Raw genomic sequence first — 115,343 nt, forward strand, 5'->3', positions numbered from 1 at the left:
GCTCCATTGGAATGCGGGAGCGGAATTCTTCCTTCTCTGGCAAGCTGTCGATGAAGCCGGGAAGTACGTTGTTCATGCGGATGTTTTCTGCTGCATACTTATCCGCGAATAGCTTTGTGAAAGCTGCAAGGCCGGCTCGGAACACTCCAGATGTTGGGAACACGGGATCGGGCTCGAATGCGGCGAATGTTGAAATGTTGATGATCGAGCCAGATTTTTGTTTTTGCATGATTGGTGTTACCGCCCGCGTCGGACGCACCACGTTCAGGAAGTAAACATCCATACCGGTGTGCCAATCTTCGTCGGTGAGTTCCAGAACAGGTGCACGTGGACCATGCCCGGCACTGTTGACTAGTACATCAATGCGACCCCATTTTTCCATGGTCATGTCAACGAGACGCTGAATGTCTTCGTTTGATTGGTTTGAACCGGTTAGGCCAATGCCGCCGAGATCGTTTGCGAGGGCTTCTCCTTTGCCAGAGGAGGAGAGAATGGCGACTTTATAGCCATCCTCCGCCAGTCTACGAGCTGCGCCTGCGCCCATTCCGCTGCCGCCTGCCATAATCACAGCTGTTTTAATCGTGGTCATTGGATATCTCCTTATAACAATCGTTGTCCGGAGCTTATGATTGGTAGAAGTGCTTGACTAATCATGATCTCTGCGTGGAGACTGTAGAAAATCTACAGGGTAGTCGGGTGCTATAATGAAAGCTTCCAATCTTAACAGTCTGCGTATGTTTGAAGCGGCTGCACGACATGAGAACTTCCGTCTTGCCGCGGAGGAGCTGCATCTGACGCAGGGGGCTGTGGCGCAGCGGATTCGGCAGTTGGAGGAGGAGCTTGGGCGAAAGCTTTTTCTACGCAGACCCAGAGGATTGGAGCTGACGGTTGTTGGGCAGGCGTATTATGGGTCTATCGCACAGGCACTTGGTCTTATTGATGCGGCAACGCAAAAGCTGCGACCGGAGAAGGCCCGGATCAGCTTGAGTGTCACGCCGTCTTTCGCTTCCAAGTGGTTGGTTCCCAGGTTGAGTTTGTTTTCGCAAATCCACCCCCAGATTGATGTGCAGATTGTCGCCAGTGAGCATTTGTCAGACTTTGAGAGCGATGGAGTTGATGTTGCGATCCGGCAGGGGAGGCCTCCCTTTCAATCGGGTGTGGAGGCTGTGTTGTTAGCGCCGCTGGGTTTATGTGCCGTCTCTAGTCCCTTAATTGCGAGTGAGTTCCCTGTATTTCATGATGAAGCGGAGTTCCTGAACCATCCTCTTATTGAGGACAGTCATGCGCATTGGCGTTCTCTTTTGGGCGCGCGTATGGGAGACGAATGCCGGGTGATGCGCTTTAATCAGACAGCGCTGGCAATGGACGCTGCTGCAAACGGACAGGGGATCGCCTTGGCACCCCGGATCTTGATTGAAAATGATGTAGAGGCAAAGCGGCTGGAGGTGTTGTGGCGGGATGAGCGGATAAGCGCCTACGGCTTTTATGTAGTCTACCCAAAGGGGCAACGTGAGAATACAGCTCGTACGGCGATGGTGAACTGGATCCTTTCACAAAGTCAGAGCAGCATTCAGTAGGCAAAGCCCTTTTGGAGAGCTTTGCCGTGTTGCTTACCAGAGATCTGCGCCGAGCAGTTTTTTGCCAAGGTCTGTCAGTTCAGCGGTTTTTGCATTTTTCTTTTCCCAATCACGCGGGTCGCCGGGGAAGGATGCCCGCTGTGGTGGCTCCATTGTCTTCCATTGATGAATGCGCTCTTTCCGAAGTTGCTCATTTTCCTGTTCTGCCGGGAACATGGAGACGTATTGCGCGATCCGCACTTTATCCTTGGAGTTGTTAGGGCGGATGCCGTGGGCCAGCAGGGCGTTGAAGATCATGAGATCACCCGGTTCCATCTCAGTATTTTCGATCTCAAAACCAGTGTAATCGGGGTGTTTCGGATCTCTGTCTTCTGGTTGGGTTTTGACCCACTCTTCGAAACCCTCAAATAGTTTTGGAATGCATTGAAACCCACCGGTCTCACTGTCCTGCTTTACCAGAGAGAGCACGCCTTGCACGCTGATGGGCTGAGGGCGGATGGATGTGTCAACATCCCAATGAATGAAGCCGGGCTTTCCGTCTCTGTTCTTCTTAGGTGGGTTGAGGTTGGCTCTATCAATGCTGACCCAGAGGTCTTCTCTGTCCCAGATGTCCACGAAGGCATCATAAAGGCGTTGCTGTATTCTATTATCCCAGAGGTACTGGTGATTATAGATTTCCAGCATGCCGGCGTTGTTCAGCTCCAGCATTTTATGAGCACGGCGTTGTGGTGCGTACCATGTGGAGGGGTCCTTAGGATCCTTCTCATCAAACTCCCACAGCAGGTCTACCAGCCGTTTGACGTTTTCTTGTGGGACGGCTTGCCTCACAATAACGTAGCCACGCGTAATCCAGTGCTGCCAGTCCTCCTGGGAAAGCACACGCAGTGGCAAGGTCTTTTTGATATCCTTTAGCTGAGTGTCTGTTGCGGTTGACCCCCAGTGATTGTCAGCAAGAACATCCGCGTCCATTTTTATTCTCCCAGTCCGTCCGTTGAAGCTAGTAGTTTAGCTAGTCCTGCAAATGACAGTTGTTCGCATTTAGCAAATACTGATAGTATTCTGGCGTTGTGAATGCTCTGAGGGCGAAATGAGATCATATCTAGAGAAGGTCCCTGACACGGAAGAAGGCTCCTTCAAGGTGATGAACAGGCGCCTTGAAGAGGGGATCCCTTTCTCATGGCACCATCATCCAGAATATGAGCTGACGTTGACCCTTAATTCTGAAGGACAACGCTATATCGGTGATCATGTGGGAGAATATGGTGACAGCGATCTTGTGTTGATCGGCCCTAACTTGCCGCATACGTGGGCGTCCAGTGATCGGCCTGATGATACTGAGCCTCATGTGGCATTGGTGATCTGGTTTGAGCCTGAATGGATTGAGCGGATCACAAAAGAGATGTCCGAGCTTCGGCAGGTTAAACGTCTGTTTCAACGTGCGTTGGCAGGCCTGAGCTTTTCAGATGCTGCGCGGCACCGTGTTATTCCGCTGATCAAATCGTTCTTTAAGGAAAGTCCACTGGAGCGACTGTTGCTCATTCTGCGACTCTTGGCGGAACTGTCCGAGGATGAATGCGCGGTGCAACTGGCGCATGATCCGGTGATTTTGTCGGGAGCAGAAGGCGGCAATGAGCGGATTGATAGGGTGCTGACGCAAATCCACTCGGATTATACGCGCTCACTCAGCCTTGAAGAGATTGCTGAAACTGCGGCGCTGAGTGTTTCTGGCGTGCATCGACTTTTTTTGCGGCATACCGGACAGAGTATTTCTGAATATCTTAAGCGGATACGGATTGGGGATGCGTGTTCCCAGCTGGCAAGCAGTGATGCACCGATCTCGATGATTGCTCAGGATGTGGGATATTCGGCGCTGGCCAACTTCAACCGCCAGTTCCGCGCGGTGAAAGGAATGACACCGCGCGAATACAGAGCTCGTTTTCGTGGCTGACGATTACATCACAGCGCCGATTTGCCAAGGGATGAACTCGTAGTCGCCCAGTCCTTGCGCTTCGGATTTGCTGTGTTCTCCAGATGCGACCTTGATCATAAATTCGAAGATCTCTTCGCCTACGGCCTCAACCGACTTGCCCTCTGAGATAATGGAGCCTGCGTTGAGGTCCATGTCTTCTGGCATATGCTCGAACAGAGGCGTGTTGCTGGCAACTTTGATGGTTGGAGATGGTTTGCTGCCAAACGCAGAGCCGCGACCTGTGGTGAAAATGATCAGATTACAGCCGCTGGCGATTTGGCCAGTAACAGAGGCTGGGTCATAACCGGGGCTGTCCATGAAGACGAAACCAGTGGTGTCGATTGGCTCGCCGTATTTATAGACGCCTTCCAGCGCTGTTGTGCCGCCTTTGGCGACTGCACCGAGGGACTTCTCCAGAATAGTTGTCAAGCCACCGCGCTTGTTGCCGGGAGATGGGTTGTTGTCCATGTTGCCGTTGTTGCGGGCGGTGTAATCCTCCCACCAACGGACACGTTCAACCAGCTTCTCAGCGATTTTCTGGTTTGCTGCCCGGCTTGTGAGTAGGTGCTCTGCGCCGTAGATCTCGGAGGTTTCGGAAAGCACGGAGGTGCCGCCGTATTGGACCAGTAAATCTGTCGCATAGCCGAGCGCCGGGTTGGCGGTGACGCCGGACCAGCCGTCTGATCCGCCGCATTGTAGGCCAACCATCAGCTTGGAGATTGGAGCAGGTGCGCGGGAGGTTTTGTTGACCTCTGGCAGCATGGCTTTGATCTTTTCTTTGCCCGCCTCGATGGTTTTGCGCAGGCCGCCCATGCCTTGAATGTTCATGACCTGGAAGGTTGGGGACTGCTTGAGGCCGTAAGCTTCCAGCAGGAAGTCGATTTGGTTGACCTCACAGCCAAGGCCGACAAGCAGGACGCCGCCAACATTCGGATTTTTAGCATAGCCCCACAATACACGTTGCAGATTGGCAAAGCCTTCGTTGTCTCCAGCCATGCCGCAGCCGGTGCCGTGTGCGAAGGAGGCAACGCCGTCGATGTTCTCAAACTCTGCGAGATCTTCGTCGCCAAATGCATCCGCAATGCGGTGGGCGGCGGTGGCAGAGCAGTTTACGCTGGTGAGAATGGCGATGTAGTTGCGCGTGCCAACGGTGCCATCTTCGCGGAGGTAGCCATTGAAGGTCCGTTCTTCAGGATGTGCCACGAATTGGGTCGGCTTGTATTCCTTGCAAAAGCTGTGGTGTACGCCGGGGTCCGAGAACTCCATGTTGTGGGAGTGCACATGGGAGCCCGCAGGAATATCCATTGAGGCGAAGCCGATCGTCTGGCCAAACTTGATGAGCGCTTCGCCTTTGGCGACGGGGACTTCCGCAATTTTGTGGCCGGCTGAAATGCTATCGAGAACGCTCAAAGACCCTGCTTTGTCTCCTACCTGGAGCGCACGGGTGGCGATGATGACATTGTCAGCTTTTTGGAGTTTGACGCTGGATTGAATAGATGCCGACATGTCAGAGAGTTTCCATTGTTTTGGTGAGATAGAAGTTTGCAGCAGTGCCGCCAAAAATAGCTTCCCAATCTGCTTGGGGCAGATCAGCTGTCAATTGCTCCACCATGTCTAGCCAGTTTTGGTAGGTGTTGGCGAGCAGGAGAACAGGCCAGTCGCTGCCAAACATAACGCGTTCAGCTCCAAAACATTTAAGAATGTGAAATGCATAGGGAGCGATGTCCTCGATAGAGGCTTGATCGTTTGCTTCTGTCAGCAATCCGGAAAGCTTGCAGCGTACGGTGGTGGTCCGTGCGATATCGGCGACATGCTGCGACCAGGTTTCAATAGCTTCGTTGCGAATGTCTGGCTTTGCGCCGTGGTCAATCACACAGGAAAGATCCGGGTAGCGCTTCAGGAAGGTTTTCAGATGCAGCAGGTGCCTTGGCAGAACCAGAAGGTCGAGTGTGAGGTTCTCGTCGATCAAAGTTTGAATGGCGGGACGTAAGGTGTCCTTGAGCATCCACTCATCATCAGGGATATCCTGAATCATAGGGCGGATACCGACGAATTTAGGATTTTCTGCAAGCTCGCGGATGATTTTGGGAGCGTCCTCTGCTTCCATATCCACCCAGCCGACAACGCCCAGAATCCAGTCATGTTCTGCTGCCAGCCCAAGCATAAAGCGGGTTTCATCAACTGTGTCTGCAGCCTGTACAAGGATGGTTCCATCCATCTTTGCTTCAGTCAGAAGTGGTTTGATGTCACTGGCTAGAAAATCCCGGTAAAGGACGTCCAGTTCTGGCGAGAGCCAGCTGTAATCGCCTCGGGAGAGTTTCCAGAAATGCTGGTGCGCGTCGATCCTAGGCATCGTCCATTTCCTGCTCATAATAGGGATTGCCAAGTGGTGTTGGTGCGTCTGGATGGAGAAGTTCTTTGTCTTTAAGAGCTTGCCAGAATTCCTGCGGAATAGAAGCAGATATCCATCTGATGATGCCTTCCAACTCAACCGGATTACGCATGCCCGGTATCACACTGGTGACGGCAGGGTGCGCAAGCGGAAATTGGAGCGCGGCAGCCGGAAGCTCAACACCAAACTCTGTGCACGTGGCTTTAAGTGCTGTCACTCGGGTGAGGATGTCCTGCGGTGCTGTTTGGTAGTTCCAGGTTTCACCACCGACGAGGATGCCGGAATTGAAGGGCCCCCCAAGAACGATAGAGGTTTTTCTGGCGAGACATGCGGGGAGTAGGTCGCCCAATGACTCTTGTTCCAGCAGGGTGTAACGCCCTGCGAGCAAAAACACGTCCCAATCTGCCTGTTGCATCAACTCCATGCAGATTGCAGTCTCATTCACACCAAGGCCCATGGCCGAAATGGCACCAGTGGCTTTGAGTTCCTGAAGGGCTTTTATGCCGCCTTTGAGGTCCTGCATGTGTTTGGCATTTGCTTCCGGTCCATGTGTGACCTCGCCAATGTCATGCACCAGCAGGATTTCCAGCTTGTCCAATCCGGTGCGGTGCATGCTGGCTTCGTAAGAGCGCATGATACCGTCATAGGAATAATCGAAGAATGGATGGAACGGTAGCGGATCTGGCCAGCCCATTGTGGCCGCATTTTCTGCCATGCCGGGCACGAGTACCCGACCCACTTTTGTCGATAAAATATGGGGGTGTCTGCGAATCCCATCGCCGATCACCCGTTCTGACCGGCCAAGCCCGTAATACGGAGCCGTGTCAAAATACGTCACGCCTGCTGCAATTGCGCGATCTATGGTGCTCATGGACACTCTACGAGGTGCGGTTGCAAATAAACCGCCAAACATTGCACCACCAATTCCCAGTGTTGGCAGGTGCAGGTCTGTCTCTCCCAGTTGTCGATGAGCCAGCTTCCCTCCAAAGCTCATAGCTTATCCTTCTATGTCGGCGTAGAGCCGTAAATACTCGTTATATCTTGCGCCACTTGGGCGAAGGTCTGCTGAACCTCTTCAATTCCCGGTGCTTTGAAATCATCGATGCGTTCCATGAATGGGCAGCTTAAGGCTGCAACCGCGTCGCCATTTGGTCCCAGAATAGGGAAGGCTAGATTGGTTACGCCGACGGTGCTGGCAGATGGCATGCGTACATGGCCTTGCGCCCGCACTTCACCGAGAATGTCGCGGAACTGGGCGAGGCTCATTTCTGGTTCTCCCAATGCGCGTTCGTGCTGGTTGAACATGAGTTGCTGCATTTCGGAATTTTGGAATGCAGCGATGGCCCGTCCGGTCCCTGTATTCCATAACCCGATGACTGAACCGGTCTTTAAGACGAAGCTCCAATTGCTGGGCGCTTCGACGCTTGCCACAATTACAATCTCACCCTGATGCTCCATGCCGATGTGGCTGGACTGGTGCATGTCTTTTGATGTTTTGCGCAGCATTGGCAAAGCTGCTTCCAAAAGACGGTTTACAGGTGGATGTTGGTTGGACAGAGAAAACATCTTGAGGCTAAGCTGGAAACGGTCGCCTTCCAACGAGCGAGAAACATACTGCCGACGCACAAGCGTTGTCAGCATGCGGTAGATCTCGTTGGGAGACCGGTCCAAAGCTTTCGCGATTTCTGCCTGAGATAAGCCGGATGCGTATTGAGCCAGAAGCTCAATAATATCGAGGCCTTTTTCCAGCGCAGGAGCGCGATATTTGTCCGCTGTATCTTTTGATGTCTTTGTATCAACCATAGTCAACTCTGCTTATTATGCTGCTAGTTTTTGATGCAAAAACTTCCTTTGTCAAATTCTAATTTACATTTGAAGAAAGTTTTTATATTTAAGTAATGACCGTTGAGCAATTTGCATGCTCGTCGGGTATCTGCGGTTTTCTGGGAGGATTGCCGCACTTGCTGTCCCGCTTATTCTACTGGTGGCAGTTTTGAATTCTCCTTTTAAGGCATGGTCTGGCGCTTTTGTCAGGCTGTAAACAACATATTTGAGCATATCAGTCTGGTGGAGGACGCATGGGACGATTAACAGGCAAAACGGCGCTGATTACAGCTGCCGGGCAGGGCATTGGCCGTGCAACCGTTGAGGCATACGTGGCTGAAGGAGCTAAGGTTTTTGCAGCGGATATCAATGAGGCAGCCCTTGAGTCGCTTGGTGCGCTTGAAGGTGTCACCGCTTTAAAATTAGACGTGACGGATGGTGTTGCGGTCAAAGAAATGATCAGTTCAGTTGGGACATTGGATATTCTGTTCAACTGTGCTGGCTTCGTTCATAGCGGAACGATTCTTGAGTGTGATGAAGACGCTTGGGACTTTTCCTTTAACCTGAACGCCAAAGCTATGTACCGCCTGTGCCGTGAAGTGATTCCGGCTATGTTGGAAAATGGTGGTGGGTCCATCATCAATATGTCCTCTGTCGCGTCATCGCTCAAAGGTGTTCCAAACCGGTTTGCCTACTGTTCTTCCAAGGCGGCAGTGATTGGTTTGACCAAAGCGATTGCTGCGGATTTTGTGACCAAAGGTCTGCGCTGCAATGCGATTTGTCCGGGCACTGTTGATAGCCCATCTTTGCATGATCGCTTGAAAGCGACCGGCAATTATGAGCAGGCGCTGAAAGACTTTATTGCGCGCCAGCCTATGGGCCGCATCGGTAAACCAGAAGAAATTGCTGCTCTTGCTGTCTACTTAGGTAGTGATGAAAGCACATTTACAACCGGACAAACGCACGCCATTGATGGTGGCTGGGCTGTTTAACAAAGAGGGTACCCTATGAAACTCCTGAGATATGGCGATCTAAACGCGGAAAAGCCGGGTATTTTGGACGCTGATGGCAATATCCGTGATCTTTCCGGTGTTGTTGGTGACATCGCACATGACACTCTTGGTGATGAAGCGCTTGCAAAGATCGCTGCTCTGGACCTTTCCAGCCTGCCGTTGGTTGAAGGCAACCCGCGCATCGGTGCATGTGTTGGCAATGTTGGCAAGTTCATCTGTATTGGCCTGAACTATTCAGACCACGCGGCTGAGGCTGGCATGCAAGTGCCGGAAGAGCCTGTCACCTTCTTCAAGGCGACCTCTGCGATTTGTGGTCCTAATGATAACATCGAGATTCCACGCACCTCTGTGAAAACGGATTGGGAAGTGGAACTTGGCGTTGTGATCGGCAAGCACACGAAATATGTGAGCGAAGAAGACGCGCTGGATCATGTTGCTGGTTATTGCGTCGTCAACGATCTGTCCGAGCGCGATTTCCAGATCCACCGCAGTGGTCAGTGGGTGAAGGGCAAATCAGCGGATACGTTTGGTCCAATCGGTCCATGGCTTGTGACCCGTGATGAGGTTGCTGACCCGCAAGACCTGAATATGTACCTTGAAGTGAACGGCCATCGCTACCAGAACGGTTCCACCAAAACCATGGTGTTTGGTGTTGCTAAGGTGATCTCGCATCTGTCTCAGTTTATGAGCTTGCAGCCGGGTGATGTTATCTCCACCGGCACACCTCCAGGTGTTGGCATGGGCCAGAAGCCTGAGACTTACTTGAAAGCTGGCGATAAGATGGAACTGGGCATTGAAGGGCTCGGCGTTCAAAATCAGGTTACTTACAACGCAGAATAAATGCGCTGAGCTTGCGAAGCACTGATATTCTAAGTAGGTTTATGGGAACTCTCCGCTGCTGGTTTTCAGCGGGGAGTTTTTTCATGCGTACCTTCAAGCTGTTTGCGTAAACTGCTTGAGGGGTTTTGTTCGCACGTATTCTAATCCGAAAACCGGTTCCACTTTTCGGGAATACGTTTAAAGGAAAAGACGACCATGACCAACTCTACTCCAATCACCTATTGCACCTATGAGAGCCCGGTTGGGTCTTTGTTGATTGGTGGAGAAGGCGGGGCGCTGGAGTTTTTGCATTTTCCTGAGAGCAGCCGGCGGCGTGAGATTGCTGAAGGTTGGGTGGAAGATGCGTCGCCCTATGGTGATTTGATTGCGCAACTTGCCGCCTATTTTGCAGGTGAGCTGAAAGTGTTCTCCCTCACCTGGCGGCTGATTGGGACTGATTTCCAGAAGAGTGTTTGGGAGCAGCTAGCGGCAATTCCCTTTGGTGAAATACGGTCTTATGGTGATGTCGCTAAGGCGCTGAACAATCCGGGTGCTAGCCGAGCTGTTGGCCTTGCAAACAACGCGAATCCACTGCCTATTGTCATTCCGTGCCACCGCGTGATCGGAGCCAACGGAGCTTTGGTTGGTTTTGGTGGTGGATTGGACACAAAGGTCTGGCTGCTGGATCATGAGGGCATTCCGCATGGTACAAAATCCAACAAGGACCAGATGACCTTTATTTTTTAGGTTTTGTGCATGCAAGAGGCGCTCCCGTGAGAGCGCCTAGCCGAACCTGTTTATGCTGTTGGTTTTGCAAACTGAACGCGGACCAACCTGTTGGTGCCTGACTCTCCGCCCCATGCTTCCCCCAGACGTCCTGCCATCTGGCGTACATCCGCATCTGATTTCGTGCTTGGGAAGCTGGTGAATTTTTCGGTATCCGGATCAAAAAACACAATCGCATCAGCCCCGAAATCTGTGAGCCAGACCTTATCGTTCTCATCGACATAAACGGAGTAGGGGAGCGGGTCTTTGCCGGGCAGTCGCCACGAGCGCCAACTGTCGGATTGTGGGTCGTACTCGCTGACTTGACCGCTGAGCCATTCGCTGACCCAGAGCTTTCCGGTTGAATTGGACCAGATGCGGCGTGCGCCTTGCTCTTCTGTTGGTGGGGTAACGATGCGGGCTCTGCCGTTGGACTTGTCGATATTGGCAATGTGACTGCCTGCGAGGGAGGCGTACCAAACCTCTCCCTGCGGAGTGACCGTTATGCCATAGGGGCCGGGGCCTTGCGGACTTGGCCAGACGTTGATTTCCTGGGTTGCTGGGTCAACACGCCCGTAGACGCCGTTTTGTCCCGTAAACCAGTAAATGCCATCCTGATCGAACACGCCGGTGTTGAGGTTTGCATCAGCAAATTCAGCGGGCAGCGGGATGAGTGAGACTGCATCTGTTTTGGGATCAAGCCGAGCAATTGCGTTCTGCCCCCCCTCTGTAATCCACATTGCGTTATCCGGTCCAAGCACAACACCATGCGGGGCTGCCTTTTTCCCCAGAGATACGGGATGGAGGTCGCCATTCTCAGGATTGAGGCGTGTGAGCGTGCCGTCTTTCTGTCCGCAATACCAAACCATGCCATCCGCATCGAAGCCGATATCTCTGGAGCCCGCCCCAGGACGGGCCTCGAAGTAGGTGACCTTGGCATTTTCTATGTTGTTGCCTATTGCCGTTTCCGCAAAGGCCGGCCGGCTGTTCAGTCCAACATAAGCGCCAGATAAAGTCAGGGCAGATGCACCGAGAAACTCTCGTCTATTCATCCTAGCTCTCCCGTTTGCAAATCTCACCGTAAAGACATTGCGTTTGCCTTATTCCAAAGGGGAGGCAGAGCTGTGGCAATTGTGTCAAACGCCCTCAAGTATTTTCAACGAGGTTAAAGATCGGTCAGCAAAGCGGAGAAAGTTTTTAGGATCATCATGTTCGATGAAGGAGAGCCAAGCTCTGCTCTTCTCCTGCAAGTGTGCAAGAACATGCCCCCATGGAACCGTATCAAAATCTACATCTGCCCAGCTATCTTCATCTAATCTTTCGCCCTCCGGTCTAACCGGAGGGCGGCCACGCTCTAGGACTAGTTGTCACCCTGCTGTTCCAGCCACGTTGAAATCGCTTGGTTTGTTTCCGCTGGCATTTCTTGCTGGATCCAATGACCGCAATCCAGATTGACCACTTCCACATTAGGCACGAAATCTGCTAGATTTTTAGACTTCGCGACCAGATCCCGTTCGCCATAGATCATGAGTGTCGGCTGTTGGATGATTGGGTCCACGTCTGCCAATAAGTGCCAGTTTCGATCAAGGTTTCTGTACCAGTTTACACTGCCCGTGAACCCTGATGTTTCGAAGGCGGAGACGAAAACGGCCAGTTCGCCATCGCTCATGATTGGCTCGCCGAGTGGTGTTTCCGCTTTGGCGAGATTAATCATCATCATACCCGGCTCAGGCTCTACAGGAGGCTGGTTCTTGCGGTACATGTTGCGAAGGAACTGGAATGTATTCTCATCGAATACAGCATCTGCGACGCCTGGCTGACGATTGAAGTGAACAAAATAAAAGTCGCCGCCAAATAGGGCTTCCATCATCTCGATCCAGGGCTTTTCCCAGCGCTCTTGGTAAGGCAGGCTCAGGTTTATCACTTTATTTACGCGGTTTGGATGCAATAAGGTCAGCCCCCAAACGACCATTGCACCCCAATCGTGGCCGACAAAGGTGGCATCTTCGTATCCGTAGTGATCGAGAAGCCCGATGAGATCACCCGACAAGTGTTCAATGTCATAGTCTGCGACTTCGCTCGGGCGCGATGAGTTGCCATACCCCCGCTGGTTTGGAACGATGACATGGTAGCCCGCGTCAACAAGAGCGGGCACCTGATGACGCCAAGAAAAGGCGTGCTCTGGCCAGCCATGACACAGTACAATAGGGTTTTCTGCATTTTGACGGCCTGCTTCAAAGACTTCGAGTTCCACACCGTTGACTGAAATAAGAGTGGGCTTGGGGAAATTGGTTGGATTAAACATTGAATTTCTACTTTATCTTTTCGGGGTGATCAGGCGACGCCTTTTGTTTTTGGATCGCGCTCTTTCCAGTCCCAGAGGGTTACGGATGTGCGTTGCAATTCCAAAATCTCCTTGCTGACGCGACAGCCATTGCCTAAAACTTAACGGTGACAAATACTGGCACTATTAAATGGCAATCTTACGAAATGAATATTCGCCTCCGACATGACGCCATCGTGCGCTGCCTTCGTCGCAACGGTACTTCGACAGTCGGTGACTTAGCGGAGGAGGTTGGCGCATCCAGACGCACGGTGTTACGTGACATTAGCGCGTTGCGTGATGAGGGCTTTGTCATTCATTCTGAACCTGGCCGCGGGGGCGGCTTGCACCTTGATCCGCAATCTGTTCAGACCACAGCGCGGCTCTCGGTCGCCGAGGTCTTTGCGCTCCTCATCAGCGTTGCATCGATGCGGGCCGCCGGAGGTTTGCCCTTTTCAGATCTCGCAGATGCTGGGCTTGCCAAAATCGAGAAAGCCTTGCCGTCGGATAAGGTACGTGACTTGCGGCGGTTTCTGGCTTGTTTGTACGTTGGGCGACTTTCACCGTTGGTAGACATATCAGATATGGAAGCGATGGAGCCCGCGCTGCTGCCTGCATTCGAGACAGCTTTTCTCCAGCGGTTCCACCTGCGTTTCCAGTACCGTGACGCAAAAGGGGTCGTAACCAACCGAATTGTTGAGCCGCAAGCTATGCTGATCTTACCACCACTATGGTATTTGGTGGCTTGGGATCCTGCTCGTAAAGACTTCCGGCATTTTCGAATGGACCGGATCAGCAGACCGGAATGCGTCCTAGACACAACATTTCGGCGACGACATGTGCCATTCGAGGACAACGTCTCTCCCATTCGCGATCTACCTCGTTGACCTTCGCTAAATTGCAGAAAAACCGAATATTGAGCTCTAGCCTGTCCTTCGCTACGCCGAGTATCTAATTCTGCATGTTGGAATTGTATTTTACAACTGGAAATCTGCTGGTGCCCTGCTAGACTACGGGAAATTGCGTGATAGAGAGCCGTGTGGGAATTGAGCGCGGCGATAGGGAGTTTTGTGTGTCTTCTTCATTTCAGTCATCTGGACAGGTTTCTTACGAGCTAAACGGCGATGTTGCGGTGATGACCGTAAGCAATGCCCCGGTTAACGCGCTGTCTCATGCGGTTCGCGTGGACTTGCTTGCCAATATTGAAAAGTTTGAGGAAGATGCCACTGCCAAAGCTGCCATTATTGTTGGCGCTGGTAAAGTTTTCATCGCTGGTGCTGATATTCGCGAGTTTAAGCGTCCTGCAACGCAGCCACATCTTCCTGACTTGATTGACCGTATTGAAGCGTGCAGTAAGCCGGTGATTGCAGCGATTCACGGTGTTGCTTTGGGCGGAGGTCTCGAAGCTGCGCTGGGCTGTCATTTCCGCGTTGGGGTGAAGGGTGCAAAGGTTGGTTTGCCGGAAGTGCATCTCGGCATTATTCCCGGTGCTGGTGGAACGCAGCGCCTCCCGCGTTTGGTGGGCTATGAAAAAGCGCTGGAGATGATCCCGAGTGGCGCGCAGATTGGTGCAGTTGATGCGAAAGCCGCAGGCATTCTGGATGATGTCAGTGATGAAAATGATGTGCTCGCGGCTGGTTTGACTTTTGCCCGCTCCGTGATCGACAACAGTATGCCGTTGCGCCGGTGTTCTGAGCTGGTGGCTCCCGCTGTTGATGCCAGTGTGTTTGTGGCTGCCAAAGCAGCTGTCACCAAGCGCGCTCGGGGGCAGATGTCTCCCGTGGTGTGTGTTGAAGCCATTGAGATTGCGAGCAAGACCAGCTTTGCAGATGGTATGGCCAAAGAGCGTGAGATGTTTATGGAGTTGAAGAGCTCCGACCAGCACAGAGCGTTGTCACATGCGTTTTTTGCAGATCGTGCTTTGGGCAAGCTGCCGGAGATTGATGGCATTGCTCCGCGTAAGCTGGACGCGATTGGGGTTATTGGCGGCGGTACCATGGGCGCGGGCATCGCGACCGGTGCGTTGATGAATGGCCTTGCTGTTACGTTGATTGAGCGGGATGAGGATGCTCTTGCCCGCGCGAAAGCGACCATCGCGAAGAACATTGGTGGTGCGGTTAAAAAGGGCAAGCTTTCAGCTGAGAAAGAGCAGCACATTCTGGAGGAAGCGCTTTCTCTGAGTACGGATTACGCTTCTCTTGGTGAGGCTGATCTGGTTGTTGAAGCGGTGTTTGAAGACATTGACGTGAAGAAGCAGGTGTTCCAGCAACTGGACAAGGTTTGTAAAGCTGGTGCGGTTCTGGCGACCAACACGTCTTATCTGGATGTGAATGCGATTGCGGCTGTGACCAACCGACCTGAAGATGTGATTGGTCTGCATTTCTTCTCTCCAGCGCACATCATGAGGCTGCTGGAAGTTGTCGTGGCTGATAAGACTGCGCCGGATGTTATCGCAACCGGTTTCCAGCTTGGCAAGATCATGCGCAAGGTTGCTGTTCGTGCTGGTGTGTGTGATGGCTTTATCGGAAACCGCATTCTGGCGACCTATCGCGCGGCTGCGGATGCGGTTGTGGTTGATGCGTCCTCTCCGTTTGAAGTGGACGATGTGATGTTGGAATTTGGCTTCCCGATGGGGCCGTATGCTGTGGCTGATTTGGCCGGTCTTGATATCGGCTGGGCAACCCGCAAACGGAAAGCGCCGAGCCGTGATCCACGTGAGCGCTATTTCACCTTTGCAGACCGCATGTGTGAGCAAGGCTGGTTTGGACAGAAAACCAGCAAGGGCTATTACGTTTATGAGGATGGCGCACGCAAAGGCACGCCGAACCCTGAAGTTCTCACTATCCTTGCAAAAGAACGCATGGAAAATGACATAGCAACGCAAAACCTTTCAAAGGAGCAAATCCTTGATAGATACATGGCTGCGATGGTGAATGAGGCGGCTAAAGTGGTTGAAGAAGGCATTGCGCTTCGTCCGCTGGACGTGGATATGACGCTGATTTATGGTTACGGTTTCCCGCGCTGGCGTGGCGGACCTATGCAGTATGCCGATCAGGTGGGTCTTGATAAAATTCTGAACAATATCAAAGAGTACGCTAGGGATGATGCCTACTTCTGGCAGCCAGCTAAGCTGTTGGAAGAGCTGGTTTCCACTGGCAAAACCTTTGGTGATCTCAATGCTGAGGGCGGGAATAACAGTGTGAAGAAAGTCAGCGAGAAAGCTTGATTTTCTTCAGTTGCGTTGCCATCTCTCCTTGGTGTAGCTTTTTGCTAACCTGAGGAGAGACGACGATGAGATACTTGGAGTACATAACTGGAAGAGTTATTGCGCTGTTGTTTGCAGTAGCCCTTTTGGCATTTATCCTCCTCGTCATCGGATTCGCTTCTGGCCTGATGTTAGCCATCATGGCCATTACTATCCCCCTTGTTCTTCTCAAATTCCTGTTTGGGAAAAACAAGCCTAAGGTCACTTACCACTACGAGCGTAAGGACCGGTAGAGCTGCTTGGCTTTTTAAGTGTCTGCATTTCTACTGCATCACATAGCGTTTATACAAAAAATACGCAGATCTCTCCGTTTGCGCTCGCCGCATTGATACCGGCCGCAAGCATGGCAACAGAAATGCCGCCCATGAGTGACGCGCGAAGTGCGTGCATTGAAAATCCCCTGTCAGATTAGTGCCCGTGATTAGATTGCCTGTTTGGTAGGGGGGACGCGTTGCAGTTGGATGAACGATTTTTGAAGCTTTCATGACGGGGTGAAAAACGTCAATTCTTTCAGTGCTCAGGGTGTTGATGGCTCGATTCCGTCAATGGCATCTATGAAGGGTTGTTTTGGTTTTAAGGCAAAACCTGTCTCTGTGAGGTTTGATGATTTGATACGATCACAGCGGAACGTGCGGACTGCATCGCGGAGATGATCCCATGCCATGACGTACCAGACTGGATAGCTGAGGAAGAGGTAGTGGGGCTCAATGGTGCGCTTTGAAGTGTTGCCGTTCTGATCACTGTAGGAAATTTCCACGCACTTGCTCATGAGGAAAGCCTCGTTGATGGGGCTCATGGCTTCGTTGTCTATGTCCTCAAACGAGCCGTAGACAGTGATGGAGGCTGTTTCTCCGATCCATAGGCGGGATTTGAGCGTATCAACGCGGGAACGAAGTTCAGGGGAGAGTGACGCGATGAGCTTGCGGCGAATGGGTTTGAGGTTTGCCAGCAGGAGCGGGGAGTGCATGTTTTCTGCAATCGCGAGGCTGATGAGGAGGTCGATGGCCTCTTTATACTCTAACTTGAGACGGCCTATCCCCCATCTGGATTGAAGACGAATTCCGCCGCCACGACCTTTATCCGCCTCAATGGGCAGGCCACGTTCTCGCAGTAGCTCAAGGTCCCGGAACAGAGTTCTCTGTGAAACTCTGAGTTCTTTCGCCAATTCCTGAGTTGTCAGGCATTCACCAGATTTCAGGAGAGCTTCAATTTGTTCTAGCCTTGCAAGGCGTTCCCAAGCTGTCGCTCTGGTTGTCCCACTGTGTTTTCCTGCCATCAAACAAATATGACGTTAAATGACATATATGTCCATAAACAGAGTGCATAGACATTTTGAAGGAAAGAATAATGACTGACCAAGTGATTGAATTCGCACCGTTTCATCTCTCACCGGATTATAGTGAGAGCGACCTTCTTGCCGCTTCCAATCGGTTTCAGGAGGAGTTTCTGAATGGGTTTGAAGGGTTTGTGCGTCGTACCTTGGTAAAGCATGCAGATGGGGCTTATGCGGATATTGTGACATGGGCAAATGACGCGGCGAGCAAAGAAGCAGTTGCTTCTGCCGGCAATCATGAAGCAGGGCAGGCATACTTCTCTCTTCTCGATGTATCCAAGGAGCATGCTCCGCGCAAAGCAGGTACTATGGAGTTTTTCAGCGTGGTAGGCACTTATGGATGAGCCGTTCAAAGAGGTCTTTAATAGACCTGCGCTTGAGCGGATGGCGGTTGCATTAGCAACCGCTTATCCCCGTTTTGAGGCAGTAAGATTTTTGGATCTTGCCAGTGCGGGGCTTTCTGATCTTGAGCTGAAAGAGCGCTCGCTTCACATCAGTAAAGCGCTCAAGGAAACGCTGCCCTCTGCCTTTCCTGAAGTGGTTGAGATTATGCTCTCTTCGTTGGGCGGTGCCTATCCAGTTGATGGTGAGATAGATGAGCGGAATGAAGTTGGTCTTAGCGGCTTTATAGTTATGCCCTTCACTGATTATGTGATGTTGCATGGGCTGGAGCATTTCGATCTCTCATTAGCTGCCCTTAAAAACATGACCAGTCGCTTCTCTGGTGAGTTTGCGATTCGTGCCTTTCTTGAGGGGAATCGAGACCGAACGCTGGAGTTGCTTTCTGAGTGGTGCGACCATGAGGATAAGCATGTCCGCCGGTTGGTATCAGAAGGGAGCCGTCCACGATTGCCATGGGCGCCGCAGTTGAAGCAGTTTATGGCTGATCCTTCGTATACTCTGCCGTTTCTTGAGCGTTTGAAGGATGACCCTTCCGAGTATGTCCGGCGGTCTGTTGCAAACCATCTGAACGATATTTCCAAGGATCACCCGGATGTTGTGGCAGATGTCTGCGCAAAATGGCTGGAGGGTGCATCTAAGGAACGGGTGAAGCTGGTTCGTCATGCTCTGCGCAGCAACATCAAGGCGGCACATCAACCTACGCTGAAGGCGCTTGGTTATGACTGTGAGGGGATAAGTGTTGCACGCCCATGGGTACAAAGTGAGCCTTTGATTTATGGCGGGGCTCTCAGGTTCGGGATTGAGTTGGTCAATGACACTGCTGCGTCTCGTGACTACATGCTCGACTTCATTATCTACCATCAGAAGGCGAACGGGAAATTGGCACCTAAGGTATTCAAATGGCGGAAGGGAAAGCTTGAAGCGGGGCAGATGCTACGAGTTGATGGGAAACACAGCATTCGGCCAATAACCACACGCAAGTATTACGCTGGTGAACACAAAGTCTGCGCGCTTCTCAATGGTGTTGAACATCCGATGGGAGACTTTGAACTTGTGATGGAGACTGAAGAGCTGGCCTTGTGACCAGCTCGTAACCCTTTGAGAAATATGTCTTAGCGGTGATTGGAAAGTCGTGGACGTGCGCCGTTTGCGATCTTTCGCAGTCCCTTGAAATCCAGGATTCCGATTTTGTGTTTGCCGATGAGCTTAATGGCTTTCTCTTTTTCCAGCGCCTTCAAGACACGACTAACGGTTTCGGCACGGAGACCGAGATAGTCGGCGATTGACTGTCTGGAGATTGGAAGCGCGAACTCTTCAACAAATGTCGGAATACTCATGCGATTGCGCAGCTCGAAAATGAATGAGGCCATCCGCTCTGTTGGTGTTTTCTTACCAAGGTCTGAGGAATGGTCAAATTGCTGGTGCATGATATCGGTAGACCGACGCCAATAGATGCGGCGCAGGTTGGAATCCAACATGAGCAACTCTTCAAAAACGTTGCGTGGAACGAGTTTGACAGAAGCGGGCGCCAAAGCAACGACTTCACCAGATGCGTGGCGGTCTGCTCTGTTCATGTCCAGATACTCACCCGGAAAGCGCAATGTCAGCAAAGACCGGCGTCCGTCGCTCAAATGGCTCTCTACAGCGATCACACCAGTGAGAACAGCAAACACGATAGGCTCTGAAAAATCCTCAGGTGCGAACTGATCGCCTTCGTCTAAATCAATGATGCGGGCTGCGCGTAATTCTGCCTTGTCAAAATGCAATTGCATAGGGCGGCAGATACACTCTTCGCCCCGAAAGCCGCAGGTTTTCTGAACACATTCAAAAGAGATATTGTCGAGAGTTGACTCAATCTTTGGAGGGGTCGTCCCCGTCATGCGTTAAGCTCCCCGCTTAATTACGTGAATTGGCGTAAGGTCCCGCCCGGTAATAGACATTGATTTAAATCAATATTCCAAAGATTAGTTTTATTCAACATTTTGTTACTGGATGACTTGTGAAAAATATCATTCCTTAGAACCCTTATACCCAAACCGTGATTGCAATCAATGAATGCCTCCCAAGGGCTATGCATTAGTGCTCATTATTCGGGGTTAGGTCTCGCTTGATAATGAGTCAGGTTTGAACCAACCTAGCAAACTGGGGGTAATAATGCGCCTTCTCGTCGGTATGTCGATTGCTTTAATGACGAGCACTACGGCATTCGCAACAGAATTAGGGCCTGTTGCAAAAATTGAGCAGAATTCTGCTCTCGTTGAACTGGGAAAACGTCTATTTTATGATAGCCGTTTGTCTGGTGATACAAACCTTAGCTGTTCCACTTGTCACGACCCAGCGATGGGTTTCACTGATGGTGAAAAGCTTTCAACTGCATATTCTGGTTCAGAGGGTTTCCGCAATACGCCAACACTGGCGAACGTCGGACACCGGGCAGCCTGGATGCATGATGGTCGTTTGGGTACAAACCTGAATGATGTGTCTCGTGGTATGATCACTGAGACTTACATCATGAACATGGATATGCGTGTAATGCAGGAACGCCTGAAACAGGATCCTGTTTACGTTGAAATGTTTGAAGTAGCGGGTAAGGGCGTACCATCAAATGGTGGTGCGCGCGGTGCTTTGGAAGCGTTCTTGAAGTCTATTACTTCAACCGGGTCTGCTTTCGATAAGGGTGAATTGAGCGTCTCTGAAAAACGAGGGTACGAGCTCTTCACCGGTAAAGCCGGGTGTTCTTCCTGTCACTCTGGTAATCGCTTCACAGATGATCAGCCATATAATATCGGTGTTCCAAATAACCCTGATATCTGGTCTGATCCGATGCGCCATCAGACTTATATAACCTACGCGAAATTCATGGGTGTAAACAACTACATGAACTTGCGTGAAGATCAGGGTGCGTTCATCCGGGATCATAAAGAAGAGAACAAGCGTTCCTTCATGACCCCTACTCTTCGTGAGCTGATCTACACCGCGCCTTACATGCACAATGGCATGCTGGCCACCCTTGAAGATGTCGTTGACTTCTACAATCGGGGCGGTGGTGAAGACGCCAACAAAGATGCACGCATTAAGCCTCTCGCTCTTAAAAATGACGAGAAAGCTGATCTGGTTGCATTCTTAAAGTCACTGTCAGGCGACAGCTTTGATACTCCTGAATATGTTTGGACAGCCGACGATTACTCTTATGAGTTGATCGAAGACTGGAAAAACAAGAAGAATTAGGGGGCTGCTATGATTAATTCTATTGTTAAGACAGTTCGCACAGTCACCCTTGCAGGCGTTTCGATTGCCGTGATGACTGCAGCAGCAACTGCTACTGAACGTCCTACGGATCTGGCACCATTAGGTGATCCTCCGATCCCTGCAGATAACCCAATGTCCGCTGAAAAGACGGAACTTGGCAAACTGTTGTTCTTTGATCCACGTCTGTCCGGTAACGGCGCAATGCCATGCTCTGCATGTCACCTGCCTGAAACTGGTTGGGATTTCCCAGACAAGATCTCTCTGGGCTACCCGGGCACAACACACTGGCGTAACTCACCAACCATCATGAACACTGCTTACTACGGTAACTTGTTCTGGACTGGTGTTTCCAAGTCTTTGGAAGCTGAAGCCCGCACCGCTGCTCGTGGTGGTGTTGCTGGTAATGGTGAAGACGATATGATGGAAACGCGTCTTGCGTTTGTTCCTGAATACCGTGAACGCTTTAAAGATGTGTTTGGCACCGAGTATCCACGTATTCGTGATGCCTACATGGCGATTGCTGCGTTTGAGCGTACGATCATTCAGAAAGACACTCCGTTCGACAACTACATGCGCGGCGATGATGATGCACTGAGTGCAGAGCAGAAGCGCGGTATGGAGCTGTTCACCGGTAAGGCTGAATGTTCTACCTGTCACAGTGGTGCGCTTGTTTCTAATCAGAAGTACTACAATCTGGGCGTTCCGGCGTACGATGGTTGGGAAACTGACGAAATTGCACAAATCTCATTCCGCTTTGAGCTGTACGCAAAAGGCTCGACGGAAGAGAATTATCGCAAGTGGAAGGATGATCCGGGCCTTTACTTCGTAACGAAGGAAAAAGCTGACCTCGGTAAGTTCCGTGTGCCATCTCTGCGCTACACCAAGTACACCGCTCCTTACATGCACAACGGCATGCTGGAAACTCTGGAAGATGTAGTTGAATTCTACAATCAGGGTGGTGGCACTAACGAGTTCTCTAAAAACAAATCCAAACTGCTTAAGCCTCTCAACCTGAATGAGAAGGAAAAGGCTGATCTGGTCGCGTTTGTTGAGAGCTTCTCTGGTGAGCGATTTGTAATGGAAGTGCCTGATATTCCTGAATATGAGCCGCTTCCGGTTGAAACGAATTAAGAGGAGATGGAGATGACACATCAACCGAAGTCCGTCTCTCCTGAGATGATTGAGGTCGTTAACGGCCCTGAGGAAATTGCTAAGACTGGCAAGCGTTGTGTAATGACACGCCGTCAGTTCCTGCTGACCTCCGGTATCTCAACCTTTACGGTTATGGTGGCTCTTAAGTCTGGTCCTTCGTCTGCGAAGGTGCCAGCAATGGTCTCCACCTATGAGCGTAAGTTCATTTGTAAGCTTTCAGAATTGAAAGTCGATGAGCCGCTCGACTTCACCTATCCGGATGAAGGCGCTTACGCCGAATCTATGATTGTGAAGCTGGGTAAAGAAGCTGGTGGTGGCATTGGTGCAGACAAGGACATTGTAGCGTTTAACTACACTTGTACGCACCAGGGCGGCCCGCTTCAGGGTACATATCAAAAAAGCGATAAAGCGCTGGGCCCTTGCCCCTTGCATTTGACCACTTTTGATCTGACCCGTCACGGCATCTTCATTTCTGGTCAAGCTTACCAGAGTCTGCCACAGGTCCTGCTCGAAGTTGACGGTGACGATGTTTACGCCGTTGGCATGTTTGGTCTGATTTATGGCCGCTACGACAATCTCAAGGGCTGAGGAGGGGAAATACCATGTCAACTCCCTACTATATTCCCGATACAAACATCCCTCTGCCACCGGTAGATGCTGATGTTTTGACTACGGCTTGCGATTATTGCATCGTGGCTTGTGGTTACAAGATCTACCGCTGGCCTGTTAAGGCTGGTAAAGTTGGTGGCCCTAAAGCTGAAGAAAATGCTTTCGGTGCTGACTTCCCGGTTGATCCGTTGGGTGCGTGGGTTGCTCCTAACCAGTACAATATTGTGCTGCACAAGGGCGAACCACACCACGTCATTATCATTCCTGATAAGGACACCAAACACGTCAACGTCAATGGTAACTCCTCCATTCGTGGTGGTGCACTGGCGAAGAAGGTTTACAACCCTCAGACACCTACTCGGGACCGTCTGAAGTCGCCAATGATCCGTATGTTCGGCACTTTGATGCCTGTCACATGGGATCTTGCACTGGAAGTTGCTGCTGAAGTTGGTAAGTACACCATCAAAAAGCATGGCGAGAATGCCTTCTGTGTGAAGACTTTCTCCTACGGCTACATGGAGAACACCTACGCGATCTCCAAGTACGCGCTGCGTTCTGTTAACACCGCAAACTTCACGTTCCACGACACGCCGTCTGATGTAACATCTACACCGGGCTTCCGTGATGCAGGTTTCGATAACTTCGGTCCATCCTATCAGGATTGGAAAGATGCCGAGACACTGCTGATTTGTGGTACTGATCCATACGAGTCCAAAACCATTCTGTTTACTGACTGGATCATGCCAGCCATTCAGAACGGTCAGAAGGCTATCTTCATGATCCCGCGCCGGACTGCTGGTGTGGCTTATGCAGAGAAGAATGGTGGTTTGTGGCTCGACATCCAGCCTGGTACTGACCTTCTCGTTGTGAATGCGATTGCTCGTGTGATCGTTGAAAACGGTTGGCAGGATGCTGAATGGATTCGTGACTGGGTCAACAACAAGTGGGAAAGCTCCTCAGGCTTCGGTCAGGGTACGCGTAACACTCCTTGGCAGTGGCGTACGACTTGGGGCAAATTCCAGACCAATGGCTTTGATGACTTCGTCAAATGGCTGATGGCTCAGGATGAGTTTGAACCAACTGCTGCCGCTGAAACTGCACAGATCGATGTAGAGAAGATCTACAAGGCTGCTGAGTGGATGGCTAAACCTCGTGAAGATGGGTCTCGTCCTAAGACATCCATCATGATCGAGAAAGGCTTCTACTGGTCCAACAACACGGGTAACACCAATGCGATTTCTTCGCTTGGTATTATCAGTGGCTGTGGCGGTCGCCCAGGTCAGGTTATTGGCCGTGCAGGTGGTCACCAACGTGGTGGCTTGAAGGGTGGTTCATACCCACGCAACAAGTCTCCTGAGAAGCTTCCAGGTCGTCGTCGTCGCGCTATGGATACCGACCGGTATCTGATGAGTGGTCACACCCGCTTTGCGCACGTGATTGGGACTACATGGATTCAAGCCATGTGTGGTTCCCAGTCTCTGGCTGCTAAATTCGAAGAACTGACTGTGCAAAATCCGCATCAGATCCGTTCTTACGACAAGCAGACTATCATCGACACACTGAAAGCTCGCGTTGACAGTGGTGGTATGGTTGTCGTGAACCAGGATATCTACCTTGTAGATCCGATTGGTGCACGCTACGCAGACATCGTCTTCCCAGCTTCTGGTTGGGGTGAAGAGGACTTCACCCGTGCAAACGGTGAGCGCCGCCTGCGCCTGTATCCAAAATTCTACGATGCTCCGGGTGAGGCTAAGCCTGACTGGTGGATCGTTGCAAATCTTGCGAAGAAAATGGGCTTCAAAGGGTACGATTGGAAAAATTCCAATGAAGTACTCGAAGAAGCTGCTCGCTTCTCTCGTGGTAGCCGTAAAGACTTCTTCATGGTCAAGGTTGCTGCGCAGAAAGAGGGCAAAACTCTTCACCAGAAGTTTGCTGAATTTGGAACCGACGGTATTCAGGGCCCGGTTGTTATGTTGGAAGATGGAACCCTTGAGGGAACCAAGCGCCTGCACGACACCACTCGTGAACTGCCTGAAACAGGTCCAGACGGATACAACCGCTTTAACAAAAAGCTCACTCACTTTAATTCCCAAACGGGTAAGTGTAACATCCAGAAAAGCCCTTGGAGCTTGTTCTCCGATTACTGGGCATGGATGAAGCCGAAAGAGGACGAGCTTTGGGTTACTGCCGGTCGTATTAACGAACGTTGGCAGTCTGGTTATGATGACCGTCGTCGTCCATACATCGTACAGCGCTGGCCTGAAAACTGGGTAGAAATCCACCCGGAAGATGCAGCTGAGCGCGGTATTGAAAGCGGTGACTACGTGATGCTCTACTCTGACCGTATTCCGGTTCAGACAGACACCACTGTTGGCGTGGAAGGTGATGACTTTACCTTTACCAAGCTGATGGAAGCTGGCCATATTGACATGACTGAAGCAGCAGTTACGGCGGTAGCAATTGTTACCCCTGCGCTGAAGAAGGGCATGCTCTACATGGACTTCTTGCATACTGCTCAGCCAGCGAACGCGCTTTCTGGACGTGTGGTTGATTGGATCAGCGGAAACTATAACTACAAGATGGGCGTTGGCCGGGTCAAAAAGATCGGGACATCCCCATACAAGAATAGCTTCCGCTCTATGTCTTTCGCACGACGCGATATTGCATAGGAAATCTGGAACTGGCGGGATATTTCCGCCAGTTCTTCTTCCGTTTGTGCAAAGGGGCTTGCCAAGCAGGCCCTTTTGCAGAAGTGGACTTGAGGAGAAAAGCCAATCATGACGGTTTCCACCATCCGTTTGGGTCAGGGTTTTGCTGTTGAGCAAACTGAAGCTACTGAAAAACTTGTCAAAATTCTGTGTGAGTTACTTGCTAATGGCGAAGAGCGTGAAAAGTGCCTATCCGCTCAAGCTCTTGGAAAATTTGGCAGTTCTGCTGCGCGGACAGCGCTAGCAGATGCGTTGCGTGATGACGATGAAGATGTTCGTGGTGATGCGATTGAAGCAATCGTCAATGCACGCGCTGGTCTTGATGCGCAGGTTCTGTTGTGGAGCCTGCAGAACGATCCGGTTCTTGAGGTGAAGCTATCAGCAATTGAAGGACTGGCGATTGCTGGTGGTTCGTTGGCTGAAGAATGGCTAACCAAGCTTGCCAAAGATCGCTGTGAAGATGATGTCGCGTGGGATGGGAACGGAGCAGAATGGGATGATTGGCTGGATGTCCAGCGTAAGTCCATGCTCGCTCTTGGAACATTGAAGTGCGAAGCTGCATCTGCGGTTCTGTTGGAAACTGCACGCGATCCGTTTGGTCAGGAAGTTTGGCCTGAAGTGACCATGGCGCTTTCTGAGATGGGTGTTACAGGTCTGTTAGAGCTGGCGACACTTGCAACAGATGCTTCTGCACGTGTGCGGGAACATACAGCGCGTGCTCTGGTTTTGGCTAGGGATGAGCGGGCAGGGGACATCCTGCGGGTTCTGTTTGCGGATGCAGATCCTGATGTGCGGGTTGTTGCTGCAGAAGTGCTTATTGAACGTGGTGGGGAAGCTGATCTGGCGGTTCTGCTTGCTGACAGTGAACCACAGATGCGCCGACTTGCGTTGAAAAACCCAGAAAACATTTCCTATTCCAAGCTGGAAGCTGTGGCGTTTGAGGACGAAGAAGAAACTCTTCGTGTTATGGCGCTGGGCCGACTGGCAGAGATCGAGATATCTAATCCAGAAGAGCTGATTGAGCGCGTTGAGCGTTCTGTGCGCGGCGCAAGTGATATGTTTATCGCTGCTCTGGTTCCTGTGCTTGGCAAGTTGGAAGATGAAGCAGCTGCGGAGCTCTTGAAGGAGATCTCGACACAGCGCAAAGATCCAATCGTAGCGAAGGCCTTCATCGTGTTGCATGGCATCAAGCCAAGTGTTGAAGGGCTGGAGCTGCTGCTAGATCATGTCACAAGTTCAGAGCAGGAGATCCGTCTTGCCGCCCTGAATTCATTGGCAAAACTGGCAGAAGGTGAAGGTGATATTGCCGATAATGCAGCTGTCCAACTGGTTTGGGCTGTTTCTGGTAAGTTGATGCCTGAAGCGCATGAGCAGGACATCCTTGATAGTGCCAAGGAAAAAGATGCCTCTGCCCTTGGTAACAACGGTAAAGGCAACGATAAACCTCCACGTGTCCAACTCGACCGTGAAGGTAATATTGTTGAGCCAAGCGTTGCAGAAGAGGTTGTTGACGCACCTGAGATTGAAGCCGAAGTTCCCGCAGACACCGATAATTTGTCGACAGAGACTTTGCTCGTAGATGCAATTGAAAGTGCTGAGGATCTCCCGGAAAGCGTCGCGGCTTTCCCAGGATCTACACTTGGTGCGATCTTGAACACCGAGGAAGAAATTGCAAAGCTTGCGGAAGAGCCTGTTGAACTCGGCAAGAAGGATATGCATTTCCTAGAACTTGCCAATGAGACCATTGAGAAAAAGCGCGTTATTCCAGGTCGCCCTGATGATCCAGCTTTGGATATTCGCTTACTTGCGTTGCGTATCTGTGGTGGTGCAAAACGTCCTGAGCTGATCGACGGGATGGTGACAGCTCTTTCTGACCGTGAGATGCAGGTTCGGTTTGCTGCCAGTCAGAGTCTCGTACACTTGACCAAGAACGGCCTGACGCTCTCTGAAGATGCTGTAAAGCATATTCTGGAACTGCCTCCGGAAAATGACAATTCCGTGCGTGCTATGCGAGTTGAGTTGCTTGGTCGCTCCGAGAATGCTGATGCGGAAAAGTTTGTTCAAGCAGCGCTGAAGGACAAGAGTGATGGAGTTGCAGCATCTGCGCTGAGTGCTCTCGCTGGCAAGCAAGGCGGCGTAGTTGATATTCGCGGTTACCTCAAAAACCCGCGCCGTCGCTTGCGTGTAACAGCATTGGATTTGATGGGAAAAAGCCCTGACTTTGATGCTTTGAATGATATCTTTGATGCTGCTCAGATGGAGGGCGGTGTGCTCATTCCAAGTGCAGCGGCTTGCCTGCGTTGTCATTCTCCAGAGAAAGTTCTTGGCGCTTTTGAGCAATGGCTGGGTGGTGACATCTCACGGAAATTGGCAGCTTTGGAAGTTCTAAATAAATATGTCGTTTAAGAGTGTTTTGCTCGATCACGATAAATCCATGAGTTGAACTGGTAATTGGTATTTATCTGGTTCGGTTTTAGTTATATGAAAACCTGCTGGCGTTTGCTGGCAGGTTTTTTCTTTTGTTGAGGGGCATCATGCGTTCAAAAACACTTTCCTCTGGTTATCCGATGCCGATGCTCGGCCTTGGCACCGTTAAGTTTGGAGAAGGTAAAACCTATCCAGCGATCCGTGCTGCCCTAAAAGCCGGATACCGCCACATTGACTGTGCGATGCTTTATGGAAATGAAGCGGAAATAGGGGCTGCACTTGCTGATGCTATGAAAGAAGATGGCATTAAGCGCGGTGACTTGTTTGTAACGTCAAAACTTTGGAACAGCTTCCACAAACCTGAGGATGTTCGCGGTGCATTGGAACATGCGCTGAACGATCTGCAGCTTGATTACCTCGACCTTTACCTGATGCATTGGCCTGTTGCGCTGAAGGCGGGGATTCATAAACCTCAAAAAGCAGAGGATTATTACTCGTTGGATGAGGTTCCTCTCAAAGACACGTGGCATGCGCTTGAAGAATGTTTTGACGAGGGATTAGCGCGCTCTATCGGTGTTTCCAACTTTAGTCCGAAAAAACTGGAAGAACTGATTTTGGATGCGCGGGTTACTCCTGCAGTCAATCAGGTTGAACTTCATCCGTTCCTTCAGCAAAATGATCTGCGCTCGTATTGCTTGCAGCACAACATTGCTGTGACAGCCTACGCGCCGTTGGGACGCGGTATTCCTGCAGATCTGACAGAAGACCAGAAGAAGGACGTACTGCTGGTTCATCCAATGATTGAGGAGATCGCGCAGAAGCACGGGGCGACGACAGCACAAGTCCTGCTGAAGTGGGCTATTCAGAACAACGTTATTGTGGTTCCGAAGTCAGGCAGTGAAAAGCGCTTGGCCCAGAACCTGGCGACGATGGATTATCTGCTGGATGAACATGACATGTCGCAGATCGAACAACTCGATCGCAATCATCGGTTCGTGCCAGGTGAGGAGTGCTTCTTGCCGGGAAGCCCATACACCTGGGAAAACCTATGGGATGAGCCTCGTCCGACTTGAATGCGGGTTAAAGCTTAAATGTTGAGGAGTCGCGAACTAACAAATGCGGCTCCAATCTCTGTGTTTTTGGTGCAGATGCATCGCCTTCCAGTCTCTTGATCAAGAGATTGGCAACGTCCTTACCGATTTTTCTTGGGTACATCTCCACTGATGAAAGTGGAGGTGTCCAAGCCTCGCCTTCGGGCAGATTGTCAAAGCCGACAAGCGCAAGATCTTCTCCGATCACCCTGCCTGCTTTTTTCAGTTCTGCTGCCGCGCCGACAGAAACGTGATCGTTGTGGCATAGCAGTGCGGTAAACTCGATTTGATTTTCAATCAGTTCGAGCGCTGACTGACGTCCACATTCCCGACTGACCCCATTGAGTAATATTGTGATGTCGTCCTCTGGAATTGCTGCAGCTTGGAGCGTTTCCCAAAAGCCGCGCTTTCGCTCGCGTCCCGGCATCGTATCTTGCAAGCTGGCGATCATTGCGAATTTCCGGTGCCCCTGTTCCAGTAAATGCCTGGTTGCCATTTGAGCACCGAGGTAGTTGTTGGAGCCGATGTAATCCAACGTCAGGCCTTCAATTTCCCGGCTAAACGTGATCACTGGGATTTCTCTTGTGCAGGCAACATCAAAATCAGAGCGGCTGGAACCGGCGCTCGGGCTGATGGCGATACCGGCAACTCCATGGCCGATAACTTCTTCCATGAGGGTTTGTTGGCGGGTTCTGTCTTCTCCAATATTAGCGATGATGGACAGATAGCCATGACTGGAGAGTTCAGCTTCGAATGTTGTCGAGAATTCAGCATAAAATGGCACGGAAATATCGGGCAGAAGAACGCCGATCAAACGAGAGCGCCCTGATCTGAGTTTTGCAGCGTTGTAATCTCGAACAAACCCGAGGTCACGCATCGCTTTTTTGACGCGCGCCTTCGTTTCCTCGGTCATTCGGCCAGTGTCATTTATGGTATTTGAAACTGTTGCAACAGAAACACCTGCTGCTTTTGCAATATCTGAAGCTGTGACTTTAGATTTCTTTAAAGACATGAATTTACTTTATGTATCAAATGCATTTTTTCCAAATAAGTTTGACATTAGAATTTGGAATTTTGCGCAATAATTCTATTTTATTTAGGTAAATTTGAATGAAGTAGAAGTTTTTAAAAAATTTAACTGGCTAAATACTTCTCGTTTTTGATGCCAAGATGAAATGTTTTCAATTACTTGTCTGCCCATCTCAAGTCTGGTTTCTATAGTGGCACTTGCGAGATGCGGCGTGAGAGTTGTGTAGGGCGATGAAATCAGTTCATTGGGCACATTGGGCTCATCCGGGAATACATCCAATGCTGCCGCGCCCAATTTTCTTGCTTCAAGTGCAGAAATTAGATGTTGAGTATTTATGAGCGAACCGCGAGCAATATTAATGAGTAAGCCGGTACGGCCAAGTGCTTCTAAGACATTAATATCTATAATATTTTTCGTTGTTGGATTGCCAGAGGCGGCCAAGACCAAAACATCTGACTCCGCTGCAAGTTCCAAAGGAGTGGATCGGTAACCTCCATCACGCTTATCGTTTTGGCTGCGGTCACAATACAGAACCCTCATATCGAAAGCATCACGCATGATTTTGGCCACTCTTTGGCCTACGCGTCCGTACCCCAAAATACCCAAGGTTTTTCCACGCAGACTTTGGCCGATACCCAACTTGCCCTCAAGCCATTTGCCTTGGCGGATAAAGCTATCACCTTCCGCAACTCTGCGCGTAGAGGCCAGTGCCAAGGCTACTGCATGGTCTGCAACTGCGTCTGTCAACGCATCAGGAGTAGTTGTCACTTTAATACCCCGACTCTTGGCTTGATCGAGATCGATTTTATCGAACCCCACTCCATACACCGTGATGAGTTCGAGGTTAGGAAGGGCGGCCATTAAATCGCCGTCCAAACCTATGTCACCTTTGGTTGCCACCACGCGGATCCGAGGTAAAATTTGTGAGAGTAGATCTTCATCTTCACGGATCTGCCAGTACTTGAAGAGAGCAAAGCGGTCCTGCAATTCCACATTGATCTCGTCAGGCGCGTAAGGACTAAGTTGAAGAACGTCTATCATGAAGGACTCGTCAGCAGGTTACAGGACTATCTGCGTTGAAGATGCTGCATATTGCAGGAAACAACCAGCGCAGAGTTCTATGCCTGACCGATATATGCGGACAACCCCCTGCTTTTCGACACGTAAGATTGCGGCTACCGGCCGAGTGGTTTGGTGGGAACTAGATAAGTGTGAAGATCAGATAGAATGCACCGGCTAGAATGCTGGTGACGATCAATGTGCCCCCAATGTCAGCCGCACCGCTCTGGATTGCCTTGTAAGGAAGTTGGCGCATGATAACTCCTTCCTGGTGTTTATGGACTCACCCCGAAACCATAGAGATATATTAGGCGTGATCTTTATAAATAAGCAGACTACATAATGTCGCAGTTTGATTAGAAGACACGGTTGTTCGCTTATAGTTCGATGCCTCCATGTCTTTCAACATACTGTTATTATTGGTATTAATTCAAGTTTCTGTCCCAAAATCCCGGAAAAACCCTTGTTAGGGTGGCAAGCTTGTTAGCTATCAGTTGCTGTTGTAAAATAACTCCGGAAAATAGCCTGCAAAGAGCTTAAGAATAACAAAAAAATTGGAGTGCGAGCGGTGGCCCGTCCAGCAAATCTCTCAAACGCCGTCTATGGCAAGATGAAGGGAGCGGTTGACTCTGGGGAATTTCCTGAAGGGTTGAAGCTGCCTACAGAAAATGCGTTATGCGAGCGGTATAGTGTGTCCAGACCTGTTGTGCGTGGTGCGATGGAACGCATGCGTAAAGAGGGGTACATTAAGACCATTCGCGGGTCCGGCAGTTTTGTAATTAAAGAACATGTTACACCAGCATCTTCAGTGCCGACCCTTGGTGAGTTTGCAATTTCGGGCATAGGGGATGTCATCCAATGCCAGGAAACGCGGATGGCTTTTGAGGGAGAGATGGCTGCACTTGCTGCGGAACGTTGGACTGCATCGGAAATGGATGAGCTTGACGCTGCTCTTGAGCAAATTCATAGTGGCGGACTAGATTCCGTAGGTACGATTGATGGCGACATGCGCTTTCATACGGCTGTCGTGAATGCAGCCAAGAATGATTATGCAGCAGCTGTTTATGGGCTGATGAAGCCGCAAATTTTGGTTGGGATGAATATGAGTAAGGGTCTCTACCCTCTACTTCCCGAGTTTGCGCGCCGTCATGGAATTGAAGAGCACAGAGCTATTCTTGATGCGATCAGAGCACGTGATGTGGAAGGCGCGCGCCGTGAAATGCGGAACCACATCGGTTTCTTTGGTGATCAGTTTAAATAGGAAAAGAGCTCGACGGTTATCCTACGAGCTCTTTTGATTTACTGCTTAAGAAACGCCTCGTTCTTTCATGAAGGTTTCAACCTGATTTCTGCGAGGGAGCGGGGCTATTGCGCCATATCCTAGTGTTGTCAGCGCTGCTGCGGCGTTCGCGTATTTCAGGCTGTCCTCAAGAGATTTGCCTTGAATGATGCTGCTGAAGAATGCACCTGAGAAGCAATCACCTGCGCCGGTTGCATCCAGAGCTTCGACTGGATTTCCTGCAACACGTTTGCGGTCAGTTGCGGTGGCATACATGGCACCGTCCTTGCCGAGCTTCAGGATGACAGTTTTGGAGCCCAGTTTGAGGTAAAAGTCACAAATTTCATCTGGGTCAGACAGGCCTGTGAGAACCTCTGCTTCATCCACACTTGGCATGATGAAATCAACCAGGCGAGCGGTTTCATGAATGACACCGCGGGCGCGGTTGAGATCCCAAAGCTTGAGACGCAAGTTAGTGTCAAAAGAACTCAGGGTTCCAGCTTCTGTCGCAATCTCTATGCTCTTGAATACGCTATCACATGAACTTGTTGAAATTGCCTGTGTAATTGCGGTGGTGTGGAGTAGTTTTGCATTCTGGATTGCCTCAACAGGTAGCTGATCTGGTGTGATAACTGAAGCTGCTGAGCCTTTTCTCGCGAAGCTGAAATGATGACCACGTTCATCGTGAGAAATAAAGTAGATCCCGGTAGGTGCGTTGGAGTTTCGTTCCACCAGATGGGTTTTGACGCCTTCGTTCTTCCAAAGATCAATGAACTTATCGCCGAATACGTCATCTCCCAGATGGGTGAGAATGGCTACATTTGCACCCTGACGGGCTGCGCAACAGGCAAAGTTAGAGCCATCTCCGCCAAAGCCGGATAAATAATTGGGGCCTGCTCCAGAGTATTCCTTTACCTGATTGAATTCGAACAGTGGTTCCCCAAAGCTGATGATTTCTGCGGTCATATTTGTCCTCAATGTTCAAGGCGGCTTGCGGCGGTAATCGTCGCCGGGAACAAACTTGCTCAACAAAATGCAGAGGCATATTCCGTTGTGCAGTCCGCCTTTATGGTCAGCATTCAATGCTCACAACCTGTTGGCTGAAAACCTAGTGGTTGAAGCAGGGTACGGGCAGTAGGGTTGTGCGTACTCTTTGTGTGGGAATACGGGAACAGATAATTGGTGAACCACTTTCTTGATACTCTCTGAGTATTGCCATGAGTTGGTTCCTCAGAGTTTCATTAATCCGGCTTCTGTGATTCATGTTACCGATTGGAATGTTTGCCAGTTTTACTAGTTTATATTTTTGAAGATGTAATTGGTCAACCAATATTGTGTGATCTGCCGGTCGCTCTGAGAATTAATGGTGCAAGGTGGTGTCGTTTGGTTGTTTGCCTTTATGGGGTGATTTAGGAGTACCGGGTAAAGAATTACTGGGAGGCGAGCGTGCTAGAGAGTGAACTGTTTCAGACTAAGAATATTGGCAGTATGCCGAAGGGCATTCGAAATACGATTTGTGACGTTCCGGGTGTTAAAGTTGGTCATGTAACGCTTACCGATGGTGATTGTCAGACCGGTGTAACAGCGATCACAGCTCATGATCAAAACCCGTATCATCTCCGTATCCGAGCGGCCTCTCATGTATTGAACGGTTATGGCAAGAGCACTGGCCTTGTGCAGCTTGAAGAGCTTGGTGAGCTGGAAACACCCATCGTGCTGACGAATACCCTGAGTGTGGGGGCCGTGAGTGAGGGCCTCGTTCGATACACAGTGGAGAAAACACCGGAAATAAAATCGAACTTAGCGACGATTAATCCGGTTGTCTTTGAATGCAATGATGCCTTCTTAAATGACATCACGGCTCTTTCTGTTCGCCCAAAACATGTTTCTCAAGCCCTCTCTTTGGCATCTGAAGAGTTTGAACAAGGTGCTGTTGGGGCTGGACGTGGGATGTCCTGCTTTGGGCTTAAGGGAGGAATAGGTAGCTCTTCCCGGCAAGTGAAGCTTGGCAAGTCTGTTTATCATCTTGGTGTTTTGGTTCTTTCCAACATGGGGCGCTTACCCGATTTTATCTGTGCTGGGCAGCACGTTGGGCCTGCGATTGAAGATGCTATCAAAGCTGACGTAGCCGGACCTGAAAAAGGGTCGATCATCATGATTGTTGGGACAGATCTTCCCTTGAGTGAACGGCAATTGACCAGAGTCGCGCGACGAACTTCTGTTGGACTTACGCGGACTGGCTCATTCCTTGGTCATGGGAGTGGGGATATAGCTTTGGCGTTTACAACAGCTGATCCTGTGGACATGAAAAGCCGGAAACGCACGCATTCAGTGGAACAACTGGATGAGCGTCGAATTGACAGGGTGTTTCGAGCCGTTTGTGAAGCTACAGAAGAGGCTATCGTGAATTCAATGTTGAATGCTGAGCGCGTGACCGGACGAGACGGAAATACGCGATTTGCACTGAGAGACATTGTTGCGACAATGGGGGCAAGTTAATGGGGGATGCAGATGAATAAACAAGAAATCAAACTGCTAGACGAAGCTTTTGGTCTGCCGGAAACCACCAAATGGGTATCTTTCGGCGAGGGGCACACCAACGAAACTTGGTTTGGAGAGCTTGAAGGAGAAGAACCAGTTGTTCTTCGTCGCTTTAATCCGAACCGTACTGAAGATCAGATTCTTTCTGAAATAAAGTGTTTAGACCTTTTACAAAACATGGTCGATTGCACGGTACCAAAGGCTCTTTATGGGGTCAATCAGCAACGTGTGACTGAGGTGGAAGGTGCACACTACAGCTTGTTCGAGTATATTGAAGGTGTAACGCCTGCTCTAGACGAGGCTGAAACTTGCACCTTAAGTGGACTAGCCCTTGCTAACCTTCACATCAAGCTTTGGGAGAGGCGTGATGAGTTTCGGTTTGCAGAGGAGGCCCGTCCCTGCGTTGACAAAAGCTCTCTGAAATCTGGGATGGTTCTTTCGTCTTCACTTGGGAAGATGGATGCTGCCAGCAGCCTCGATAGCAAATTTCTGTCGGTTCAATATTGGGCAGATATAGAGGCGGCCTTAAGCGCTGCTCTGACATCTCTGAGCGTTTTGGATGACACGAAGCATCTGGTACACGGAGATTTTGGCCCACCAAATGTTCTGGTGAATGAAAGTACTCGCGAGCTGGCAGGTATTCTGGATTGGGATGAATGCCGCTGGGATTTGCCTATCTACGATGTCGCGAGTGTTTACCCATTCCTTTGTGAAATTGATGATGCTCTTGGTGATGCGTTTGTAGATGCTTACTTCAAAGGCTTGCAGGGATCTTCCCATCCGCTTGCAGCCCGCAGTGATGAAGCACGCGCGCTTATGGGCGCGGTTCATTATGTGGCAACTTACAAAGAACTGGAGCTCATGGTGGACAACCACCTTGATGAGCCGGAGTACTTGGCGGAGCTGCTACAGCAGCTCGCCTAAGTTTTAGTAATGTAGTCTCTCACGGGTTCTATCCGTGAGAGAAACTTGGACCTGCATCAGACCATTTGATGTTGTTTTTATCCAAATAATTCAGCGCCTTGCGGATGTCTAAAAAGAGCTGATCTACTGCGTCGTGGGAAACTCCGTGGCGAACCATGATCCGTTGCACAACGGTTTCTTCCATATCTGCGGGGAGGGGGTAGGATGCGATTTGCCATCCACTCATGCGGACTCTCTCTGATAGATCGTAGAGCGTGTAATGGGCCTTATTTGGATTCTTGAGACGATAGCACACGCAAGGTAGAGCCCCTTTCCCATCGTACAGAACTTCCAGTTCAGGCAAGTCCTCCAGTTTTCCAGCGAGGTATTGAGCGTTCTCCGCACAGGCTAATTGGATCCCTCTGTAGCCAGCCCATCCCAAGCGCATGAAATTGTAGTACTGAATTACAATCTGACCACCCGGGCGAGAAAAGTTGAGGGCGAACGTTGGCATGTTGCCGCCTAGATAATCGACATTAAACACGAGATCCTTCGGAAGTTCGGCGTTATCGCGCCAAATCACCCAACCAACACCCAGTGGAGCCAGTCCGAATTTGTGACCAGAGGCGTTGATGGATTTAACGCGATCTAACCTAAAATCCCAAAGAAGCTCTGGGTGAAGGAAGGGCGCGACAAAGCCCCCTGATGCTGCATCTACGTGGACAGGGATATTCACGCCGGTTTCATTTTGCAGCTTGTCCAGTTCAGTGCAGATCTCTTTGACAGGCTCATAAACACCGGTAAACGTGACGCCCAACGTTGGCACAACACCGATAGTGTTTTCATCGACGTAATCTTTGAGCTGATCTGGCTGCATATGGAGTGAGCCCTCGCTAAGAGGTATCTGGCGAAGCTCAACATCGAAATACTTGGCAAACTTGTGCCAGCAAACCTGAACAGGACCACAGACGATATTAGGTTTATCGAAGGGCTTGCCCTCTTTCTTTCTGCGATCGCGCCAAGCCCACTTCAGCGCAAGCCCGCCCAGCATAGCTGCCTCAGAAGATCCAGTTGTTGAACAACCGATGGTTTCTTCTGCTTCTGGTGAATTCCAAAGGTTTGCTATTATATGAACGCAACGGGCTTCAATATCAGCAGTTTGCGGATATTCATCCTTATCGATCATGTTTTTGTCGATGCAATCTGCCATGAGTTTGTGAACTTCATCTTCCACCCAAGTGGTGCAAAACGTTGCGAGATTTTGTCTGGCATTGCCATCCAGATAAAGCTCATCCCTAACCAGATTATAGGCCTCTTCTGGAGCCATGCCAGTTTCTGGTATCTTGAATTTTGCCAAGCCTTCCACGGCGCGGGCAGTCGCGTAAATATCAGGGTTTGCGCAATTATTTGCTTTCCACAAAGGCATAGGCAGTGCTCCAAAATTGATTGCTCACAGCAGGTCTACCGCTTGCAGTTGAATTCCACGTAAGTTTTGCTCGTTCAATTTGGAGTGTCCTGTTGACCTTTTTAAGAAAACGGGGGCGTTTCCGGTCAGCTTCGTTTATTAGTCAGTTTTGTTGAATTAGTAATTATAGGTGGTCGGGAATGGATTGGTCTCCGCAGCAGGATGAGGCGCTTTCAGAAACAGCCCGTTGGCTTCGCTCTACTGGCGGATCACAAGTGTTTCGTTTATTCGGCTATGCAGGAACTGGCAAAACCACTCTTGCTCGCCATTTAGCTGAAGGCATTGACGGTGATGTCGCTTTTGGAGCGTTTACGGGTAAAGCTGCTCATGTGTTACGCCAAAAAGGGTGTGCAGACGCATCAACCATTCACTCGTTGATCTATCGACCTCGTGGCACGAAGAAAGACGAGGAAGACGATGATGATGGCCCACAGTTTGCAATTAATCGCGACAGCCCTGCTGCAAAAGTAGATCTGATCATCATTGATGAATGTTCTATGGTGGATGAAGAGCTGGGTCGCGATCTGCTTTCATTTGGCAAGAAGGTTCTGGTTCTGGGTGATCCGGCGCAGTTGCCGCCCGTTCGTGGTGGTGGTTATTTCACTGAGGTTGAGCCTGATATTATGCTCACCGAGGTGCATCGTCAGGCGAAAGACAACCCAATCGTGCGTATGTCTATGGATATTCGCGAGGGTGCGGAGTTGGATTTTGGTCAATATGGCGAGAGTTCTGTTATCTCCCGACGAGATATTGATAAGGAAATGATCCTCTCTGCCGATCAGGTGCTTGTTGGGACCAACAAAACACGCCGCTTGTACAACAATCGCATCCGTGAGCTGAAAGGCTTTACAACGCAAATGCCCGCTGTTGGCGATAAGTTGGTTTGCTTGCGGAACGACAAGACCAAAGGCCTGTTAAATGGCGGGTTGTGGAATGTGAAACGACTTCGCCCACCACGCGGTAACACTCTTCGGTTTGATGTGGAATCTGATGATGATTTTGCAAAGGCCGCCATTAAGGTAAAAGTGCTGCCTGCCATGTTTGAGGAGGGTGGAGATCAGCTGTCATATGCCATTCGCCGCCGGGCTGATGAATTCGACTACGGCTATGCGTTGACAGTCCACAAATCGCAGGGTTCTCAGTGGGATAATCTGGTTTTGTTTGACGAGAGCTGGGCGTTCCGCGAGCATAAGACACGCTGGCTTTACACTGCCGTCACCCGAGCAGCGAAGACAATTACCGTGGTGCGGTAGTTAACCCTCGAATTCTTAAATGCCGCTTTCTGTGAATGCGGTATTTTCTTTGTGCGTATTTTGGTATTTGTCCTAGTTTCGCCAGTTTGCGAGACCTAGTGTGGTCTCTTAGTTTTAACAGCATCACGAGTACTGAATGTCTGATCTGACCTCTGTTACCGTTTCATCTCCTGCCAAGAAGGCTGGTAAGATTCCTGCCGATGTGGCTCTTCGTATTTCCCAGAGAATTGCTGTAGAAATTGGATGCCAGCCGGGGCAGGTGAATGCGACGGTGCAGTTGCTGGATGAGGGGTCTACGGTTCCGTTTATTGCTCGCTATCGTAAAGAGGTGACGGGTGGTCTGGATGACACTCAGTTGCGTACTCTTGATGAGCGTCTTATCTACATGCGTGAGATGGAAGATCGCCGCAAAGCGATTGTTAAATCCATTGATGAGCAGGGCAAGTTAACGGATGAGCTTGCGAAACAGATTGCAGGTGCTGATAGCAAATCTACGCTCGAAGACCTTTATCTGCCATTCCGCAAGAAGCGTCGCACTAAGGCACAGATTGCACGTGAGGCCGGGCTTGAGCCGCTCTCTGATCTGCTGCTTGGTGATCCTAACAAAACACCGGAAAGTGAAGCTGCCAGCTTTGTAGATGCAGAGAAGGGCTTTGCAGATACCAAGGCCGTGCTTGATGGCGCACGTCAGATCCTAATGGAACGGTTCTCTGAGAATGCTCAGCTCGTCGGCAGGCTACGTGGTTACGTGGCTCGGCAAGGTGTTGTTGGCGCTTCCGTTGTTGCAGGTAAAGAGCAGGACGGCGCCAAGTTTTCTGATTACTTCACATACTCGGAAAACTGGAAGAACATTCCAAGCCACCGCGCGTTAGCCCTGCTACGTGGACGGAATGAAGGTATTCTGGCGCTGGACTTGAAGGTTGATGAAGACGATGTGTCAGCAGTTAAACCTGTTGAGCGGATGATTGCCGACGCTGCTGGTATTCAGAACAATGGTCGTTCCGCTGATAAATGGTTGTCTGATGTTGTTCGCTGGACATGGAAGGTCAAGATTGGGCTTCATGTTGAGCTGGATCTGATGGGTGAGTTGCGTGATCGTGCCGAAGAAGAATCCATCAAGGTTTTTGCTCGTAACCTGAAAGACTTGCTTCTTGCTGCGCCCGCTGGGCAACATGCTACGCTGGGCCTTGATCCCGGTATTCGGACTGGTGTTAAAGTTGCAGTAGTTGATGCCACGGGCAAACTGATTGATACCGCGACGATCTATCCGTTCCAGCCACGTAATGACATTCAGGGTTCTTTGGTGACACTGAAAGCGCTGGTTGCCAAACATCAGGTGAGCTTGATTGCTATTGGTAACGGGACTGCTAGTCGTGAAACGGATCGTCTGGCTGCCGATCTTTTGAAGGACATCCCGACAGAGTTCCGCCCAACTAAGGTGATGGTGAATGAGGCAGGTGCATCGGTTTATTCCGCTTCTGCCCTTGCCGCGAAAGAGATGCCGGATGTGGACGTGTCGCTTCGCGGTGCGGCTTCTATTGGCCGACGCTTGCAAGACCCACTGGCGGAACTGGTGAAGATCGAACCTAAATCCATCGGGGTTGGACAGTATCAGCATGATGTGAACCAGACTAAACTGGCGCGGTCACTGGACGGTGTTGTTGAAGACGCTGTGAACGCTGTTGGAGTTGATCTCAATACGGCATCTGCGCCGTTGCTCGCACACATCTCCGGCTTGTCCGACAGCCTTGCAAAAGCTGTTGTTGACTACCGGGATACGGTTGGAGCTTTCAAAAATCGCAGGGAATTGCTGAAAGTCGCACGGCTTGGTCCGAAAGCTTATGAACAGTGTGCTGGCTTCCTGCGTATCTCTGGCGGAACCAACCCGCTTGACGCATCGTCTGTTCACCCCGAAGCGTATCCTTTGGCGCAGAAGATCGTCAAAGCTTGCGGTCGCGATATACGCGAGATCATGGGTTCCACTGTTTTGGGTAATCTGGATCCGAAAGAGTTCACGGACGAGAAGTTTGGGTTGCCAACAGTGAAGGATATCTTTGCTGAATTGGAAAAGCCGGGTCGTGATCCTCGTCCTGAGTTTAAGACTGCCTCCTTCCAAGATGGTGTTGAGACTATTAAGGATCTTAAATCAGGCATGATGCTTGAAGGGACAGTTACGAATGTGACTAACTTCGGAGCCTTCGTTGATATCGGCGTGCATCAGGATGGTTTGGTTCATGTGTCGCAAATAGCTGATCGTTTTGTTGATGACCCGCATACGGTGGTTAAAGCAGGCGATATCGTCAATGTGCGTGTTGTTGAGGTTGATGTGGCGCGCAAGCGTATTGGCCTGACCATGCGCAAAGATAGCGCTGACGCGCGTGAAAATGCACGTGAGCGTCAAGCTGATCGCGGTGGTAACCAGCAGCAACAACGTGGGCAAGGTGGTCGCCCTAGCGGTGGTCCTAATGGCGGAAACCGTGGCGGCGGCGGTCCTCGCGGAGGAAGCGGTAGCAGTGGTGCCTCCCAACCTGCAAAGAGCGGCGATAACAATGCAATGGCAGCAGCTTTAGCCGCTGCGTTTAACAAGCCAAAACGCTAATCTAAACGACCATTATCTGATGCGGGCTCGCCGGGTTTCACCGGTGGGCCCTTTTTGTTTTCAGGGCTGAATTAAGAGACTGGTAGGTCTTCCTGATACATCTGATTGTTTTTTGCTGCAAAAATGGCGAGAACCGTTCTGTATCGGTATCTTTTTGTAGGAAGCAACTGATGAGTAACAGTTACAGATCAACTCCAGACAACCGCATTTTCTTTCAGGCGGAAGACAAGGCTCGGCGATGTATTGATCTTGTGATGGATCTTCCTGATGGGCTTCCCGAACGGGTATTTATCGAGTTCGATGCAGCCCGCATTGCGCGACAAGCTCGGCAGGCGGATGAAAACGTAAAGGCGTTTCACAGGGATTTGCCGCTTCATGGCGTAACGGTTTCCATCAAAGATGTGATTGATGAACAAGGCGTGGTCACAAGCGCGGGGTCTGCGTTTTTGCGGAACCGTTCTCCTGCTTGTGAAGATGCAAAGATTGTCTCTCAATTGCGTGCAGCTGGAGCCGTTCCGTTTGGCCGGACTAATATGAGTGAGATGGCCTATTCGGGTCTCGGATTGAATCCTCACTATGGAAACCCGCCCAATACCAGTGATCCATTGCGTATTCCCGGGGGATCATCATCAGGTGCGGCTGCGAGTGTGGGATTGGGTGTGTGTCGTGCAGCGATTGGGACAGATACCGGAGGCTCCGTCCGTATCCCAGCAGCATTGAATGGCCTTTATGCATTTAAGCCGACGCGTGCAACCACTGCAACCAAAGGCCTTTTGTCCATCTGCCCTTCTTTCGATAGCGTTGGCCCGATTGCGCGTTCAATCGATATGTGCGCCCGGCTTCATGCGGTTCTCTCGGGGCAGTGTCCAGCACCTAAGAATGTGAAAAGCCTTGATGGATTACACGTTGGGCTCGTGGTTTCGCCTATGGCTGATGGGTTGGATGTACAAGTGAGTTCAGATTTTGACCGAGCCATGCAGGCTATACGGGATGCTGGAGCGGTGATTGCCTCAGTCTCGGAACCGATGCTTTTGCATTGCTCTACATCTCTCGACTTTATCTGTAGTTATGAGACGACTGCATTGGTTGGAGGATACCTTGAGGGCTTGAAAGAGCAGGGAGATCCATATGTTGTTGCGAAAATTTTGCGAGCTGCTGATGTGACCAGTAAAGAAGCTGAGGAGGCTCGGTCAAAGCGGGCAGATGCAATTCGTGCTTTTAAGGAAATGTCTAGGAAGTTTGATGTTCTTATTGCGCCAACAGTTCCGATCATTGCGCCATTGTTGGAAGATGTGGAAACCGGCCTCGAGAAATTTGGTGCCCCGCTCTCTCAAAATACGCGGGCAGTGAATTGGGTTGACGGCTGTGCGGCGACAATTCCCATGCATTCACCAGGGAAGCCGGGAACAGGACTTATGATATTTGGCAAGGCTGGAACCGATTGGCATGTGCTTGAGATGGCAGAGCTGATTGACAAAGTGATCATTCCTGCGCGACTAAGGGGCTAACAAACGCAGGAGATAAGCCGCTGTGACCAGTGCGAAGAAGATACTAATATACATTGATGCAGACGCCTGTCCTGTCAAAGACGAAATCTACAAGGTTGCCGATCGTTATCGGCTGAAAGTTTTTGTTGTTGCAAACAGCTTCATCAACACGCCAAGAGATATGGATATTGAGCGTGTCATTGTGCCGGAAGGTCCGGATATAGCGGATGACTGGATTGCAGACCGTGCTGTACCGGGTGATCTTGTGGTGACGCAGGATATACCGCTTGCGGATCGTATTGTGAAATCGGGGGCTATTGCGCTCTCTCCAAAGGGGAGGGTGTTTGATGAAGCCTCTATTGGGATGGCGCTGGCGACGCGAAACCTGATGGAGGACTTGCGCAGCTCCGGGCAGCAAACATCTGGGCCTAGCCCATTTTCACCCCGAGACCGCTCACAATTTCTGCAAAAGCTGGACCAGCTCATTCAGCAGCTGAAGCGAGATGGGTTTGCGGTTTAAGTAAGGTGCAGATAGCCAATAAAAAAGCGGGCCAGATGGCCCGCTTTTTTTGTATCTAACAGTGCTCGGTGAGCCTATTCGCCGCCCGGTTTACCACGGAAGCTTTTGCCGCCGCCTGGTTTACCTTCGCTACGTCCACGACCTTCACCGCCACGGTAACCGCCGCCATCACGGTTTCCACGGTTTGGTGCGCGACCTTCGCCGCCTGGTTTGCCTTCACCAGCTGGTTTGCCTTCGCCGCGGTATCCGCCGCCGCCGCCGCCGCCACCACCGCGGAAGTTGCGCTTGTTACCGCCGCCGGCTGGACGACCGCCGCCACCACCGCTACCGCTGCGTTCTGGGTTGCCGTCGATGCGAGTGATGGTGATTGATTTTTCACCAGTCCCGTTTTCTTTGACAACTTCCATGAACTTATCAGCGAGTTTTGGATCAAGTTCGAAGCGGCTATCAGCATCAAAGATACGGATAGAGCCGATGTCTTTTTTCGCGATATGACCTGCACGGCAGATCATTGGCAGAAGCCAGCGAGGTTCTGCATTGTGTTTGCGGCCAACGTTCAGACGGAACCAAATGCCTTCACCAAATTCTTTGCGTGGCTTCACATCGCGTTCTGGATCGAACTTGGAGCTTGCAAGCAATTCTTCTGGTGCAGGCAGACCTTTGTGGATCTGACGCATGTAAGCTGCTGCGATCTGTTCTGCTGAGAATTTTTCCAGCAGATCCTTGATCATCGGCAAATCTTCTTCAGCCGGAAGCTCCTGAAGATCTGTTGAAGCAAGGATACGATCCCGATCACGGTCACGAATTTCTTGAGCAGTAGGAGCTGAGTCCCATTCTGCTTTTACCTTAGCAAAGCTAAGCAGGCGTGTTGCTGAACGACGACGTGTGTGCGGCACAATCAGAGTACAAACACCCTTACGACCTGCGCGGCCAGTACGGCCTGAGCGGTGCAGAAGTGTATCTGAGTTGTTTGGCAGATCAGCGTGGATCACAAGATCAAGGTTCGGCAAATCAATGCCGCGGGCTGCAACATCGGTTGCCACACAAACGCGAGCACGGCCATTACGCATAGCGCCAAGGGCGTGGTTACGTTCTGTCTGGCTCAACTCACCAGATAGGGCAACTACAGCAAAACCACGGTTTCCGAGACGCGCAGAAAGGTGTTTCACCATTTCGCGAGTGCCACAGAAAATGAGAGTGTTTTGGGATTCGTAGAAGCGAAGGACGTTGATGATCGCGTTTTCGCGGTCATTTGGTGCAACTTGCATTGCACGGTATTCGATGTCTGCGTGCTGTTCGCGATTAGTCACAGTAGAGATACGTTTTGCATCGCGTTGGAAACGCTTTGCTAGTGTCTCGATCGGTGCTGGAACAGTTGCAGAAAAGAGCATTGTACGGCGTTCTTCCGGGGCTGCGCCCAGGATAAACTCCAGATCTTCACGGAAGCCCAAATCCAGCATTTCGTCAGCTTCGTCGAGGACGACTGTGCGAAGTGAGGATGTATCAAAAGAGCCACGCTCAATGTGGTCACGTAGACGGCCAGGTGTGCCGACTACGATATGTGCGCCACCGGAGAGCTCACGGCGTTCGCGGCGCATATCCATACCACCAACACATGTGGTGATACGTGCGCCAGCTTCGCCATAAAGCCATTCCAATTCGCGGCTCACCTGTAGGGCAAGTTCGCGGGTTGGAGCGACACATAGTGCGAGAGGTTTTTTGGCCCGCTCCATCCGCTCTTCAGTTCCAAGGAGTTCCGGAGCCATGGCTATGCCAAATGCTACGGTTTTACCGGAACCGGTCTGCGCGGATACCAAAAGGTCTTTGCCTTTAAGTTCCGGATCGAGAACAGCTGCTTGAACTGGTGTAAGAGACGTGTATTCGCGCTTTTCCAAAGCTTTGGACAGCGCTGGGGCAACCCCTTCAGGTATCGTCATTTAGTGTTCTTTCGAGGAGGGTCATTATTAATAAAGCAAGAGCTTTGTTGCCCTACCCATCGCTTCCGCTCACTCATGGGAATATGAGGCGGCAAATGGCAAGCGAGCTCTTTTCTTCGAGGGCCTTTTAGTCCGACTTGCTCAAAAGGTCAATGTAATAAGATAAATAGATATGAAAGACGCATGTTATTTGACGATGATGACCGCTATTTGATCAATGGTTTGGAATATATTTCACAGGGATTGAGCGGGGTATAAAAATTGATGAATTATATCTTCCAGAATTAGGCACAGCCGTATTGCGATAATTGCGTTGTACTGCCAGTGGGATAGAAAATTGCCTTTGTCTGCTGTGTTCTGCTTTACTTGCACGTCGTGTGTTTGCGTTTTGATTACAACAGAACTAAAGGGAACGTAATGTTCGCTTGGAGCTGTCATGGATCAGGTTTTGAATTTCTTTTCTGCTATGCCTTCGTGGTTCGGCGTTGTGCTGCTTGTGTTATTTGCAGTAGGCGGTCGGCTCTTTAAGGACAATTGGAAAACACAGGGCGCAGGCTGGAAACTTCGTTGCTGGATGTATGGCCTGATTTCGGTTCTCAGTTTTTCCCTTATGGTTTTTGGTGTTTTTGATTTCAGCTGGGCCTCCGCATAACACCCCGATTGCGGAAAACTAGTTTTAAGACCCTTGGTATATGTTTGCTCCCAAAAGGTGGTCGGCCCACCGGAAAATGCCAATGGGAGCTTGTATTATGTTTTCTAAACCGTCTTTGCTCAGAAGAGGAATAACGGCCAAACTATTTGGTTTAGCGTTTGGGCTGCTCTGCCTCTCCCTCATCAGTTGGCTCAATTTGAACGTGTCTTTTGTGGTTCAGTTTGGTCTGATTCTATGGTGCATTACCCTTGGCGGATTAGTGGCCCTGATTGGTGTTCTAAATTACCATCCCCTTCTCAAGTCAAGTATGCCGAGCTGGTTCTCAGGCGGGTTCATATGTGGTTGGATGAACTTGCTGTTGTGGCTGATAGGTGGGGATAGTCTGACGTCTATTGGTCAAGGCCTATTTCCGACGCTTGGAAGCTTGTTCCTTGGTGTTGGCTTTGTTGCAATCGGCGTTGCTTTTGGTTTGGTCTCCGGTTTCTTTGCGACTCTGATTGGTGGTGAGGGTCCGGATGCTGCCCGTGATTACCGGGTAGATAAATAAACGGCGGATACAAAAAAAGGGGCCGTGCGGCCCCTTGTGCAATCTGTATTGTTACAGCGCGGCTTATACTGCGCTTTGCTCTTCCATGGCCCGCTTCCGCTTACATGGCTGAAGCTTTTCACGGAGTGGGCTGTTTGGATCGATTTCGCGTTTGCAAACCACACAATGGTCAGCGCCTTCAATTGCATTTAGGCCGCCACAACTGCCTGTGATTGGCTTGTTTCTGAAGACAGCACCTATTGCCATTCCAGCGACAATGAGGATCAACACGATAAATGCGATGATGAAAGTTGCCATTGTGTTATTCCGTTAGTTTTTTGCAGACTGCTCAAATTTCCGAAACGCGCTGGATGAGCGTGTGATGAAGCGGTTATTCTCTCGTACGATGAAGAAGACCGCCATGCCTTCTCGTTCAGCTAATGCCATGCCGCGTTCGTCTCCCATGGCAAACAGTGCCGTCGCAAGTCCGTCAGCACGCATGGCACTGTCGGCAATTACGGTCACTGATGCAAGCTTATGGTCGATTGGACGGCCTGTTACCGCATCAAGAATGTGTGAGAGACGTTTGCCCTCCACCTCCTTGTAGTTGCGGTAGTCGCCAGAGGTTGCAAGGCCTTTGTCGCTTACTCTGACGATTTGTTGAACTGTTCTCGTCGTGGAATCCGGTTTTTCAATTCCTACGGCCCACGGCTCATTTTTCGAGTTATTGCCTTTTGTGACAAGATCTCCGCCGATTTCGACCAGATACTCGTTGATGCCGTTTTGTTCTAGAACAAGGGCAACTTTGTCAACGCCGAAGCCTTTGGCAATGGCGGACAGGTTGACAGCGGTGTCTGGATTGACTTTGCGTAGGGCAGGGGGATCTGTCTCAAATTCGAGCATGGTGCTCATGCCGACAGAAGCGAGGGCTTCCCTGACTTCAATTGGATCCGGCTCTGGAGGCGTATCCTGTTTCGGTCCAAAGCCCCAAAGCTCAATGAGCGGTGCTAAAGTTACATCGAAACGACCACCAGTTTGATTATGAATACGCAATGCTTCCCGCATGACAATGCTGAAGTCACGCGAAATTGGTGTCCATTCTGTGCTGGTGGACTTGTTGAAACGGCTGACTTCCGAGGCTTTATCCCAGTTGGACATTGCCTTGTTGACTGCTAGGAGTGCTTCGTCCACCTGCTCTTGCAGGTCTTTTTGTGTGGCTTTGGAAGATCCCTTGATGGCTTTGACATTGTATGTCGTGCCCATCGTCTTACCAGCGAGAACGATCTCATCTCTGCTGTTTTCGTTAGGAACACAAGCCGTAACGAAAAGAAGTACAAGAGCTGTAACGAGGAAGCGCATTCTGGCCTCAGAGGTTGTTCATTTCCCCGCGTAATCGGCCTTATCTGTGTTTCTGTCAAGTCAAATAGGGTTTGATACTTGATTGGCGAAGAACAGGGATAGTTGATCACTACAAGGTATTAAGTGAAACTACGTCACTGTGAACAGTTAGGGGAAAACTATTTTGGCGGGAAAAAATCGCTAAACCACATTGTTAACGCAACGTCAATATTGCTAATAACTATTGAAGTTTGAGGTATATCAGGGTATTCGCCCGGATAAATCCGTAGGAATAGCTGACCGCACCGCACTTTGATGCTATGCGGGCGGCTACTCCAACTCGGAGCCGTGGATGAGTAGTGTTCAGCAATGCTCGGGCTTTGTTGCTGAAAATACAATCTATGGTGGGATTTATCTCGGTTCGGCTTGCCAAGTCAATGTTCCGCATGCGCGGCATTTTGTACGTTCGTAGTACGACTTAACGCTAATACCAGCAGATATCCCGCGGACATCTAGTGGTTTGTCCTATAAAAAGCCTGGCAGGGTAAGGGATGAAGATTACAAAAGGATTGGATCTGCCAATTACAGGCGCTCCGAACCAAGAGATCCACAAGGGTCAGATGGTTCGTCGTGTTGCTGTGAATGGTGGGGATTACAATGGTTTGAAGCCTCGGATGCTGGTCGCTGAAGGCGATCGCGTCGTAAAAGGTCAACCGCTTTTCGTCGATAAACGCTCTCCTGAAATCAACTATGTTGCTCCAGGTGCTGGTGTTATCGAGGCAGTCAATCGTGGTGCGCGTCGCGTACTGGAAACCATCACCATCAAACTTGACGAGGGTGACGAACAGCAAGTTTCCTTCTCGAAGTTTGAAAATAGTGCTTTGGCAACTCTTGATGCTTCCGTCATTCGTGAGCAACTTGCCAAATCTGGGCTTTGGACGAGCTTCCGCACTCGCCCATACTCAAAAGTTCCGGTTTTTGAAACGCAGCCGCGTTCGATCTTCGTAACTGCGATGGACACCAACCCGCTCGCTGCGGATGCTGGTGTGATCATCAATGCGAATGCAGGCGCTTTCGAAGCTGGTTTGCATGTTGTTTCCAAGTTGACCGATGGCCGGACATTCGTTTGTCACAGCCCTAAAGATCAGCTTCCGGGCGCAGCACTTGCTGGCGTTCAGATGGAAAGTTTTGAAGGTAAGCATCCAGCAGGCAATGCGGGTACTCACGTTCACTTCCTCGATCCGGTGAATGAAAACAAGACAGTCTGGACCATCGGATATCAGGACGTGATTGCCATCGGTAATCTGTTCCTGACGGGTGAGCTGGATGTTTCCCGTTGCGTTTCGATTGCAGGGCCAATGGCGACTAAACCACGCCTTGTAACCACGCGCATTGGTGCAGACCTTGGTGACCTACTTGCTGGTGAGATGGACAAAAACACTCCAGTTCGTGTTGTTTCCGGCTCAGTATTGTCTGGCACCATTGCTGTTGATCAGTTTGCCTTCCTTGGGCGTTACCACACACAGGTAACTCTGATGGAAGAGGACCATAAGCAAGATGTCGTTGGTTGGGTTCGCCCATTCATGACGAAGTGGTCCAATCTCAATGTGCATCCTTCCGGTTTCTTCCGCGACAAGCTGAAGTTTCCGTTTGGTACCAACAAGAACGGTTCCATCCGCGCAATCGTTCCGCTTGGCACCTATGAAAAGGTTATGCCGCTCGACATTCTTCCAACTCAGTTGCTCCGATCCCTGATGGTTCTGGATACAGACACCGCGCAAAAGCTTGGCGCTCTTGAGCTGGACGAAGAAGATTTGGCGCTGTGCACGTTCATCTGCCATTCCAAGAATGAATACGGAGCTGCGTTGCGTGCAAATCTTGAAAAAATCGAGAAAGAGGGCTAACCCGTGAGCTTGCGCGATAAGATTGATAGCATTGCGCCGCTCTTTGAAAAGGGCGGCAAATACGAGAAGTTCTACGCCATCTATGAGATGGTGGACACTTTCATCTACACACCAAAAACAGTGACCAGCGTTGCCCCACATGCTCGTGACCATGCTGACCTGAAGCGTGTCATGACCTATGTGGTGCTGGCAACGATCCCTGCGATTCTGTTTGGTATGTACAACACTGGCCTGCAGACAAATGCAGCGCTCGCTTCCATGGGCATTACTGAGCCTGCTGGTTGGCGTGCGTTTATTCTATCCCTGCTAGGCATTGGCTTTAACCCTGACAACTACTTCGCAAACGTTGCTCACGGGGCCTTGTACTTCCTGCCGATTTATATCGTAACGCTTGGCGTTGGCGGTATGTTTGAGGTGATCTTTGCCACGGTACGCGGGCATGAAGTCAACGAAGGGTTCTTCGTTTCTTCCATGCTCTACACGCTGATCCTGCCAGCTTCCACGCCGTTGTGGCAGGTTGGTCTCGGTATCGCGTTTGGTGTGGTCATTGGTAAAGAAGTCTTTGGTGGTACTGGCAAGAACTTCCTCAACCCGGCTCTTGTTGGTCGTGCGTTCCTGTACTTCGCTTATCCGGCAGCAATGTCCGGTGACTCGGTCTGGACGCCGGTAGATGGGTTCTCCGGTGCGACTGCGCTGGGTGTTGCCGCTGCTGACGGTATGCAGGCGTTGGCAAACAACGGCATTACATGGATGAGTTCTTTCGTAGGAACCATTCAAGGGTCCTTTGGCGAGACATCGACCATCTCGATTACGCTCGGTGGCATCTTCCTTGTTGTGACCGGTATTGCCAACTATCGCCTGATTGTTGGCTGTCTGGCTGGCATGATCGGCTTTACGTTGTTGCTGAATGCCGTTGGCTCTTCAACCAATCCAATGTTTGCAATGCCTTGGTACTGGCATCTGGTCACTGGTGGCTTCATGTTTGGCCTCGTGTTCATGGTAACTGAGCCAGTAACCGCTGCGATGACCAATCCGGGCCGTTACATCTACGGTGTTTTGATTGGTGTGATGTGCATTCTCATTCGTGTCATCAACCCAGCCTTCCCAGAAGGCATGATGCTGGCAATTCTGTTTGGCAACATCTTCGCGCCGCTCATCGACTACTTCGTTGTGAAGGCGAACATCACACGGAGGATGAAGCGCCATGCCTAATGCACAGTCTAACAGCGCAGCACCAACAGGGCTTTGGGCACGCTTTAATGCGATGCCTCTGGACTCTGCGCCGCGTACAATCACAGTTGCAGTTGTTCTTTGTCTTTTCTGTTCGATGATTGTTTCTGGCGCTGCGGTGATGTTGAAGCCTCAGCAGGAAATCAACAAGACGCTGGATAAAAAGACCAACATCTTAAAAGTTGCGGGCCTTTACCAGGAGGGCGTTGACGTAGAAAAGGCGTTTGCAACATTTGAGCCGCGTCTCGTCGATATGGAAACCGGCAAATTCTCGACAGCTGCTGATGTTGCAACATACGATCAGCGCAGAGCCGCCAAGGATCCTGCACAGAGCCTTGTTCTGGAAAACGATCCGGCAAGCGTTAAGCGTAAAGCAAAACTGGCTTCCGTTTACCTGACCCGTGATGCGTCTGGCGGTATTGAGCGTATCATCCTGCCTGTTCATGGTTACGGTCTTTGGTCTACGCTTTACGGTTTCATCGCACTGAACGCTGATGGCAACGAAGTGTACGGCCTGCGCTTTTATGAGCATGCCGAGACTCCGGGCCTGGGCGCTGAGGTGGATAATCCAAAATGGATGGCACAGTGGCCGGGTAAGCTGGTTTACGGCGAAGACGGTAATGTTTTGATTGGTGTTGGCAAATCTGCACCTGCGGGCGTTGATGCAAGCAAATACCACATTGATGCGATTGCCGGTGCGACGCTTACATCTCGCGGTGTCGATAACCTCGTCAAATTCTGGATGGGCGAGCAGGGCTTCAAGACCTTCCTCGACAATCTGAAAAAAGGAGAGGCGTAATGGCTGGTTCCGATAAGTCCATGCTTCTCGATCCTTTGATCGATAACAACCCGATCACGCTTCAGGTTCTTGGTATATGTTCCGCTCTTGCGGTAACGTCTTCTTTGAAAGTAGCCATGGTGATGGCGATTGCGGTGACGCTGGTAACGGCGTTCTCCAACTTCTTTATCTCCCTGCTGCGTAATCAGATCCCGTCTTCCATCCGCATTATCGTGCAGATGGTGATCATCGCGTCCCTCGTGATTGTGGTGGACCAGATCCTCAAGGCGTATCTCTATGAGATCTCCAAGACACTTTCCGTGTTTGTGGGCCTGATCATCACCAACTGTATCGTGATGGGCCGTGCAGAAGCCTACGCCATGAAAAACCCACCAATCCCGTCCTTCCTGGATGGTATCGGCAATGGTCTGGGGTACTCCCTGATCCTGCTGCTGGTTGGTGTTATTCGTGAGCTGTTTGGTGTTGGTTCTCTGTTTGGAGTGCAGATTCTGGAGACCGTAAATAACGGTGGCTGGTATGTACCAAACGGATTGCTGCTTCTGCCGCCTTCTGCGTTCTTTGTGATCGGCTTGCTGATCTGGGGTTTCCGTACATGGAAGCCTGCTCAGGTTGAAAAAGTCGAATACGAGATCATGGCTGAAGAGGGAGCGCACTAATCATGGAAGGTTTGGTCTCTCTCTTTGTCAAGGCGATCTTTATTGAGAACCTTGCACTCTCCTTCTTCCTTGGAATGTGTACATTCCTTGCGGTTTCCAAGAAGGTCGAAACGGCTCTTGGTCTTGGCATTTCCGTTGTTGCGGTTCAGGCGATTACTGTTCCAATCAACAACCTGCTGTACTCCACTTTGCTGAACGATGGCGCGTTGGCGTGGGCTGGTTTGGGAGGCGTGGATCTGCGCTTTCTCGGCTTGATCTCCTACATCGGTGTAATCGCGGCTGTGGTGCAGATTTTGGAAATGTTCCTCGATCGCTACGTCCCTGCGCTTTACAATGCTCTGGGTATCTTTTTGCCGCTGATCACCGTGAACTGCGCCATCATGGGTGGTTCATTGTTCATGGTGGAACGTGACTACAACTTTGCTGAGGCCTCCGTTTACGGTGTGTCCTCCGGTATTGGTTGGGCGTTGGCGATTACTGCAATGGCTGGTGTGCGCGAGAAGCTGAAATACTCTGATGTTCCTGAGGGGCTTCGAGGTCTTGGCATTACCTTTATTACTGCTGGTTTGATGGCTATGGGTTTCATGGCTTTCTCCGGCGTGAAACTGTAAGGGGCGGCTGGAAATGGAAGAATTTGCAGCGGGTATTTCCCTCTTTACTGTGATTGTTTTTGCCCTCGTGATCATCATTCTTGCTGCACGTAAGAAGCTGGTCGCTGCGGGTAATGTGAACATCATCATCAACGGTGAGAAGACTATTTCCGTTCCTGCGGGCGGTAAGCTTCTCAACGTATTATCTGATCAGAAGATCTTTGTGCCCTCTGCCTGTGGTGGTGGTGGGACCTGTGCTCAGTGCCGTGTGAAAATTCACGATGGTGGCGGGTCCATTCTGGCAACTGAAGAAGGCCACATCACGAAGCGCGAAGCGCGCGATGGTGATCGTCTTTCTTGTCAGGTTGCTGTGAAACAGGACATGAAGATTGAAGTTCCTGAAGAAGTGTTTGGCGTTAAAAAGTGGGAGTGTACAGTTCGCTCCAACAATAACGTTGCGACCTTCATTAAGGAGCTGGTTCTTGAGCTGCCAACTGGCGAGAATGTTGATTTCCGCGCGGGTGGTTACATTCAGATTGAATGTCCACCTTACGCGATCGACTTCAAGGACTTCCACATTGATGAAGAATACCGTGGCGATTGGGATCACTTCAAGTTCTGGGATCTGAAGACCAAGAACGACGAGCAGGTTACCCGTGCGTACTCCATGGCGAACTACCCTGAAGAGCAGGGTATCATCATGCTGAACGTGCGTATCGCGACACCTCCGCCACGGACTGAAGGGCTTAATCCGGGCATCATGTCCTCCTACATCTTTAACCTGAAGCCGGGTGATAAGGTGACGATCTCCGGTCCGTTTGGTGAGTTCTTTGCTCGCGATACGGATAAGGAAATGGTGTTTGTAGGTGGTGGTGCTGGTATGGCACCGATGCGCTCGCACATCTTTGACCAGCTTCGCCGCTTGTCTACAGATCGTAAAGTTACCTTCTGGTACGGCGCGCGTTCAGTCCGCGAAATGTTCTACGTTGAAGATTTCGAAATGCTGGCTCGCGAAAACCCGAACTTCACATGGCATGTGGCTCTTTCTGATCCGCAAGATGGTGATGACTGGGATGGTTACACCGGGTTCATTCACAACGTGCTCTTCAATGAGTACCTGAAGGACCATGTAGCTCCAGAAGATTGCGAGTACTACATGTGTGGCCCTCCAATAATGAACCAATCCGTGATCAACATGCTAGTTGATCTCGGCGTGGAACGTGAAGACATCATGCTGGATGATTTCGGCGGTTAAGCGTTGAGATCAAAGTGAGAATTGAGAAGCCGGTTCCTGTGATGGGGATCGGCTTTTTTGTATATTAAATATGCAATTCACAGTTGTGTATCATTACTCATTTGACATATACGTGCATTCTGCAAATAAAATTATTCAAGTTCTTTTTGGTGTTGATGTGATCAAGAAAATTATCGCTATAATAGGTCTGATATTTCTCTTTACGGTATTACATATGGTGTTTTCAGCACTTGCAGTAGGTGCAATAGTTTACGCTTATTTCAAGCAGATTGAGTTGCATCTGGATGAGACATATTATTTGGTTGGAGTACTTATTCTTGTCTTTCGCATGGCATTACCCGGCTTTGTAATTGGGCTTCTGGTTTCTGGCCGTAACATTCGAGAGCTGAGTTGGAAGTATGTTATGGTGGTGTCAGTTTGCTGTAGCTTGTCACTTCTTTTATTGGACATCGGTCTTTTATGGGGACAGCTTGGATTGCTGGGAGAAATATTAGGTCAGGATGTCTCGAAGTTTATGCGTCTTGATTTTGTACGACTTATGTTGCTCGGCGTAATCTACTGGGTTGTGATTGGTTTTGGGGTTGGACTTGCTGTTCATTTTCGTAAAATTCTTTTTAAGAAACGAGTAAAGCAAATTGCTTGTTTAACTCTTTGATTGTTGGACTAATGATTTTGTCTCGAAGTTTGATGTCCCTTTATTTAAACAGAATACGCGGTTAGCCCGCAAAATTTTGTCTCTCAAAAATATTTATTTGACCTTATTGTTAGGTCAACGATCCGGGCGCATGATGGAGAGTGTTGACGTCGGTTTTTCATCACAAGACACCCAGCACAGCCTAGAGTTTTCTAAAATCCAACTGTTTGAATGCGGTTGAAATAAATATTTTTGGTTCACACTTGCAAGCTGGTAATTTTGTCATGTGAGGTTTGGTATGACGCATAACACTGCTCTGCTTATCATTGCTTGCCAGAATGACCATTTTCCGGGTGGGAAATTTGAGCTGCCCAAGCAGATGGAAGCAGCCGGAAATATTGTCCAGTTGCTTAAAGATGCAAGGCAACACCACGAGTTCGTCATTCACATCAAGCACGTCTATAAAGACCCAAATTCTCCCTATATGGCGGAGGGGTCCTTCGGTGCGGAGATCAACAAAATGGTCACGCCCAAAGCTGAAGAAGCTATTGTCACTAAATACAATTTCAATAGCTTTGAAGGGACGAACCTAAAGTTTCTTCTGGACGATCATAAAATTGATGATCTGGTGATCTGCGGGTCGATGACCCAGTACTGCATTGTCGAGACAGCACGAACCACCTTGGAACTAGGGTATCCAGTGACGGTCGTCTATGATGCTTGTGCTGCGAGTTGCATGGAGTTCCGCGGGAGAGAAGTCTCGGTTGATGATGTTCAGGCCTCCATTATGGCATCCCTGATTTTTGCCAATGCCAGCGTGCTTTCTACCGATGAGTTTTTGATCCTTCCGCATTAAGAGGTTTTGTTGAGCTGGCCGAACCGCCGGCGATAGTCTCCAGGGCTGAGTCCCATTGTTTTTTGAAAGACCTTTCTAAATGCGGTTGGGTCTTCGTACCCGACATCCCATGCGATCTCATTAAATGAACGTTTTGTTTGTTCCAACTGCTGGCGTGCACTCGTCACTCTCAAAAGCTGAAGATACGTGTTGGGGGTATGGCCAGTCGCTGCCTCAAAGCGACGTAGAAATGTTCTGCCGGTGAGACCGGATTTCTCTACCATGTCAGGAACTGCGAGCTTGTATTTGAATTCGGACTGGAGCCAATGCTGTGTTTTTAAGACGGCCTCATCGCCATGGGTCAGTTTGGGATAAAAGGTGCGATAGTGCTTCTGTTCGCGGCCTGAAGGGTCAATCAAAAAACGACGTGACACTTCCAGCATTGTTGCATGGCCAGCAAATCGATCTATCAGCCGAAGACCAAGGTCTGTCCAAGCCATTACGCCGCCTGCTGTGATCACATCGCCTTCATCTACAATCAGCTTGTCCGTATTCAGCAGCACTTGCGGGTAGCGCTTTGCAAATTCCTCGGTAATCGCCCAATGCGTTGTTGCTGGTCGATTGTTCAAAATCCCAGTTTCCGCAAGCACAACTGCACCAACACAGATGGAGCACAATATAGCGCCGGATGCGTGTTGTGCTTTTAGCCATTCGAGTAACTGAGGAGAGGCGTCTGGGTGATCACTGTCCAGACTGGGTGGCAATATGATTGCTGCAAAATTGGCTTGCTCGTCAGTGCTCAACTGCTCTTTGTTTAAAATGATTGCATTGATCTTCCTCGCGCTGCTTTGGTTTGCGGCATTGAACATATCCATTAAGCCATAGACAGCTGAGAGCTGTGCGCCTGGATAGGAGAGGATGCAGAGAGAGCTGAGTTCGGTAGAATTCGTCATCTGGCAATTATAGCATGTTTTATGTCGTATATGCCAATCGTGGGAGTGTCTGTTGTTCACTATCTTCATGGCAACACCAACAAGGAATTGAAGGAAAAACCATGTCTAAGACAGCTCTCGTTATTGTTGACGTTCAGAATGACTACTTCCCGGGTGGAAAATGGGAACTTTCAGGTCAGGTCGAAGCTGCGCAAAAAGTTCAGCGTCTGCTTGCGGACGCGCGGGCTAAGGGTTTGCCGATTGTGCACATTCAGCATGTCGTTGACAGTGAGAGTGCACCTTTCTTTCAAGCAGGCTCAGATGGTGTGAAGATCCATGAGAGTGTATTGCCGCAGAATAGTGAGCCAGTGATCACGAAGCATTTTGCCAATAGCTTCCTTGAAACCAACCTGAAGGACGTACTGGACAAGCAAGGGATTAAACATCTCCTTGTTTGTGGTTCTATGACCCACAACTGTATTGATGCAACGGTTCGTGCGGCTGTTGATCAAGGATACACGGCTACCATTATCAATGATGCCTGCGCAACTCTTGATATGCAACATGAAGGTGAAACCATTCCGGCAAAGTATGTTCATGGTGCATTTATGGCGTCGTTTGCATTTGCTTATGGAAAAGTAGTCAACACCGAAGAGCACTTAGCAGCTTAAATTCGTTATATTTTATCGTTTTATGAAAGCCGGTTCTAACGAACTGGCTTTTGTCGTTTTGTTAGGTCGGGATTTTATAAAATCCATAGTGTTATATCCGGTATGCTTAAAGGTGTTGGGACTATTGTTGATTTGAATAGAACCAACAGTTCGAGGTGTGCCGATGTCCAAAAAGGCCCTGATTGTTATCGATTGCCAGAATGACTATTTTCCAGGTGGTGCGTGTCCCCTTGAGGGACAGGTTGATGCAGGGAAAAACATTGCTCGTCTATTGGAAGGAATTCGTTCCAATGAAGAAAATGTGATTCACTTGCAGCACATGTATAAAGATAAGACAGAGCCTTATCTTATTGAGGGAACACCTGGGACTGAAATTAACGAATGCGCCAAACCAGTTAATGGGGAAGCCGTTGTCGTTAAGAACTATATGAATGGTTATAAGGACACCAACCTGGAGCAAATTCTGGTTGATGCTGGCGTTGAAGAGATCGTCATGTGTGGTTCGATGAGCCAGAATTGCGTAAATGCTACTGCCCGCCAAACATTGGATCTTGGGTATCCGTTGACAATTATATATGACGCTTGCGCGACCGAAGATCTTGAGTTTAACGGCACAATCGTTCCTTCAGACCATGTTCATACAGCCATGATGGCCTCGTTGAGGTTCGCGCATAGTCATGTGATTTCGACAGATGAATTTCTTGAGACAATAAAGAACTAGCAAACCAGGTACCGAATAAACTGTGCCGCAGGATGGATATGTCCAAAACTGCCCTGATTATCATTGATTGCCAGAACGACTTCTTCCCGGGAGGAAAGTACGAGTTGGAAGGTCAAATGGAGTCCGCTGCCAATATCAGGCGGTTGCTGAAGGATGCTCGTGACAAAGACGAAAGCATTATTCACGTTCAGCATATCTTTAAAGACAAAAATGCTCCCTTTCTGGTTGAGGGAACAATTGGCGCAGAACTGCATGAGATAGCGAAACCACTCCAAAATGAGCCTGTGGTGGTGAAATACTTTGCCAACAGCTACCTCAACACCAATCTGCAGCAGATCCTCAAAGATGCGAGAGTCGAAGAACTGGTGATTTGCGGTGGCATGTCTCACATGTGCATTGATGCAGCAGCCAGAGCCACGGTTGATTTAGGATATCCCATCACGGTTATCTATGATGCGTGCTCTACATGTGATCTTGAATTTGAAGGTGAAATTGTTCCCGCTAAATACGTGCAGGGTGCGATTATGGCCTCCCTTTCCTTTGCTTATGGGAAAGTGGTCTCGACAGAGGAATACCTAACTGTTTGATCCAAAACAGAGGTGTGGAAGTGAAGCCTCCTGTTATTTGTAGGTTTTTTAAAAATACTCCTTTTCTCGCTCAGTTCCGTCAATGGATATCGATTAGACTGTTGAGCGTTGGCGTGTGACGGGAAGGTATTGAGCCAAATATGACAAATAAAGCGCTGCTCATTATTGATTGCCAGAATGATTTCTTTCCCGGCGGAAAATGCGAGTTGGAAGGACAGCTGGAGGCTGCTGAAAACATTCAGATGTTGCTGGCCAATGCACGCACCCAAAACCAGACTATTGTTCATATTCAACATCGGTTTAAAGAGAAAGATGCGCCTTTTACGGTTGAGGGAACCATAGGTGCAGAGATTCACGATTTGGCGCGACCTCTTCCAACCGAGCCAGTGGTTACGAAATACACTTCCAACATTTTTCTCAATAACAACCTCAAGCAGATACTGGATGATGAGAATATCGGGGAGCTCATTATTGGCGGGTCGATGAGTAAAGATTGCATTGCTGCGGCAGCTCATGCGACGACAGAATTGGGGTATCCGATTACGATTGTCTATGATGCTTGCGCGACACGTGAGCCGGGTTCATGTGATCAATCATCCCAACAGGAATTTGTTCAGGCTGCTATTATGGCATCGCTGTCTTTCATCTGCAGCAATATCGTCTCAACCAATGAATACCTACAGAAAGTGGATTGAATTTGAGGGTGTGATGAAGTCTGTTTTTTATCTTAAATGTAAATAGCAAATTCTTCTGTCCGTTAAGGAGGGCTTGGTAGAACTATCCGATAACTCCATAAGGCTGAGAGACCGAGAGATGACCAAGAAAAAAGCTTTGCTTGTTGTGTATTGTCGAAACGACTACGTCCCCAACGCAAAGCGTGAATATGATAAACTCATCGCATCAGCGACCAATGCGTGTCGTCTTATGGAAGATGCTAGGGCCCGTCATGATACCATTGTTCACATCGAACATGTGTTTAAAAAAGAGGGGCAGCCGTTTTGCATTGAAGGAACAATTGGCACCGAAATTAATGAGATTGCTTGTCCACAAAAGGGGGAGCCGATTGTCATAAGGTACGACTCCAACATCTTTCTAAATAACAACCTCAAGGAAATCCTTGATGAGAATGGCGTGAAGGAAATTGTTATTTGTGGCTCCATGACCAAGAGTTGTGTTATGGCTGCAGCGCACGCGACTGTCGAGCTCGGATATCCGATCACCGTTATTTATGATGCCTGTTGTGCGGTTGAGTATTCAGCCCATGACAGCGAGTGTAAGGTTGATGTGGTAGAGAGAGCTGTGTTCGCGTCTCTGACTTTTGTGCATGGGTACGTCGAGTCGACAGATGAATATCTGGCTACTAACGTTTGATCTTCAGTTTTTTCAGCCCAAGCCAGAATGGTCCCACCGCTAGAAGCATAAGAGTTGCTGCCAGCAGGAAGGGTGCGCCGGGGTAGTAGATCTCAGCGCCATCGGCGGTGAAGTTGGTAAACAATTGCGTCATCACCAAAGTAGATAGAACAAGCGTCAAGCCTATCACGCTTGTCAGAGCGCCTTGTAGTCGGCCTTGTTTATCCTGTGCGACGTGATTGCTCATAAGGGCGATCATAGCGGGTGGGATCATTGCACCAAGGGCAGCCAATGGAAGCAGCAAGATAACTGTGAGGGTGTTGGGTGCGAATGCAAAACCCAAGAGGGCTATTACGGCAAAAAAGAAGCCATAGAGCACGGTTTGGGCTTCGCCTTTGCGGGGAATGATCCAACGGATCAGGCCGCCTTTTACACTTGAAAAGCCGATGCCAACGACAGCGAGAGACAGGCCAACTTGTGCCGTTGTCCAGTTGAATGCCTCAATGGTGTAGTAGGGCCAGATGGCTGGATAGACGAAATTTGCCAGCTCAAACAAAAACAGGGCAACGAAGAACCACAACAACACAGGAGTTTGGGCAATGTCCAGAGCAGCGCCTACTGGGTTTGCTCTGCGCCAGCGGATGGGTTTTCGCGCGTGTTTTGGCAGTGTTTCCGGCATGTAAAACAAGCCGTAGGCAAAGGTGACTGCGATGAGTACCGCTGCGATGTAGAAAGGCACACGAACGCCGAAGATTGCGAGTGTTCCGCCAAGCACAGGGCCAATGACAAATCCAAAGCCAATAGCTGCGCCAACCATGCCGAAGCGTGTGGCGCGTTTTCCGTTGGTAGAAATGTCTGATATTGCAGCGTAGGCGGTTGCATAGGTTGCGCTGGCTATGCCCGCGAGCAAACGTCCGACAAATAGAATCCAGAGCTCTCCCGCAAAGGTCATCAACAGGTAGTCCAGTGTGAGGACTGCAAGTGAGATCAGTAGGATAGGGCGTCTCCCGAAACGGTCCGAGATTGCGCCTACCGCTGGGCCGAACAGAAATTGCATTGCTGCATAGCTGGCTGCAATGTATCCGCCCCAAAGAGCTGCATTGGAAATGGTTGTTTGGCTGAGTTGTGCGACGAGATCAGGCGTTACCGGAATAATCAGACCTGCGCCAATTGCATTCAGCAAAACAGTCCCTGCTATGAAGACAAGGGTATGTATATCCTGTTTTGACCTGAGGTGCTGCAGTGCAGACGGCATTCTTTTCTCGTTTTTTCGTTAAATGCTATGTAACAAAGCAATCCAGCAAGTAAAGAAAAAACTCCGCATTTGTGCATATGCCGCAGGCCAAAAAGACAGGGTGACGTTTTATTTACGCCATGGCGGTGTTTCTTTTGCAAAGAATGCAGCAATACCTGCCTGAGCCTCAGTGGTTTCCCAGCGATCCGCAAGGGCGTTTGCAGTGTGGTCAATCTGATCTTCTACAGGCATACGTGCCAGAGTTTGGCAAAGAGCTTTCGCATCTGCCACAGCGCCCGGAGCGCAGTTGAGATAAGCTTCTGCTTCCTCTTGAGTAACTGCGATCAGGTCTTCCGGCGTTGTCACGATGGAGACGAGGCCAAGATGCAGCGCGCGCTCAGCACCAAACGCTCTCGCGTTCATAAACACCTGTCGGGCATGACCTTCACCAAGGCGACGGACAACATAGGGGCCAATGGTAGCTGGGATGAGGCCGAGGCGCGTTTCAGTCAGGGCGAACTTGGTGCCTTCAGCGGCAACAACCAGATCACATACGCTGAGCATTCCAATGCCGCCGCCGTAAGCAGGGCCGTGAACACGAGCAATGAGTGGCTTCTTCAAGCTGTCGAGACGCTTCAGCATACCTGCGAGGCGATTGGCCTCCTGCATTTTGCCGATGCGGTCTTTTTCCGCCTGTGCTTGCATCCACTTCAGATCACCGCCAGCGCAGAAAGTTGCCCCATCTGCTGCCAGAATGATGGCGCGGGTTTGCTCGCAATCGTCCAACTGATCCGCCGCCTGTGCGAGTTCGTCCATCATCGGGGCATTCATGGCGTTGTGCTTTTCAGCGCGGGCCAGCCAGAGCGTGGTGATGCCGTTCTCGGCTTTCTCAATGCGGATATTTTCAAATGTCATGCGGCTGCTTCCTTGATGGAGAGAATGAAATCCTGCACTTTTTCCAGCTTCTCGATATCAAGGCCGGTGTCGTAATCCAGCATCCTTGCCATTTTTGCGACAGCCAAAGTGCTCACATTGCCCTTTGCTCCGGGTGCGTAGGGACACCCGCCCAAGCCGCCAATAGCTGCATCGAAGGTGCGAAGGCCCATTTTGATGCTGGACATGATGTTAGCCAGTGCGAAGTCTTTGGTGTCATGGAAGTGGCCAGCGAGCTTTTCTGCTGGCACAACTTTCAAAACAGCATTGAGCATTTCCTCAGTGGTTTCAGGAATTGCAGTGCCGATGGTGTCGCCGAGCGAGACCTGATAGCAACCCATTTGTAATAGACGTTGGGAGACCCTTGCTGTGTTCTGAGCCGGGGTTGGGCCATCATAAGGGCACTCAACCACGCAAGAGACATAGCCGCGAACCGGAATGCCGTCTGCTTTGGCGGCCTCAATGATAGGGGCGAAGCGTTCAAAGCTCTCTTCAATGGAACAGTTGATGTTCTTTTGAGAAAATCCCTCTGAGGCTGATGCAAAGATTGCAACTTCATCGGCTCCGGCCAGCTTTGCTCGCTCATAGCCCTTCAGGTTTGGCGTGAGCGCTGTGTAGCGGATGCCGGGGTTGCGGGTGATGCCTGCAAACACCTCTGCCGCGTCTGCCATTTGTGGAACCCATTTGGGGGAGACGAAGCTGGATGTTTCGATCTTCTCAAATCCGCAGTCAGACAGCTGGTTGATCAGCGAGATTTTGTCCGCAGTTGGAATAGGTGCTTTTTCGTTTTGCAGGCCGTCGCGTGGGCCCATTTCAAATAGGGTGAGTTTTTTGTTCATGACCAATCAAATCTCCTCGTCGACGGCGCGGGCACGAAGTTCTCTGCGGATCACCTTTCCGGTTGTTGTCATTGGCAGGGCTTCGACAAATTCAACTTCTCGCGGATATTCATGTGCTGCAAGGCGCTGCTTTACAAACTGGGCCAGCTCTTTGGCGAGCTGGTCTGTTGGCTCTATTCCGTCCCGCAGAACCACATAGGCCTTTACAATTTCAGTGCGCAGTTGGTCTGGTTTGCCGATCACGCCTGCCATGCCGACAGCTTGGTGTTTCAGCAGGCAGTCCTCAATCTCTCCCGGGCCGATGCGGTACCCAGATGAGGTGATGACATCATCATCACGCCCCACAAACTGGATCCAGCCATCTTTGTCCTTCACGCCTTTGTCACCCGTTAGTAGGAAACCGCCAGCAAACTTGTTTTTGGTGGCCTCCGGGTTCTTCCAGTATTCAAGGAACATCACCGGTGCTGGTGCACGAATGCCGATATTGCCCAACATGCCAGTTTCCTGTGGGATGCCATCGTTATTCACGATCTGCACGTCAAAGCCTGGAGTCGCTTTACCAGTAACACCGGGGCGGATTTCCATAATCTCAGCACAGGTGCAGACAACAAGGTTGCACTCCGTCTGGCCATAGAACTCGCTGATGTTAAGATCAAACGTGTCGTGACCCCACTGGATCAGTTCCGCGCCAAGAGCCTCACCGCCGCTTCCCAAGGATCGTAGTTTATAATCCCAGCGGTCTTGTGGGTTCTCGACCTGCCGCATCATTTTCAGGGCGGTTGGCGGAATGAACGCGTTGCGGATCTTTTGGTCCTGAAGCAGTTGGAACGCTGCTTCACCGGTGAATTTTTTGAAGCGGCAGGCAACAACGGGAACGCCGTGGTGGAGCGATGGCAGGAGCACATCAATCAAACCGCCAATCCACGCCCAGTCTGCAGGCGTCCAGAAGCGGTCGCCTTCTTGTGGGAAGAAGTTATGCGGCAGCTCTACACCGGGCAGGTGACCAAGCAAGGTGCGGTGTGCGTGCAGTGCGCCCTTTGGTTGGCCGGTGGTGCCGGAGGTGTAGATGATGATTGCCGGGTCTTCTGCCTTGGTCTTCAGTGGCGTGAACTCGGTGCTTTGTTTTGCTAGCTCCGCGTGGAAATCAATTGTGCCGTGCTCGGGGCCGTCGATGTTGAGGATCAGTTCCAACTCTGGCAAAGCGGATCTAATCTGAGCGAGTTTTGCGGCGCCCACATTGTTGGTTATGAGTGCTTTGGCACCTGAGTTCTCTAACCGGTATTCGAGAGCCTCTTCACCAAACAACGTGAAGAGCGGAATGGAGATGCCGCCCAGTTTGTGAATGGCAATGTGGGAGTAGGCGGTCTCCGGTGCTTGTGGCAGCAGGATACCAACGCGGTCGCCTTTCTCAACTCCATGGGAACTGAGGAGGTTTGCCAGTTTGTTGGAGAGGTCTTTCAAGTTCTGAAAGGAATAGGAGGTGGTTTTGCCACCTTCCTCAGCAAAGATCAGCGCTTCGCGGGCTGGGTCAACATCCGCCCACTTATCGCAAATATCCACGCCAATATTGTAGTATTCCGGCACATCCCATTCAAACTTCTCGCAGAGTTCTTCATAGGTGCTTGCTGATGGCAACATGGCTATGCCTCCTCTTCTTCCAGAGTTAGCAGAATAGCACCTTCTTGCACCTGATCACCGGCTTGTGCCATCACTTCTGCTACGATGCCGTCTCGCGGTGCTGTGAGGGAATGCTCCATCTTCATTGCTTCTGTTACGATGAGGGTTTGGCCTTCTTTCACGCTATCACCGGCTGCGCAGTTCACGGCGCGAACCTGCCCCGGCATTGGGGAGGTGATAACATTGCCGCTTGCGCCTTCCTGTTCTTCATCCGCCAAATGGTCTGGCAGATCAAAGTGCCACGTGTTCTCGCCCATAAACAGGGTGAGGGATGTGGCGGTTTGGAAGAAGTCCGCTGCGATGACGGTTCCATCAATATCAATGCGCAGATGCTGACCTTTGTTGGTCAGTATGCGCAGGTCGTAGGAGGTGTCCTCAATGGAGACTGTCAGGCTACCATCGTGATGACGGCCAGCAGATACTTCTGTCTGCTCACCGCGCCAGTTGAGATGCGCAAATTGTTTTGCTGCACTCCATTGGCGCCAACCAACCAACGTATCCCATGGGTCGACGCTTTCGGCAGGGGCATTTGCAAAGCCAAGCTCAATCAGGGCCGCCATGGCAAGGGCTTGCTGAGTTGGGGCAGGAGCTGCGGTTAGCTCTTCTAAGTCCCGTTCAATCAGGCCTGTATCCATCTCGCCTTTCATGAAGCCGGCATGTGTTGCCAGTCTGTGCAGGAAGGTGATGTTGGTGGTACAGCCGACCGCCTGAGATTTTTCCAAGGCCAGTGCAAGCTTTGCAAGCGCGGCTTCGCGGGTGTCTCCATGAGTGATGATTTTTGCGATCATCGGGTCATAGAACGGCGTGATGGTATCACCTTGACGAATGCCGCTATCAATACGGGCAAAGCGGGAGGGGAGTTTGAGCTGTTGCAACGTGCCTGTTGCTGGTAGGAACCCAGCTTCGGCATCCTCTGCGTAGACGCGGGCTTCAAACGAATGGCCGTTGATGGAAAGCTCATCCTGCATCTTTGGCAGAGTACCACCAGCCGCAACCGTGAACTGCCAGTTGACCAGATCCTGCCCGGTGATTGCCTCTGTGACCGGGTGCTCCACCTGAAGGCGGGTGTTCATTTCCATGAACCAGAACCGGTCAGACCGAAGGCCATCAGAGCCATCCACGATGAACTCAACAGTGCCAGCGCCTTCATAGCCAACGGCTTGTGCAGCTTTGACAGCTGCATCGCCCATAGCTGCGCGCATTTCCTCAGTCATGCCGGGAGCTGGAGCTTCCTCGATGACTTTCTGGTGGCGACGTTGAAGGGAACAATCGCGCTCAAACAGGTGCACGGCGTTACCATGACCATCGCAGAAGACCTGCACTTCGATGTGGCGCGGAGAGAGAATGTATTTCTCGATGAGAACGCGCGGGTCACCAAAGCTGGATTGGCCCTCGCGCTGGGCACCTTCTAAAGCTTCCACAAAATCGGCAGGGTCATCAACACGGCGCATGCCTTTGCCGCCGCCGCCTGCGCGGGCTTTGATGAGAACCGGATAGCCAATCTTATCGGATTCCGCTTTCAGGAAGTCGGCATCCTGATTGCTGCCGTGATAACCGGGAACAATTGGGACGCCTGATTTTTCCATCAAGGCTTTTGCTGCATCCTTGAGGCCCATGGCGCGGATTGCGTCTGCTGGTGGGCCGATGAAAACGAGACCTGCTGCCTCAACCGATTCCACGAACTCAGGATTTTCTGAGAGGAAACCGTAACCCGGATGGATTGCATCTGCACCGCTCAGCTTTGCTGCATTCAGCAAGGCTTTCACGTTGAGGTAGCTTTCGGCCACGGGTGGTGGGCCGAGGCGATAGGCTTCATCTGCCATTTGCACGTGGCGGGCATCGCGGTCTGCGTCTGAATAGACAGCAACAACCTTCATGCCCAGAGCTTTGGCGGACTTGGCAATGCGACAAGCGATTTCGCCACGGTTTGCTATGAGTATCTTTTTAAACATGTCCAGGCCCCTTACATGCGGAAGACGCCGAACGGCGTATCTTCGATTGGCGCGTTGAGGGTTGCTGCGAGGGAGAGGGCCAACACGTCGCGGGTTTTGCGCGGGTCAACAATTCCATCATCCCAGAGGCGAGCGGAGGCGTAGAGCGGATGGCCTTGCTCTTCAAACTGATCAATGATCGGCTGTTTGAAGTTTGCTTCATCCCCTGCGGACCATTCACCACCTTTGCGCTCGATACCATCACGGCGGACGGTTGCCAGAACGCCAGCAGCCTGAGGGCCACCCATCACGGAGATGCGGGAGTTTGGCCATGTCCAGAGCATACGCGGAGAGTAGGCGCGGCCACACATGCCGTAGTTGCCAGCGCCGAAGCTACCACCAATGAGCATGGTGATTTTGGGAACCTTGGCACAGGCCACGGCTGTTACCAGCTTAGCGCCGTCTTTTGCGATGCCGCCAGCCTCATACTTCTGCCCGACCATGAAGCCGGTGATGTTTTGCAGGAAGACCAGCGGAATTTTGCGTTGGCAGCACAGCTCAACAAAGTGCGCGCCTTTGAGCGCGGCTTCTGAGAACAGGATGCCGTTGTTGCCGATGATGCCGACTGGCATGCCGTGGATGTGAGCAAAGCCGGTCACAAGCGTGGTGCCGTAGCGGGCTTTGAATTCATCAAAACGGGAGCCATCTACCACACGGGCGATGACTTCGCGCACGTCATATGGTGTTTTCAGATCTGCTGGAACAACGCCGAGGATTTCCTCAGGATCGTAAAGCGGGTCTTCCGACGTTTGCAGCTTGAGCTGATCGGGTTTGCGGCGGTTGAGGTTGGACACAGCTTGACGTGCCAAAGCCAAAGCGTGGGCGTCATCTCGGGCCAGGTGGTCTGCCACGCCGGACAGGCGAGTATGAACATCCCCCCCGCCCAGATCTTCAGCAGATACGATTTCGCCCGTGGCGGCTTTCACCAGCGGAGGACCGGCGAGGAAAATTGTGCCTTGCTCTTTCACTATGATAGCTTCGTCGCACATGGCAGGGACGTAGGCGCCACCTGCCGTGCAAGACCCCATAACAACCGCGATCTGCGGAATGCCCATGGCAGACATGTTGGCTTGGTTGAAGAAAATGCGGCCAAAATGGTCCCTATCCGGGAACACTTCATCCTGCTGAGGCAGGTTTGCGCCGCCGGAATCCACCAAGTAGATACAAGGGAGGTTGTTCTCCATCGCGATCTCTTGGGCACGCAGGTGCTTCTTCACTGTTAGCGGATAGTACGTGCCGCCCTTAACAGTCGCATCGTTGGCAACGATCATGCATTCAATGCCGTTGACGCGCCCAACACCGGTGATAATACCGGCAGAGGGCGAGGCCCCATCATACATTGAATGGGCTGCGAACTGGCCGACTTCCAAGAATGGTGAGCCGGGATCAATCAAACGGGCAACACGTTCACGCGGCAGGATTTTGCCGCGTGAGATATGGCGTTCGCGTGGGCCTTCGCCGCCGCCCATCAGGGCAACTTCGCTGGCGTCTCGTACCACTCCCATCGCTTGCAGGTGTTGCTCGCGATTGTGTTTGAAGCTTTCCGATCCGGTTGGGATCTGTGACTTTATGATAGCCATTATGCAGTTTCCACGAAGAGTTCACGACCAATCAGCATGCGGCGGATTTCTGAGGTGCCGGCACCGATTTCATATAGTTTTGCATCACGCAGCAAACGGCCCGTTGGGTATTCGTTGATGTAGCCGTTGCCACCCAGAGACTGGATTGCTTCCAGCGCCAGTTTGGTCGCATTTTCAGCGGTGTAGAGGATGCAGCCAGCAGAATCCTTGCGGCTGGTTTCGCCACGATCACACGCAGCAGCCACAGCATAAACATAGGCACGGGAGGCGTTCATGAGCGTGTACATATCCGCCAGTTTGCCTTGCATCAGCTGGAACTCGCCGATGGCTTGGCCAAACTGTTTGCGCTCGTGGATGTAAGGCACAACAACGTCCATGGCTGCTGCCATGATGCCCAAAGGACCGCCGGAGAGCACGACACGCTCGTAATCCAGACCGGACATCAGTACGTTTACACCGCGGCCTTCTTCGCCGAGAATGTTTTCAGAAGGGACTTCGCAATCCACAAACACCAGCTCACAGGTGTTGGAGCCGCGCATGCCGAGCTTGTCCAGCTTTTGAGCTGTTGAGAAGCCCTTCATGCCTTTTTCGATGATGAAGGCTGTCATGCCTTTTGCGCCAGCATCAGGATCTGTTTTTGCGTAGACCACCAGTGTGTTGGCATCTGGACCGTTTGTGATCCACATTTTGTTGCCGTTAAGCACGTAGTGGTCATTGCGCTTTTCGGCACGTAGCTTCATGGAGACAACATCAGACCCAGCACCCGGCTCGGACATGGCCAGAGAGCCAATGTGCTCGCCAGAACAGAGCTTGGGTAGGTACTTGGATTTTTGCTCTGGCGTGCCGTGACGGTTGATCTGGTTCACACACAGGTTGGAGTGTGCGCCGTAGGATAGGCCAACGGATGCGGAGGCGCGGGAGATTTCCTCAACCGCAATAACGTGGGCGAGGTAACCCATGCCAGTTCCACCGTATTCTGGGTCTGCTGTCATGCCAAGCAAGCCGAGATCGCCCATCTCTTTCCAGAGTTCATTGGGGAACTCGTTCTCCTTGTCAATTTCAGCGGCGCGCGGTGCTAACTTTCCCCGAGCCCAACGACTGATCGTTTCACGAAGGGCGTCAATATCTTCACCCAGACCAAAATTCATCACGGCATTAAACACGGCGCTTCCTCCTGCTACCGAACCTCATCAACCCACGCCTTTAACGGCTTCCCAGTGGATCTTTAGGTAATTAAACGAACGTTCGTTTGATTAATAACAGGCGTCCCGTTAGTATGCAATAACCCTTAGGACCTAGCTGGTTCTACAAAGTGATGAAGGTTAAGAAAAAGTGGCACGAACCAAAGGATCGGTGGGCGCCGATACGCAAAAAGCAATCTTTGAAGCTGCTAGAGGCCTTATTGAAACTAAAGGCTTTGGCGCGATGACCTTGCGCCAGCTGGCCGCAGAGGTTGGATTGCAACCGGGGTCAATCTATCGTTATTTTGCGAGCAAGGATGCCTTGCTTCAAGCGTTGATGAACCAGCATATGACCAGCCTGATTAAGGATTGGGAGCTGCTGGAAGGCAAGGGCGATGATCCGGTCTCCCGTTTGCGTGCCTTTGTGGGGTTCCACATTCGCTATCATATTGAGCGCCGAGCAGACGTTATTATCGCCAACCTTGAGCTTCGGGCTTTGGGGGATGAGTACCGCGCGGATGTGGTTGAAAAGCGTAGTCACTATGAAGCCAACCTGCGATCTATTCTAGCCGAAGGTGTTGAGACAGGCGTATTCCCGGATGTGGATTTAGAAGTCGCCGCCTATGCCATCATAGCAATGCTGACCGGCGTCTGCTTTTGGTACCGCCCTGATGGCCGCCTGAACATCGACGAGATCATCTCCATTCACCAGAAGCTAGTTGTGAGCGGTGTTGTTGGTGGATCCTAGCTTTTAAGCGCCCTATTGCTCAGCTCTTTTTGCTTCTATGCAATGCTGGTAACTTGGCGACTGCATAATCTTCTCCGTGAAAAATATCGGGATATCATGTTTGATAAAGCAGTTGACTTGAGTCCACTTTTCTAAAGGCATGTCATGCGCATAAATCGCAGTGAAACTATCTAGAAGCCCCTGTGTCATTTTTTCTGCATTTTCTGAATTATAGAATATCTCCTTCAGTAGGTAAGTTTTGTAGGTATTTTTCCTTTGTTCAGATATCAAGGCTGCCTTGTCAGATAATGTAGCTAGTGTCAGACCCTTCATGATTGCGTTATTTGCTGCATGTTCGGACCCTTGTTGATTATTTAGGTATGACCTAATGAAGTAGTAGAATTGGTAGTTTTCTCCTACATCCAGCTCAAGCCATTTCAGCGGTGATAGACTAATTTTTAATCCATAAACATACATCGTACCTATTGCATCGCAGATGTAGCCATTGAGAAAAGTATTCTCAGGACTTTCTACATATTCCTCCATATTTTTCTGAAGTAATGTCTCGTTGCTGACGCAATTTTTGTTACTCTGAGATTCTGATGCAAGTGAACCGGCTGACTGAGCAAACGTGGTGATTACGCAAACTAAAAACAATCGAAGAAATTTGCTCGTTTGATCGAGTGATTTTTTGGGGAGGTTTGCTGTTCTGAGATTCTGCATCAATGTGTTTCCTCTCGGAAATCGATTTTCACCTCAACGGTACTATACGTCCTTTGAGTGAGGAAGCCTTGAAAATGGATGGTTTGGTTGCCTCTATCTAGCAACAAGAATGCCAAGGGCGAAGGGGCTCGCCTTCAACATCGCATTACAATTAAACGTCTTTTACCGGAGCTTTGTAGTTCAGTCCCTTGGCGATTTTCATCGCTTCCAATCCATCCTCAAAGCTCATTAGTGGTGTAATGTTGTAAAAGCGCAGGCCTTTTCCGGCCATGCATGCCATCTCAAAAGCTTTGATGGAGATGTTGTCTGGCATCTCAATGATTGCAGTGGAATCGTATTGCCCAAATGACAACCATGACCCGATAAAGCGTCCGCCTAATTGCTCCAGAATTGGCACCATTGAATCTCGACGGTTTTCAGGATTTGCAACTAAGTTTGCAATGGAGTCAGCAGTGACCGCGATTTGAATAAGGTAAGTTGCCATGGGGATCTCGTCTAAATGAAGCAAACTATGGGTGGACGTGAGGTCCTTTTTTACCTGCATCAACAGTATGGTTACAAGAGGCTATTCAACTGCGCGATTTATTGCAGCGAAGACTCTCTACGAGAGTGTTCTATCAATCTGTTAGCCTAGGTTTGAACCGAATTTTGAGAAACAATAAGAATGTACCCCTGACAAGCAAAATGAAAATTAGTTGAGAAATGAGACTGCTTGGAGCTTCTTCTTCTGGCGTAAGTAGTGATATTTTTCGAAATGACTCCCCGAGTTTGGTTGATATATATAAAATTTACTATCTAATTTACGTAGAGATATAAATGTCAATACTTGATTCGAAAGAGCTAAATGCAGAAGGTTCAGGATGAAGTGGTGAGGCGGCTTTATTCCAATATCGCGCTTGGTGAGGACATTGGGGCTGCATTAGAGCCGATTGCGTCGTCGTTTCATGAAGCCATGTTTTGCTATAAATCCCTTTCTATCAACACGCTAGACTATCATCATCTCAGATTTTTAAATGTGGGGGAAGAGATTGGAAAGGATATGATTGCTGCTGGTTGTTGCAACCCTTTTCCAGAGCTAGCAAGAATTGCTCCGATGAATGAGTTGATCCATTCCGAGGATTTTATTCGGCCGGAAGAAGTTCGCGCCTCTGAATTCTATGAACTCGTTTTTAAAAAGCATAACACCTTTGATCGGACGCGTGGATTTATGATCCATAGACAGGGCGTAGATGTTGCGATGGCATCTGTTGCCATAGCCTCTGATTTTGGTGGATCAGATAGCGAGAGCCTCAATAATGCGCTTGAGTTTGTTAGGCCCCATTTTCAAAATGCGTTTTCTATTGCTATGCATTTAGAGCAAAGGCGGAGTGATTTTGTTTCTTATTCGTTTTGGCTTGAGCAAATCCCAACTGCGGCCTTTATTCTGGACCAAGGCATGCATGTTGCTTTTGCCAATAAACAGGCCGAAACCCTCTTTACATCCAGTGCAAGCCTCAATGTTGATTGTCGCAATGAGATCACCTCACGTCATAATGGGCACCGCAAACTGCTGGAGGATGCGGTGATACAGTGCAGGCTGAATAACAAATCGCTTGGGCCAGTTGTGCTGGAGATGGAAGCAGCACCCAACCCGTTTTTCGTTGTGATGCCAGTTGATGTGTTTGCCGAGACGCCAGTCCATTTGGCTCAATTCGTACGTGGCCCGCAACCTCTGTTATGTATGGTGCTTGACCCTGGTGATTTGCCTGTGGCGGAGCTGGACAATTTGCAGCAGTATTTTGGCATCTCGAGCCGTGAGGCGGAGCTCGTCCAATATCTGGTGCGTGGCGCTTCTGTTGGTGAAACCTCGGATGCGATGGAAATCAGTTACAATACGGCGCGTAATCATATGGCGCGTATTGCGAACAAAGTGTCGGCTGGTTCGCAAAGTGAGTTGGTTCGGCTGGCGAGTGATCTGGCTGCAAGAGTACCGCGATAGGGGCAAAATGTCTGTTCAGGAAGACCTAGTAGAGAGGATGTACTCCAGCGTAATTTTGGGGGAGGATCTTGGTCAGGTATTCGAACCGTTAGCAGCTTCCTATCAAGATGTTTTGTTTGGTGTTCAGGTGCAGTGTTACACCAACAATGATTATTACTATTTGTCTTTCCTAAACACTGAGGACAGTTTTGCGGAGGATATGGAGGTTGGTGGTGCAAGTAATCCTTTTCCTGCCATAGCAGAGCGGGTTCCATTTCAGTCCGTTATATACAGCGAACGCTATATACCACCTGCGGAAATTATGCGTTCTGAGTTCTACGAGCAGGTTCTTTCAAAGCATAATACATTCGATCGTTCTCGCGGCTTCTTGCTGCATCGGCAGGGTGGGGATGCTGCTATCGTTGCTTGGACTATGCCTGATGACTTTGTTGGTAAAGAAGATCAGTTCCTATGCGATACGCTGGAGCAAATTCGCCCTCATTTCCAAAATGCGTTTTCATTGGCTCTGCAGTTGAAACAGAGGGAGAATGCCAAGACCTCTGATGCATATTGGCTTGAGCGTATTCCAAGTGCGGCACTGGTGCTTGATCATGGGCTTCATGTTTCAGCGGCGAATGCTGAAGCTGAGAATCTTTTTAAATCCAGACGCAGTATCCTTGTCGATTGCCGTGGTGAGCTTTCTACCCGGCACTATAATCAACGTAAACTGCTGGAAGATGCGGCGACCAGAGTTCGGCTTGGCCAAAAAACAATTGGGCCGCTCGCGTTGAAAGGCGATCTTGTTCCGAGCACTTTTGTTGTAATGACGCCCATTCAATCACTGGAGCGTACACCAGCCTATTTGAACTGCTTTAGCCCAACGGATGATGCGATATTGGTGATCGTTATTGATCCATACAGTTTGCCTGCTGCCTCTCATGAAGTTTTGCAGGGATGCATGGGGGTTTCAAAACGAGAAGCTGAGTTGGTCCAAAACCTTGTCGTTGGACTGTCTGTCAGAGAGACCGCCGAAAAAATGCAGATCAGCTACAACACTGCGCGCAACCATTTGGCACGGGTTACTGAAAAAGTGTCTCTTGGTTCGCAAAGCGAGCTGATACGCTTTGCAAGTGATCTTGCAGCCAGAATGCCGCGTTCCTTCTAATTGCAACTCGGTGGTTGTGCGTAGGCGTAATCTGAGAAATTCAAATAGATTTCATGTTCCGGAATTCAAGTGTAGTCGGCGTTTCGAACTAGAATATAACGTAAGTGTAGCTCTACAAAATTTGTATCTGATCTATTTGTGTACTTAATATGAATATTACATATGTTTGGTTGAGTGTTGTCGGTTCTACAGCTTATATGAAGTCGTCATATATAATGGGTGGAATTGCGATGAAGTGTATTTTGATTGTAATGTTTGCACTGCTCTCATCCAATGCGTGTGCAGATACTTTAGAAAAGCACGTTGCCGCCAACCGCACTGCAAAGCTTGATGTTTATGGATATTATATTCATGAAAGCTGCACATCATCGATCCCGCGCAAAGTGTCTTTTGTTAAAAAGCCTGAGCATGGCATTATACGCTTTGTGCAATCTCGCTCTGCCATAGCTCGTAATGCTGGAAAATGTGCTGGCAAGGTCACTAATGAGCTGATCATGTATTATTCGCCAGACAAGGACTATCGCGGAACGGACAAGGTTGTGACTAAGTTTCGTATGCTCTCAGCAGGGCAGACGATTTATGGCGGTCATACCTACGAGATTGATGTTCAATAAGCGTGTCTTTCTTGAGTGACGCCTAGTTTGTTAGGTAAGCGCATTTGTTTTGATAGGCTGACTCTTTCTTTCACTTCCATGCTTATCAGCTCTTTGTGGGCTGGGTGTTTGTAGTATGGGTGCGCGTTGTCCGTACTTCGTTTACAGCGTTTTATCAATTGTTGTGTTGAGCCGCTTACGATCGCGCCGCAATTACACAATGCGAAATTGGTGAGTTTTGCACCATCGTTCAATTCCCACGATATCACTGATGCAATATAAGGCTCTGTGTCCTATGCAGATTGAGGTTGTTGCTTACGCATTGGTCAATTCTTGGCAGTAACCGCCTTCAAGTGTGGGTCTTGAAGTGGAAAATCTCAATTGTGGTCATTAATCCTGCAATTATATTGTGTTTTTGCCGTTGGGTTTCTCTCAAAACAAAGGGAGGAAACGGCTTATTGTTGACATGAGTGCAGCAAAGCCTAAGAATTTCGGCAATGATTTTTGAGTAACGCGGTCGGGGGGATCGTCGTTGCTACTAAACAATTGAATAAATGCCGGACAAGGACAAAATCGCCAATGTTCACCGGCTCGGGGGAATGTCATGCGTCTGTTTTCTTATAAGAACAGGAAGGTTCATCTTGGACCATATCCATCAGAGCGGTTGAAGCGGACGCAGGATGCTATCGATTTGAGTAAAGTTCCGAGTGTGGAGCCAACTGTTTATTTCGATCGTGAAAACCCCGAAATCCTAAGCAATTCCATGGCGTCGTTCAGCGCAATCATGGATGCTATTCGCGATGGTGCACACAATGCCAAGCTCTCTGAAATTCCAGATGATCCGCAGGAACGTTCCAACCACTTGAAAGCTGCTGGTTACTTTTTTGATGCATCTATGATGGGAACTTGCGCCGTGACGGAGGAGCACTTTCTTGCTCAGCCGCTGCGCAACCCTGATTTGGATAAGCTGGCGCAAGACCTTCAGACATTTCAGCCTAAGACGTTGGCGGCTGGCATTGATGTGACCATGGCAGATGTTCGTGATAGCGCGGCGTCTACTCCTGGGCCAGTTACACATCATAGCTTTGCCATGGTTGTTTTGATGGAACATCCACGCGCGCCAAGGGAAAACGAACCGGGTGGAAACTGGATCACGGGCACTTGTGATCAGCGCTCCGCTATTCGCGCGGCTGAAGTGGCTGTCGTTTTGGCGAACTATTTGCGTTTGCTGGGCGTTGAGGCAAGGGCGCACACGACGACAAGCTCTGATGTGGATCTCAACCGGCTTGCTGTTTCCGCTGGACTTGTTGAAGTGGCGCAAACGGATGGCGACTATGTTGTTTCAAATCCATATGTGGGCACTGAGTTTACGTTAGCTGCAATCACAACCACGCTTGAGCTGACACCTGACCTTCCACTTGCACCGCGCAAGTTTGCAGATATCTGGAGCTCTCATGGTCCAGCTTGGCAGTTGGGAATGGGGACGTTCAAGAACGCGTTCAATCGCAAGCCTTTTGAGAACCGCGACTACCACATGGGCGCGTTCCCGTTTGAGAAGATCAAGCGGGTTGACGAGACCACCACGTTTATTGATGAGCCGCGCGTCCCGCGTGTGCCAAAACGGGCTGACATGTTTGCGCGTGCGCTGTTTGGTGACATGGGCAAGTCATTGCAGGAAGCCGCCAAGAACGGTGGTTATCTTGCTAAAAATCCAATGGGATATTGTGCGCGCCGAGCTCTTGCTGCGCTGATCCTGCTGCAAGATGGTGAGGCAGCACCCGAAATTGCACCAAGCGCGATGGATTTGGACAAAAACGCTGCCAACGTAAAGTCTGCACTCTATTTCCTAGGGGCCGATGCAGTTGGTCTCTCGCGTTGTCCAGACTACGCGTATTACTCCCATGATGCGCGTGGGGAAGAAATTACGCCATACCACAAAAATGCGATTTCCATTCTGGTGGACCAAGGGCATGAAACCATGGAGGGCGCCAGCGGGGATGACTGGATTTCCGGGGCTCAATCCATGCGGGCGTATCTGCGCACCTCCATTATTGGCGGTATTGTTGCGGAGCAAATCCGGCGCTTGGGTTATCCCGCACGGTGTCATTCTGTGGTCGATGGCGAAGTCCTGCAGCCACCGCTTCTTCTGTTATCTGGCCTAGGTGAAGTAAGCCGCATTGGTGAGGTTATTTTGAATCCATACCTTGGGCCGCGTTTGAAGTCCGGTGTGGTGACCACTGATATGCCGTTCACCTTTGACAAGCCAATTGACTTTGGTCTGCAACGCTTTTGCGAAAGCTGCAATAAATGTGCGCGTGAATGCCCATCTGGTGCAATCACAGCTGGGCCAAAACGAATGTTCAACGGTTACGAGATCTGGAAATCCGATTCTGAGAAGTGTGCTCGCTATCGTGTGTCTCAACCGGCCGGTTCTTTGTGTGGACGCTGCATGAAAACGTGTCCATGGAATCTGGAAGGCCTGTTTGCAGAGGCGCCGTTCCGTTGGACGGCGATGACTATACCATCCTCCGCAAAGCTTCTGGCAAAACTAGATGACAAGCTCGGCAACGGCTCCATCAATCCAGTTAAAAAATGGTGGTGGGATCTGGTTGCTAGTGGTGAAGGCAATTATGTTATCGCCGAGGAGACCAACTCACGCGACTTGCAGCTGAATCTGGATTTGAAATACGAAGATCAAACACTCGCGGTTTATCCGGCTAATTTGGCTCCGCATCCTTGGCCTTTCCCGTTTCTGATGGATCGGGAAGCTGGCATTAAAGCTTATCAGGGCATGATTTCTGCTGCGGAATACAAGTCACGGCTTGCCGCCGGCTCGTCAGAACTAGCTCCCATTTATGCCGTGAGTGCAAGCTCTTCGCCGGTTCTGGCTGTTCGCCTATCTAAGGTGGACGTGGAGGCCGAGGGGGTCTCGCGTTATGAATTTGCGCTGGACGATGGCTCTCCGTTACCTGTGTTTGAGGCAGGTGCACATATTGATGTTGTGGTTGCACCAGAGTTTTTGCGTCAGTATTCCCTCGCAGGCAATCCATCAGACAACAGTAAGTATGTGATTGGGGTTTTAGAGGAAACAGGTGGACGGGGCGGTTCTGCTTTGATGCACCGGATCTTCCATGAAGGGCGGCGGGTGTTCATCTCTAAGCCTATCAACCATTTTCCACTGCATGAAGAGGCGACAAAAACCCTGCTGTTTGGCGGCGGTATTGGTGTTACGCCAATGATTGCGATGGCACACCGCTTACACGATTTGGGCAAACCGTTTGAGCTGCACTACTGTTTCCGACACCGACATAAAGCCGGGTTTATTGATGAAATTAAGTGCGCGCCTTGGGCTGATAAAGCGTTCATCCATTGTTCAAGTGAAGGATCGCGTGCGGATCTTAAGTCAATTCTTTCTGGATATGAAAAGGGCTCTCACGTTTACACATGTGGTCCGGACGCCTTTATGGACGGTGTGCTGGACACGGCGGCTGAATGCGGCTGGGCTGAGGACGGAGTACACAAAGAGTACTTCTCGGTTCCAGACCAAGGCGATTATGTAAACTCGAGCTTCTTTGTGAAACTTGCCTCTTCCGGGGACCGTATTGAGGTCCCAGAGAACAAGAGTGTAGCTGATGTCCTTAATGAGCTGGGGATCTCTGTTCCAACGAAATGCTCTGATGGTATTTGTGGGGTTTGTACCGCCAAATATAAAGGCGCTGAAGTTGAACACCGTGACTTTGTTTTGAGCGGGAAGGCGCGGGAGGATACTCTGGTATTATGCTGCTCCCGAGCTAAGGATGCTGGCGCGGAACTGGAACTGGATCTGTAATAGGTCCAACGCACTTTAGATCGCCTTCTCTTTGTTTAAACAGAGAGGAGTGCGGTTTTGTTGTTTTGTGCGCTCCGAAATAGGGGAACTGCTTTGATCCGTGATGAGTTTGATATTTATTGTAAGTCTTTGATTGGAACAACGAATGTTGTTCAGTGGGGGAATGCTTCTGTCTGGAAGGTTGGAGGGAAGATCTTTGCGATCTGCTCCAATTGGGGTGATGAGGTGGAAGGTTCAACCGGCATCAAGATCAGCTTTAAATGCTCTGAATTGTCCTATCAGATTTTGACCGAACAAGACGGCATAATTCCTGCGCCTTATCTGGCTCGCGCCAAATGGGTGCAGATTGAGACTTCAGTTGCGATGGAAGATCAGGACATAAAAAACTACGTCCGTGAAGCGCATAGCATTATTGCAAGGAAGTTGACTAAGAAGCTGCAGAGAGAAATCGGTTTCTGTGCAGCTTGAAATTTGTCTAGGATGTACGTCTGGCGAATTTGTTGATTACTGGAGGTGGGGGTCTCTTGTCGGTCTCATAAACTTATCGATGGGGGTATAAGACGCCGACTGTCGTGGGAGACCTAGTTTTCGTGTTATGAGCTTGTATCAAGCCTCTTCAAGGCTAAGTGTTTGTTTTAACATACGGATACTTGGTTTGCGTGGCTATGTGTGGAATTGCGTTTTTGCGATGAAAATGCGTTGCTAAGAGGCATTGAGGTCTATTTGCAATAGGGCCGCGGGATGACTGCTCTTTCCAGAATATACCATCTTTAGATGCCTCAAAATCAATTTGAGATGGCTGGTGGTCATTATCTCATTGCCTCCATTCTTGATCCGCAAATCAGCTCCTGAGAAATGTGTGAGAGAATAAACTAATCTTGAGGAAAAGGCATAATTAGATATGCCCGCAATTGGTAAAATGCTCAGTGAGAGTGAGTTCGGGATTTATCCCCTTAACATCTTCACTTATTCGCCTTTGCGACGGGGTCAAAACTGGGGAAGTGCTTTTCATCCATGCAATGGGATGATGAAGGTAGCATCGTGCGTATTTACTGATAAGGAGAGGCTGTAGATCGGAATTGGCAGTATCGCATTATCAGACCACATGGATAACGGCTCGCCACACGACGTGATCTGCGCAAGTGATGTCACACCACTATCTAGGAAATTTCATTGGTCTTCGTAAACCAATGGAACCATAAGTGGCAGACATCACTCAAATACGTTTCGGTTGGGCTTTAAGACCAATCAGCCTCCGGCAGATCCGGCGGCGTTCAGGAAGGTCAAGCCGACCTGATTACCATTTTTCGATAATTGTCTCGTCGCTCCATATAGTCAGGGGTTCTTCGGACCACGTGCCGTAGGCGGTGTTCGGAAAGACGATCCATTCGGTGCCCCATTTAGCTGCGTTTTCGTCGACCAATGCCTTTTGATCGTCCAGCGGGGTCTTGCGGAAGCCGCCGTCAAAATCATGCAGTGTGTCGCCAAGCATGAGAACAATCTGATAGTCTTTGCTCACAGACGCGCGGCGCTCCACTTTGGGAGGTCCGAGCAGCAGAACTGTCTCGGCGCTGATCTGCGGCAAGCCCAACTCTTTCAGCGTGGCCAGTGTGTAGTCTTTCTGCTTGTCTGAGCGGTCTGAAATGTAGCGGATAGCAACACCCAGGTCATTTGCGTAGTCTAGGAATTCTTTCGCGCCGGGGATCAGCGTTGGCTTGCCGTTACGTTCCCACGGAAGCCATGTGTCCCAAACGTCATAGGTGTGGCAGTTCGCTAGATCACGGGCCAGCAGCGCGGTGTTATCAATCACCGTCTCGTCCAGATCTGAAACGATGGCCAGTTTTGAGGGATCGGCGGCCTTTTTGACTGCGGCAGCCAGCTTTTGCGTGGCAATGTTATAGGCTTGTCTCTGCAGTGCCCGGACCTCGGCTGATTGCTGCTGAAAACGTAAGCCCATGGTGAATTCGGCAACAGAACATTCGTTTGAGGAGGCCTCTTGCGCAGAGCTCGCCTGAGCCAGTGCGCCCAATGCCAGACAGGCCAATACGGAGGTGGTGAGGAAACGGTGTTTCATGCGGATATTCTCTTTCATTCAGTTCATGCTCTCTGGGCTCGGAGCAAATGACCTACGAAATTACGTGTAAGTCACATTCATTTGGATTACCAAATCCGCGTACGTAATCATACCGTGTTCATAGTCCTATTGACATTACTTAGGGGCATGTGGGGTTCTTTCCAGTTTCTGGACAATCGAGTGCAATGACTTTGATTGTTTTAGGAGATGGGAATGTGCACGAAACGAAACACCTTTTAGGAGGAGCTTAAAAGCGGTGTTGTCGTTGGTCGGCCGTGCGTCGAAGAGCTGCTTTGAGCCCAATATGTCGATGCAGTGGTTCTCGGCTCTCGGGGTGGTGAAACATGGACGTCAGACAAGGTTTACTGTAAACATCCCACTGTTTGATTCCAGAGGAGACCCACATGGAGCAATTCACCGGCGGCTGTCTGTGCGGTAACGTTCGAATTGTGGCATCAGGTCTGCCTTATCGGGTCGGCATTTGTCACTGTCTTGATTGCCGCAAGCATCATGGGGCTCTCTTTTACGCATCCGCAGTCTTCCATGAGGATGCAGTCGTCGTGGACGGAGAAACGCGCGACTATGAAGGGCGACATTTTTGCCCTCGCTGTGGTTCCTCCGTTTTCGCACACAGTTCAGACGAAATCGAAGTGCATCTGGGTTCTTTGGATGCCACGAGCCAACTCGTGCCTACTTACGAAAGTTGGGCCACGCGCCGTGAGGAATGGCTGCCGCCGTTTCCACTTGCGGCTAGTTATGAGCGCGATCGTGACGAAACGAATCGCTCTGAAGAGTAGGTTCTCGCAAGCGCTTGAAAAGCTGTCACTCGGCCATTGGGCAGAAATGGCAGTAAAATCCGCTTTGCCGGCAACACAAGGGCTTTAATGCTGCGTATTGCATCAATGCCCGAATGACGAGCTGAGGTGTGTTTGCTCCTGGTCGTTCTTCTGAGCGGTCTCCTATAAACCTATGGCAAGTAAGAAGGGCATTGTGTATAGGAGAGCCTCCTCTCTCAACTATTGATGGCGCGGCGTGAGTGATAGTCTGAAAACAATCTTTTTTGACTGTGTTTCCATTGAGCGCAGTGGTTCCACGATTGTCTCTGATGTGAGTGCAACACTCTCTGAGGGTCGGATCGGGATTATTGGCCGGAATGGGTCTGGTAAATCAACGCTTGTCCGCAGCCTGAATGGGTTGTTGCCTATAGCCTCAGGTCAGCTGAAGGTTCATGGTGTTGGCGCTGATGAAGGGGCTAAGGGGCTTGCCCTTGTCACTGGGTTTGTTTTTCAAAATCCTGATCATCAGCTGATCTTTCCCACTGCAATTGAAGAGCTGTGTTTTGGCTTGCGTCAGCTTGGCGTTGGTAAGGCGCCCGCTAAAAAGCAAGGTCTGGCTTTTTTGAAAGAACACGGCATTGCTGATTTGGCGGAGCGACCTGTTCATGAACTCTCTGAGGGGCAGAAGCAACTCATTTGCATTCTTGCAGTGCTGATAATGGAGCCGAAGCTGATTGTGCTTGATGAGCCGTTTTCCAGCCTAGATCTTCGGACGCGTCATGCCTTGCGCCACAAACTTGAGAAGTTGGACCAGCAGATTGTGTTTGTAAGCCATGAGCTGGATGCGCTGAGTGATTATGACCGGGTGCTTTGGATCGAGAATGGATCGATCAAGGCAGACGGTGATCCGGCGGATGTGCTTGGTGCTTATCAGCAGAGCGAGTTGGCAGGGGCTGAGCTTTATTTTGAAGGGCGGCACGGCTCATGATCTCGCTCTACATGGCTGGAGATAGTTGGGCGCATCGGTTGTCGGCACGGCTGAAGCTGCTGGGCCTGTTCGTTTTAAGCCTCGTGGTCCTACCCTATAATGAGTGGTGGGTTTCGCTTGGGTTGTTGAGCGGTTCTGTGCTGCTTTATGTAAGCCTAGGTAAGCGGGGGATACGTTCCCTAACTGTTGTGCGGCCTCTTCTTTGGATGCTTTCCATTATACTTATCTTCCATGTTGTAATGGGGGATGTTGTTCTGGGGGTAAGCACAGTATTGCGCCTATTGGCGATGGTGCTCCTTGCGAACTTTATTAGTATAACCACCCGTATGGAGGCTCTGATGGATGCGGTTGAGCCGCTTTTTCGGCCTCTTCGTGTGTTTGGTATATCCTCAAGGCGGGTTTCACTCGCAGTCGCGTTGGTTATTCGGTTTGTTCCTGTTCTGATGGCAGTTTATGCTTCTCTGCAAGAGGCGTATAAAGCGCGAACGACCAAATCTAACAGCTGGCGCTTGTTGGCACCCTTTGCCTTGCACGCAATAAAAATGACAGAGCATGTTGCTGAAGCCCTGACCGCACGAGGTGGTGCGGACGGGTTTGACGTCAAGACCAAAAGTAAGGAAACAAATGTCCAGTGATCGTACCCTCGTTCAAGTCGCTTTTTACGCGGCTCTTATTGCAGCTCTCGGGCTGGTGCCGCCGATTAACTTTGCATTTGTAGGTGGCGTGCCTATTACCGCGCAAACGCTTGGCGTTATGCTGGCCGGTATTATGCTTGGCCCGGTCCGTGGTGGTTTGGCTGTGGCTTTGCTGCTGTTCCTCGTCGCCCTTGGTCTTCCGCTGCTTTCCGGTGGTCGTGGTGGTATCGGCGTGTTTTACGGTGCGTCTGCTGGGTATCTGGTTGGCTGGATCGTGGGTGCTATGGTTGCTGGTCTCGTGATGAACCTGACACGCAAACTGAACGTACTTGCTAGTGCTGTGCTGGCTGGTGTTATTGGCGGTATTGGCATGGTTTACCTGATTGGTATTCCGGTTGTGGCGTACAAGGTTGATATCTCCCTGCAGGCGTCTGCTCTTGGTGCTCTGGTTTATATTCCGGGTGATTTGATCAAGGTTGGTTTGGCAGCGGTTATTGCGCAGACAGTTGCGCGTGGCTTGCCATCTGCCTTGCTTTCTCGTGCATGAGTTATATCGGTCAAGACATTGATCAATTTGCGAGCCAGCGCCCCCAAGCGCTGGCTTTGCTTTGTGATGAGCATCGGTATAGCTGGGCGCAGCTTGCAGATGCGATTTCTCGTGTGGCTCACGGTGTTGCCGGTTCTGTTCAACGCGGGGAGGCGGTTGCTTTAGATTTCCAGCGGGCTGATTTGTTTCTGATTGCGTTTATGGGGGTGATCAGAGCGGGGTTGGTTGCTGTCGTTCTGGATGGCAAGTGGGCTCAGCAACGGAAAAGCGATGCTGAGCGAAGAGTGGGATGTATTGCGCGCCTTGGCGATGCTGAGGTTCTTAGTTTTCTTGGAACTGAGCTGGATCTTGTCTCTGAACGCTCAATCATAGCCGTAGAAACTGACCCGTTTTATATCGGTTTTACCTCCGGTTCGACTGGGGAGCCGAAAGGTTATTTACGCAGTCACGGGTCTTGGTTGACGGGTTTTAAGACCTCGCTTGATGTTATGGGCTTATGTGCTTCTGATCGGATTGCTGTGCCCGGTCCTATGAGCCATTCGCTGCATTTGTATGGTGCTGTGCAAGCGTTGGATATGGGGGCTGCTGTTTTGACGATAAGTCATCATCAGGTCCGGCGCTTTCCCAAGCAGATGCATGAGTTTGGCGCGAGTGTTGTTTATGCGACGCCAACCCAACTGCATTACCTGATTGCAGCGGCCAAAGGCAAAGTGGTGTTATCGGATCTGCAATGCATCTTGATCAGCGGCGCGAAGTGGACGGGGCAGGGCCTCGCTGACTTGCGCAGTGTTGCACCCAATGCAGAAGCGATTGAGTTTTACGGAGCATCAGAGCTGAGTTTTGTAAGTATCAAGGGGCGGCTGGATGAAGCGCCCTCGGGTTCGGTTGGGTTGCCTGTACCGGATATTAAGCTGGAGATCCGCAACTCAGTGGGTGCGTGTCTTGGAACGGGCGAGACCGGATGCATCTGGGTTGCCAGCCCGCATGTGTTTGACGGGTATGCTTGCGGGTCTGATGATAGCTTTCGGCAGGATGGCCGGTTTGTCACCATCGGGGATCATGGCTGGCTTGATGCTAATGGGTTCCTGTATGTCATCGGGCGTGAAAACAGGATGCTGGTGAGTTCTGGGGTTAATATTTACCCCGAAGAGGCTGAACGGTATCTGGAGAGCCGAAGCGACGTTGCTCATGCTGCTGTTTTGCCTAGCTCTGATGAGGTGCGCGGAACTGTTGCGGTTGCTTTGGTTCAAGCTGCGAGCCAACAGGAGTTGGATCCTTCGGGTTTGCTGCGGGATTTGAGAGAAAAACTCGGCGCATCCAAAGCTCCACGGCGTGTTGTGTTGTTGGATGGGGATTGGCCAATGACGGCAAGTGGTAAAACAGATTTTGGGCAGCTGGCTCGGCGTTATGAGCAGGAGTTGGGTTGATGGCCTCTGCTTATCTAATTGCTGCGCGACGAACGAGTGTTGAACCTCGCGGTGGTGTTCATGCTGGTCGTGGTGTGCATGAGTTATGGGCACCGGTGGCGACCGCTGCTCTTGCGGATGCGGGCCTCGGTTCGGACGATGTTGATGAGGTCGTACTCGGGAATGCGCTTTATGGCGGCGGCAATCCGGCTCGCGTTGCCGCGTTGCACAGTGGTTTGCCTGCCTCCGTTCCAGCTTCAACCATCGATAGTCAGTGTTGTTCGGGCCTTGATAGCGTGGTTCTGGCCGCGAGTAGTGTTGTTTCCGGTCAGGCTGATGTTGTTTTGTGCGGTGGTTTGGAAAGCTACTCAAAGCGACCTTTGCGAGCGCATCACGGGCAAGATGGGTGCCCCGAGTTTTATTTGCGACCTCCGTTTACGCCATGGACAGATCGCGACCCTGATATGATTGAGGCGGCTGTTCATTTGGCTGAGGCGTTTCTTATCTCCGATACTCGCCAGAATGATTGGGCTGTTGAGAGCCACCAAAAGGCATTGCATTCTTGTGAGCGTGAGCTTGTTTTACTGGGCGAGCAGGCTGAGCTGAAGGATGGATTTACGCGGAATCTCTCAGTACAGTTGGCAGCGCGCGCTAAGGTGCTTGCTGGGACGAGTGAGTATGTGCAGACGTCTGCAACGACTGCTGTTGAGGCCGATGCTGCTGCTGCGTTGCTTGTCGTTTCCGCAGCTGTATTGGAGCGGCTGAAGCCTGATTATGCGCTTGAAATTATGGGCAGTAGTCGGAGTGGAGCTGATCCTGTATTGCCGGGTCTGGCACCAATTGCCTCAACGAAGCGGGTGCTTTCCAAAACCAACGTGAAGGCGCAGGATTTTGCTGTTGTTGAGATCATGGAAGCGTTTGCGTCTCAGGCGATCGCGTGTGCCGATGCGTTTGATTTTGACAGGTTGGCCGTCAATCGTGGAGGCGGGGCATTAGCGCGGGGCCATCCTATTGGTGCGTCTGGCGCTATTCTGGCAGTCCGACTTTTCCATGAGCTAAAGACCGAGCCTGAGGGTGCGCTCGGTCTTGCTATGATTGCAGCTGCTGGAGGTTTGGGAACGTCTATTGTGCTCCAGCGAAAGGCTCAATGCACCAGCGCTTGATCCAAATGCTTGAGGGCCTTGATGAGCAGACCTTGCAGGATGAAATCCTCATCCCACGGTAAGACTTCCAAATTAACGGAATCGAGCAGTGGCGTCAGGAGGCTGCTTTCCAGCCCTTTGTTCATGCCGTGCTTAAACAGGTCATAGGCTTGCATTGCTTTGCCCGTCAGGACAATGCGGCTTGGATCCAGCAGCGAGATGGTGCGAGCAAGGCTGACGCCCAGAGCAAAGCCTGCATCAGTAAACACCTTTTGAGCCTGCGCGTTGCCTTCACGGGCTTTTTCGCGCAGGTTCTGGATGTATTCCGGGCCGTAGAACATGGCTGACGGAGAGGTTTCTTTGGGGAGCTTTTGTGCTTCGCGATAGAGCGCATAATCGGCTATGTAAGCTTCCAGACACCCCATCATGCCGCATCTGCACGCTGCACCGTCTGGTGTGAAAGGTGAGTGGCCATATTCAGCTGCAGCTCCCGTCTCTCCCCGGTACAATGCGTTCTTGATGAAGATGCCCATACCCACACCACGGTCGATATAAACCACGACGAAGTTGCCGCTGTATTTTTCGGTGTCTTGCCGGTGCAGGGCTTCTGCGATCATGTTGGTATCGTTGTAAAGCGTACAGGTGATGCCCAAAGACCGGGAGAGTTTTGCGGTAAGCTCTACCTGACGTTCTGCGATTGTTGGCGACCAGATGATTGAGCCGTTGCGTTTGCCAACGATGCCTTGGGTCGCAACCGTAATTTCCATCACGCTGCGCGCCCTCAAAGGCTCAGTTTTGAGCAAGGCTTTGATTTCATTTGTGAGCAGAGTGACGAATGCATCTCCGCCCATGTCTGAGGATTCCACGATGAACTTGGCTTCGGCATGTTGGTGGCCGGTGTAATCCACGAGTGAGAGGCTGACACGGTCCACTGAGATCTTTACAGCAACAACATGGGCTACATCATCTCGCAGGCACAGGTATGTTCGCGGTCGGCCTCGTGTATTCGCATTGGGGTTGGGCTGCTCCATCTCTTCGGTGATCAGGCCCCGGTCTGTGAGATCGGCAGTAATGGATGTTACTGCTGCAAGAGATAAGCCTGTCAACCTGCCCAAGTCGACCCGTGCAAGAGAAGAATGTTGCCGTAAACTGGACAAAACCACAAACCGGTTTTGCCGGCGGACTTGTTCTTTACCAGCTTTTTCAATCATTCGAGTACTTGCCTACGTATCGCTCAAAAGTGGTCTCTGTGATTTGTTAGGTACAAGCATAAATTTTAGAGGGCAAACAAATAAAGAGAGGAGTTGTATTTATCGGCGGTTTTACCTGAAATATGAGATGACCTATTCGTAAGGACTAGCTCGTTTGGTGAGGTGAAACATCTGTATCCGTGTCTACCCTCTTTTGCAGGGTCTCCGGCATCAAAATCAAATACATAAAGCCGCCCACCAAGGCGAGGCTCGCCAGTGTGATGAAGGCGGGTGCATAGCCGAAGAATTGCACGATTTCCTCTGCTATCAAATTGGAGAATGCTGAGCCTATGCCAACAACAGCTGCCAAGGCTCCCTGCACGAGGTTGAAACGTCCTGTGCCGTGGGTCAGGTCTGCAGCGATGAGGAGGATGATCACTCCGAAAATGCCATTGGCGATGCCATCCAGCGACTGAACTGAGATCAGAGCGTAGGGATCTTCCAGCCACATAAACAACAAGCCACGAATGGGCAGGATGAAGAATGCCAGCAGGAAGAGCGGCTTTCGGCCCCATGCATCTGCCTTGGCTGCGCACAGCAGAGACATGAGCACCATCCAGAATTGGGCGACGATGATACAGGCAGAAACAAACGCAATGCCGATGTTGACGTTTGAATTGATCGACAGTTTTTGGCTCACCAGCGGGAGCATGGCAGCGTTGGCAAAGTGGAACATGAACACGCACATGACCAGCGTCACGAGGCGTTTATCCGAGAGCACGGTTGCAAGTGCGGAAGGTTCATCACCATCGTTGGAACTGTGGGTGAGGCCACCGCGTGCTGCATTGTGATTGATCTTGGAGCCATCCACCATGCCGACGCAGATTGCCATGCCAATGGCCATCATGGCGACCAGCCAAAAGACGCCTTCGGCAGAGATCCAAAGTGCAAGACCTGCGCCCAACAAAGCGGCAAAGACGTTGCCTGAGTGGTTGGCTGCCTGATTGGCTCCCATTTGCACAGTGAAGTGCTCCGGCCCTGAAATGCCGAGGGTTATAGCTGCAATGCAGGGGCCGACAAAGGCAATGGCAATGCCCATGAGGATTTGGGCGACATAGATAATGATTTGGTATTGGGAGAACAGCAAGATTGAGAGCGTTGCTGCACCAATCAACAAGGCACAGGAGGCGAGGAGGAGACGTTTGCTGCTGGTGTTGTCAATGAAAGCGCCGGCGGGGGTTTGAAACGCAACGGTGGTCAACGAGCCGATAGCAAGGACTATGCCGATGCTGCCGGGAGACCATTGTAGACCCGCGAGTAGGTAAATCGCCAGATAAGGGCCAAGGCCGCCCACGACATCGCCTGCGAAAAAGTTAGTCCCTAGCATTGCCTTATTGAGCTTCATGAAGACCCTGAATGTTGCCTGACTTTGCCTGAGAATAGGAGAGAACTCTCTACAAGCATCCAAGGATTTCGCTCGATTGTGGGAACTGGCATTAATCAGCTGTCAAATGGAGCTGGTTACGGTGAAGAATGTCGATTTCTCTCGGTGTTTCTGCGCTTATCTTTCTTGCAATTGCTGTCCGCCAATGGCTGCCGCCTCTGGTTCGGATCTGGCACATTATGCTGGCAGGGGCGATTGTATTGCTGATGCTGGGAGAGATTGCCCCGGAAGATGCGTTTTGGGCCGTTGACTGGCAGCTGATCGGTTATCTGTTTGCCGTATTCAGCATCGCCTCTTCGCTCTATGACACAGGGCTTTCGCAGGAAATTGCTGATCTGCTGCTGAAACGAGCCCAACCAAGATTGGCGTTGCTGTGGTTCATTGTTGCCTCTGCTGTGTGCGCTGCGGTTTTGACCAATGATGCTGCTGCGGTGATCGGCGTGCCCATTGCGATTATTTTGAGCAGGGCTTTTCAATGGAAACTTGCCGGTGTGCTGGTGGCTTTGTGCGCAGCTGTTACCGTTGGATCCATGGTGTCTCCCGTGGGGAACCCGCAGAATATCTTGGTGGTGAACGCAGCCAATTTCCCGAATATGCTGGCGACTTTTGCAATTTGGGCTTTGGTTCCGGGTGTGATCTGCCTCACGGCTGTTTTCTTTCGGTTCCACCGGCTGGTGAAAAAGAACGGTTCGGATGAGAGTGTGATTGGTTCTACTGATGCTGAGAGCAAGGCTGAGGTGATTGTAGTGAGCCGCAAGCAATGGCCTGCGCTGATCTCCGTGGTTGTGTTGGTCGGAATTATTGTGGGTGATAGTTTGGGCCGCACTTACTTTCACTTTGGGCCGCTGCCGTTTGGCTGGGTTGGGCTTGTCTCGTGTCTGCCGATTTATCTGGCGGGGGATGAACGCTTGCGTGTGCTGAAGGAAGTGGATTGGGCGACGCTTGTCTTCTTTGTCGCCATGTTCATCGTCACAGGAGCATTGTACCAATCAGGCTCCCTGCAATACCTGCTTGGCTCATTGCAGGGCGAGCTTGCGGATTTGACTGTGACAGCTGTTGTCAGCTTCTGGGCCAGTCAGTTGTTCTCTAACGTGCCTGTGGTGGAGCTGTATCTGAAGCTTTTAGATGGCGGCAGCATGGGGACATTCATGATGCTCTCCACGATCTCAACAGCTGCCGGGAACCTCTTCATCATCTCAGCTGCCAGCAATGTGATTGTGGTTCAACAGGCTGAGAAGTTTGGAGCAACACCCTTCACGTTCTGGCAATTCTGTTTCTGGATGCTGCCGGTTACGGTGTTTTGTGTTGTGGTGAGTTATCTCTGGATTGTGGGGCTGACGATGGTTGGTTTTACATAATTAGCCGAGGATGTTGCCATCCTCGACTTGATGGTTTTTGACCTACTCAACAGAGTCGGTTTTTAGGACGCCGCGTTGGATTTGGTCTTCCTCAATGCTTTCAAATAGGGCGCGGAAGTTGCCTTCGCCGAAGCCTTCGTCGCCTTTGCGTTGAATGAACTCGAAGAAGATTGGGCCGATGACGGTTTTGGAGAAGATCTGCAGAAGGATCTTCGTCATGCCACCATCGATAACGCCTTCGCCATCAATGAGAACGCCGTGCTTTGCCATGCGGTCTAGCGGCTCATCATGGCCGTTCACGCGCTCAGCACTGCGGTCGTAATAGGTTTGCGGTGGTCCTGGCATGAACTTGAGGCCAGCCTCTGCCAACATATCCGTGGCGTCGTAGATGTCATCCGTGCCAACCGCGATGTGCTGAATGCCTTCGCCTTTGTACTTCCGCAGGTACTCTTCGATCTGGCTGGTGTCATCCTTGGATTCGTTCAGCGGAATACGGATCTTGCCACAAGGTGAGGTGATCGCGCGGCTGACGAGGCCGGTGACGCGACCATCTATATCAAAGAAATGGATTTGCTTGAAGTTGAAGAGCTCGCGGTAGAAAGACCACCACTTATCCATGTTGCCGCGATAGACGTTGTGGGTCAGGTGGTCGAGGTAATAGAAGCTCTTGCCGGTTGGGCGTGGGTCAACTTCATCGATCCAATCGAATTCCTCTGTATAGGCTGAGCCTTTGTCGCCGTACGTATCGATGAAGTAGAGCAGGGATCCGCCAATGCCTTTGATGGCTGGGGCATCCATGGTTTTGTCGGACCCGGTGTAGGCTTCAGCGCCGCAGTTGAGCGCATGTTCAAACGCCTGCTGTGCATCAACCACGCGCCATGCCATGGATGGTGCGCATGGGCCGTGCTCCTCAATGAACCTGGAGGCAAAGCTGTTTGGCTCTGCATTGAGGAGGTAGTTCACATCGCCCTGACGGTAGAGGGTGATGTTTTTGCTCTTGTGTTTTGCAACTGCGGTGTAGCCCATCTTGCGGAAGAGGATCTCCAGCTTTTCAGGCTCAGGGTGCGCAAATTCGACGAACTCGAAGCCGTCTGTGCCAGCTGGGTTTTCTTTTGTGATTTCAGCAGGTGCTGCATCGTGTGGAAACGGGCCCATTTGTTCCTCCTCAAACAAGATAAAATCAGTTTAGAGTTATTCTGAGGTATCTCAGGCGCGACAGGTTTGCGTTCTTACGTAAAATCACGCAGTATATGCACGAAATGTGCGTCATATAAGGATTTGGTGCGATAAATGATTGAGCTTGACCGATTTGACCTAAAGTTACTTGCAGCGCTGCAAGAAGATGCTAGCCAGACCAATCAGGAATTGGGGGAGGTGATTCATTTATCTGCTTCTCAGGTTTCTCGCCGCCGAACGCGGTTGGAGCAGGAGCGGGTCATCCGGCGATACAAGGCCGATCTCTGTCCTGCCTATCTCGGGTTGGATGTGATGGCCTTTGTTGGTGTGGCGCTGGCCACGCATAACAAGGAAAATGCAAGGCTGTTTCGGGATCTGGTGCGCACAATCCCAAGCGTGCAGGAAGCCTACGCCATGACGGGTGACATGGATTACATGCTGAAAATCAGGGTGCGTGATCTGAAGGCGCTGAGTGAGGTCATCAATGATGATCTGTTGCCGCATGAGGCCGTTCAGAATGTGCGCAGCTCTATTGCAATGGACACGTTGAGAGATGACAACCATCTGCCTTTGGGAACGTGAAGCTGGTTTGAGTGCGTGGTCTTGTCTGAAACCCGGCTTTGCTTTTTTACCGCTCGGAAATCGGGTGGCTCATGAATCTCGAAGGTCATAGGTTGCTCCCAACACGAGGAGAACCCTATGACTTTTGTTATTACTGGATTGAGATCTAACGAATTTGAAGCGCTTAACAGCTTGAGCGAGGAAGACCTCGCAGCGCGTCATGTGATCACCTATGTGGCTGACGAAAAGCCCGGATTTCCTTGTCGTGTCACACTGGATGATGCGGAAATTGGGGAGCGGGTGTTCCCTGTGAATTACATGTACCAGCCCAATGAAACGCCTTACAAAGCCTCTCATGCTGTCTTCGTGCGGGAAAATGCAGTGGAAGCTGCGCCTTATGTTGATGAGGTTCCGCTCTCTCTCAGCACCCGTCTGCTGGCTCTTCGGGGATTAGATGCCAACCATCTGATGGTGGATGCGGATATCGCACAGGGTGACGACATTAAGCCCTTGCTGCAGAAATTCTTTGAGAACTCCGAGATTGACTACATCCAGATGCATTATGCGCGGCGAGGATGTTTTGCAGCTGTTGCTCACCGCGAGTGATCTAAACATATCTTCCTAGTGCAATCAGTCAAATCAGTTTCTATCCTAGGTTTAGAGTAGGATTTGGACTTGGGAGAAGGCCATGCGCGCATTGGGAACTTGGGACTATATTGTGGTGGGGGCAGGTTCTGCGGGATGTGTTGTTGCCAACCGCCTGTCTCAAGACCCTGATGTGAAGGTGTTGCTGCTGGAAGCTGGCGGAAATGACAAGCACCCGTGGGTACATATCCCGGTTGGCTATCTCTACTGCATGGGGAACCCTCGCATGGATTGGGGGTTTCAGACCGAGGCCGAGCCGGGATTGAATGGACGTAAGCTGAATTACCCGCGCGGCAAATTGCTGGGTGGGTGTTCCTCCATCAATGGAATGCTGTATTTGCGCGGGCAAGCGCAGGATTATGATGGATGGCGCCAGCTGGGGCTGACTGGCTGGGCGTGGGATGATGTTCTGCCTTACTTCCTCAAATCAGAGGACCATTATGCCGGAACATCTGATGTGCATGGTGAGGGTGGGGAATGGCGCGTTGAAGAGCAGCGCTTGTCGTGGCCTATTCTCGACCGGTTCCGCGATGCCTGCGAAGAGATGGGCATTCCCAAAATCAAAGATTTTAATGGCGGTGACAATTTCGGGTCCTCCTATTTTCAGGTGAACCAGCGCAAAGGGTTGCGTTGGAGTACGGCCAAGGGATTTTTAAAGCCTGTTGTTGACCGGAGCAACCTCAAGGTTGTGACTGATGCACAGGTGACAACGCTCAAGTTTGCCGGGCGGCGTGCATCCGGTGTTTGCATAATGGCGAAGGGCGAGATGGTTTCAGCGGAGTGTACCGGTGAGATCGTTTTATGTGCCGGTGCAATTGGATCGCCACAAATTCTGGAATTGTCTGGTATTGGCTCAGGCGAGCGCCTTAGGTCATTTGGAATTGATATGGTGCTGGACCAGCCACACGTTGGCGAAAACCTTCAGGATCATCTCCAGATCAGAAGCATCTATAAAGTTCAGAATACGGTTACGCTGAACCAGCGGGCGAATTCGTTGGTGGGCAAGGCTATGATTGCGGCGGAATATGCGTTGACGCGGTCTGGCCCAATGTCGATGGCGCCAAGTCAGCTTGGGGTGTTTACGCGCTCCGATAAATCCTATGAAACACCCAACATCGAGTACCATATTCAACCGCTGTCGTTGGAAAAGTTCGGTGAGCCTTTGCATGATTTCCCGGCGATTACGGCAAGTGTTTGTAACTTGCGGCCAGATTCACGGGGCAGTGTTCATATTGGGTCTGGCAATGCGATGGCCCACCCGAAAATTCAGCCGAATTACCTGTCGGAGGAGACTGACCGGCGCGTGGCGGCAGATAGTTTGCGGATGACGCGGAAGCTCATGGAAACAAAGGTGATGCAGGAATTCTCGCCCGAGGAATATCTGCCGGGTGCTCACCTCAACAGTGATGAAGACCTTGTAACGGCTGCGGGCGATATTGGCACCACGATTTTCCATCCGGTTGGAACCTGTTCCATGGGGACGGTGGTTGATGAACGATTGAAGCTGAAAGGCATTGAAGGCCTGCGTGTGGTGGATGCGTCTGTCATGCCGCGCATTGTTTCCGGCAACACCAACTCCCCAACCATCATGATTGCTGAAAAAGCTGCTGACATGATCCGGGAGGATCGTAGAAACTCAGTCGTTTATGCTTAGGTGGTCGCAATGAGAAAATGAAGTTTGTGAATGTCTGTTAATGCGGAACAGCGGACACCGAACTATGGTCATTCACATTCTTTTTCCCGTTCAAAATAATCGCGCAGCAATCCGACCCGTTTAGGACGGAAGAATTCGTCCAAAAATTCAACCGACTTGATCCGATCCAACCGGAACATGCGAAAATCTTCCCGCAGACAACACCAGGAGATCAGGGCCTGCACCTCGCTAAAGAAGTAGATGGTGAGTGGCCAAACTTTACGTTTTGACAGGCGGTCCTTCAAATCCAGATAATCAAGGCAAACCGCTTGTTCATTCCAGATAGCGTCGCGCAGACCCGGGAAATCCGCCTCAGATGTGGGCGTGTTGCGCAGGATGTGGCTGCCGACGGTCGCATGCCGCAACCGTTGGCGCATACTTTGTGGAAGGCTTGCTTCTAACTTCACCAATGCGTTCTGTGCTGCATAGGTGAATTCTGAATTACCAAGTTTGACGACGGTATGCAGACCAAGAGCCAACGCTTCCACCTCATCGGCCTCAAAATGCATTGGCGGCAGTGAAGGGTCTTCAGTTAGCGTATAGCCATATCCCGCTTCCCCATCGATTATCGCGCCAGAGGACCGAAGGCTTTGGATGTCGCGGTAAATGCTGCGCTCCGAAATCTCCATTTCCAAAGCCAGCCTTGATGCGGTTACGGGCGAAGGCAATCGCCGCAATACTTGCATCAGGCGAATTAGGCGATCAGAGCGGCTCACAAACAATCTCCAGTTACAGCTTATTTTTACCTGAATGAGTTTGACTATAACCATACTGACAAGAATTGTCAGGAGCTAATCTGTATCTAGGAGCGGCACAGAGCTGACCAACCAAGTTCTAGTAAATTGGCCAGGGAGACCGGCATGTCGCACTTAAAGAATATTTTAGTAATCGGAGGATTCCTCATAATGTCTACTACTTTTCCAACCACTGCTTCAGCTAATGAGACTGCGGATAAACTCACCATCGTCAATCCACAAAACCTTTATGATCCTTCGGCTAATGGCTATAGCGTATCAGTGATTGCGCCAGCTGGAACCCGGGTCGCCTATATATCTGGACAAGGCGGCGCAGATGAAAAAGGCACTTATTCGCCTGATTTCTCGGTGCAGGTTCAACAGGCCTATGCAAATTTGAAAACGGTTCTTGATGCACTCGATGCGACGCCGGATCAAGTTGCAAAGCTCACAGTCTTTGTGGTTGATCATGAGCCATCGAAACTTGGTGTGTTGACCCAAAACGTCAAGAAGATGTTCGGCGAGACGCTACCGGCACAGACCCTTGTTCCTGTTCCAAAGCTGGCAATTGATCCGATGCTCTTTGAAGTGGAAGCGGTCGTCATTCTGCCATAACCATTACAGGTTTAGCGCTTATTCGCGGCGATTTTAACGTGCTACGTACCCACCAAACCGTCGAGTTCGGCCAAGGACTGGGTTTGGTGGGTAGGGCTCGTTCCCTAAATTAGTCAATACGCGACCTTGTAAGCCAGCATCTGCTTTTCGGGGATATGCTTGACGAAACCTGCTGTGCGCTTGATATGTGTCAGTGGGTCAGCTTGGCTAGGTTCTTATAGTTACAGTTGGACACATGAAATGGAGTGTATCTGTGCTGACTGTTTTCAGGCGATTTTTATGCGTGGCCTTTTTAAGTCTAGTTGTTGCCCTAAGCGGCGGAGTTGCCTCGTTTGCGCAGGAGCCTGAACGTATTCTGGTGTTTGCTGCCTCCAGCCTTAAAGATGTGCTGGAAGATGCTGGTGCTCAATTTGATGCAACCCACAACACGAAGACCGAGTTTTCCTTTGGTGGATCTCAGGTGATCTCTCGTCACGTAGTCGCCGGAGCGCCTGCGGATGTGCTGGTGACAGCTGATGATGCGTGGATGGCATTTGTTGCCAAAAACGGTGCGGTGATTGATGAGAGCGTTGTGGAGCTGGCTTCGAACGGGTTGGTGCTTGTTGGCTCTGCATCTCTACCGGATTTGACTGTTGAGCTGGATGCGGACGCGCTCGCCTCTGTGCTTGCAGATGGCCGCCTTGCAATGGGGGAGCCTGAGACAGTCCCAGCCGGGCGATATGGCAAAGAAGCTTTGACGCATCTGGGCTTGTGGGATGGTGTTGCGCATCACCTTGCACCTATGGACAACGTTCGTATTGCCTTGGCTGCGGCTGCGCGCGGTGAGGTTCCGTTGGCTTTGGTTTATTCCTCTGATGCGAAAGCGGAGCATGGCGTTCGTGTGTTGGCTGAATTTCCGCCAGAGAGTCATCGCAGGATTGTTATTCCGGGAGCCTTGACGACCACCCATTCCAAGAGTAGCGAACAGTTTATGGAGTTTTTGAAAAGTACTGAAGGGCAGGCTATCTTTCAGGCGCACGGTTTCAAAGTGAGTGGCGATTGAGCTTTTATCTAACGGACGCAGAATGGGCAGCTATTACGCTGTCGCTACAGGTTGCCAGCCTTGCAATTGCGATTGCGCTGCCGCCTGCTGTTCTGCTTGGGTACGCTCTCGCCCGTTGGAAGTTTCCTGGACATACGTTGATTAATGCCATTGTGCATTTGCCGATTGTTTTGCCGCCTGTGGTTACAGGTTATGTGTTGCTGGTGCTGTTTGGTCGGCAAGGTGCGCTGGGTAGCTTTTTTGCGGATGCGTTTGGGATTGTGTTTGCGTTCCGCTGGACTGGTGCTGCTTTGGCTGCCGGGATTATGGCGTTTCCGCTCATCATTCGCCCTGTGAAGCTCTCTTTTGAGCTGTCTGATGGTCAGCTGGAAGAGGCGTCGCACTCCCTTGGAACCTCTCGGCTCAAAACGTTTTTGCTTATCACGCTGCCTTTGGCTCTGCCGGGCATTTTGAGCGGGGCTGTGCTTGGGTTTGCTAAGGCCATGGGTGAGTTCGGCGCGACGATCACCTTCGTCTCCAACATTCCCGGAGAGACGCGGACGTTGTCTCTGGCGCTCTATACCGAGATGCAGAGCCTATCCGGTGATGCGGGGGCGATCCGCCTGACCGTTATTGCGGTTGTTGTTTCCATCTCTGCACTGGTGCTTTCTGAGGTGGTCTCTAGGCGCCTTACCCGCAAGTTGGGAGGGCAGCATGATTGACGTCGATATTTCCAGTCAGCTGGGCAATTTTTCCCTGAATGCTAAGTTTGCGGCCAATAGCGGGATTACGGCTATCTTCGGACGGTCCGGGGCAGGTAAGTCCTCGCTCATTCGCATGATTGCGGGTTTGACCGTGCCTGATAAAGGCAGCATCCGGTTGGGTGATCGAGTTGTTTTTGATCGGGATAGCTCCATCAACATACCTATTCAGAAGCGTGGTGTGGGGATGGTGTTTCAGGATTCCCGCCTGTTTCCGCATATGAATGTGGAGCGGAACCTGCTTTACAGCCAATGGGCTGCGGGGCGTAAATCGGCTGTTGGTCTTGCTGAGATTACTGAGCTGCTTGGCATCGCTCACCTTTTGAAGCGCAGGGTATTTGGATTGTCTGGTGGTGAGAAGCAACGTGTCGCCATTGGGCGGGCCTTGCTTTCTGGTCCGCAAATTCTGGTGTTGGATGAGCCGCTGGCTTCGTTGGATGCCTCTCGCAAAGCGGAGATTCTGCCGTATCTTCTCAAGCTCAAGACTGAGTTTGGCATTCCTATGCTTTATGTGAGCCACAGCCTTGGTGAGATAGAGCAGCTTGCTGATACGTTGGTGCTGCTCGATCAAGGCGCTGTTGTTGCGCATGGGCCTATTGCGCAGATGCTGAGTAATCTGGAGTTGCCTCAGTTGGCAGCGGGCCCAGATGCGGGGTCTTTGTTGTTCGCTCAGCTCAGTAGCTATGATGCGCAGTGGCAGATGACGGAGTTTGCGCTGGAAGGGCAGAGACTGCAATTGCCGGGGCAACTTGGCGAGGTTGGGCAAGACGCTCGTATTCGCATCAAAGCCAAGGACGTTGCCTTGGCGCGGTATGCACCTGTTGAAGCCTCTGTGCGGAATGTTCTGGCTGTCAGTATTGAAGGCATTACCGAGACCTCCGGCCCTTATGCGGAGGTTGATTGCCGCGTTGGTGCGCAGCATTTGCGGGCGCGGTTGACCCGGCATTCGGTACATGAGTTGCAACTGGGCGCAGGGCAGCAGGTGTTTGCCTTGATAAAGAGTGTTGCGCTAGACCAGTGATCGGTCACAATCTGGAATTCACAAGACCTGTGCGGCTCGCTTTTTGCGGCTTTGCTGTCAGGCATGTATTGGACAAGTTGCGTGGACCAAAAGAGCAGATCTGAGAGATGGCAGAGAGTGTCTAGCGTCGCACTGGTGACGTTCAGCGTTTTTGCGCTTGTGGTTGCTTGGGTCACGATGCAGCTCAGCAGCCAGTTCTATATGGATGATCTGCAAACGCGTAGTCAGGCAACGCTTTCTGTGCAGTCCGCTGGATTAGAGAAATACCTCGATAAGTACCGTTTGCTGCCGCCTTTGCTGGCGCGCCGCTCTGACATTGTGCAGATCCTTGCCAATGATGAACGCGAACGCGGGCAAAATGTTGCCAAGGTGATTGCCGGTATGTCTGGTGCGCAGGAGGTTTGGTTTCAAAAACCCAATGGTGAGGTTGTTGCTTCTAACCTCCTTGATCATGCCAGCATGGCGCAGCAAGGCACATCTTCATACGCCATTGCGTTGGATGCTGCACGGCAAGGGCGATTGGGGCGGCAATTGGTGTTGTCTCGAAATTATGGCCCTGCAAGTTATGTTTTCATTTCTCCGGTGCGAGACGGCGATCAAGACTTCGGTATTATCGCTGTTCGAGTAAGTCTTGAAGAAGTTGAGCAATCCTGGGCACTTTCAAAGGATAGGTTAGCAGCGGTTGATCAGAATGGCATCGTGGTTGCTACCAATCAGGCCAACTGGCACGGAGAACCTTTGTTTACACGTCGGCCTGCGCGGAGTGGGAGAGGCAGTGTGATCGAGAAAGGCGTGGTCGATCAGCGCTGGTATGATCTGGATTTCCAGCTCGTGCGGTTGAGTCCGCCGTTGAACAAAACCAACTATCAGATGATTGAGCAAAACCTGCCTGTGTTGAACTGGAAGGTGGTTCTGTTTGCCGATACCTCGCAGGTTCGGCAGCAGTCTATGTGGGCGGGTTTGATTGCCTTACTGCTCTGCGTTGTTGGTGGGGGCTTATTCTGGATGGCGGGTGAACGTCGCCGCCGGTTGCTGGAACGTATTCGTCAAGACAAGATTTATGCGGCTCGATTGGAAAAGCGAGTGCATGAACGTACGCGCGAGCTTTCAACGGCAAATGCTTTGTTAGCGCAAGAGGTTGCAGAGCGCGAGGCGGCGGAAAAAGAGCTACAGAAGGCGCAAGCTGGTTTGGTTCAGTCTGCCAAACTTGCGACGCTGGGCGAGATGTCTGCCGCTCTCTCTCACGAGTTTAATCAGCCCCTTGGAGCTATTCGAACTCATTCGGAAAATGCTCAGGTCCTGATTGACAGTGGTAAGTCAGACCGTGCGCTTAAAAGCCTTGGCAAGATTATCGCGATGGTTGAACGTATGGCGGCGATTAGTCAGACGCTGAAGGGATTCACCCGCAAGGCTGGTAGTCAACTAATAGCGGTGAAAGTCTCTGCGGTGATTGGTGAAGTTCTGATGCTCACCGGTCCACGTTGGAAGCAGATGGGTGCGCGCGTTAGTGTTGAGCAGGACGATAAGTCGCTTGAAGTTTTAGCGGGGCAGGTTCGCTTGGCTCAAGTGCTGATGAACCTGATGAGCAATGCGCTTGATGCAATGAAGATGCAGGATGAGCCGACTGTCCGGATCAGTGTTTTGCATCGTGATCAACTCGTTATCATCCGCGTTGAGGACAACGGCCCCGGTGTTCCTGAGGATGTGGCGGCGAACATCTTTGATCCGTTTTTCACAACGAAGGACGTTGGTGAAGGTTTGGGGCTTGGGCTTTCCATCGCCTATAAGATAATTGAAGACCTTGAGGGGCAGTTGCGCTATGAGCGCTCTGAGCTGGGCGGCGCATGCTTTACGATTGAGTTGCGCGATGCAGCGGAACAAACTTTGGGCGATGTCGAGGAAGAAGAATAATAGTATGGACGTATGGGCGATGGATAAAGCAACGATCCTTCTTGTTGATGACGATAAGGATATGCGCGAGGCACTTGTTGAGGGCCTTGAGCTTGCTGATTATCATGTCGTGCCATTCTCGCGTGCTGAGGAAGCCCTCGAACATATTTCCCATGAGTTTTACGGAGTTCTGGTCAGCGATATTCGGATGCCGAAGATTGATGGCTTCGAGTTGATGAAAGCCGCCTTTGAAATCGACAGCGCTTTGCCGGTTGTTCTGATCACTGGCCACGGTGATGTGCCGCTGGCTGTTGAGGCGATGCGGGCTGGAGCCTACGACTTTAAAGAAAAACCGTTTCCTGTCAGCGGATTGGTGGCTGTGATTGAGCGGGCGCTTGAAAAACGGCGACTGACGCTTGAAAACCGCGTGCTGCGTGAAGAACTGGGCAATCTATCTGGATTAGAAGAGCGACTGGTTGGTAAAGCGCCAGCAATGGAGGCTCTTCGTAGTACCGTTATTGCACTTTCGGGAACGGATGCGGATGTTCTTATTCTTGGTGAGACGGGATCGGGCAAGGAAGTTGTTGCACGAGCTCTGCATGAAGAGGGACAGCGCAAAGACGGCCCCTTTGTTGCGTTGAACTGTGGAGCGCTGCCAGCCGATATTATCGAGAGTGAGCTGTTTGGCCATGAGAAAGGCTCCTTTACTGGCGCGAGTGGTCGGCGGATCGGGAAATTGGAACATGCGCATGGTGGAACAGTCTTTCTTGATGAGATTGAATCCATGCCGCTTGATTTGCAGGTGAAGCTTTTACGTGTGTTCGAGACCCGCAGTATTGAGCGGCTCGGGTCCAACAAAGCGATCCCGCTGGACCTTCGATTTGTTGCTGCGAGTAAAGAGGATTTGGAGGCTGCTTCCAATGAGGGGCGGTTTCGGCGAGATCTGTTTTACCGGCTCAACGTTATCACGCTGGCTATTCCGCCACTGCGAGAGCGTTTGGAAGACATTCCTGTGTTGTTTCACTACCTCACCAGAGGCGCGCGTGCGCGGTATCGCAAAGAGATCCCTGATATCACGAGAGAATTTCTTGCTGAGCTGATGCAGCGTGATTGGCCCGGTAACGTTCGTGAACTGCGAAATGTTGCGGATCGGTTTGTGCTGGGTCTTGAAGGACAGATGAAACAACAGGCTGCCAATTCAGGGGAAACCAATGGAGCGAGCGGATCGCTTGCAGAGCGTGTAAGTGCCTATGAGCGTGATGTTATTTCGACTGAGCTGGTTCGTAATGATGGTAAGATCAAACCGACATATGAGGCCCTGTTGGTGTCGCGCAAAGCGCTCTACGAGAAAATGAAAAAGTATGGTCTTGGTAAGGAAGATCACGGGGAATAGAAATGTGTCGAATTCGACACATTGTTTAGATTTTAATGTCACTAATTCGTAACAAATGCACATTCAACAATTAGGTAAATTTCCGTAAGTAGCTGCAAATACTATAAGTATTAAAACTGGCATGCTGCTTGCTAGTAGTATCATCAGGAGCTCGGCTCCGGTCCAATTGGGAGGATACTATGAAAAAGATTATTACTGCTGCGACGGTTGCAGCCGGCATGTTCACCGCTACTCAGGCTATTGCTGCTGAAGCGTGTGACCCAAGTGAAGTCGTTATCAAATTCAGCCATGTTGTATCCGCTACGGGTCACCCGAAAGGTGATTTCGCGACTGCTCTTGCTGAGCGCGTGAACAATGAGATGAATGGCAAAGCCTGTATGCAGGTTTTCCCAAGCTCTCAGCTGTTTGACGATGACAAGGTAATGGAAGCACTGCTGCTGGGCGATGTACAGATCGCTGCGCCTTCCCTTGCAAAATTTGAAGCTTACACTCTCAAGTACCGCGTGTTTGACCTTCCATTCCTGTTCACTGACATGAATGCAGTCAACAACTTTACTCAGGGCCCTAAAGGTCAGGAACTTCTGGGTGCGATGTCTGACATCGGCTTTGTTGGTCTTGGTTATGTTTACAACGGTCTGAAGCACTTCTCCGCTAACAAGCCTTTGTTGACCCCTTCTGATGCGACTGGCCTGAAATTCCGTACACAAACGTCTGACGTTGCTGTTGCGATGATTGAAGCAATGGATGCCAACGCGCAGAAGCTTGCGTTTAAAGAAGTTTACGGCGCATTGCAGACTGGCGTTGTTGATGGTCAGGAAAATACTTGGTCCAACATCTACACCAAGAAATTCTTTGAAGTTCAGGACGGTGTGACAGAAACCAGCCACCAGCTGCTGTCTTACCTTGCTGTGACGTCTCAGGAGTGGCTCGATAGCCTTGATCCTGCTGTTCGTGAGCAGTTCCTTACTATCTTCACTGAAGTGACCAACGAAGCGAATGCTCGTTCTTCTGCTATCAACGAAGCGAATAAAAAGAAGATTGTTGAAGCTGGTACTGTGGTTCGCACTCTGACCCCTGAACAGCGTCAGGAGTGGGTTGATACCATGAAGCCTGTATGGGGCAAGTTTGCTGAAGACATCGGTCAGGATGTGATCGACGCTGCAGTCGCAGCAAACAACTAATCCAATACATTTTGACTAGGTTTGTCCGGCAGTGCGCCGGACAAACTCTCAAATACCACAATGGTGTCTTTCCTCGTGCCGCAACACACTAGGAAATGAGAGTGCTATTGGGGGAGGGCGCATTGTCTCGATTAAACAAAATAATAGATGACTTCGAAGAAGGCTTTATCGCTATCATTCTCGCGGTGATGACGCTTGTAACCTTTTCGCAGGTTGTCATGCGGTACGGCTTTAACTCTGGTTGGGGTGGCGCGCTGCAGTTCACCCGCTTACTGTTTGCATGGCTTATCCTTTTTGGCATGAGCTATGGTTTGAAGATTGGCTCACACCTCGGCGTTGATGCCTTCATCCGCCTGTTTCCTAAGCCGGTCTTTCGGGCATTCGGGCTCATTGGTGCCCTTGTCACACTTTTCTATGCAGCGCTTCTGTTTGATGCGAGCTGGTTCCATACCCTGTTTGGGCTGGAAAACCGCGGCTCTACCGGCGGTGCATTTGAGTACGTGGCAAAGTACTACAAGCTTCCTATCGGTATGGAAGATTTGAAGTTTCCAGTTTGGTACCAAGAGATGTTTGAGGTGAAAGCGCGTGTTCCACGTTGGTGGGGTTATGTCATTTTGCCGATTGGTCTCGGCCTTCTCGCAATCAGATCTGTGCAAATGTGTTGGCTCATTTTGACTGGGCAACGCGACACGATGATTGCCGCACACGAAGCTGAAGAGCTCGTTGAAGAAAACAAAGACGTGCTGAAGGACTAAGCCCAATGGAAACCGCTGTTCTCTTTTTGCTGCTCTTTGGGCTGCTGCTTATCGGAGCTCCAATCGCGATTGCGCTTGGTTTGTCCTCCGTTCTCTATATCGCGCTGTTCTCACATGACTCGATGAGTTCTGTGACCATTCAGATGTTCAATGCATCGCAGAACTTCACACTGCTCGCGATCCCGTTCTTTATCCTAGCCTCCAGCTTTATGTCGACGGGCGGCGTTGCTCGCCGTATCGTGAACTTTGCGATTGCGACTGTTGGCTGGATTCGCGGCGGTTTGGCCATGGCAGGTGTGCTGGCCTGTATGATCTTTGCTGCACTCTCTGGTTCGTCCCCGGCAACTGTTGTTGCGATTGGTACAATCGCGATTGCTGCGATGCGTCAGGCTGGTTACTCCAAGGAGTTCGCCGCAGGTATTATCGCCAATGCTGGAACGCTTGGAATTCTCATTCCGCCTAGTATTGTTATGGTTGTTTATGCAGCTGCGACGAATGTTTCCGTAGGCCGTATGTTCCTGGCGGGTGTTATTCCGGGCATCGTTGCCGGTTTGATGCTGATGATTACCATCTACATCATTGCACGCCGCAAGAAGCTGTCTGCCCAACCCTTTCCGACTTTCAAGGTTCTCTGGACGACATTTGCAGAAGCTGCCTTTGGTATGTTCCTGATTGTGATCATCCTCGGTGGTATCTACGCTGGCGTGTTCACACCAACGGAAGCCGCCGCTGTTGCCGCTGTTTATGCGTGTTTGATCGCGTTGTTCATCTACCGCGATATGGGGCCTTTGAAAGACACGAAATGGCGCAAGCCAGGGGAGAACCTGCTAGAAGCAGCCTGCCGTAACCTTGGCCTTATCACCCTTTACTTGGTTCCTGCCTTGTTCCACCGGGATACGCGCAAGGTGCTGGTGGAAAGCGGTAAGACAACGATTATGCTGATGTTCATCATCGTGAACGCGCTGCTCTTCGCTCACACTTTGACAGCTGAACGCATTCCGCAGATCATCACTGACTGGATGCTGGGTGCTGGCTTTAACTGGTTCACATTCCTGATTGCCGTCAACGTTATTCTATTGATTGGTGGTCAATTTATGGAACCGTCTGGCCTGCTGCTTATCGTTGCGCCGGTGGTGTTCCCGATTGCTGTTGAACTTGGTGTGGATCCAATTCACCTGGGTATCATCATGGTGGTGAACATGGAGATTGGAATGATCACGCCACCGATTGGGCTCAACCTGTTTGTGACCTCGGGCATAACGGGGATGAGTTTGGTGCAGGTAGTGCGGGCTGCTGCGCCGTTTGTGATGGTGCTGCTGGTGTTCCTTGTGATGGTCACATATCTGCCGTGGCTCTCTACCGCCCTGCCGACTTATATGATGGGGCCAGAGGTTATCCTCCGATAATCATTGGGGAAACGAGTTTTGAAAGGCCGGGGCAATTTGCTCCGGCCTTTTTGTTTGTACGGCAATGGGTGAATGATGTTTCCAATTCGACACATCATTCACTTTAATTCTTCGTGCGTTTGAGACAAAGGCTAAGCTACTAATTGGCCTGATCTTCATAGGTCTATGCGCACAGGGTGAGCGTTCTTGTTGTTGCCCATGCAGCCTTAAAACGGAGGATGGGCTTCGCTCTTTCTATGAGTGAGAAGCTTATGAAACGCACGATTGCTGCTCTTACCCTCATTATGGGGATGCTCTCAGCCGGGTCTGCATTTGCGCAAAAAGCATGTAACCCAGGTGAAGTCATTATCAAATTCAGTCATGTTGTGCCGCCGGAGGGGCACCCGAAAGGTGATTTTGCGACGGCTTTGGCAGAGCGCGTTAATCGTGAAATGGATGGCAAAGCTTGCCTGCAGGTGTTTCCCTTCTCCCAGCTGTATGACGATGAAAAAGTGATGGAAGCGTTGTTGATGGGCGATGTGCAGCTTGCTGCGCCATCTCTTTCCAAGCTTGAAGCCTATACCTCTAAATACCGCGTGTTCGATCTGCCGTTTATCTTCGCGGATATGGATGCTGTGAACCGGTTTACACAGGGTGAGAAAGGGCAGGAATTGCTTGGCTCGATGTCGGATTTTGGTGTGGTTGGTCTTGGCTATCTCTATGATGGGTTAAAGCATTTTTCCGCTGATAAGCCGCTTGCCGTTCCCTCTGATGCGGCGGGACTTAAGTTCCGGGTTCAGAACTCTGACGTCGCTGTCGCCATGATAGAGGCAATGGGCGCAAGTGCTCAAAAGCTGGCCTTTAAGGAAGTGTACGGCGCTTTGCAGCTTGGAGTGGTTGATGGTCAGGAAAACAGTTGGTCAAACATCTTCACTGCGAGGTTCTTTGAAGTGCAGGACAGCACAACTGAGACCAATCATCAGTTGTTAGCCTACGCTGTTTTTACGCCACAAGAATGGCTAGATGGTCTTGAACCTGATGTGCGCGACCAGTTTCTGTCGATTTTACAGGATGTGTTGGAGGCGTCCAACGCGAAAGCATTTGCCACCAACGAGGCGAACAAGCAGAAGATTATTGATGCTGGCCATAATGTCCGTACTCTTACACCGGAGCAGCGTCAGCAATGGGTTGATCTTATGCAGCCGGTTTGGAGCAGATTTGCAGATGAAATCGGGCAGGATGTAATCGACGCTGCCGTCGCCTCAAACAATTCCAAGCCAGATTAAACGCGCAACAACCTGCTGATGCTTTCTGATGCGGGCACAAATATATAGCGCTCGAGCGGCTTGTTCCTATGTCAGTCGCGGGTTGATCAGGTCTGTGTGGGGAGTTGGCCAAAGCCGGTACGTTGCAACGTTGTTGTGGGAGTATGAGGGAAATCCATTCGCGCAGCCAGTACCGCTGCATGAGGTTCTCGTTTTGGGGTAGGGAGCCTTTTTGGGCCAAGGCATAGAACGAATGCTGAATGTGTCACTAGTTGGCTGAAGCACATTCACGTGGTGGCAGATATCGACGCTGTGTTGCAGGAACGATGTATGAATGGTGAATATCTGCTGAGTTTGGGGCACTCAGTATATGGCGTGCAAGATCCTCGGGGAGAGTTTCTATTAGGGATGCTCATGAATAGTGAGTTGGATCACCCTGTCATTGAATTGATTCCGTTACTGCAACAGAGGTCTAATAAGCTCTTTGGTAGATATTTAAATTTGGATTTTCCACTAACACTTTGGGCGAAGATTTTGGGCTTACCAAAAAATTTCGTGGGAATTTTGTTTTGTATTTCAAGAATTAGCGGTTGGATTGCGCAGGGGCTAGAACAATATCAAATACAAGAACAAATACGTCCGCGTGCTGCATATGTTGGTATTCGTCCTACCTAAAGGATGGGTCCTTTGAATAGTTAATTTTTTTGATCTTTAACCAGAACGCGTACAACAAAATTGTTCTAACATATCCTAGCGTAAAATTAAATAACTTATGACTATATGTTGTATTTATATTTATATCGATAATTTGTACTGAATTCATTCAAGTATAAAATGAATTATCAATAATTGAATTGGTGTGTATCTATGTTATCTATTGTGGAAATGTAGTGTTTTACATAATTTTTGACGTGACCTAGTTGATTTGGGGGTGTTCAAATTGGGGAGGCACTATGCTAGGTCTACATCATTAATTGGAATATTCGTTGAATCTCTCACTCTATCAAGAATAAGGCATTTCATGAATCGTTTGCCCCCTTTGAATGCTTTGGTCGCGTTTCGTGCTGTTATGGAAACTGGGAGTTTGGTTTCGGCGGCTCAAAAACTCGCAATTACCGCGAGTGCGGTGAGTCACCGGCTGAAGGCGCTGGAGGATCATCTGGGGTTGGAGCTGTTTGAGCGCCGGTCTCGTGCAGTGTTTCCAACTGCGGCTGCTTATCGCTATGCCTCTGAAATTGCCGATGCTTTTGACCGCATTGCGACTGCTACTCGTACGATTGAAGCTGTCGGGAACCGGGATACCTTGAGCATCAACTGTTCCTCCAGTTTTGCGAGCAACTGGCTGCTGCGCCGTCTGCGTTCCTTTACTGCACTGAACGCTGAAATTACAGTTACTGTGTCCAGCACTGGAAGTGATCAGGCCGTTGATGGCGGGCTTTTTGATCTGGTGTTTACGCGGCAATCCACCACGCCAGAGGAATTTGAAGAGATTTCTCTAGGGCGTGAGAAATTCCGTCCCCTCATCTCACCTGAGTTACTCGACACGTTGGGTTACCCTAAGAAACCAAATGAGCTTTTGAAGCTGCCGATCATTCGCAGTGAAGGGGCTTCTGTTTCCTGGGAAACATGGTTGTCTGAGGCTGGTGTGGCGAACCCTATTGTCAATGAGATGATGGTGTTTGAAAACGCAGCTCTGTCTCTTGATGCTGCAGAGCAAGGCTTTGGGATCGTTCTGGAATCCAACCTGCTCAGCGCGGCGGCTGAAACTGCTGGCCGGCTTGTTCCGATATTCCCGGAATACCAGCGGGATGGGAGCGAGCATCGTTTGATGTGGCGTGAAAAGCGCGGTGTTGAGCCAAAAATCCGCAGTTTCCGCGAATGGCTGGAAAGCCAGCTTCGCTACGAGCGTCTGGGTGAAGAAGCCTATGAGCCTATGGCTGCGTTGGTCGACTGACCTCTTTGCAAGGTTTTGCGTTGTTTGCGTGAAAACCTGAGTTAAATTGCATTGCTATGATGGATTGGGCGGATATTCAGGTCTCCGCCCTTTTTGTTAGGTGAAATACGTAGCAACCTCGAAGTATAGAGGGCCGACTGCCAAAAGGTGAGTAGGGTTCATCAATACAAAATGCCTCTATGGAAGTTGACCTAAGATTCTTCTGTTCATCCTTGATGAAATCCCTTAGAAGCTACAAAATAAAAGCGCGCCCCATTTGTCCCCGCAGGGGAAGGGTTGCTGCGCAAACCAGTCGCTCGATCGCAGAGCTGAGAAAACACCAGAGAATTTGGTCGCTAGAATGAAACGCTCGGAACTCCTTATGCCTGCGGGCAACTTGCAGAAGCTGAAGATTGCTGTTTTGTATGGTGCAGATGCAATTTACCTCGGTACCCCAGATATGTCGCTGCGCACAAAAGCGGAATTTACGCTTGAGCAGGTGGTTGAGGGTATTGAGTTTGCGCACAAACACGGCAAAAAGGTTTACCTGACCCTGAACCTGTTTTCGCATAACAAGGATATTCCCAAGCTAGACGAGTATGCGGCGACCGTTCGTGACATTAAACCAGATGGATTGCTCATCGCCGATCCGGGTGTCTTTATGTACATGAAGAAGCTGCTGCCGGATGTGCCGCTGCATATTTCCACGCAAGCCAATGTGTGTTCGTGGCTTTCGGTTGATTTTTGGAAAGAGCAAGGTGCTGCGCTGGTTGTTCTGGCGCGTGAAGTTTCCTTCCCAGAGCTTTCTGAGATTCGTGAGAAGTGCCCGGATATTCGTCTTGAGGCGTTTGTTCATGGCGCGATGTGCATGACCTATTCCGGTCGCTGCCTGCTTTCCAACTTTATGGCTGAGCGTGGCGCGAACCAAGGTAACTGCGCAAACTCCTGCCGCTGGAACTACAAGGTTCGTATGCGGATGAAAGACGGCACCATCAACGAGCTTGAGCTGAACGAAGACAACATTGGTATGTTTGAGTTCTTGCTGGAAGAGGAATGTCGTCCGGGCGAGCTGATGCCTATTTTAGAAGATGGTCGCGGGTCTTACATTCTCAACTCCAAAGACCTGTGCCTGATGCCGAAGCTTGATGAGCTGATGCGCATTGGCGTTGATACGCTCAAAGTCGAGGGGCGTGGCAAGTCCATGTACTACGTGGCCGTGGTTGCGCGTGCCTACCGCATGGCGATTGATGACTACTACCGTGATCCTGAGAATTGGAACCCGCAGAAGTACATGGATGAGATGTACAGCGTGGCCAACCGTGGCTACACGACTGCGTTCCATGATGGCCGTTTGAACAACTACGCCCATAACTACGAGGACACCCATTCTATTGGTGAGTGGGAGTTTGCCGGCATCCTAGAAAAAGTCACTGATGACGCTTTCTACATGAAGGTAAAAAACAGGATCATTGCGGGCGAGGTTCTGGAGTTTCTTCAGCCAATGTCCGGTGAAAGTATTCTGCTGCGTATCTATGAATTTGAAAATGCCAAGTCTGGTGAAGTTACTCAGGAAGTGCATGCGGGCAAGCAGCCTCAGCTTCGCATTCCGTTTTCTCTTTTCGATAAGGAAGAGATTGCTGGCTTTAAAGACCGCTTCCCGGTCAACACCATCGTGCGCAAAGAGCGTCCGCTTACACCAGACCAGTGGAACCGTTTGAAGCTTGACCGTATTGGTGAGCGTATTGAAGCGCGCGGCGAAGCAACGCCTGCGCAGGAAAATAAATACGAGAGCCAGCGTGATAAGTTGATTGATGCCATTGCAGAAGGCAGTCAGGACCGCAAAGCGAAGTCTCCGCGTCTTGGCCTTGAAGTATGCTGTGGCCGTGGCTGTAACGGCTGTATGATCTTCTGGGAAGATCCAAAGTTTGAAAAAGCACGTGAAATTCTGAAGACGAAAAAGCAAGGCGAGATGTTCGCCCGCAATGCATTGAAGCATGACGTGAGCTAGACCTGCTAGTTTAGGTGCTATGAATTTGAAGCCCGGTGTAGTTGCCGGGCTTTTTTTATTATCCGTTTGGCTGTGTTGGGATGGGCAGGTCTATTCTAGCTTCGCCATGTCCCGGGAGAGGAGCGAATATGGCCTGTAACAGCAATTGACGGTCATCTTCTTTTGCCACGCCTTCACTGATCAAATTCAAATAAGTATCCAGCACCACACGACGCTGACTTGCATCATCCATCAATACCAATGAGCGCAAAACGTACCGAACCACTAATCGACAAATCCAGAAATAGATCACTAATGGAACAGTGAGGAAAAAGAGTTTCCCCACCTGCCGGATGAGTTCAACACCTAAGCTTATCTCTTGAGATGAAGATGAGTTAGCTATGGGATTTAGGCTTTGGGCAAAAAGATTAGAGACCTTAGCAACAAAATTTATAATTTCAGCATGACTTGCGATGGCTTGATAAGGAATACATATCAACGCGAATAGCAACACGGTTAAGCTCAGCCAGAAGCTCCAGCAGTGTCCATTCCTCTTGCTTTTCCATTGCAATCTAGCTTTCTCAAGCTTCGCAGATTCTTTGACTTCCAGGACAGCGTTGGCGGCATCTTCCTTAAAACTTGCGATGATGCTGGCTTTATTGTTTTCAATGTCACTCACTGCTTTGGATGCTGCCTCGTGCAAACCCTTCTTTAAACGGTCATCGACCTCGATTGCGCTCGCCTGCAAGCTATCAATGCGATGTGTTAACTCATTAAATTGGGAGGACTGGGCATCCATTTTGGATTTTACGGTTTTTGATGCCTCATCATTGATCAGGCGTTTGATTTGATCATTGGAACTGTGCCTTTTGTGCAGGCGGATTGCTGCGTATTGTTGGAAAACAAACAGGAAAACGGGGACATTTCTGGCTGATAGGATTGCCAGAATATCAGTTCTCAACATCTGAAGTTCAAAGATAATTGCGGCAAGTCCAATTAGTGACCAATAGCTGGTTTCTTGAGTTTGTAAGCTTCTTCTTTTAATTTGCTCAAGGTTCCGCTTTGAGATGATTGGGAGACTAAACCCGATCCTTTCTTTATCACCGGCTGGACCTAGTAGCTGAACTAAGCCTGTTTCCTGAATAGATAGGATTTCGTTGATAAACGTTACTACGATTTCGCATTCTTGGCGTTCATCAGGACTGTTGACTCTGCCTAAAAGTGATTGGGCGAGTTGTTTGTAATCGTCTTTTAAATTTTCGATTTTTGCTGTTTTGTGGGTGGGTTCAGTTAGCACTGTGAATGTTCTTTCCGACAAAAAGAAGTCGGCCCATTCATCTAAAAACTCTTCAAAACGCAGCATTGTCCGTCTCGCACCAATACCTTAACTACTTGGTCCAGTGGAGGGGAGATGCAGTCGATCGTCAAGTGTAGATGCATCTATAAGTTGTTTTTGCCAGCGCCTAACTTAGCTCTTCATGTTAGCAGAGGCAGCGGGATTTTGTTTTGTTTCTCTTTGGTTTTATTGATTTTCTGTCTGTTAAATAGAGTCTTCCGGTACGCATAAGGCAAATAATTTCTTAGTGTAAGGCAAATATCACAGTTGAATTCGAGCAGTGTTTTCATTTTTGGGTTTTGAAAGAGGAAATATAATTGGATTTCTACAATGGAAGCTGACGTTGTTTGTAATTTTTAGTAATTGATTGAATTTATGTAGTTTTTCGAAATTGAACATTGAGTTTTGGAGATATGTGTTCCTCCTGAATTTATTCTTGCTCCGTTGATCGAGAAATGTGTTTTAGGGAGATAATCATTCTGGTTGCCTGAGTTACTATCGAAAATCGTTTCTAACGCGCTGCAGAGCGAAAATAATGACACTCTATTTTCCACTAGCTTAATTCAGTAGATTCTGAATTACCCCCAACTTGCCTCTACTTGCTATTACACGGCGCTATTAGAGGCGAACAAATGAGCTCCAGATTCAACGTTATAGCTGGCTGTGCCCTGCTCCTTTTAGGGGCCTGTGCACAGATGCCAAAAGATGTGATGCAGGTCGGTGAAAAACACAAGGCCATGAAAGTGGCCCAGTCCCGAACGGTCGTTACTCCCAAGAAAAAAGAGGTTCTCCTTTCTGGAGCAAAGGCTCTTCAGGATATGGGCTTTACGATTGATAGCACTGATCCAGATCTTGGGCTTGTTGTTGGCTCCAAGCGGCGTGATGCTACGGATGGGCGACAAATGGCGCTGGCTGTAGCTGGTGCTGCGGTGCAAACTGTTCTGTTTGGTCCGATTATTGGGTATGCAACTTTCAAATATGATGACGAGCAAACGGTCCGTGCCTCCTTAACTGCTGGCGAAGGGGATAAAGGGACGGATTTGCGCATTAATGTGCAGCGCGTCGTTTTAGACCAGAGAGGCGGTATCTCCAGACAAGAGACGGTTCAAGATGCCGAGTTGTACAGCACCTTTTATGACACGTTGGGCGCGTCCATCCCTTGGCAAGTAACGGGAGGCTAGAATGATGGTTTGTTCACTTAAAGCACTTGCGCGCCTGACCGTTCTGGTGAGTGTTGTTGGCCTCGCTGCGTGTCAGATGAAATCAGAAGACAATGTGTTTGATATTGATGCGTCTGAACAGAGCGGACTGCGTCAGATCCAGACCAGAACCTTCAAAACCAAAGACAAGGATAAAGCTCTGCGCTCTGTAATGACGACCATGCAAGACATGGGTTTTGTGATCCGGAATGCGAATAAAGAGCTGGGCACCGTCAGTGGTACCAAGTTGGAAGGGTATCAATTGCGGATGACTGTGAGCGTTATTCCAAGCCTTGATGGTAATATGGTCGTCCGGGCGAATGCATCCTACAACGAAGAGGCCGTCGATTCAGAGGCGGCTTATAACGACTACTTTTCAATACTGGAGAAGGAGTTGAATATCTCGGGACAAGAGTTGGGATAGATCTCTTGCATTTATAATGAAAAGCCCGGAGCGGAGTGCGCACCGGGCTTTTGTGTTTGTTTGGCTGTTAAACTGGGATGACGACCCAGTAGTCCAGATCAAGGATCACGCCCTCTTCATATTTCCCAACATTGTTTTTGTATGGGAAATCTCCGCAGGTGAGATCCTTTGTGGCAACGAGGCGCAATCGCAATGCAGCGATGTCGCTTCGGCCTTCGATGCGTTTTTTGTCCAAAACCTGCGACCACGCGTAGACCGTATCGCCAGCAAACAGCGGGGCGATGTGTCGACCTGCATTGATGCCAGTGATGTGGAAGGCGTTGCCAAGTCCGTTAAAGGACAGCGCACGGGCCAGTGAGATGACATGGCCGCCATAGATCAATCGCTTGCCAAAGCGGCTGTTCTGCTCGCTGTGGTGATTGAAATGAACTTTGGCCGTGTTCTGGTACAGGCGCGTGGCGAGTTGGTGCTCCGCTTCCTCAACCGTCATGCCATCCACGTGGTCGATCTTTTCTCCCACTTCATAGTCGTCGAAGCGGAATGGAGATCCTGACAGGTCGAAGTCCCAGTTCTCGATGGAAAGCTCTGGAACAGCTTGTCCCAAGCTGCTTTCTGATATGCTATCTGGTAAGTCCGGCAGGATCATTTCTGGTGCGGGCGCATTTTCATCACGCTTTTTCACCATAACCCAACGAGTGTATTCCAGAACCTTTTCCGGGTTGCCTGGCTCTTTGTGACGATAGCCAGAAGAGCGCACGTAAACAACGCCGGTTTTGCCGTTAGAGTTCTCTTTGAGCCCTATGACCTGTGACGTGGCGGAGAGAGTGTCTCCGGCATAGACAGGCATCAAGAAACGGCAATCGGAATATCCGAGATTAGCGACGGCGTTGAGCGAGATATCTCCCACTGTTTTGCCGAAAACCACGTGAAAGACTAATAAGTCATCCAGTGGGTAATATGGGTAACCAATTTCCTCTGCGAAAGCAGTTCCCGATTGTACCGCAAATCGAGACCCGTATAACGCAGTATAAAGCGCGGTATCTCCTTCATTAATTGTTTTTGGTGTTCCATGTCTTACGATCTGGCCCACTTGAAAATCTTCAAAATAGTTACCGCAAGACGTTTTTGTCTTAATCGCAGTTAATGTCATGTATGTAGTCCCCCAACAACAACACGGCAGGCATTGAATGATAGGCGGGTTTTGATATCAAGCGACACTTTATGTGGGTTACAAATAGTACTCATTGTGTCTCTTTTGAGTATGATATTTTGCCGATGTATTTATGCAGGTTACTCACTCGATTTTGTTAGCAAAGTAACATCAACAAGTTGATGAACTAATAGATAGCTCCGTAAATCTGCACTCTAGATAATCGACAAAATCATTCGATAGAAATAAACAAGTTTTCTGCGTGTTTGAGGTTTCTTATACCTCAGAATAAGTAGAAATAGGCAAGATAAATATGAAATTGAATTAGGTAATTACGTCAAGTACTTTGCCGTTGGTACATGCAGATGTTGTGTTTGTAGGATTATGCAAGCGAATCATACAAATTGATATTTCCACAAGGCTGGTTCATCTCTCACTCACATGTTTTGAAACTGTACCGAGTAGACCCCCTGAATTGCATTGGTTTTACCGCTAGTTCGACGCGCTACTATGTCAGCGGGGAGGTCAATCCCATGGTTAGCTTTTTCTGGCGAGTTATTGGAGTTGTATTACTGGCGTGGGTCGCTTGGGATCTCTATGCTGGGTATACGCTTCTTTATGACGTGATTTACCGGTCTATGGATCCATTGATGTATTGGATCGGCATTGCATTGTGGTCCGCACTTGGGCTCAGCTGCTTTTTCTCTTCGGGCGGGAAGGACTAACTTCGGCATATTTCAGTTGATGGGGTGGAGTTCTCAAGTCATGTTGCTCTCTTGAACCGTGATGTTTCTGTGTGGTTCGATGTTCATTCATAAAAGCGAGCAAACGCTATGGCGCACAAAAAACTCATCTCCTCCGGCTCTCCATTTGAAAAAATTGCCGGTTATTCCCGTGCCGTTGTTGATGGGGAGTTTGTGCATGTCTCTGGCACGACGGGCTATGACTACTCCACCATGGTCATGCCTGCTGATGTTGGAGCGCAGACGGTAAATGCGCTTGAAACAATCAAGGGTGCGCTGGCTGAAGCGGGTTGCTCTTTGTCTGATGTAGTGCGGGCACGGTATTACGTGACCGATCGCAATAATGTCGAACCTGTTTTTGCTGTGCTGGGTGAGTATTTTGGTGAGATCCGTCCAGCTGCGACTATGGTAATTTGTGACCTCATCAAAGAAGAGATGAAGGTTGAAATCGAAGTGACTGCCCGCAAGACATAAACCTGATTGTGCTGTTTCTCTTCACTGCGTATGGACACTTTGATACAGCTAATGTTGGGCTGTTCATGACCTGTGCCTTTTTCTAACCTTATCACTGGTTGAAAGATTACCAGCCTTAGCTATATAGGCAGACAACGGTGTAACTAACTAGATGGCGGCGCATGACTGATTTTCCGAAGGAATTGCTTACCGGATTTGGCCTCTATAGAGAGCGGATCTACCACCAGTTCAAAGAAGAATATCAAAACCTAGCTATTTATGGGCAAGAACCAGAGATCATGGTGATTTCCTGCTGTGATAGCCGGGTTACGCCCGAAGGGATCTTCCATGCGCAGCCGGGT

106 protein-coding genes (2 of these 106 running past the window's edge) are annotated in these 115,343 nt (G+C 50.4%); 72 read left to right on the plus strand and 34 right to left on the minus strand.

Features of this window, described 5'->3' with window-relative positions:
• Nucleotides 1-589 carry the 5' portion of an SDR family oxidoreductase gene (locus BLS62_RS20785; protein WP_093185165.1) on the minus strand. 116 nt of this gene lie to the left of the window's left edge, so 589 of the gene's 705 nt are visible here — the first part of the coding sequence; its start codon is at nt 587-589; the stop codon falls past the left edge of the window.
• 115 nt (nt 590-704) lie between these two features.
• On the opposite strand from BLS62_RS20785, the gene BLS62_RS20790 reads away from it, so the two are divergent.
• Nucleotides 705-1,577, plus strand: coding sequence for a LysR substrate-binding domain-containing protein (locus tag BLS62_RS20790; protein WP_200798551.1), 873 nt, complete (start codon nt 705-707; stop codon nt 1,575-1,577).
• 33 nt (nt 1,578-1,610) lie between these two features.
• Here the strand turns inward: BLS62_RS20790 and BLS62_RS20795 are convergent, their stop codons facing one another.
• Complete coding sequence (locus tag BLS62_RS20795; protein WP_093185170.1) at nt 1,611-2,546, minus strand: phytanoyl-CoA dioxygenase family protein; 936 nt, start codon at nt 2,544-2,546, stop codon at nt 1,611-1,613.
• Between the two features lie 118 nt (nt 2,547-2,664).
• Between BLS62_RS20795 and BLS62_RS20800 the strand changes: the two genes are divergently transcribed.
• Complete coding sequence (locus tag BLS62_RS20800) at nt 2,665-3,525, plus strand: helix-turn-helix domain-containing protein (protein ID WP_093185173.1); 861 nt, start codon at nt 2,665-2,667, stop codon at nt 3,523-3,525.
• A gap of 3 nt (nt 3,526-3,528) precedes the next feature.
• Here the strand turns inward: BLS62_RS20800 and BLS62_RS20805 are convergent, their stop codons facing one another.
• From BLS62_RS20805 to BLS62_RS20820, 4 genes are read right to left on the minus strand one after another with little or no spacing between them, the layout of a single operon-like run.
• Nucleotides 3,529-5,052 (minus strand): UxaA family hydrolase, encoded by a 1,524-nt coding sequence (locus tag BLS62_RS20805; RefSeq protein WP_093185176.1) that lies wholly within the window; start codon nt 5,050-5,052, stop codon nt 3,529-3,531.
• Between the two features lies 1 nt (nt 5,053).
• On the minus strand, nt 5,054-5,899 hold the full coding sequence (locus BLS62_RS20810) for an amidohydrolase family protein (RefSeq protein WP_093185179.1): 846 nt from the start codon (nt 5,897-5,899) through the stop codon (nt 5,054-5,056).
• Nucleotides 5,892-6,932, minus strand: coding sequence for an aldo/keto reductase (locus BLS62_RS20815; protein ID WP_093185182.1), 1,041 nt, complete (start codon nt 6,930-6,932; stop codon nt 5,892-5,894). The genes BLS62_RS20810 and BLS62_RS20815 overlap by 8 nt, the downstream gene beginning before the upstream one ends.
• 11 nt (nt 6,933-6,943) lie before the next feature.
• Nucleotides 6,944-7,741 carry an IclR family transcriptional regulator gene (locus tag BLS62_RS20820; RefSeq protein ID WP_093185185.1) on the minus strand — a complete coding sequence of 266 codons (798 nt, stop codon included), beginning with the start codon at nt 7,739-7,741 and terminating at the stop codon, nt 6,944-6,946.
• 275 nt (nt 7,742-8,016) lie between these two features.
• On the opposite strand from BLS62_RS20820, the gene BLS62_RS20825 reads away from it, so the two are divergent.
• The 3 genes from BLS62_RS20825 to BLS62_RS20835 all read left to right on the plus strand — a co-directional run bounded on the left by BLS62_RS20825 (nt 8,017) and on the right by BLS62_RS20835 (nt 10,341).
• A complete protein-coding gene (locus tag BLS62_RS20825) occupies nt 8,017-8,754 on the plus strand; it encodes an SDR family oxidoreductase (protein ID WP_093185189.1) in 738 nt (245 codons plus the stop codon).
• 15 nt (nt 8,755-8,769) lie between these two features.
• On the plus strand, nt 8,770-9,615 hold the full coding sequence (locus BLS62_RS20830) for a fumarylacetoacetate hydrolase family protein (protein ID WP_093185194.1): 846 nt from the start codon (nt 8,770-8,772) through the stop codon (nt 9,613-9,615).
• Nucleotides 9,616-9,810: 195 nt separating this feature from the next.
• Nucleotides 9,811-10,341: a methylated-DNA--[protein]-cysteine S-methyltransferase gene (locus BLS62_RS20835; RefSeq protein ID WP_093185199.1), complete on the plus strand. Its 531-nt coding sequence runs from the start codon at nt 9,811-9,813 to the stop codon at nt 10,339-10,341.
• A gap of 50 nt (nt 10,342-10,391) precedes the next feature.
• Here BLS62_RS20835 and BLS62_RS20840 read toward each other — a convergent pair whose 3' ends face one another.
• Nucleotides 10,392-11,411, minus strand: a complete 1,020-nt coding sequence (locus BLS62_RS20840; RefSeq protein ID WP_093185204.1) for a Vgb family protein — start codon at nt 11,409-11,411, stop codon at nt 10,392-10,394.
• Between the two features lie 308 nt (nt 11,412-11,719).
• Nucleotides 11,720-12,664 carry an alpha/beta fold hydrolase gene (locus BLS62_RS20850; protein WP_093185209.1) on the minus strand — a complete coding sequence of 315 codons (945 nt, stop codon included), beginning with the start codon at nt 12,662-12,664 and terminating at the stop codon, nt 11,720-11,722.
• Between the two features lie 185 nt (nt 12,665-12,849).
• Between BLS62_RS20850 and BLS62_RS20855 the strand changes: the two genes are divergently transcribed.
• The 3 genes from BLS62_RS20855 (at nt 12,850) to BLS62_RS20865 (ending at nt 16,180) form a co-directional block, all read left to right on the plus strand.
• A complete protein-coding gene (locus tag BLS62_RS20855; RefSeq protein WP_093185214.1) occupies nt 12,850-13,569 on the plus strand; it encodes a helix-turn-helix transcriptional regulator in 720 nt (239 codons plus the stop codon).
• 185 nt (nt 13,570-13,754) lie between these two features.
• Complete coding sequence (locus BLS62_RS20860) at nt 13,755-15,908, plus strand: 3-hydroxyacyl-CoA dehydrogenase NAD-binding domain-containing protein (RefSeq protein ID WP_093185219.1); 2,154 nt, start codon at nt 13,755-13,757, stop codon at nt 15,906-15,908.
• Nucleotides 15,909-15,973: 65 nt separating this feature from the next.
• Nucleotides 15,974-16,180, plus strand: a complete 207-nt coding sequence (locus BLS62_RS20865) for a hypothetical protein (RefSeq protein ID WP_093185224.1) — start codon at nt 15,974-15,976, stop codon at nt 16,178-16,180.
• 284 nt (nt 16,181-16,464) lie between these two features.
• Here the strand turns inward: BLS62_RS20865 and BLS62_RS20870 are convergent, their stop codons facing one another.
• A complete protein-coding gene (locus BLS62_RS20870) occupies nt 16,465-17,223 on the minus strand; it encodes a helix-turn-helix transcriptional regulator (RefSeq protein ID WP_093185228.1) in 759 nt (252 codons plus the stop codon).
• A gap of 71 nt (nt 17,224-17,294) precedes the next feature.
• Here BLS62_RS20870 and BLS62_RS20875 point away from each other — a divergent pair, with 71 nt between their 5' ends.
• A complete protein-coding gene (locus BLS62_RS20875; protein ID WP_093185232.1) occupies nt 17,295-17,624 on the plus strand; it encodes a hypothetical protein in 330 nt (109 codons plus the stop codon).
• Nucleotides 17,617-18,765, plus strand: a complete 1,149-nt coding sequence (locus BLS62_RS20880; RefSeq protein WP_093185235.1) for a hypothetical protein — start codon at nt 17,617-17,619, stop codon at nt 18,763-18,765. The genes BLS62_RS20875 and BLS62_RS20880 overlap by 8 nt, the downstream gene beginning before the upstream one ends.
• A 29-nt stretch (nt 18,766-18,794) precedes the next feature.
• Here BLS62_RS20880 and BLS62_RS20885 read toward each other — a convergent pair whose 3' ends face one another.
• Entirely contained in the window at nt 18,795-19,562 is a 768-nt protein-coding gene (locus BLS62_RS20885) for a Crp/Fnr family transcriptional regulator (RefSeq protein WP_208991000.1), read from the minus strand.
• Between the two features lie 274 nt (nt 19,563-19,836).
• On the opposite strand from BLS62_RS20885, the gene BLS62_RS20890 reads away from it, so the two are divergent.
• From BLS62_RS20890 to BLS62_RS20915, 6 genes are all read left to right on the plus strand, one after another.
• Nucleotides 19,837-20,910 (plus strand): cytochrome-c peroxidase, encoded by a 1,074-nt coding sequence (locus tag BLS62_RS20890; protein ID WP_093185240.1) that lies wholly within the window; start codon nt 19,837-19,839, stop codon nt 20,908-20,910.
• A gap of 9 nt (nt 20,911-20,919) precedes the next feature.
• Nucleotides 20,920-22,062, plus strand: coding sequence for a cytochrome-c peroxidase (locus BLS62_RS20895; RefSeq protein ID WP_093185245.1), 1,143 nt, complete (start codon nt 20,920-20,922; stop codon nt 22,060-22,062).
• Between the two features lie 12 nt (nt 22,063-22,074).
• On the plus strand, nt 22,075-22,671 hold the full coding sequence (locus BLS62_RS20900) for an arsenate reductase (azurin) small subunit (RefSeq protein ID WP_208991001.1): 597 nt from the start codon (nt 22,075-22,077) through the stop codon (nt 22,669-22,671).
• 14 nt (nt 22,672-22,685) lie between these two features.
• Complete coding sequence (locus BLS62_RS20905) at nt 22,686-25,361, plus strand: arsenate reductase (azurin) large subunit (RefSeq protein WP_093185250.1); 2,676 nt, start codon at nt 22,686-22,688, stop codon at nt 25,359-25,361.
• 108 nt (nt 25,362-25,469) lie between these two features.
• Nucleotides 25,470-27,806, plus strand: a complete 2,337-nt coding sequence (locus BLS62_RS20910) for a HEAT repeat domain-containing protein (protein WP_093185255.1) — start codon at nt 25,470-25,472, stop codon at nt 27,804-27,806.
• A gap of 128 nt (nt 27,807-27,934) precedes the next feature.
• A complete protein-coding gene (locus tag BLS62_RS20915) occupies nt 27,935-28,900 on the plus strand; it encodes an aldo/keto reductase (protein ID WP_093185259.1) in 966 nt (321 codons plus the stop codon).
• 7 nt (nt 28,901-28,907) lie between these two features.
• Here the strand turns inward: BLS62_RS20915 and BLS62_RS20920 are convergent, their stop codons facing one another.
• Nucleotides 28,908-29,930: a LacI family DNA-binding transcriptional regulator gene (locus BLS62_RS20920; protein ID WP_093185264.1), complete on the minus strand. Its 1,023-nt coding sequence runs from the start codon at nt 29,928-29,930 to the stop codon at nt 28,908-28,910.
• 84 nt (nt 29,931-30,014) lie between these two features.
• Nucleotides 30,015-30,989 carry a 2-hydroxyacid dehydrogenase gene (locus tag BLS62_RS20925; protein WP_093185267.1) on the minus strand — a complete coding sequence of 325 codons (975 nt, stop codon included), beginning with the start codon at nt 30,987-30,989 and terminating at the stop codon, nt 30,015-30,017.
• Between the two features lie 586 nt (nt 30,990-31,575).
• On the opposite strand from BLS62_RS20925, the gene BLS62_RS20930 reads away from it, so the two are divergent.
• Nucleotides 31,576-32,268 (plus strand): FadR/GntR family transcriptional regulator, encoded by a 693-nt coding sequence (locus BLS62_RS20930; protein ID WP_093185271.1) that lies wholly within the window; start codon nt 31,576-31,578, stop codon nt 32,266-32,268.
• A 45-nt stretch (nt 32,269-32,313) separates the two neighbouring features.
• Here the strand turns inward: BLS62_RS20930 and BLS62_RS20935 are convergent, their stop codons facing one another.
• Nucleotides 32,314-33,252, minus strand: a complete 939-nt coding sequence (locus BLS62_RS20935) for a sugar kinase (RefSeq protein WP_093185274.1) — start codon at nt 33,250-33,252, stop codon at nt 32,314-32,316.
• A gap of 480 nt (nt 33,253-33,732) precedes the next feature.
• Between BLS62_RS20935 and BLS62_RS20940 the strand changes: the two genes are divergently transcribed.
• Both BLS62_RS20940 and BLS62_RS20945 read left to right on the plus strand, forming a co-directional pair.
• Nucleotides 33,733-34,785 carry a DmpA family aminopeptidase gene (locus BLS62_RS20940; RefSeq protein WP_244283604.1) on the plus strand — a complete coding sequence of 351 codons (1,053 nt, stop codon included), beginning with the start codon at nt 33,733-33,735 and terminating at the stop codon, nt 34,783-34,785.
• A 12-nt stretch (nt 34,786-34,797) separates the two neighbouring features.
• Entirely contained in the window at nt 34,798-35,751 is a 954-nt protein-coding gene (locus tag BLS62_RS20945) for a phosphotransferase enzyme family protein (RefSeq protein ID WP_093185282.1), read from the plus strand.
• Between the two features lie 28 nt (nt 35,752-35,779).
• On the opposite strand, the gene BLS62_RS20950 is transcribed toward BLS62_RS20945, so the two are convergent.
• Nucleotides 35,780-37,156 (minus strand): glutamate decarboxylase, encoded by a 1,377-nt coding sequence (locus BLS62_RS20950; RefSeq protein ID WP_093185287.1) that lies wholly within the window; start codon nt 37,154-37,156, stop codon nt 35,780-35,782.
• A 179-nt stretch (nt 37,157-37,335) separates the two neighbouring features.
• Here BLS62_RS20950 and BLS62_RS20955 point away from each other — a divergent pair, with 179 nt between their 5' ends.
• The 4 genes from BLS62_RS20955 (at nt 37,336) to BLS62_RS20970 (ending at nt 43,054) form a co-directional block, all read left to right on the plus strand.
• Nucleotides 37,336-38,448, plus strand: coding sequence for an ATP-dependent DNA helicase (locus tag BLS62_RS20955; RefSeq protein WP_093185291.1), 1,113 nt, complete (start codon nt 37,336-37,338; stop codon nt 38,446-38,448).
• Nucleotides 38,449-38,584: 136 nt separating this feature from the next.
• Nucleotides 38,585-41,047 (plus strand): Tex family protein, encoded by a 2,463-nt coding sequence (locus BLS62_RS20960; protein ID WP_093185294.1) that lies wholly within the window; start codon nt 38,585-38,587, stop codon nt 41,045-41,047.
• Nucleotides 41,048-41,217: 170 nt separating this feature from the next.
• Nucleotides 41,218-42,555 (plus strand): amidase family protein, encoded by a 1,338-nt coding sequence (locus BLS62_RS20965; RefSeq protein ID WP_208991002.1) that lies wholly within the window; start codon nt 41,218-41,220, stop codon nt 42,553-42,555.
• A gap of 22 nt (nt 42,556-42,577) precedes the next feature.
• Nucleotides 42,578-43,054, plus strand: coding sequence for a YaiI/YqxD family protein (locus BLS62_RS20970; protein ID WP_093185298.1), 477 nt, complete (start codon nt 42,578-42,580; stop codon nt 43,052-43,054).
• Nucleotides 43,055-43,128: 74 nt separating this feature from the next.
• On the opposite strand, the gene BLS62_RS20975 is transcribed toward BLS62_RS20970, so the two are convergent.
• On the minus strand, nt 43,129-44,991 hold the full coding sequence (locus tag BLS62_RS20975; RefSeq protein ID WP_093185302.1) for a DEAD/DEAH box helicase: 1,863 nt from the start codon (nt 44,989-44,991) through the stop codon (nt 43,129-43,131).
• A gap of 436 nt (nt 44,992-45,427) precedes the next feature.
• Between BLS62_RS20975 and BLS62_RS20985 the strand changes: the two genes are divergently transcribed.
• Both BLS62_RS20985 and BLS62_RS20990 read left to right on the plus strand, forming a co-directional pair.
• Nucleotides 45,428-45,643: a hypothetical protein gene (locus tag BLS62_RS20985; RefSeq protein WP_093185310.1), complete on the plus strand. Its 216-nt coding sequence runs from the start codon at nt 45,428-45,430 to the stop codon at nt 45,641-45,643.
• A 97-nt stretch (nt 45,644-45,740) separates the two neighbouring features.
• Nucleotides 45,741-46,190: a hypothetical protein gene (locus tag BLS62_RS20990; protein WP_208991003.1), complete on the plus strand. Its 450-nt coding sequence runs from the start codon at nt 45,741-45,743 to the stop codon at nt 46,188-46,190.
• 63 nt (nt 46,191-46,253) lie between these two features.
• Here the strand turns inward: BLS62_RS20990 and nqrM are convergent, their stop codons facing one another.
• Nucleotides 46,254-46,487: a (Na+)-NQR maturation NqrM gene (nqrM, locus tag BLS62_RS20995; protein ID WP_093185315.1), complete on the minus strand. Its 234-nt coding sequence runs from the start codon at nt 46,485-46,487 to the stop codon at nt 46,254-46,256.
• 12 nt (nt 46,488-46,499) lie between these two features.
• Entirely contained in the window at nt 46,500-47,528 is a 1,029-nt protein-coding gene (locus BLS62_RS21000) for an FAD:protein FMN transferase (RefSeq protein WP_093185319.1), read from the minus strand.
• Between the two features lie 530 nt (nt 47,529-48,058).
• Here BLS62_RS21000 and BLS62_RS21005 point away from each other — a divergent pair.
• The 8 genes from BLS62_RS21005 to BLS62_RS21040 all read left to right on the plus strand — a co-directional run bounded on the left by BLS62_RS21005 (nt 48,059) and on the right by BLS62_RS21040 (nt 55,431).
• A complete protein-coding gene (locus tag BLS62_RS21005; RefSeq protein ID WP_093185323.1) occupies nt 48,059-49,411 on the plus strand; it encodes a Na(+)-translocating NADH-quinone reductase subunit A in 1,353 nt (450 codons plus the stop codon).
• A gap of 3 nt (nt 49,412-49,414) precedes the next feature.
• A complete protein-coding gene (locus BLS62_RS21010) occupies nt 49,415-50,623 on the plus strand; it encodes an NADH:ubiquinone reductase (Na(+)-transporting) subunit B (RefSeq protein ID WP_093185328.1) in 1,209 nt (402 codons plus the stop codon).
• The gene (locus BLS62_RS21015) at nt 50,616-51,440 is read left to right on the plus strand and encodes a Na(+)-translocating NADH-quinone reductase subunit C (RefSeq protein ID WP_093185333.1); all 825 of its coding nucleotides are present in this window, start codon (nt 50,616-50,618) and stop codon (nt 51,438-51,440) included. Before BLS62_RS21010 ends, BLS62_RS21015 begins: the two co-directional genes overlap by 8 nt.
• A complete protein-coding gene (locus tag BLS62_RS21020) occupies nt 51,440-52,096 on the plus strand; it encodes an NADH:ubiquinone reductase (Na(+)-transporting) subunit D (RefSeq protein ID WP_093185336.1) in 657 nt (218 codons plus the stop codon). The genes BLS62_RS21015 and BLS62_RS21020 overlap by 1 nt, the downstream gene beginning before the upstream one ends.
• 2 nt (nt 52,097-52,098) lie before the next feature.
• Nucleotides 52,099-52,707: an NADH:ubiquinone reductase (Na(+)-transporting) subunit E gene (gene nqrE / locus BLS62_RS21025; RefSeq protein ID WP_093185341.1), complete on the plus strand. Its 609-nt coding sequence runs from the start codon at nt 52,099-52,101 to the stop codon at nt 52,705-52,707.
• Between the two features lie 13 nt (nt 52,708-52,720).
• Complete coding sequence (gene nqrF, locus BLS62_RS21030; RefSeq protein WP_093185345.1) at nt 52,721-53,941, plus strand: NADH:ubiquinone reductase (Na(+)-transporting) subunit F; 1,221 nt, start codon at nt 52,721-52,723, stop codon at nt 53,939-53,941.
• Between the two features lie 112 nt (nt 53,942-54,053).
• Nucleotides 54,054-54,596, plus strand: coding sequence for a hypothetical protein (locus BLS62_RS21035; protein WP_143521586.1), 543 nt, complete (start codon nt 54,054-54,056; stop codon nt 54,594-54,596).
• A 277-nt stretch (nt 54,597-54,873) separates the two neighbouring features.
• Nucleotides 54,874-55,431, plus strand: a complete 558-nt coding sequence (locus BLS62_RS21040; RefSeq protein ID WP_093185353.1) for an isochorismatase family protein — start codon at nt 54,874-54,876, stop codon at nt 55,429-55,431.
• Here the strand turns inward: BLS62_RS21040 and BLS62_RS21045 are convergent.
• Nucleotides 55,428-56,363 (minus strand): GlxA family transcriptional regulator, encoded by a 936-nt coding sequence (locus tag BLS62_RS21045; RefSeq protein WP_093185357.1) that lies wholly within the window; start codon nt 56,361-56,363, stop codon nt 55,428-55,430. The two genes, BLS62_RS21040 and BLS62_RS21045, sit on opposite strands and share 4 nt — an antisense overlap.
• A gap of 101 nt (nt 56,364-56,464) precedes the next feature.
• On the opposite strand from BLS62_RS21045, the gene BLS62_RS21050 reads away from it, so the two are divergent.
• The 5 genes from BLS62_RS21050 (at nt 56,465) to BLS62_RS21070 (ending at nt 59,692) form a co-directional block, all read left to right on the plus strand.
• Nucleotides 56,465-57,013 (plus strand): cysteine hydrolase family protein, encoded by a 549-nt coding sequence (locus tag BLS62_RS21050; protein WP_093185360.1) that lies wholly within the window; start codon nt 56,465-56,467, stop codon nt 57,011-57,013.
• A 163-nt stretch (nt 57,014-57,176) separates the two neighbouring features.
• Nucleotides 57,177-57,734 (plus strand): cysteine hydrolase family protein, encoded by a 558-nt coding sequence (locus BLS62_RS21055; protein WP_093185364.1) that lies wholly within the window; start codon nt 57,177-57,179, stop codon nt 57,732-57,734.
• A 38-nt stretch (nt 57,735-57,772) separates the two neighbouring features.
• Nucleotides 57,773-58,321 carry a cysteine hydrolase family protein gene (locus tag BLS62_RS21060; protein WP_093185369.1) on the plus strand — a complete coding sequence of 183 codons (549 nt, stop codon included), beginning with the start codon at nt 57,773-57,775 and terminating at the stop codon, nt 58,319-58,321.
• A gap of 140 nt (nt 58,322-58,461) precedes the next feature.
• A complete protein-coding gene (locus tag BLS62_RS21065; RefSeq protein ID WP_093185372.1) occupies nt 58,462-59,016 on the plus strand; it encodes an isochorismatase family protein in 555 nt (184 codons plus the stop codon).
• A gap of 118 nt (nt 59,017-59,134) precedes the next feature.
• A complete protein-coding gene (locus BLS62_RS21070; RefSeq protein WP_093185376.1) occupies nt 59,135-59,692 on the plus strand; it encodes an isochorismatase family protein in 558 nt (185 codons plus the stop codon).
• On the opposite strand, the gene BLS62_RS21075 is transcribed toward BLS62_RS21070, so the two are convergent.
• The 7 genes from BLS62_RS21075 to BLS62_RS21105 form a co-directional block, all read right to left on the minus strand.
• Nucleotides 59,682-60,926, minus strand: coding sequence for an MFS transporter (locus tag BLS62_RS21075; protein ID WP_093185381.1), 1,245 nt, complete (start codon nt 60,924-60,926; stop codon nt 59,682-59,684). The genes BLS62_RS21070 and BLS62_RS21075 overlap by 11 nt on opposite strands.
• A 108-nt stretch (nt 60,927-61,034) precedes the next feature.
• Nucleotides 61,035-61,820 (minus strand): enoyl-CoA hydratase-related protein, encoded by a 786-nt coding sequence (locus BLS62_RS21080; protein WP_093185384.1) that lies wholly within the window; start codon nt 61,818-61,820, stop codon nt 61,035-61,037.
• Nucleotides 61,817-62,677: a hydroxymethylglutaryl-CoA lyase gene (locus BLS62_RS21085; protein WP_093185387.1), complete on the minus strand. Its 861-nt coding sequence runs from the start codon at nt 62,675-62,677 to the stop codon at nt 61,817-61,819. The genes BLS62_RS21080 and BLS62_RS21085 overlap by 4 nt, the downstream gene beginning before the upstream one ends.
• 6 nt (nt 62,678-62,683) lie before the next feature.
• The gene (locus BLS62_RS21090; RefSeq protein ID WP_093185390.1) at nt 62,684-64,315 is read right to left on the minus strand and encodes an acyl-CoA synthetase; all 1,632 of its coding nucleotides are present in this window, start codon (nt 64,313-64,315) and stop codon (nt 62,684-62,686) included.
• Between the two features lie 2 nt (nt 64,316-64,317).
• Nucleotides 64,318-66,306: an acetyl/propionyl/methylcrotonyl-CoA carboxylase subunit alpha gene (locus BLS62_RS21095; protein ID WP_093185393.1), complete on the minus strand. Its 1,989-nt coding sequence runs from the start codon at nt 66,304-66,306 to the stop codon at nt 64,318-64,320.
• 11 nt (nt 66,307-66,317) lie between these two features.
• On the minus strand, nt 66,318-67,925 hold the full coding sequence (locus BLS62_RS21100) for a carboxyl transferase domain-containing protein (protein WP_093185396.1): 1,608 nt from the start codon (nt 67,923-67,925) through the stop codon (nt 66,318-66,320).
• The gene (locus BLS62_RS21105; RefSeq protein WP_200798609.1) at nt 67,925-69,073 is read right to left on the minus strand and encodes an isovaleryl-CoA dehydrogenase; all 1,149 of its coding nucleotides are present in this window, start codon (nt 69,071-69,073) and stop codon (nt 67,925-67,927) included. Before BLS62_RS21105 ends, BLS62_RS21100 begins: the two co-directional genes overlap by 1 nt.
• Before the next feature lie 184 nt (nt 69,074-69,257).
• Between BLS62_RS21105 and BLS62_RS21110 the strand changes: the two genes are divergently transcribed.
• Nucleotides 69,258-69,854 carry a TetR/AcrR family transcriptional regulator gene (locus BLS62_RS21110; RefSeq protein WP_093185402.1) on the plus strand — a complete coding sequence of 199 codons (597 nt, stop codon included), beginning with the start codon at nt 69,258-69,260 and terminating at the stop codon, nt 69,852-69,854.
• Between the two features lie 12 nt (nt 69,855-69,866).
• On the opposite strand, the gene BLS62_RS21115 is transcribed toward BLS62_RS21110, so the two are convergent.
• Together BLS62_RS21115 and BLS62_RS21120 are read right to left on the minus strand one after the other, a co-directional pair.
• On the minus strand, nt 69,867-70,556 hold the full coding sequence (locus tag BLS62_RS21115; protein WP_093185407.1) for a hypothetical protein: 690 nt from the start codon (nt 70,554-70,556) through the stop codon (nt 69,867-69,869).
• 151 nt (nt 70,557-70,707) lie between these two features.
• Complete coding sequence (locus BLS62_RS21120; RefSeq protein ID WP_159436559.1) at nt 70,708-71,040, minus strand: GYD domain-containing protein; 333 nt, start codon at nt 71,038-71,040, stop codon at nt 70,708-70,710.
• 360 nt (nt 71,041-71,400) lie between these two features.
• Between BLS62_RS21120 and BLS62_RS21125 the strand changes: the two genes are divergently transcribed.
• From BLS62_RS21125 to BLS62_RS21145, 5 genes are all read left to right on the plus strand, one after another.
• Nucleotides 71,401-72,534, plus strand: a complete 1,134-nt coding sequence (locus tag BLS62_RS21125) for a helix-turn-helix transcriptional regulator (protein WP_093185416.1) — start codon at nt 71,401-71,403, stop codon at nt 72,532-72,534.
• Nucleotides 72,485-73,678 carry a helix-turn-helix transcriptional regulator gene (locus BLS62_RS21130; protein WP_208991004.1) on the plus strand — a complete coding sequence of 398 codons (1,194 nt, stop codon included), beginning with the start codon at nt 72,485-72,487 and terminating at the stop codon, nt 73,676-73,678. Before BLS62_RS21125 ends, BLS62_RS21130 begins: the two co-directional genes overlap by 50 nt.
• Nucleotides 73,679-73,827: 149 nt before the next feature.
• Nucleotides 73,828-74,292: a hypothetical protein gene (locus BLS62_RS21135; RefSeq protein WP_208991005.1), complete on the plus strand. Its 465-nt coding sequence runs from the start codon at nt 73,828-73,830 to the stop codon at nt 74,290-74,292.
• 583 nt (nt 74,293-74,875) lie between these two features.
• Entirely contained in the window at nt 74,876-78,100 is a 3,225-nt protein-coding gene (locus BLS62_RS21140; RefSeq protein WP_093185424.1) for a 2Fe-2S iron-sulfur cluster-binding protein, read from the plus strand.
• A 93-nt stretch (nt 78,101-78,193) separates the two neighbouring features.
• Nucleotides 78,194-78,568: an MmcQ/YjbR family DNA-binding protein gene (locus BLS62_RS21145; RefSeq protein WP_093185429.1), complete on the plus strand. Its 375-nt coding sequence runs from the start codon at nt 78,194-78,196 to the stop codon at nt 78,566-78,568.
• A gap of 829 nt (nt 78,569-79,397) precedes the next feature.
• Here BLS62_RS21145 and BLS62_RS21150 read toward each other — a convergent pair.
• Entirely contained in the window at nt 79,398-80,192 is a 795-nt protein-coding gene (locus tag BLS62_RS21150; protein WP_208991006.1) for a 5'-nucleotidase, lipoprotein e(P4) family, read from the minus strand.
• 386 nt (nt 80,193-80,578) lie between these two features.
• Between BLS62_RS21150 and BLS62_RS21155 the strand changes: the two genes are divergently transcribed.
• The 6 genes from BLS62_RS21155 to BLS62_RS21180 all read left to right on the plus strand — a co-directional run bounded on the left by BLS62_RS21155 (nt 80,579) and on the right by BLS62_RS21180 (nt 85,689).
• On the plus strand, nt 80,579-80,971 hold the full coding sequence (locus BLS62_RS21155) for a GFA family protein (RefSeq protein WP_093185433.1): 393 nt from the start codon (nt 80,579-80,581) through the stop codon (nt 80,969-80,971).
• Between the two features lie 235 nt (nt 80,972-81,206).
• On the plus strand, nt 81,207-81,938 hold the full coding sequence (locus tag BLS62_RS21160) for an energy-coupling factor ABC transporter ATP-binding protein (protein ID WP_093185438.1): 732 nt from the start codon (nt 81,207-81,209) through the stop codon (nt 81,936-81,938).
• The gene (locus BLS62_RS21165) at nt 81,935-82,573 is read left to right on the plus strand and encodes an energy-coupling factor transporter transmembrane component T family protein (RefSeq protein WP_093185442.1); all 639 of its coding nucleotides are present in this window, start codon (nt 81,935-81,937) and stop codon (nt 82,571-82,573) included. The genes BLS62_RS21160 and BLS62_RS21165 overlap by 4 nt, the downstream gene beginning before the upstream one ends.
• The gene (locus BLS62_RS21170; RefSeq protein WP_093185448.1) at nt 82,563-83,120 is read left to right on the plus strand and encodes a biotin transporter BioY; all 558 of its coding nucleotides are present in this window, start codon (nt 82,563-82,565) and stop codon (nt 83,118-83,120) included. The genes BLS62_RS21165 and BLS62_RS21170 overlap by 11 nt, the downstream gene beginning before the upstream one ends.
• Nucleotides 83,117-84,547: an AMP-binding protein gene (locus BLS62_RS21175; RefSeq protein ID WP_093185454.1), complete on the plus strand. Its 1,431-nt coding sequence runs from the start codon at nt 83,117-83,119 to the stop codon at nt 84,545-84,547. Before BLS62_RS21170 ends, BLS62_RS21175 begins: the two co-directional genes overlap by 4 nt.
• Nucleotides 84,547-85,689, plus strand: a complete 1,143-nt coding sequence (locus BLS62_RS21180; protein WP_093185459.1) for a thiolase family protein — start codon at nt 84,547-84,549, stop codon at nt 85,687-85,689. Before BLS62_RS21175 ends, BLS62_RS21180 begins: the two co-directional genes overlap by 1 nt.
• Here BLS62_RS21180 and BLS62_RS21185 read toward each other — a convergent pair.
• Both BLS62_RS21185 and BLS62_RS21190 read right to left on the minus strand, forming a co-directional pair.
• Complete coding sequence (locus BLS62_RS21185) at nt 85,671-86,879, minus strand: ROK family protein (protein ID WP_093185464.1); 1,209 nt, start codon at nt 86,877-86,879, stop codon at nt 85,671-85,673. The genes BLS62_RS21180 and BLS62_RS21185 overlap by 19 nt on opposite strands.
• A gap of 145 nt (nt 86,880-87,024) precedes the next feature.
• Nucleotides 87,025-88,263 (minus strand): MFS transporter, encoded by a 1,239-nt coding sequence (locus BLS62_RS21190; RefSeq protein WP_093185468.1) that lies wholly within the window; start codon nt 88,261-88,263, stop codon nt 87,025-87,027.
• 128 nt (nt 88,264-88,391) lie between these two features.
• Between BLS62_RS21190 and BLS62_RS21195 the strand changes: the two genes are divergently transcribed.
• Complete coding sequence (locus BLS62_RS21195) at nt 88,392-89,660, plus strand: ArsB/NhaD family transporter (RefSeq protein ID WP_093185473.1); 1,269 nt, start codon at nt 88,392-88,394, stop codon at nt 89,658-89,660.
• Between the two features lie 42 nt (nt 89,661-89,702).
• Here the strand turns inward: BLS62_RS21195 and hppD are convergent, their stop codons facing one another.
• Nucleotides 89,703-90,815 (minus strand): 4-hydroxyphenylpyruvate dioxygenase, encoded by a 1,113-nt coding sequence (gene hppD, locus BLS62_RS21200; RefSeq protein ID WP_093185478.1) that lies wholly within the window; start codon nt 90,813-90,815, stop codon nt 89,703-89,705.
• Between the two features lie 135 nt (nt 90,816-90,950).
• Here hppD and BLS62_RS21205 point away from each other — a divergent pair, with 135 nt between their 5' ends.
• From BLS62_RS21205 to BLS62_RS21215, 3 genes are all read left to right on the plus strand, one after another.
• Nucleotides 90,951-91,418: an Lrp/AsnC family transcriptional regulator gene (locus BLS62_RS21205; protein WP_093185483.1), complete on the plus strand. Its 468-nt coding sequence runs from the start codon at nt 90,951-90,953 to the stop codon at nt 91,416-91,418.
• Nucleotides 91,419-91,535: 117 nt separating this feature from the next.
• Nucleotides 91,536-92,003: a DUF1203 domain-containing protein gene (locus BLS62_RS21210; RefSeq protein WP_093185488.1), complete on the plus strand. Its 468-nt coding sequence runs from the start codon at nt 91,536-91,538 to the stop codon at nt 92,001-92,003.
• Between the two features lie 82 nt (nt 92,004-92,085).
• Nucleotides 92,086-93,696, plus strand: a complete 1,611-nt coding sequence (locus tag BLS62_RS21215) for a GMC family oxidoreductase (RefSeq protein ID WP_093185492.1) — start codon at nt 92,086-92,088, stop codon at nt 93,694-93,696.
• 68 nt (nt 93,697-93,764) lie between these two features.
• Here the strand turns inward: BLS62_RS21215 and BLS62_RS21220 are convergent, their stop codons facing one another.
• Complete coding sequence (locus BLS62_RS21220; RefSeq protein WP_093185497.1) at nt 93,765-94,451, minus strand: helix-turn-helix transcriptional regulator; 687 nt, start codon at nt 94,449-94,451, stop codon at nt 93,765-93,767.
• Between the two features lie 144 nt (nt 94,452-94,595).
• Between BLS62_RS21220 and BLS62_RS21225 the strand changes: the two genes are divergently transcribed.
• From BLS62_RS21225 to BLS62_RS21285, 13 genes are all read left to right on the plus strand, one after another.
• Nucleotides 94,596-95,084, plus strand: a complete 489-nt coding sequence (locus BLS62_RS21225) for a RidA family protein (protein ID WP_093185502.1) — start codon at nt 94,596-94,598, stop codon at nt 95,082-95,084.
• A 283-nt stretch (nt 95,085-95,367) separates the two neighbouring features.
• Complete coding sequence (gene modA, locus BLS62_RS21230; protein WP_208991007.1) at nt 95,368-96,126, plus strand: molybdate ABC transporter substrate-binding protein; 759 nt, start codon at nt 95,368-95,370, stop codon at nt 96,124-96,126.
• On the plus strand, nt 96,123-96,827 hold the full coding sequence (gene modB, locus BLS62_RS21235; protein WP_093185507.1) for a molybdate ABC transporter permease subunit: 705 nt from the start codon (nt 96,123-96,125) through the stop codon (nt 96,825-96,827). Before modA ends, modB begins: the two co-directional genes overlap by 4 nt.
• Nucleotides 96,820-97,887: a molybdenum ABC transporter ATP-binding protein gene (gene modC / locus BLS62_RS21240; RefSeq protein ID WP_093185512.1), complete on the plus strand. Its 1,068-nt coding sequence runs from the start codon at nt 96,820-96,822 to the stop codon at nt 97,885-97,887. The genes modB and modC overlap by 8 nt, the downstream gene beginning before the upstream one ends.
• 117 nt (nt 97,888-98,004) lie before the next feature.
• The gene (locus BLS62_RS21245; RefSeq protein ID WP_208991008.1) at nt 98,005-99,798 is read left to right on the plus strand and encodes a sensor histidine kinase; all 1,794 of its coding nucleotides are present in this window, start codon (nt 98,005-98,007) and stop codon (nt 99,796-99,798) included.
• Between the two features lie 19 nt (nt 99,799-99,817).
• Nucleotides 99,818-101,170 (plus strand): sigma-54-dependent transcriptional regulator, encoded by a 1,353-nt coding sequence (locus tag BLS62_RS21250; RefSeq protein ID WP_208991226.1) that lies wholly within the window; start codon nt 99,818-99,820, stop codon nt 101,168-101,170.
• Between the two features lie 179 nt (nt 101,171-101,349).
• A complete protein-coding gene (locus BLS62_RS21255) occupies nt 101,350-102,351 on the plus strand; it encodes a DctP family TRAP transporter solute-binding subunit (protein ID WP_093185525.1) in 1,002 nt (333 codons plus the stop codon).
• Between the two features lie 122 nt (nt 102,352-102,473).
• Nucleotides 102,474-103,106, plus strand: a complete 633-nt coding sequence (locus tag BLS62_RS21260; protein WP_093189346.1) for a TRAP transporter small permease — start codon at nt 102,474-102,476, stop codon at nt 103,104-103,106.
• 5 nt (nt 103,107-103,111) lie between these two features.
• Nucleotides 103,112-104,512, plus strand: a complete 1,401-nt coding sequence (locus BLS62_RS21265; RefSeq protein WP_093185528.1) for a TRAP transporter large permease — start codon at nt 103,112-103,114, stop codon at nt 104,510-104,512.
• Nucleotides 104,513-104,763: 251 nt separating this feature from the next.
• Entirely contained in the window at nt 104,764-105,777 is a 1,014-nt protein-coding gene (locus BLS62_RS21270) for a DctP family TRAP transporter solute-binding subunit (protein ID WP_093185533.1), read from the plus strand.
• Nucleotides 105,778-106,032: 255 nt separating this feature from the next.
• A complete protein-coding gene (locus BLS62_RS21275; protein WP_244283658.1) occupies nt 106,033-106,431 on the plus strand; it encodes a citrate/2-methylcitrate synthase in 399 nt (132 codons plus the stop codon).
• Between the two features lie 346 nt (nt 106,432-106,777).
• Nucleotides 106,778-107,710 (plus strand): LysR substrate-binding domain-containing protein, encoded by a 933-nt coding sequence (locus BLS62_RS21280; RefSeq protein WP_093185536.1) that lies wholly within the window; start codon nt 106,778-106,780, stop codon nt 107,708-107,710.
• Between the two features lie 340 nt (nt 107,711-108,050).
• Nucleotides 108,051-109,697, plus strand: a complete 1,647-nt coding sequence (locus tag BLS62_RS21285) for a U32 family peptidase (protein ID WP_093185542.1) — start codon at nt 108,051-108,053, stop codon at nt 109,695-109,697.
• 58 nt (nt 109,698-109,755) lie between these two features.
• Here the strand turns inward: BLS62_RS21285 and BLS62_RS21290 are convergent, their stop codons facing one another.
• Nucleotides 109,756-111,039, minus strand: coding sequence for a hypothetical protein (locus tag BLS62_RS21290; RefSeq protein ID WP_093185546.1), 1,284 nt, complete (start codon nt 111,037-111,039; stop codon nt 109,756-109,758).
• 605 nt (nt 111,040-111,644) lie between these two features.
• On the opposite strand from BLS62_RS21290, the gene BLS62_RS21295 reads away from it, so the two are divergent.
• Nucleotides 111,645-112,193 carry a hypothetical protein gene (locus tag BLS62_RS21295; RefSeq protein WP_093185549.1) on the plus strand — a complete coding sequence of 183 codons (549 nt, stop codon included), beginning with the start codon at nt 111,645-111,647 and terminating at the stop codon, nt 112,191-112,193.
• 1 nt (nt 112,194) lies between these two features.
• The gene (locus BLS62_RS21300; protein ID WP_093185552.1) at nt 112,195-112,635 is read left to right on the plus strand and encodes a hypothetical protein; all 441 of its coding nucleotides are present in this window, start codon (nt 112,195-112,197) and stop codon (nt 112,633-112,635) included.
• A gap of 67 nt (nt 112,636-112,702) precedes the next feature.
• Here BLS62_RS21300 and BLS62_RS21305 read toward each other — a convergent pair whose 3' ends face one another.
• On the minus strand, nt 112,703-113,785 hold the full coding sequence (locus BLS62_RS21305) for a MaoC family dehydratase (RefSeq protein WP_093185554.1): 1,083 nt from the start codon (nt 113,783-113,785) through the stop codon (nt 112,703-112,705).
• Nucleotides 113,786-114,318: 533 nt separating this feature from the next.
• Here BLS62_RS21305 and BLS62_RS21310 point away from each other — a divergent pair.
• The 3 genes from BLS62_RS21310 to BLS62_RS21320 all read left to right on the plus strand — a co-directional run.
• A complete protein-coding gene (locus BLS62_RS21310; protein WP_093185557.1) occupies nt 114,319-114,510 on the plus strand; it encodes a hypothetical protein in 192 nt (63 codons plus the stop codon).
• Between the two features lie 108 nt (nt 114,511-114,618).
• Nucleotides 114,619-115,002: a RidA family protein gene (locus BLS62_RS21315; protein WP_093185561.1), complete on the plus strand. Its 384-nt coding sequence runs from the start codon at nt 114,619-114,621 to the stop codon at nt 115,000-115,002.
• 161 nt (nt 115,003-115,163) lie between these two features.
• Nucleotides 115,164-115,343, plus strand: the beginning of a protein-coding gene (locus BLS62_RS21320) for a carbonic anhydrase (RefSeq protein ID WP_093185565.1). It continues 528 nt past the right edge of the window; the window shows 180 of its 708 coding nt (coding positions 1-180); the start codon lies at nt 115,164-115,166; the stop codon falls past the right edge of the window.

The organism is Pseudovibrio sp. Tun.PSC04-5.I4 (genome assembly GCF_900104145.1).
GTDB lineage: Bacteria > Pseudomonadota > Alphaproteobacteria > Rhizobiales > Stappiaceae > Pseudovibrio.

Coding starts and splice junctions, on each gene's coding strand:
- BLS62_RS20790 (WP_200798551.1), top strand. CDS start 705: ATGAAAGCTTCCAATCTTAACAGTCTGCGTATGTTTGAAGCGGCTGCA.
- BLS62_RS20795 (WP_093185170.1), bottom strand. CDS start 2,546: ATGGACGCGGATGTTCTTGCTGACAATCACTGGGGGTCAACCGCAACA.
- BLS62_RS20800 (WP_093185173.1), top strand. CDS start 2,665: ATGAGATCATATCTAGAGAAGGTCCCTGACACGGAAGAAGGCTCCTTC.
- BLS62_RS20805 (WP_093185176.1), bottom strand. CDS start 5,052: ATGTCGGCATCTATTCAATCCAGCGTCAAACTCCAAAAAGCTGACAAT.
- BLS62_RS20810 (WP_093185179.1), bottom strand. CDS start 5,899: ATGCCTAGGATCGACGCGCACCAGCATTTCTGGAAACTCTCCCGAGGC.
- BLS62_RS20815 (WP_093185182.1), bottom strand. CDS start 6,932: ATGAGCTTTGGAGGGAAGCTGGCTCATCGACAACTGGGAGAGACAGAC.
- BLS62_RS20820 (WP_093185185.1), bottom strand. CDS start 7,741: ATGGTTGATACAAAGACATCAAAAGATACAGCGGACAAATATCGCGCT.
- BLS62_RS20825 (WP_093185189.1), top strand. CDS start 8,017: ATGGGACGATTAACAGGCAAAACGGCGCTGATTACAGCTGCCGGGCAG.
- BLS62_RS20830 (WP_093185194.1), top strand. CDS start 8,770: ATGAAACTCCTGAGATATGGCGATCTAAACGCGGAAAAGCCGGGTATT.
- BLS62_RS20835 (WP_093185199.1), top strand. CDS start 9,811: ATGACCAACTCTACTCCAATCACCTATTGCACCTATGAGAGCCCGGTT.
- BLS62_RS20840 (WP_093185204.1), bottom strand. CDS start 11,411: ATGAATAGACGAGAGTTTCTCGGTGCATCTGCCCTGACTTTATCTGGC.
- BLS62_RS20850 (WP_093185209.1), bottom strand. CDS start 12,664: ATGTTTAATCCAACCAATTTCCCCAAGCCCACTCTTATTTCAGTCAAC.
- BLS62_RS20855 (WP_093185214.1), top strand. CDS start 12,850: ATGAATATTCGCCTCCGACATGACGCCATCGTGCGCTGCCTTCGTCGC.
- BLS62_RS20865 (WP_093185224.1), top strand. CDS start 15,974: ATGAGATACTTGGAGTACATAACTGGAAGAGTTATTGCGCTGTTGTTT.
- BLS62_RS20870 (WP_093185228.1), bottom strand. CDS start 17,223: ATGGCAGGAAAACACAGTGGGACAACCAGAGCGACAGCTTGGGAACGC.
- BLS62_RS20875 (WP_093185232.1), top strand. CDS start 17,295: ATGACTGACCAAGTGATTGAATTCGCACCGTTTCATCTCTCACCGGAT.
- BLS62_RS20880 (WP_093185235.1), top strand. CDS start 17,617: ATGGATGAGCCGTTCAAAGAGGTCTTTAATAGACCTGCGCTTGAGCGG.
- BLS62_RS20885 (WP_208991000.1), bottom strand. CDS start 19,562: ATGACGGGGACGACCCCTCCAAAGATTGAGTCAACTCTCGACAATATC.
- BLS62_RS20890 (WP_093185240.1), top strand. CDS start 19,837: ATGCGCCTTCTCGTCGGTATGTCGATTGCTTTAATGACGAGCACTACG.
- BLS62_RS20895 (WP_093185245.1), top strand. CDS start 20,920: ATGATTAATTCTATTGTTAAGACAGTTCGCACAGTCACCCTTGCAGGC.
- BLS62_RS20900 (WP_208991001.1), top strand. CDS start 22,075: ATGACACATCAACCGAAGTCCGTCTCTCCTGAGATGATTGAGGTCGTT.
- BLS62_RS20905 (WP_093185250.1), top strand. CDS start 22,686: ATGTCAACTCCCTACTATATTCCCGATACAAACATCCCTCTGCCACCG.
- BLS62_RS20910 (WP_093185255.1), top strand. CDS start 25,470: ATGACGGTTTCCACCATCCGTTTGGGTCAGGGTTTTGCTGTTGAGCAA.
- BLS62_RS20915 (WP_093185259.1), top strand. CDS start 27,935: ATGCGTTCAAAAACACTTTCCTCTGGTTATCCGATGCCGATGCTCGGC.
- BLS62_RS20920 (WP_093185264.1), bottom strand. CDS start 29,930: ATGTCTTTAAAGAAATCTAAAGTCACAGCTTCAGATATTGCAAAAGCA.
- BLS62_RS20925 (WP_093185267.1), bottom strand. CDS start 30,989: ATGATAGACGTTCTTCAACTTAGTCCTTACGCGCCTGACGAGATCAAT.
- BLS62_RS20935 (WP_093185274.1), bottom strand. CDS start 33,252: ATGACCGCAGAAATCATCAGCTTTGGGGAACCACTGTTCGAATTCAAT.
- BLS62_RS20945 (WP_093185282.1), top strand. CDS start 34,798: ATGAATAAACAAGAAATCAAACTGCTAGACGAAGCTTTTGGTCTGCCG.
- BLS62_RS20950 (WP_093185287.1), bottom strand. CDS start 37,156: ATGCCTTTGTGGAAAGCAAATAATTGCGCAAACCCTGATATTTACGCG.
- BLS62_RS20955 (WP_093185291.1), top strand. CDS start 37,336: ATGGATTGGTCTCCGCAGCAGGATGAGGCGCTTTCAGAAACAGCCCGT.
- BLS62_RS20960 (WP_093185294.1), top strand. CDS start 38,585: ATGTCTGATCTGACCTCTGTTACCGTTTCATCTCCTGCCAAGAAGGCT.
- BLS62_RS20965 (WP_208991002.1), top strand. CDS start 41,218: ATGAGTAACAGTTACAGATCAACTCCAGACAACCGCATTTTCTTTCAG.
- BLS62_RS20975 (WP_093185302.1), bottom strand. CDS start 44,991: ATGACGATACCTGAAGGGGTTGCCCCAGCGCTGTCCAAAGCTTTGGAA.
- BLS62_RS20985 (WP_093185310.1), top strand. CDS start 45,428: ATGGATCAGGTTTTGAATTTCTTTTCTGCTATGCCTTCGTGGTTCGGC.
- BLS62_RS20990 (WP_208991003.1), top strand. CDS start 45,741: ATGTTTTCTAAACCGTCTTTGCTCAGAAGAGGAATAACGGCCAAACTA.
- nqrM (WP_093185315.1), bottom strand. CDS start 46,487: ATGGCAACTTTCATCATCGCATTTATCGTGTTGATCCTCATTGTCGCT.
- BLS62_RS21000 (WP_093185319.1), bottom strand. CDS start 47,528: ATGCGCTTCCTCGTTACAGCTCTTGTACTTCTTTTCGTTACGGCTTGT.
- BLS62_RS21005 (WP_093185323.1), top strand. CDS start 48,059: ATGAAGATTACAAAAGGATTGGATCTGCCAATTACAGGCGCTCCGAAC.
- BLS62_RS21015 (WP_093185333.1), top strand. CDS start 50,616: ATGCCTAATGCACAGTCTAACAGCGCAGCACCAACAGGGCTTTGGGCA.
- BLS62_RS21020 (WP_093185336.1), top strand. CDS start 51,440: ATGGCTGGTTCCGATAAGTCCATGCTTCTCGATCCTTTGATCGATAAC.
- nqrE (WP_093185341.1), top strand. CDS start 52,099: ATGGAAGGTTTGGTCTCTCTCTTTGTCAAGGCGATCTTTATTGAGAAC.
- nqrF (WP_093185345.1), top strand. CDS start 52,721: ATGGAAGAATTTGCAGCGGGTATTTCCCTCTTTACTGTGATTGTTTTT.
- BLS62_RS21040 (WP_093185353.1), top strand. CDS start 54,874: ATGACGCATAACACTGCTCTGCTTATCATTGCTTGCCAGAATGACCAT.
- BLS62_RS21045 (WP_093185357.1), bottom strand. CDS start 56,363: ATGACGAATTCTACCGAACTCAGCTCTCTCTGCATCCTCTCCTATCCA.
- BLS62_RS21050 (WP_093185360.1), top strand. CDS start 56,465: ATGTCTAAGACAGCTCTCGTTATTGTTGACGTTCAGAATGACTACTTC.
- BLS62_RS21055 (WP_093185364.1), top strand. CDS start 57,177: ATGTCCAAAAAGGCCCTGATTGTTATCGATTGCCAGAATGACTATTTT.
- BLS62_RS21060 (WP_093185369.1), top strand. CDS start 57,773: ATGTCCAAAACTGCCCTGATTATCATTGATTGCCAGAACGACTTCTTC.
- BLS62_RS21065 (WP_093185372.1), top strand. CDS start 58,462: ATGACAAATAAAGCGCTGCTCATTATTGATTGCCAGAATGATTTCTTT.
- BLS62_RS21070 (WP_093185376.1), top strand. CDS start 59,135: ATGACCAAGAAAAAAGCTTTGCTTGTTGTGTATTGTCGAAACGACTAC.
- BLS62_RS21075 (WP_093185381.1), bottom strand. CDS start 60,926: ATGCCGTCTGCACTGCAGCACCTCAGGTCAAAACAGGATATACATACC.
- BLS62_RS21080 (WP_093185384.1), bottom strand. CDS start 61,820: ATGACATTTGAAAATATCCGCATTGAGAAAGCCGAGAACGGCATCACC.
- BLS62_RS21085 (WP_093185387.1), bottom strand. CDS start 62,677: ATGAACAAAAAACTCACCCTATTTGAAATGGGCCCACGCGACGGCCTG.
- BLS62_RS21090 (WP_093185390.1), bottom strand. CDS start 64,315: ATGTTGCCATCAGCAAGCACCTATGAAGAACTCTGCGAGAAGTTTGAA.
- BLS62_RS21095 (WP_093185393.1), bottom strand. CDS start 66,306: ATGTTTAAAAAGATACTCATAGCAAACCGTGGCGAAATCGCTTGTCGC.
- BLS62_RS21100 (WP_093185396.1), bottom strand. CDS start 67,925: ATGGCTATCATAAAGTCACAGATCCCAACCGGATCGGAAAGCTTCAAA.
- BLS62_RS21105 (WP_200798609.1), bottom strand. CDS start 69,073: ATGAATTTTGGTCTGGGTGAAGATATTGACGCCCTTCGTGAAACGATC.
- BLS62_RS21115 (WP_093185407.1), bottom strand. CDS start 70,556: ATGCAGAATCTCAGAACAGCAAACCTCCCCAAAAAATCACTCGATCAA.
- BLS62_RS21120 (WP_159436559.1), bottom strand. CDS start 71,040: ATGGCAACTTACCTTATTCAAATCGCGGTCACTGCTGACTCCATTGCA.
- BLS62_RS21125 (WP_093185416.1), top strand. CDS start 71,401: ATGCAGAAGGTTCAGGATGAAGTGGTGAGGCGGCTTTATTCCAATATC.
- BLS62_RS21135 (WP_208991005.1), top strand. CDS start 73,828: ATGAATATTACATATGTTTGGTTGAGTGTTGTCGGTTCTACAGCTTAT.
- BLS62_RS21140 (WP_093185424.1), top strand. CDS start 74,876: ATGCGTCTGTTTTCTTATAAGAACAGGAAGGTTCATCTTGGACCATAT.
- BLS62_RS21150 (WP_208991006.1), bottom strand. CDS start 80,192: ATGAAAGAGAATATCCGCATGAAACACCGTTTCCTCACCACCTCCGTA.
- BLS62_RS21155 (WP_093185433.1), top strand. CDS start 80,579: ATGGAGCAATTCACCGGCGGCTGTCTGTGCGGTAACGTTCGAATTGTG.
- BLS62_RS21165 (WP_093185442.1), top strand. CDS start 81,935: ATGATCTCGCTCTACATGGCTGGAGATAGTTGGGCGCATCGGTTGTCG.
- BLS62_RS21170 (WP_093185448.1), top strand. CDS start 82,563: ATGTCCAGTGATCGTACCCTCGTTCAAGTCGCTTTTTACGCGGCTCTT.
- BLS62_RS21175 (WP_093185454.1), top strand. CDS start 83,117: ATGAGTTATATCGGTCAAGACATTGATCAATTTGCGAGCCAGCGCCCC.
- BLS62_RS21180 (WP_093185459.1), top strand. CDS start 84,547: ATGGCCTCTGCTTATCTAATTGCTGCGCGACGAACGAGTGTTGAACCT.
- BLS62_RS21185 (WP_093185464.1), bottom strand. CDS start 86,879: ATGATTGAAAAAGCTGGTAAAGAACAAGTCCGCCGGCAAAACCGGTTT.
- BLS62_RS21190 (WP_093185468.1), bottom strand. CDS start 88,263: ATGAAGCTCAATAAGGCAATGCTAGGGACTAACTTTTTCGCAGGCGAT.
- BLS62_RS21195 (WP_093185473.1), top strand. CDS start 88,392: ATGTCGATTTCTCTCGGTGTTTCTGCGCTTATCTTTCTTGCAATTGCT.
- hppD (WP_093185478.1), bottom strand. CDS start 90,815: ATGGGCCCGTTTCCACACGATGCAGCACCTGCTGAAATCACAAAAGAA.
- BLS62_RS21205 (WP_093185483.1), top strand. CDS start 90,951: ATGATTGAGCTTGACCGATTTGACCTAAAGTTACTTGCAGCGCTGCAA.
- BLS62_RS21210 (WP_093185488.1), top strand. CDS start 91,536: ATGACTTTTGTTATTACTGGATTGAGATCTAACGAATTTGAAGCGCTT.
- BLS62_RS21215 (WP_093185492.1), top strand. CDS start 92,086: ATGCGCGCATTGGGAACTTGGGACTATATTGTGGTGGGGGCAGGTTCT.
- BLS62_RS21225 (WP_093185502.1), top strand. CDS start 94,596: ATGTCGCACTTAAAGAATATTTTAGTAATCGGAGGATTCCTCATAATG.
- modC (WP_093185512.1), top strand. CDS start 96,820: ATGATTGACGTCGATATTTCCAGTCAGCTGGGCAATTTTTCCCTGAAT.
- BLS62_RS21250 (WP_208991226.1), top strand. CDS start 99,818: ATGGATAAAGCAACGATCCTTCTTGTTGATGACGATAAGGATATGCGC.
- BLS62_RS21255 (WP_093185525.1), top strand. CDS start 101,350: ATGAAAAAGATTATTACTGCTGCGACGGTTGCAGCCGGCATGTTCACC.
- BLS62_RS21265 (WP_093185528.1), top strand. CDS start 103,112: ATGGAAACCGCTGTTCTCTTTTTGCTGCTCTTTGGGCTGCTGCTTATC.
- BLS62_RS21270 (WP_093185533.1), top strand. CDS start 104,764: ATGAAACGCACGATTGCTGCTCTTACCCTCATTATGGGGATGCTCTCA.
- BLS62_RS21280 (WP_093185536.1), top strand. CDS start 106,778: ATGAATCGTTTGCCCCCTTTGAATGCTTTGGTCGCGTTTCGTGCTGTT.
- BLS62_RS21285 (WP_093185542.1), top strand. CDS start 108,051: ATGAAACGCTCGGAACTCCTTATGCCTGCGGGCAACTTGCAGAAGCTG.
- BLS62_RS21290 (WP_093185546.1), bottom strand. CDS start 111,039: ATGCTGCGTTTTGAAGAGTTTTTAGATGAATGGGCCGACTTCTTTTTG.
- BLS62_RS21295 (WP_093185549.1), top strand. CDS start 111,645: ATGAGCTCCAGATTCAACGTTATAGCTGGCTGTGCCCTGCTCCTTTTA.
- BLS62_RS21300 (WP_093185552.1), top strand. CDS start 112,195: ATGATGGTTTGTTCACTTAAAGCACTTGCGCGCCTGACCGTTCTGGTG.
- BLS62_RS21305 (WP_093185554.1), bottom strand. CDS start 113,785: ATGACATTAACTGCGATTAAGACAAAAACGTCTTGCGGTAACTATTTT.
- BLS62_RS21310 (WP_093185557.1), top strand. CDS start 114,319: ATGGTTAGCTTTTTCTGGCGAGTTATTGGAGTTGTATTACTGGCGTGG.
- BLS62_RS21315 (WP_093185561.1), top strand. CDS start 114,619: ATGGCGCACAAAAAACTCATCTCCTCCGGCTCTCCATTTGAAAAAATT.